At 45.8% G+C, this 115,343-nt stretch carries 108 protein-coding genes, 2 tRNA genes, 1 other RNA gene and 1 other annotated feature (2 of these 112 running past the window's edge); of the genes, 94 read left to right on the plus strand and 17 right to left on the minus strand.

Annotated features, from left to right (window positions below; all coding sequences use genetic code 11):
• The 3 genes from M1K58_RS00480 to M1K58_RS00490 all read left to right on the plus strand — a co-directional run.
• On the plus strand, positions 1 to 8 hold the 3' portion of the coding sequence (locus M1K58_RS00480) for a GerMN domain-containing protein (protein WP_256756710.1). The gene continues 1,060 nt to the left of window position 1, outside the view; only the last 8 of its 1,068 coding nucleotides appear in the window; the start codon falls outside the window, past its left edge; the stop codon is at positions 6 to 8.
• Positions 9 to 127: 119 nt separating this feature from the next.
• Complete coding sequence (gene rph / locus M1K58_RS00485) at positions 128 to 874, plus strand: ribonuclease PH (protein ID WP_256756711.1); 747 nt, start codon at positions 128 to 130, stop codon at positions 872 to 874.
• The gene (locus M1K58_RS00490; RefSeq protein WP_256756712.1) at positions 871 to 1,521 is read left to right on the plus strand and encodes an XTP/dITP diphosphatase; all 651 of its coding nucleotides are present in this window, start codon (positions 871 to 873) and stop codon (positions 1,519 to 1,521) included. Before rph ends, M1K58_RS00490 begins: the two co-directional genes overlap by 4 nt.
• Before the next feature lie 67 nt (positions 1,522 to 1,588).
• Here M1K58_RS00490 and asnB read toward each other — a convergent pair whose 3' ends face one another.
• A complete protein-coding gene (gene asnB / locus M1K58_RS00495) occupies positions 1,589 to 3,445 on the minus strand; it encodes an asparagine synthase (glutamine-hydrolyzing) (RefSeq protein WP_256756713.1) in 1,857 nt (618 codons plus the stop codon).
• Positions 3,446 to 3,592: 147 nt separating this feature from the next.
• On the opposite strand from asnB, the gene M1K58_RS00500 reads away from it, so the two are divergent.
• Positions 3,593 to 3,934, plus strand: a complete 342-nt coding sequence (locus M1K58_RS00500) for a hypothetical protein (RefSeq protein WP_372339123.1) — start codon at positions 3,593 to 3,595, stop codon at positions 3,932 to 3,934.
• A gap of 33 nt (positions 3,935 to 3,967) precedes the next feature.
• On the plus strand, positions 3,968 to 4,099 hold the full coding sequence (locus M1K58_RS00505; protein ID WP_256756715.1) for a hypothetical protein: 132 nt from the start codon (positions 3,968 to 3,970) through the stop codon (positions 4,097 to 4,099).
• 72 nt (positions 4,100 to 4,171) lie between these two features.
• On the opposite strand, the gene M1K58_RS00510 is transcribed toward M1K58_RS00505, so the two are convergent.
• The 5 genes from M1K58_RS00510 to M1K58_RS00530 all read right to left on the minus strand — a co-directional run bounded on the left by M1K58_RS00510 (position 4,172) and on the right by M1K58_RS00530 (position 6,495).
• Positions 4,172 to 4,600, minus strand: coding sequence for an EamA family transporter (locus tag M1K58_RS00510; RefSeq protein WP_256756716.1), 429 nt, complete (start codon positions 4,598 to 4,600; stop codon positions 4,172 to 4,174).
• Between the two features lie 136 nt (positions 4,601 to 4,736).
• On the minus strand, positions 4,737 to 5,300 hold the full coding sequence (locus M1K58_RS00515; RefSeq protein ID WP_256756717.1) for a GNAT family N-acetyltransferase: 564 nt from the start codon (positions 5,298 to 5,300) through the stop codon (positions 4,737 to 4,739).
• Positions 5,301 to 5,521: 221 nt separating this feature from the next.
• A complete protein-coding gene (locus tag M1K58_RS00520) occupies positions 5,522 to 5,989 on the minus strand; it encodes a nucleoside deaminase (protein WP_256756718.1) in 468 nt (155 codons plus the stop codon).
• A 169-nt stretch (positions 5,990 to 6,158) separates the two neighbouring features.
• Positions 6,159 to 6,235: transfer RNA gene (locus tag M1K58_RS00525), tRNA-Arg, on the minus strand.
• A gap of 186 nt (positions 6,236 to 6,421) precedes the next feature.
• Positions 6,422 to 6,495: transfer RNA gene (locus M1K58_RS00530), tRNA-Gly, on the minus strand.
• A 229-nt stretch (positions 6,496 to 6,724) separates the two neighbouring features.
• On the opposite strand from M1K58_RS00530, the gene M1K58_RS00535 reads away from it, so the two are divergent.
• The 20 genes from M1K58_RS00535 to M1K58_RS29585 all read left to right on the plus strand — a co-directional run bounded on the left by M1K58_RS00535 (position 6,725) and on the right by M1K58_RS29585 (position 32,101).
• Positions 6,725 to 7,651 (plus strand): hypothetical protein, encoded by a 927-nt coding sequence (locus tag M1K58_RS00535; protein ID WP_256756719.1) that lies wholly within the window; start codon positions 6,725 to 6,727, stop codon positions 7,649 to 7,651.
• Positions 7,652 to 7,766: 115 nt separating this feature from the next.
• Positions 7,767 to 9,056 carry a trigger factor gene (tig, locus tag M1K58_RS00540; protein WP_256756720.1) on the plus strand — a complete coding sequence of 430 codons (1,290 nt, stop codon included), beginning with the start codon at positions 7,767 to 7,769 and terminating at the stop codon, positions 9,054 to 9,056.
• A 182-nt stretch (positions 9,057 to 9,238) separates the two neighbouring features.
• A complete protein-coding gene (clpP, locus tag M1K58_RS00545; RefSeq protein ID WP_256756721.1) occupies positions 9,239 to 9,841 on the plus strand; it encodes an ATP-dependent Clp endopeptidase proteolytic subunit ClpP in 603 nt (200 codons plus the stop codon).
• Positions 9,842 to 9,896: 55 nt separating this feature from the next.
• Positions 9,897 to 11,153: an ATP-dependent protease ATP-binding subunit ClpX gene (gene clpX, locus M1K58_RS00550; RefSeq protein ID WP_256756722.1), complete on the plus strand. Its 1,257-nt coding sequence runs from the start codon at positions 9,897 to 9,899 to the stop codon at positions 11,151 to 11,153.
• A 120-nt stretch (positions 11,154 to 11,273) separates the two neighbouring features.
• The gene (gene ispG / locus M1K58_RS00555) at positions 11,274 to 12,374 is read left to right on the plus strand and encodes a flavodoxin-dependent (E)-4-hydroxy-3-methylbut-2-enyl-diphosphate synthase (protein ID WP_256756723.1); all 1,101 of its coding nucleotides are present in this window, start codon (positions 11,274 to 11,276) and stop codon (positions 12,372 to 12,374) included.
• Position 12,375: 1 nt separating this feature from the next.
• On the plus strand, positions 12,376 to 12,858 hold the full coding sequence (locus M1K58_RS00560; protein WP_256758181.1) for a PCYCGC domain-containing protein: 483 nt from the start codon (positions 12,376 to 12,378) through the stop codon (positions 12,856 to 12,858).
• 24 nt (positions 12,859 to 12,882) lie between these two features.
• Complete coding sequence (locus M1K58_RS00565) at positions 12,883 to 16,173, plus strand: DEAD/DEAH box helicase (RefSeq protein ID WP_256756724.1); 3,291 nt, start codon at positions 12,883 to 12,885, stop codon at positions 16,171 to 16,173.
• 119 nt (positions 16,174 to 16,292) lie between these two features.
• A complete protein-coding gene (gene lonB / locus M1K58_RS00570) occupies positions 16,293 to 18,020 on the plus strand; it encodes an ATP-dependent protease LonB (protein ID WP_256756725.1) in 1,728 nt (575 codons plus the stop codon).
• Between the two features lie 121 nt (positions 18,021 to 18,141).
• Positions 18,142 to 20,586 carry an endopeptidase La gene (lon, locus tag M1K58_RS00575; RefSeq protein ID WP_256758182.1) on the plus strand — a complete coding sequence of 815 codons (2,445 nt, stop codon included), beginning with the start codon at positions 18,142 to 18,144 and terminating at the stop codon, positions 20,584 to 20,586.
• Between the two features lie 18 nt (positions 20,587 to 20,604).
• Positions 20,605 to 21,249, plus strand: coding sequence for a ribosome biogenesis GTP-binding protein YihA/YsxC (gene yihA, locus M1K58_RS00580; protein ID WP_256756726.1), 645 nt, complete (start codon positions 20,605 to 20,607; stop codon positions 21,247 to 21,249).
• A gap of 152 nt (positions 21,250 to 21,401) precedes the next feature.
• Positions 21,402 to 21,992 (plus strand): non-ribosomal peptide synthetase module, encoded by a 591-nt coding sequence (locus M1K58_RS00585; protein WP_256756727.1) that lies wholly within the window; start codon positions 21,402 to 21,404, stop codon positions 21,990 to 21,992.
• Between the two features lie 253 nt (positions 21,993 to 22,245).
• Positions 22,246 to 22,647, plus strand: a complete 402-nt coding sequence (speD, locus tag M1K58_RS00590; RefSeq protein WP_256756728.1) for an adenosylmethionine decarboxylase — start codon at positions 22,246 to 22,248, stop codon at positions 22,645 to 22,647.
• A gap of 215 nt (positions 22,648 to 22,862) precedes the next feature.
• Positions 22,863 to 24,272, plus strand: coding sequence for a glutamyl-tRNA reductase (gene hemA, locus M1K58_RS00595; RefSeq protein WP_256756729.1), 1,410 nt, complete (start codon positions 22,863 to 22,865; stop codon positions 24,270 to 24,272).
• A gap of 28 nt (positions 24,273 to 24,300) precedes the next feature.
• Complete coding sequence (gene ccsA / locus M1K58_RS00600; protein WP_256756730.1) at positions 24,301 to 25,122, plus strand: cytochrome c biogenesis protein CcsA; 822 nt, start codon at positions 24,301 to 24,303, stop codon at positions 25,120 to 25,122.
• A gap of 59 nt (positions 25,123 to 25,181) precedes the next feature.
• The gene (locus M1K58_RS00605; protein WP_256756731.1) at positions 25,182 to 25,835 is read left to right on the plus strand and encodes a precorrin-2 dehydrogenase/sirohydrochlorin ferrochelatase family protein; all 654 of its coding nucleotides are present in this window, start codon (positions 25,182 to 25,184) and stop codon (positions 25,833 to 25,835) included.
• Between the two features lie 6 nt (positions 25,836 to 25,841).
• Positions 25,842 to 26,780 (plus strand): hydroxymethylbilane synthase, encoded by a 939-nt coding sequence (gene hemC / locus M1K58_RS00610; protein ID WP_256756732.1) that lies wholly within the window; start codon positions 25,842 to 25,844, stop codon positions 26,778 to 26,780.
• Positions 26,781 to 26,784: 4 nt separating this feature from the next.
• The gene (cobA, locus tag M1K58_RS00615) at positions 26,785 to 28,335 is read left to right on the plus strand and encodes a uroporphyrinogen-III C-methyltransferase (RefSeq protein ID WP_256756733.1); all 1,551 of its coding nucleotides are present in this window, start codon (positions 26,785 to 26,787) and stop codon (positions 28,333 to 28,335) included.
• A gap of 6 nt (positions 28,336 to 28,341) precedes the next feature.
• On the plus strand, positions 28,342 to 29,334 hold the full coding sequence (gene hemB, locus M1K58_RS00620) for a porphobilinogen synthase (protein ID WP_256756734.1): 993 nt from the start codon (positions 28,342 to 28,344) through the stop codon (positions 29,332 to 29,334).
• Positions 29,335 to 29,414: 80 nt separating this feature from the next.
• Positions 29,415 to 30,716: a glutamate-1-semialdehyde 2,1-aminomutase gene (hemL, locus tag M1K58_RS00625; protein WP_256756735.1), complete on the plus strand. Its 1,302-nt coding sequence runs from the start codon at positions 29,415 to 29,417 to the stop codon at positions 30,714 to 30,716.
• Between the two features lie 161 nt (positions 30,717 to 30,877).
• Complete coding sequence (locus M1K58_RS29585; protein ID WP_256756736.1) at positions 30,878 to 32,101, plus strand: LysM peptidoglycan-binding domain-containing protein; 1,224 nt, start codon at positions 30,878 to 30,880, stop codon at positions 32,099 to 32,101.
• 98 nt (positions 32,102 to 32,199) lie between these two features.
• Here M1K58_RS29585 and M1K58_RS00635 read toward each other — a convergent pair whose 3' ends face one another.
• Positions 32,200 to 32,403 (minus strand): hypothetical protein, encoded by a 204-nt coding sequence (locus M1K58_RS00635; protein WP_256756737.1) that lies wholly within the window; start codon positions 32,401 to 32,403, stop codon positions 32,200 to 32,202.
• A gap of 116 nt (positions 32,404 to 32,519) precedes the next feature.
• On the opposite strand from M1K58_RS00635, the gene M1K58_RS00640 reads away from it, so the two are divergent.
• The 34 genes from M1K58_RS00640 (at position 32,520) to yajC (ending at position 67,314) form a co-directional block, all read left to right on the plus strand.
• A complete protein-coding gene (locus M1K58_RS00640; RefSeq protein ID WP_256756738.1) occupies positions 32,520 to 35,186 on the plus strand; it encodes a valine--tRNA ligase in 2,667 nt (888 codons plus the stop codon).
• A 17-nt stretch (positions 35,187 to 35,203) separates the two neighbouring features.
• Positions 35,204 to 36,592: a bifunctional folylpolyglutamate synthase/dihydrofolate synthase gene (locus M1K58_RS00645; RefSeq protein ID WP_256756739.1), complete on the plus strand. Its 1,389-nt coding sequence runs from the start codon at positions 35,204 to 35,206 to the stop codon at positions 36,590 to 36,592.
• Positions 36,564 to 37,982, plus strand: a complete 1,419-nt coding sequence (gene murC / locus M1K58_RS00650) for a UDP-N-acetylmuramate--L-alanine ligase (protein WP_256756740.1) — start codon at positions 36,564 to 36,566, stop codon at positions 37,980 to 37,982. Before M1K58_RS00645 ends, murC begins: the two co-directional genes overlap by 29 nt.
• A gap of 164 nt (positions 37,983 to 38,146) precedes the next feature.
• A complete protein-coding gene (locus tag M1K58_RS00655) occupies positions 38,147 to 39,448 on the plus strand; it encodes an SPOR domain-containing protein (protein ID WP_256756741.1) in 1,302 nt (433 codons plus the stop codon).
• A 141-nt stretch (positions 39,449 to 39,589) separates the two neighbouring features.
• Positions 39,590 to 39,832: a DUF4321 domain-containing protein gene (locus tag M1K58_RS00660; RefSeq protein ID WP_256756742.1), complete on the plus strand. Its 243-nt coding sequence runs from the start codon at positions 39,590 to 39,592 to the stop codon at positions 39,830 to 39,832.
• A gap of 20 nt (positions 39,833 to 39,852) precedes the next feature.
• A complete protein-coding gene (locus tag M1K58_RS00665; protein ID WP_256756743.1) occupies positions 39,853 to 40,464 on the plus strand; it encodes a Maf family protein in 612 nt (203 codons plus the stop codon).
• 52 nt (positions 40,465 to 40,516) lie between these two features.
• Positions 40,517 to 41,206 (plus strand): RadC family protein, encoded by a 690-nt coding sequence (gene radC / locus M1K58_RS00670; RefSeq protein ID WP_256756744.1) that lies wholly within the window; start codon positions 40,517 to 40,519, stop codon positions 41,204 to 41,206.
• Positions 41,207 to 41,290: 84 nt separating this feature from the next.
• Entirely contained in the window at positions 41,291 to 42,322 is a 1,032-nt protein-coding gene (locus tag M1K58_RS00675; protein WP_256756745.1) for a rod shape-determining protein, read from the plus strand.
• Positions 42,323 to 42,349: 27 nt separating this feature from the next.
• Positions 42,350 to 43,222 (plus strand): rod shape-determining protein MreC, encoded by an 873-nt coding sequence (mreC, locus tag M1K58_RS00680; RefSeq protein ID WP_256756746.1) that lies wholly within the window; start codon positions 42,350 to 42,352, stop codon positions 43,220 to 43,222.
• Between the two features lie 2 nt (positions 43,223 to 43,224).
• Positions 43,225 to 43,749, plus strand: coding sequence for a rod shape-determining protein MreD (gene mreD / locus M1K58_RS00685; RefSeq protein WP_256758183.1), 525 nt, complete (start codon positions 43,225 to 43,227; stop codon positions 43,747 to 43,749).
• A 79-nt stretch (positions 43,750 to 43,828) separates the two neighbouring features.
• Complete coding sequence (locus M1K58_RS00690) at positions 43,829 to 44,491, plus strand: septum site-determining protein MinC (protein WP_256756747.1); 663 nt, start codon at positions 43,829 to 43,831, stop codon at positions 44,489 to 44,491.
• A gap of 4 nt (positions 44,492 to 44,495) precedes the next feature.
• Positions 44,496 to 45,290 (plus strand): septum site-determining protein MinD, encoded by a 795-nt coding sequence (gene minD / locus M1K58_RS00695; RefSeq protein ID WP_256756748.1) that lies wholly within the window; start codon positions 44,496 to 44,498, stop codon positions 45,288 to 45,290.
• A gap of 7 nt (positions 45,291 to 45,297) precedes the next feature.
• On the plus strand, positions 45,298 to 46,449 hold the full coding sequence (locus M1K58_RS00700; protein ID WP_256756749.1) for an FtsW/RodA/SpoVE family cell cycle protein: 1,152 nt from the start codon (positions 45,298 to 45,300) through the stop codon (positions 46,447 to 46,449).
• Between the two features lie 276 nt (positions 46,450 to 46,725).
• Positions 46,726 to 47,964, plus strand: coding sequence for a peptidoglycan DD-metalloendopeptidase family protein (locus M1K58_RS00705; RefSeq protein ID WP_256756750.1), 1,239 nt, complete (start codon positions 46,726 to 46,728; stop codon positions 47,962 to 47,964).
• Positions 47,957 to 48,832 (plus strand): M50 family metallopeptidase, encoded by an 876-nt coding sequence (locus tag M1K58_RS00710; RefSeq protein ID WP_256756751.1) that lies wholly within the window; start codon positions 47,957 to 47,959, stop codon positions 48,830 to 48,832. The genes M1K58_RS00705 and M1K58_RS00710 overlap by 8 nt, the downstream gene beginning before the upstream one ends.
• A gap of 34 nt (positions 48,833 to 48,866) precedes the next feature.
• On the plus strand, positions 48,867 to 50,102 hold the full coding sequence (locus M1K58_RS00715; RefSeq protein WP_256756752.1) for an Rne/Rng family ribonuclease: 1,236 nt from the start codon (positions 48,867 to 48,869) through the stop codon (positions 50,100 to 50,102).
• 77 nt (positions 50,103 to 50,179) lie between these two features.
• Positions 50,180 to 50,280 (plus strand) — a sequence feature (ribosomal protein L21 leader region).
• A gap of 12 nt (positions 50,281 to 50,292) precedes the next feature.
• On the plus strand, positions 50,293 to 50,604 hold the full coding sequence (rplU, locus tag M1K58_RS00720; RefSeq protein WP_256756753.1) for a 50S ribosomal protein L21: 312 nt from the start codon (positions 50,293 to 50,295) through the stop codon (positions 50,602 to 50,604).
• Positions 50,605 to 50,610: 6 nt separating this feature from the next.
• Positions 50,611 to 50,955: a ribosomal-processing cysteine protease Prp gene (locus tag M1K58_RS00725; RefSeq protein WP_256756754.1), complete on the plus strand. Its 345-nt coding sequence runs from the start codon at positions 50,611 to 50,613 to the stop codon at positions 50,953 to 50,955.
• Positions 50,956 to 50,959: 4 nt separating this feature from the next.
• Positions 50,960 to 51,271 (plus strand): 50S ribosomal protein L27, encoded by a 312-nt coding sequence (gene rpmA / locus M1K58_RS00730; protein WP_256756755.1) that lies wholly within the window; start codon positions 50,960 to 50,962, stop codon positions 51,269 to 51,271.
• A 258-nt stretch (positions 51,272 to 51,529) separates the two neighbouring features.
• Positions 51,530 to 52,288 (plus strand): Spo0B domain-containing protein, encoded by a 759-nt coding sequence (locus M1K58_RS00735; protein ID WP_256756756.1) that lies wholly within the window; start codon positions 51,530 to 51,532, stop codon positions 52,286 to 52,288.
• A gap of 14 nt (positions 52,289 to 52,302) precedes the next feature.
• The gene (gene obgE / locus M1K58_RS00740; RefSeq protein WP_256756757.1) at positions 52,303 to 53,640 is read left to right on the plus strand and encodes a GTPase ObgE; all 1,338 of its coding nucleotides are present in this window, start codon (positions 52,303 to 52,305) and stop codon (positions 53,638 to 53,640) included.
• A 166-nt stretch (positions 53,641 to 53,806) separates the two neighbouring features.
• Complete coding sequence (locus M1K58_RS00745; RefSeq protein WP_256756758.1) at positions 53,807 to 54,244, plus strand: ACT domain-containing protein; 438 nt, start codon at positions 53,807 to 53,809, stop codon at positions 54,242 to 54,244.
• Positions 54,245 to 54,307: 63 nt separating this feature from the next.
• Complete coding sequence (locus M1K58_RS00750; protein ID WP_256758184.1) at positions 54,308 to 55,594, plus strand: homoserine dehydrogenase; 1,287 nt, start codon at positions 54,308 to 54,310, stop codon at positions 55,592 to 55,594.
• Positions 55,595 to 55,637: 43 nt separating this feature from the next.
• Positions 55,638 to 56,657, plus strand: coding sequence for a homoserine kinase (gene thrB, locus M1K58_RS00755; protein ID WP_256756759.1), 1,020 nt, complete (start codon positions 55,638 to 55,640; stop codon positions 56,655 to 56,657).
• The gene (pheA, locus tag M1K58_RS00760) at positions 56,654 to 57,532 is read left to right on the plus strand and encodes a prephenate dehydratase (protein WP_256756760.1); all 879 of its coding nucleotides are present in this window, start codon (positions 56,654 to 56,656) and stop codon (positions 57,530 to 57,532) included. The genes thrB and pheA overlap by 4 nt, the downstream gene beginning before the upstream one ends.
• 245 nt (positions 57,533 to 57,777) lie before the next feature.
• The gene (locus M1K58_RS29390) at positions 57,778 to 59,415 is read left to right on the plus strand and encodes a LysM peptidoglycan-binding domain-containing protein (RefSeq protein WP_372339084.1); all 1,638 of its coding nucleotides are present in this window, start codon (positions 57,778 to 57,780) and stop codon (positions 59,413 to 59,415) included.
• Positions 59,416 to 59,479: 64 nt separating this feature from the next.
• A complete protein-coding gene (locus M1K58_RS29590) occupies positions 59,480 to 60,172 on the plus strand; it encodes a BofC C-terminal domain-containing protein (RefSeq protein ID WP_256756761.1) in 693 nt (230 codons plus the stop codon).
• Positions 60,173 to 60,338: 166 nt separating this feature from the next.
• On the plus strand, positions 60,339 to 60,839 hold the full coding sequence (gene ruvC, locus M1K58_RS00775) for a crossover junction endodeoxyribonuclease RuvC (protein ID WP_256756762.1): 501 nt from the start codon (positions 60,339 to 60,341) through the stop codon (positions 60,837 to 60,839).
• Complete coding sequence (gene ruvA, locus M1K58_RS00780; RefSeq protein ID WP_256756763.1) at positions 60,839 to 61,456, plus strand: Holliday junction branch migration protein RuvA; 618 nt, start codon at positions 60,839 to 60,841, stop codon at positions 61,454 to 61,456. Before ruvC ends, ruvA begins: the two co-directional genes overlap by 1 nt.
• Before the next feature lie 60 nt (positions 61,457 to 61,516).
• On the plus strand, positions 61,517 to 62,494 hold the full coding sequence (gene ruvB / locus M1K58_RS00785; protein WP_256758185.1) for a Holliday junction branch migration DNA helicase RuvB: 978 nt from the start codon (positions 61,517 to 61,519) through the stop codon (positions 62,492 to 62,494).
• Positions 62,495 to 62,523: 29 nt separating this feature from the next.
• Positions 62,524 to 64,650, plus strand: coding sequence for a SpoIID/LytB domain-containing protein (locus tag M1K58_RS00790; protein WP_256756764.1), 2,127 nt, complete (start codon positions 62,524 to 62,526; stop codon positions 64,648 to 64,650).
• A 3-nt stretch (positions 64,651 to 64,653) separates the two neighbouring features.
• Complete coding sequence (gene queA / locus M1K58_RS00795) at positions 64,654 to 65,727, plus strand: tRNA preQ1(34) S-adenosylmethionine ribosyltransferase-isomerase QueA (protein WP_256758186.1); 1,074 nt, start codon at positions 64,654 to 64,656, stop codon at positions 65,725 to 65,727.
• A gap of 120 nt (positions 65,728 to 65,847) precedes the next feature.
• Complete coding sequence (gene tgt, locus M1K58_RS00800; protein ID WP_256756765.1) at positions 65,848 to 66,981, plus strand: tRNA guanosine(34) transglycosylase Tgt; 1,134 nt, start codon at positions 65,848 to 65,850, stop codon at positions 66,979 to 66,981.
• Positions 66,982 to 66,999: 18 nt separating this feature from the next.
• Positions 67,000 to 67,314, plus strand: coding sequence for a preprotein translocase subunit YajC (gene yajC, locus M1K58_RS00805; protein ID WP_256756766.1), 315 nt, complete (start codon positions 67,000 to 67,002; stop codon positions 67,312 to 67,314).
• A gap of 109 nt (positions 67,315 to 67,423) precedes the next feature.
• Here the strand turns inward: yajC and M1K58_RS00810 are convergent, their stop codons facing one another.
• Positions 67,424 to 68,290 (minus strand): phosphatase PAP2 family protein, encoded by an 867-nt coding sequence (locus tag M1K58_RS00810; RefSeq protein ID WP_256756767.1) that lies wholly within the window; start codon positions 68,288 to 68,290, stop codon positions 67,424 to 67,426.
• Positions 68,291 to 68,363: 73 nt separating this feature from the next.
• Positions 68,364 to 68,762 (minus strand): TIGR04086 family membrane protein, encoded by a 399-nt coding sequence (locus M1K58_RS00815; RefSeq protein ID WP_256756768.1) that lies wholly within the window; start codon positions 68,760 to 68,762, stop codon positions 68,364 to 68,366.
• A gap of 202 nt (positions 68,763 to 68,964) precedes the next feature.
• On the opposite strand from M1K58_RS00815, the gene M1K58_RS00820 reads away from it, so the two are divergent.
• Positions 68,965 to 69,702, plus strand: a complete 738-nt coding sequence (locus M1K58_RS00820; RefSeq protein WP_256756769.1) for a YetF domain-containing protein — start codon at positions 68,965 to 68,967, stop codon at positions 69,700 to 69,702.
• Between the two features lie 17 nt (positions 69,703 to 69,719).
• Here M1K58_RS00820 and spoVB read toward each other — a convergent pair whose 3' ends face one another.
• The gene (gene spoVB, locus M1K58_RS00825; RefSeq protein ID WP_306220112.1) at positions 69,720 to 71,312 is read right to left on the minus strand and encodes a stage V sporulation protein B; all 1,593 of its coding nucleotides are present in this window, start codon (positions 71,310 to 71,312) and stop codon (positions 69,720 to 69,722) included.
• 151 nt (positions 71,313 to 71,463) lie between these two features.
• Here spoVB and M1K58_RS00830 point away from each other — a divergent pair, with 151 nt between their 5' ends.
• The 12 genes from M1K58_RS00830 to M1K58_RS00885 all read left to right on the plus strand — a co-directional run bounded on the left by M1K58_RS00830 (position 71,464) and on the right by M1K58_RS00885 (position 85,873).
• Positions 71,464 to 71,775, plus strand: coding sequence for a post-transcriptional regulator (locus M1K58_RS00830; protein ID WP_306220113.1), 312 nt, complete (start codon positions 71,464 to 71,466; stop codon positions 71,773 to 71,775).
• A 113-nt stretch (positions 71,776 to 71,888) separates the two neighbouring features.
• Entirely contained in the window at positions 71,889 to 73,166 is a 1,278-nt protein-coding gene (gene secD / locus M1K58_RS00835; RefSeq protein WP_256756770.1) for a protein translocase subunit SecD, read from the plus strand.
• Positions 73,156 to 74,070 (plus strand): protein translocase subunit SecF, encoded by a 915-nt coding sequence (gene secF, locus M1K58_RS00840; RefSeq protein WP_256756771.1) that lies wholly within the window; start codon positions 73,156 to 73,158, stop codon positions 74,068 to 74,070. Before secD ends, secF begins: the two co-directional genes overlap by 11 nt.
• 29 nt (positions 74,071 to 74,099) lie before the next feature.
• The gene (locus M1K58_RS00845; RefSeq protein WP_256758189.1) at positions 74,100 to 75,035 is read left to right on the plus strand and encodes a cation diffusion facilitator family transporter; all 936 of its coding nucleotides are present in this window, start codon (positions 74,100 to 74,102) and stop codon (positions 75,033 to 75,035) included.
• A gap of 94 nt (positions 75,036 to 75,129) precedes the next feature.
• Entirely contained in the window at positions 75,130 to 77,517 is a 2,388-nt protein-coding gene (recJ, locus tag M1K58_RS00850) for a single-stranded-DNA-specific exonuclease RecJ (RefSeq protein ID WP_256756772.1), read from the plus strand.
• A 166-nt stretch (positions 77,518 to 77,683) separates the two neighbouring features.
• On the plus strand, positions 77,684 to 78,196 hold the full coding sequence (locus M1K58_RS00855) for an adenine phosphoribosyltransferase (protein WP_256756773.1): 513 nt from the start codon (positions 77,684 to 77,686) through the stop codon (positions 78,194 to 78,196).
• A 195-nt stretch (positions 78,197 to 78,391) separates the two neighbouring features.
• Entirely contained in the window at positions 78,392 to 80,584 is a 2,193-nt protein-coding gene (locus tag M1K58_RS00860) for a RelA/SpoT family protein (RefSeq protein ID WP_256756774.1), read from the plus strand.
• A 39-nt stretch (positions 80,585 to 80,623) separates the two neighbouring features.
• Positions 80,624 to 81,070, plus strand: a complete 447-nt coding sequence (dtd, locus tag M1K58_RS00865; RefSeq protein ID WP_256756775.1) for a D-aminoacyl-tRNA deacylase — start codon at positions 80,624 to 80,626, stop codon at positions 81,068 to 81,070.
• A gap of 63 nt (positions 81,071 to 81,133) precedes the next feature.
• Positions 81,134 to 81,316 (plus strand): hypothetical protein, encoded by a 183-nt coding sequence (locus M1K58_RS00870; protein WP_256756776.1) that lies wholly within the window; start codon positions 81,134 to 81,136, stop codon positions 81,314 to 81,316.
• 652 nt (positions 81,317 to 81,968) lie between these two features.
• Complete coding sequence (gene hisS, locus M1K58_RS00875) at positions 81,969 to 83,246, plus strand: histidine--tRNA ligase (protein ID WP_256756777.1); 1,278 nt, start codon at positions 81,969 to 81,971, stop codon at positions 83,244 to 83,246.
• A gap of 2 nt (positions 83,247 to 83,248) precedes the next feature.
• Positions 83,249 to 85,093 (plus strand): aspartate--tRNA ligase, encoded by a 1,845-nt coding sequence (aspS, locus tag M1K58_RS00880; protein ID WP_256756778.1) that lies wholly within the window; start codon positions 83,249 to 83,251, stop codon positions 85,091 to 85,093.
• Between the two features lie 21 nt (positions 85,094 to 85,114).
• Positions 85,115 to 85,873, plus strand: a complete 759-nt coding sequence (locus tag M1K58_RS00885; protein WP_256756779.1) for a tRNA threonylcarbamoyladenosine dehydratase — start codon at positions 85,115 to 85,117, stop codon at positions 85,871 to 85,873.
• An 81-nt stretch (positions 85,874 to 85,954) separates the two neighbouring features.
• On the opposite strand, the gene M1K58_RS00890 is transcribed toward M1K58_RS00885, so the two are convergent.
• Together M1K58_RS00890 and M1K58_RS00895 are read right to left on the minus strand one after the other, a co-directional pair.
• Positions 85,955 to 86,611 carry a DUF2642 domain-containing protein gene (locus M1K58_RS00890; RefSeq protein ID WP_256756780.1) on the minus strand — a complete coding sequence of 219 codons (657 nt, stop codon included), beginning with the start codon at positions 86,609 to 86,611 and terminating at the stop codon, positions 85,955 to 85,957.
• A gap of 56 nt (positions 86,612 to 86,667) precedes the next feature.
• Positions 86,668 to 87,435, minus strand: a complete 768-nt coding sequence (locus M1K58_RS00895) for a hypothetical protein (RefSeq protein WP_256756781.1) — start codon at positions 87,433 to 87,435, stop codon at positions 86,668 to 86,670.
• A 446-nt stretch (positions 87,436 to 87,881) separates the two neighbouring features.
• Between M1K58_RS00895 and M1K58_RS00900 the strand changes: the two genes are divergently transcribed.
• The 6 genes from M1K58_RS00900 (at position 87,882) to M1K58_RS00925 (ending at position 94,144) form a co-directional block, all read left to right on the plus strand.
• Positions 87,882 to 88,016, plus strand: a complete 135-nt coding sequence (locus M1K58_RS00900; RefSeq protein ID WP_256756782.1) for a hypothetical protein — start codon at positions 87,882 to 87,884, stop codon at positions 88,014 to 88,016.
• A complete protein-coding gene (locus M1K58_RS00905) occupies positions 88,017 to 88,280 on the plus strand; it encodes a hypothetical protein (protein ID WP_256756783.1) in 264 nt (87 codons plus the stop codon).
• A 167-nt stretch (positions 88,281 to 88,447) separates the two neighbouring features.
• Positions 88,448 to 89,503: a CotH kinase family protein gene (locus tag M1K58_RS00910; protein WP_256756784.1), complete on the plus strand. Its 1,056-nt coding sequence runs from the start codon at positions 88,448 to 88,450 to the stop codon at positions 89,501 to 89,503.
• Between the two features lie 78 nt (positions 89,504 to 89,581).
• Positions 89,582 to 90,901: a replication-associated recombination protein A gene (locus M1K58_RS00915; protein ID WP_256756785.1), complete on the plus strand. Its 1,320-nt coding sequence runs from the start codon at positions 89,582 to 89,584 to the stop codon at positions 90,899 to 90,901.
• Between the two features lie 86 nt (positions 90,902 to 90,987).
• Positions 90,988 to 92,544: a sensor domain-containing diguanylate cyclase gene (locus tag M1K58_RS00920; RefSeq protein ID WP_256756786.1), complete on the plus strand. Its 1,557-nt coding sequence runs from the start codon at positions 90,988 to 90,990 to the stop codon at positions 92,542 to 92,544.
• A gap of 262 nt (positions 92,545 to 92,806) precedes the next feature.
• Complete coding sequence (locus tag M1K58_RS00925) at positions 92,807 to 94,144, plus strand: hemolysin family protein (protein ID WP_256756787.1); 1,338 nt, start codon at positions 92,807 to 92,809, stop codon at positions 94,142 to 94,144.
• Between the two features lie 99 nt (positions 94,145 to 94,243).
• Here M1K58_RS00925 and M1K58_RS00930 read toward each other — a convergent pair whose 3' ends face one another.
• Both M1K58_RS00930 and M1K58_RS00935 read right to left on the minus strand, forming a co-directional pair.
• Positions 94,244 to 95,410, minus strand: coding sequence for an MFS transporter (locus tag M1K58_RS00930; protein ID WP_256756788.1), 1,167 nt, complete (start codon positions 95,408 to 95,410; stop codon positions 94,244 to 94,246).
• A gap of 34 nt (positions 95,411 to 95,444) precedes the next feature.
• Positions 95,445 to 96,743 carry a multi antimicrobial extrusion protein MatE gene (locus M1K58_RS00935; protein WP_256756789.1) on the minus strand — a complete coding sequence of 433 codons (1,299 nt, stop codon included), beginning with the start codon at positions 96,741 to 96,743 and terminating at the stop codon, positions 95,445 to 95,447.
• 192 nt (positions 96,744 to 96,935) lie between these two features.
• On the opposite strand from M1K58_RS00935, the gene M1K58_RS00940 reads away from it, so the two are divergent.
• From M1K58_RS00940 to M1K58_RS00990, 11 genes are all read left to right on the plus strand, one after another.
• Positions 96,936 to 97,280, plus strand: a complete 345-nt coding sequence (locus M1K58_RS00940; RefSeq protein ID WP_256756790.1) for a hypothetical protein — start codon at positions 96,936 to 96,938, stop codon at positions 97,278 to 97,280.
• A 21-nt stretch (positions 97,281 to 97,301) separates the two neighbouring features.
• The gene (locus M1K58_RS00945) at positions 97,302 to 98,381 is read left to right on the plus strand and encodes a tetraprenyl-beta-curcumene synthase family protein (RefSeq protein ID WP_256756791.1); all 1,080 of its coding nucleotides are present in this window, start codon (positions 97,302 to 97,304) and stop codon (positions 98,379 to 98,381) included.
• A gap of 30 nt (positions 98,382 to 98,411) precedes the next feature.
• Positions 98,412 to 99,380: a 6-phosphofructokinase gene (gene pfkA / locus M1K58_RS00950; protein ID WP_256756792.1), complete on the plus strand. Its 969-nt coding sequence runs from the start codon at positions 98,412 to 98,414 to the stop codon at positions 99,378 to 99,380.
• 189 nt (positions 99,381 to 99,569) lie between these two features.
• On the plus strand, positions 99,570 to 100,517 hold the full coding sequence (locus M1K58_RS00955; RefSeq protein ID WP_256756793.1) for a DNA-binding transcriptional repressor DeoR: 948 nt from the start codon (positions 99,570 to 99,572) through the stop codon (positions 100,515 to 100,517).
• Between the two features lie 5 nt (positions 100,518 to 100,522).
• Positions 100,523 to 101,203: a deoxyribose-phosphate aldolase gene (gene deoC / locus M1K58_RS00960; protein ID WP_372339085.1), complete on the plus strand. Its 681-nt coding sequence runs from the start codon at positions 100,523 to 100,525 to the stop codon at positions 101,201 to 101,203.
• A 44-nt stretch (positions 101,204 to 101,247) separates the two neighbouring features.
• On the plus strand, positions 101,248 to 102,549 hold the full coding sequence (locus M1K58_RS00965; protein ID WP_256756795.1) for a pyrimidine-nucleoside phosphorylase: 1,302 nt from the start codon (positions 101,248 to 101,250) through the stop codon (positions 102,547 to 102,549).
• 67 nt (positions 102,550 to 102,616) lie between these two features.
• Positions 102,617 to 103,438 carry a purine-nucleoside phosphorylase gene (locus M1K58_RS00970; RefSeq protein WP_256756796.1) on the plus strand — a complete coding sequence of 274 codons (822 nt, stop codon included), beginning with the start codon at positions 102,617 to 102,619 and terminating at the stop codon, positions 103,436 to 103,438.
• Between the two features lie 131 nt (positions 103,439 to 103,569).
• Positions 103,570 to 104,688, plus strand: coding sequence for a BMP family lipoprotein (locus tag M1K58_RS00975; RefSeq protein ID WP_256756797.1), 1,119 nt, complete (start codon positions 103,570 to 103,572; stop codon positions 104,686 to 104,688).
• 160 nt (positions 104,689 to 104,848) lie between these two features.
• Complete coding sequence (locus M1K58_RS00980) at positions 104,849 to 106,378, plus strand: ABC transporter ATP-binding protein (protein ID WP_256756798.1); 1,530 nt, start codon at positions 104,849 to 104,851, stop codon at positions 106,376 to 106,378.
• The gene (locus M1K58_RS00985) at positions 106,375 to 107,451 is read left to right on the plus strand and encodes an ABC transporter permease (protein WP_256756799.1); all 1,077 of its coding nucleotides are present in this window, start codon (positions 106,375 to 106,377) and stop codon (positions 107,449 to 107,451) included. The genes M1K58_RS00980 and M1K58_RS00985 overlap by 4 nt, the downstream gene beginning before the upstream one ends.
• A 4-nt stretch (positions 107,452 to 107,455) precedes the next feature.
• On the plus strand, positions 107,456 to 108,406 hold the full coding sequence (locus M1K58_RS00990; RefSeq protein WP_256756800.1) for an ABC transporter permease: 951 nt from the start codon (positions 107,456 to 107,458) through the stop codon (positions 108,404 to 108,406).
• A 359-nt stretch (positions 108,407 to 108,765) separates the two neighbouring features.
• Here M1K58_RS00990 and M1K58_RS00995 read toward each other — a convergent pair whose 3' ends face one another.
• Positions 108,766 to 109,932: a putative glycoside hydrolase gene (locus M1K58_RS00995; RefSeq protein WP_256756801.1), complete on the minus strand. Its 1,167-nt coding sequence runs from the start codon at positions 109,930 to 109,932 to the stop codon at positions 108,766 to 108,768.
• 113 nt (positions 109,933 to 110,045) lie between these two features.
• The gene (locus tag M1K58_RS01000; RefSeq protein WP_256756802.1) at positions 110,046 to 110,873 is read right to left on the minus strand and encodes a YitT family protein; all 828 of its coding nucleotides are present in this window, start codon (positions 110,871 to 110,873) and stop codon (positions 110,046 to 110,048) included.
• Between the two features lie 185 nt (positions 110,874 to 111,058).
• Between M1K58_RS01000 and cshA the strand changes: the two genes are divergently transcribed.
• The 4 genes from cshA (at position 111,059) to M1K58_RS01020 (ending at position 114,180) form a co-directional block, all read left to right on the plus strand.
• Positions 111,059 to 112,702: a degradosome RNA helicase CshA gene (gene cshA, locus M1K58_RS01005; protein WP_256756804.1), complete on the plus strand. Its 1,644-nt coding sequence runs from the start codon at positions 111,059 to 111,061 to the stop codon at positions 112,700 to 112,702.
• A 40-nt stretch (positions 112,703 to 112,742) separates the two neighbouring features.
• Positions 112,743 to 113,486 carry a YesL family protein gene (locus tag M1K58_RS01010; protein WP_256756805.1) on the plus strand — a complete coding sequence of 248 codons (744 nt, stop codon included), beginning with the start codon at positions 112,743 to 112,745 and terminating at the stop codon, positions 113,484 to 113,486.
• A gap of 49 nt (positions 113,487 to 113,535) precedes the next feature.
• Positions 113,536 to 113,719: non-coding RNA, 6S RNA (gene ssrS / locus M1K58_RS01015), on the plus strand.
• Between the two features lie 80 nt (positions 113,720 to 113,799).
• Entirely contained in the window at positions 113,800 to 114,180 is a 381-nt protein-coding gene (locus tag M1K58_RS01020) for a DUF1499 domain-containing protein (protein ID WP_256756806.1), read from the plus strand.
• 85 nt (positions 114,181 to 114,265) lie between these two features.
• Here the strand turns inward: M1K58_RS01020 and tpx are convergent, their stop codons facing one another.
• Positions 114,266 to 114,778 (minus strand): thiol peroxidase, encoded by a 513-nt coding sequence (gene tpx / locus M1K58_RS01025; protein WP_256756807.1) that lies wholly within the window; start codon positions 114,776 to 114,778, stop codon positions 114,266 to 114,268.
• A gap of 111 nt (positions 114,779 to 114,889) precedes the next feature.
• Between tpx and gltC the strand changes: the two genes are divergently transcribed.
• Positions 114,890 to 115,343, plus strand: partial view of a glutamate biosynthesis transcriptional regulator GltC gene (gene gltC, locus M1K58_RS01030; protein WP_256756808.1) — the 5' portion only. It continues 449 nt past the right edge of the window; only the first 454 of its 903 coding nucleotides appear in the window; the start codon lies at positions 114,890 to 114,892; the stop codon falls past the right edge of the window.

Consider the following 115,343-nt stretch of genomic DNA (forward strand, 5'->3'; position numbering starts at 1 on the left):
CCCGATAAATCGGATCCCATAAAACTGCTCAACTTGTGTTATACTGCTAAATTCCAGGGTGTCTAGATGCTTTTATGATCAACCTTTGGTAAAATGGTGAAAGTTCTAGTACTTGGGAGGCAGAGAAATGAGATCCGATGGTAGACAATCTAGTGACCTGCGGTCATTCGCGGTTACACTTCATCCGAATAAATATGCGGAAGGGTCCGTACTGATTGAAGCTGGGAATACGAAGGTGCTGTGTACGGCTTCCGTGGAAGAAAGAGTTCCTCCATTCCTGAAGGGGCAAGGCAAAGGCTGGGTTACAGCAGAATATTCCATGCTGCCAAGAGCCACACACACTCGTAACCAACGAGAAGCTTCTAAAGGGAAATTGACTGGACGTACAATGGAAATCCAACGCCTCATTGGGCGATCTCTTCGTTCTGTTGTTAATTTGCACGCGCTTGGCGAAAGAACGATTACGCTGGATTGCGACGTACTCCAAGCAGATGGAGGAACACGGACTACTTCGATAACGGGTGCTTATATCGCATTAGCTCTAGCGATTCATAAGTTGGACGGAACCGTGAATTACGCTAAATATCCGCTTACTGATTTTCTAGCATCCATTAGCGTAGGCGTTATTCAAGAGAAAGCGGTTGTGGATTTGAACTATGAGGAAGATTCCAAAGCCAAAGTAGACATGAACGTCGTGATGACGGGAGCAGGTGCTTTCGTAGAGGTTCAAGGTACAGGCGAGGAAGCTCCATTCACACGCTCAGAGTTCGACAGTATGCTATCTCTTGCTGAAGAAGCGATTCAGCAGCTTATTGTCCTGCAGAAGGATACTTTAGGCGCTGCAGGTGAGCGGATCGGTGGAGGCAAGGCATGATCAGAGAAGGTCAAACCCTTCTAGTTGCAACGCGTAATCGGGGCAAAACGAAGGAATTTCGCGAAGCATTCCTTAAACTCGGTATAACCGTTAAAGATTTGCATGATATAGAAGGCATTCCGGATATTGAAGAAACCGGAGAAACCTTCGAGGATAATGCTTTCATTAAGGCTAAAGCTGTGGCGGACATCGTAGGCTTGCCGGTGCTTGCGGATGATTCTGGATTGTGTGTCGATGCGTTGAATGGTGCTCCAGGTGTCTATTCCGCACGTTATGCAGGACTATCTGCAAGTGATGAAGCGAACAATGCGAAGCTTCTTCAAGAGCTTGCGGTAGTACTGGGAAGCGCGGATCAAGCGGACAACCAATTAGATTCGGCTTTGGAGCCTGAGCTATTGAGTTCTGCGAGGTTCGTATGCGCTCTTGTCCTCTATGATCCGGCTGACAAAGGTAGGCTTCAAGCGGAAGGTACAGTTGAAGGAAATATCCTTCGCCAAGCTCGAGGAAATGACGGCTTTGGATATGATCCATTGTTCTGGCTTCCTTCACATCAGAGCAGTATGGCAGAACTTCCCTTAGATTCGAAAAATGAGATTAGCCATCGTGGACAGGCATTGCGTCGCTTGATGGCGATGATCGGTAAATAGACATATGCAATCATGTAAAATCCTCCAAAACCATTCGTGGTGTTGGAGGATTTTTGTCATTTAAATTTTACAAAGCAAGTTTGACCTTGTAATGCCGGAGCCAAAAGTCCATTTGGAGCAAATAAGCGAACAATTGTGGCCCAGACATGAGTTGGCCGAACCATGGAAGATGAGACGATGCATCTGATGTTAGGGCTAGCTCTCTGATCTTATCCGCATTAATGAGCGGAAGGAGTGGACAATTCGGATCGTCCAGTCGTTCAAGTAGCAAAGAGCGGACAGCGGATAAATAATTTGGATTGTGTGTTTTTGGGTACGGGCTTTTTTTGCGATAAAGGACATCGTCAGGGAGAATGCCCTCAAGTGATTTTCTGAGGATGCCTTTTTCCCGAGTCCCTGCCGACTTGATCTCCCAGGGAATGTTCCACACATACTCGACCAGGCGATGGTCACAGAAGGGAACCCGGACCTCTAATCCAACTGCCATGCTCATTCGATCCTTGCGATCAAGTAATGTCGGCATAAACCTTGTAATATTCAGGTAAGACATGCGTCTCATTCGTCTGCGAGTCTCGTCTTCGCCGTCTAATGTTGGAACCTCGGCAACGGCTTGTGCATAACGATCGGCTAAATACTCTTGTGGGCGAAGCTTCTCCTTGAGCTCAGGGGATAGCAAGCTGGATCTTAATCCAGTTGCCAAGGACCAGGGGAAGGTTTCCGCTTGCAAAGCATCCTCGCGATGGAACCAAGGGTATCCGCCGAATATTTCGTCCGCAGCTTCCCCCGAGATCGCTACAGTCGCTTCCTTCTTAATCTCTCGACAAAATAAATATAAGGAAGCGTCAATATCGGCCATGCCGGGAGTATCCTTAGCTAATACCGCAGCTTCTAGTGCGCTTACGAGCTCTGGCGTATCGAATTGAATGGGATGATGAACAGTGTTCAAGTATTCATGCATTCGTTTAATCCAAGGTGCATCGGAATTAGGCTGGAAATCATGCGCATGGAAATGCTTATCATTGTCCACGTAATCTACGGAAAAAGTGTGTACACGCCCTTGATTCGTTGTCTTGTAATAGTTAACCGCCAGTGCAGTTAAGGCACTAGAGTCCAGGCCACCGGAAAGCAATGTACAGATCGGAACATCGGAGATAAGCTGACGCTCGACAGTGTCTTGAAGTAGCTCGCGGACCTTCTCTGCTGTTTGCGATACATCTTCCTCATGATCGGCGCTCTCTAGCTTCCAGTAAGAGAAAATTCTCATTCCGTTGCGATCATACTGGAGGCAATGTCCCGGCTTCAATTCATAGAAATTCCGCCAAATCCCATGTCCAGGAGTGCGTGCTGGGCCAACGACGAACAGCTCCGCAAGTCCTTCCGCATCGATTTCGGCAGGAACCTCGGGATGAGCTAATATCGCTTTGGGCTCTGAGCCGAACATAAACCTTCCTACCTCAGGACGGTAAAATAACGGTTTAACGCCAAGCCGATCCCGCGCCATAAACAGTTTTTCCTCAGCTGTTTGCCATACTGCAAAAGCGAAGATACCGTTGAGTTTCTCTACACATTCTGGTCCCCACTCCACATAAGCGAGAAGCAATACCTCGGTGTCGCATGTTGTGCGAAACCGATAGCCTAGGCCCTCTAATTGTTTGCGAAGCTCCAGTGCATTGTACAGCTCCCCGTTATACACGAGAATGCAATCATGGCTATCTGCGCTGTTAGCTGGGCGAATCATAGGCTGAGCACCATTTGCCGGATCCATTACCGATAACCGGCGATGACCTAAGGCGCAATGAGGGGATAGCCAAGTCCCTGTTGCATCAGGTCCACGCAGACTTAGCGTCTCGGTCATTTTCTCAATGGTATCCGCCTGTGTTGTTAAATCCACATTCCAGTCAATCCATCCGGTAATTCCACACATGTGCCTTCAGCCCTTTCCTCTGCCTAAAAACCGATCATAAGATGGATATGCGAAAAGAGGCATAAAATGTTTGTCCATAGGGAGAAAATACGTAAAGTCCAAGATGACAGGTTCTTTACAGATGAAAGGAGGGAGAATCATCCTGTGATGAACGTTAGAGAAGCACATTTTCGTCGGATGTTGGATCGCGGTGGACAAGCCTTCGCTGAAGTGGAGGTATTAACCGATCATCAGCGTGACGCGCAAATGCTGGCTTATTTTCGCGAGGGTCAGAATGGAACATATTCGCTCGTAAGGATCATTTCAAATGATGCAAACTATGAGGTTGACTGGTTTGATAATAGCTTACATTCCGCATTCGAGGATGTCATGAAGCCCATGTTCTCAACGCCAGATCATCTGGCTGCTAACGATAGGGATGAATTTGCAACACAGATATTGGAGTTTGCTGGGGTTAGAGAAGCGCTTGAGAGAAATTTTACTCGGTGAGGCAAATTTAGTTAGGGAGGTGAGAAAAGAGAAGTGGCTAATAAATTCAAGAAAAACAAAGGCAATCAAATTGCCAACAAAGGCGAAGAGTTCGTAGAGGAAACCTTGAAGAAAAATACGTTCCATCCTGCGCAAAATAGTCCAGCAAAACCACACAATCGCTAGCTTCTTCAGCACCAAACAAAAGCTGCCCTCCGAATGCGGGATGAGGCAGCTTTGCTATATCGCTCGTTCGTCTTATTTGAGTGCAACCAGAATAGCTCCTCCGGCTATCATAGCGACGCCTAACGCATTCATCCATGATATCTTTTCTCCAAGGAAGAAGAACGCCAGAGCGACAGCGAGAACGACACTCAGCTTGTCGATAGGACCGACCTGAGATACTTTCCCACCTTTAAGCGCCAGAAAGTAAAACATCCAAGAGAGTGCTCCTGCCACACCGCTAAGCACAATGAAGGACATCGCTTTTTTCTGCGCCATGATTTCTCCAAGCTGACTGAACTTACCCTGAACGATGACGACTCCTAATAAGAATATGGCCATAATGACCGCGCGGATAGCTGTTGCCGAATTGGCGTCAATGTCCTTTAAACCGATTTTTCCGAAGATGGCTACGAGTGCTGCTGTTGCTGCCGAAAGTAGAGCGTAAATTAACCAAGTTCCCATTGCGTATCCTCCTGTGTGCCGACGGCTTTGTTTGACTATTATACGTTATTTTACCTTTTGCAATTATCGGTCTCAATAACAAATACCGCCCTAGCGAGTCAGTCGTCGCTGAGAGCGGTACTTGTTGTATTTGTATTTAGGAGAGGAATTTGACCATGTGCCAGTATGGCTTATCGTGAATCGTAATTTCTTTGTCGGCTTTATATCCCAGCTTAACGTAAAGCGCATGGGCACCCTCATTGGTCTGGTCGACGTTTAGAGCGATTTTATCATATCCCATGTCTATAGCTCTTAGTTCAGCGGCTGCAATTAATTGTTTCGCAATTCCTTGGCCCTGAAAGCTAGGACTGACTGCAATGGCGTCGATATAATACTCATCGATATCAGCCTCATCATCGATAGTAATGGATGGATCACCGCTTTTTTTAATTAAATGGTCAATAACGGGAGTGTACAATTGGGCAGCATGGCTACCGTGATAACAGAGGATCATGCCTACGGGTTCATTATTGATTTCCTTTACAAGAATACAATCACAGCTGAAACGATTGCCATCGGTCGTAATAAATGCTTCTAACTGCTTCAGAACGTTCGATTCTTCCATTTCACCTGTGAGTTGATTAGCAATGTCATCTATGGCGAGCAATATAAGTTTGGCAATTGGAGCAGCATTCTCTGGTAAGGCTAGTTTTATAGTCATAAGTTCTCCTAGTTGTGTGAAATGATAAGCCGTGCATTGTTAGGCTTATTGTCTTAAATAATAAATGAAACTACGCTAGTAAACAACCTAGGCTAAGTTGCCAGTGTATACCGAAATTGTGGTCGTACACGCTGAAAAAAACCTCAAAATCATTGAAGGACAAGGTTGTTGAGGTTTTTTTTGGAGAGATGTAATTTTGTTTAATGAAGGGGGAATAGGTCCTAATTGTGATGGGAAAATATATATCCCTCAAATACTTTTAGCCCTTCGTCATTTAATACTTGCTCAACTACAATTGGTTTATGTGGGCTTCTTTCAATAACTTCCTTACAAGAGATCATGATGTTGCTGCCTGCGATTTCTGCGAGTTGATCATGTGAAACACTATAGACTATTTTCCCTAAATGAGACCACACCATAGCTCCTGTACACATAACGCAAGGCTCACAGCTGGTATACAATGTGAATTCACTAAGATCAAAAATATTATTTTCAGAGCAAAAAGTGCGTATGAGTCCAATTTCTGCATGATGTGTAGGATCACAATTGCTATTTATTTTATTTTCTCCATACATAACTATTTCGTTATTTTTTACTAAAATAGCGCCAAATGGTTCGTTTCCATCTTGTCTAGCTTGTTGAGCTAATTTAATGGCTACTTCAATAAATTGTTCATCACTTTTTGTCAATTGGCTCACCTCCAGATCTGAGTCATTATAACAGAAATAACGCTAAACGGTACTTTCTGGTTTTTTGTACAAATAGAGAAAACCCCCGAAACCGTTGATCTGCAACGTTTCGAGGGTTGTGATTGATTAATTAGATTAAAATCAATTAATTAGCTTAAAATTAATTAGGTGGCGTCCCAGGAGGGATTCGAACCCCCGACCGACGCCTTAGAAGGGCGTTGCTCTATCCAGCTGAGCTACTGAGACACGCAAAAAGTATCTTACCATGAAGTTTATTGAGACGTCAAGAGTTTATTTTCGACATTATCAGAGAACCACGTAACCATATGGAATCTTTAATCCATAATGCAACTTCATAGTAAGAAATCCCTAGAGGGTCATATCGTACAAAAAACCACCTTACTATAAAGTAAGGTGGTTGTAAGTTCATAATGGAGCGGGTGAAGGGAATCGAACCCTCACCTCAAGCTTGGGAAGCTGGCGTTCTACCACTGAACTACACCCGCATGTTATGTAGAACGATAATATACCATATTTATTGGGGAATTTCAAGGTATTCCACACGCTAAACCCTGTGTCATGCGTCAAGCTTCTGGTTGACCTGTACTTTTCATTTTACTGTTTGATCATGATATAATGCGAAGGAACTGAATTTGCTGCTTAGGCTGGCTGACTCGGAGAGCCGGGAGGTAAAACCAGCAATAAATCCGGTAAATTTGGAGGGGGGATTACCCCATGACGGATGGAACCAAGGACAATTTGGTGTTATTTCCAAAAACATTGGATTATTATCAAATACAATTGACGAAGATGCTGGAGACGGAACGTTATGGCGAAGCCAAGGCGTTGCTGTTCTTCCTGCTTCAGTGCCATGGAGAAGCTGATCGGCATCATACCGAGTGGCAGGCATTGCTTGGCTGGTTAGATGCGGCATTTCCAGACGCTGCAGGCAGCTCGGATTTTGGGCTGTATGATGAGCAGGATGAAGATTCTGATGTCGATGAAGAGGATATTTTCAAACGAAAGGTTATGGAACGTAACGATTCTGATACCGAGTATATCCCGCAATTATTAGCTTCTCTTTATAATGGAGAAGACCCCGAGCAGCAAATGCTTATATTGGGTCAATTGATGCACATTACTCATCCGGATATTGAGTTATCCTTGAGGCAATGGCTGGGTCGCGAGGAATATATTTCACCCGTGCAATTCCGTGCTCTTCAGGTGTTAAAGAAGCAAGGAGCATCAGGCTTGGTTTCTTTCTGGAGAGAGGGAGAAAGCCTATCTGTAGAAGCCAGTGATACTCCGATAACCTTCTCGGAATTTCCTCAAGGGATTCATCATGTGCTCGATAGAGTTCGCCAAACAGCCGAGGTTTCAGACCCAACATTGTCTTATTTTGCTGAAGAGATGTGGAAGGAATGTGTCGAGGTTGCGTATGGAACTTTAATCTATAAGGGTATGATTGAGGATAATGATAGCTCTGCCGATCTTTGGGGTGCAGCTCTTCACCAACTACTTATCGAGAAATTGCACGGCAAACAAGGTGATGAGTGGATCAAAGAGCAGTACACGATAACGAATGAATTGCGATTTCGTTACGAACAAGCACTACGTTGGCTAAGGCAATATTCCATTGAGCCGCATCCAACTCAGTCGTAAGTTAAGCTTAGTTAGGTTTTTACCTTGAATGGTGAACGATGTTGTTCTATAATAGAGTGGTTTATGTGATCGTCCGCAAAGAAGCGGAAAGATGTTACGGAGGGGAAAGCATAATATGACAGCAAACTGGGAAAAGATAGAGAAGAACGTTGGGGTTCTTGAAGTTGAGGTAGAAGTAGAACAGGTAACACTAGCATTGGACAAAGCGTTCCGCAAAGTGGTTCAAAAAGTAAACGTACCGGGTTTCCGTAAAGGTAAAGTACCTCGCGGTATTTTCGAAGCTCGTTTTGGAATCGAAAGTCTCTACCAAGATGCAATCGATATCCTGCTTCCTGAAGCTTACACAAAGGCAATTGACGAAGCGGGCATTGAGCCAATTGATCGTCCAGATGTTGATGTTGAGCAGTTTGGCAAAGGCCAAACGTTCAAATTCAAAGCGAAAGTAACAGTTAAGCCTGAAGTTAAGCTTGGAGATTACAAAGGCTTAGTCGTTCCTGTTGAAGCAGCTGAAGTGACGGATGAGGAAGTAAGTGCTGAGTTAGAGCGTCTGCAACAACGTCATGCTGAGCTTGTTGTCGTTGATGAAGGTCCTGCTCAATTGGGCGACCATACTTCAATCGATTTCGAAGGCTTCCTAGAGGGAGTTCCTTTCGACGGTGGCAAAGGTGAGAGCTATTCCCTTGAGCTTGGTTCCGGTTCTTTCATTCCGGGCTTCGAAGAACAAGTGGTAGGTCTTAACATCGCTGAGGAAAAAGACATCGATGTCACTTTCCCAGAAAACTACCAATCAGAAGACCTTGCTGGTAAAGCGGTTGTATTCAAAGTGAAGCTGCTTGAAATCAAACGCAAAAATTTGCCTGCACTAGACGATGAGTTCGCTAAAGATGTTAGCGAATTTGACACGTTGGATGAATACAAAGCAGATCTAACTAGTAAGCTGAATGAACGTAAAGTTAAAGATGCTGAAATCGCGCGCGAGACTGCGATTGTAGACAAAGCGACTGAAGCTGCTGAATTAGAAGTGCCACAAGTGATGGTTGATTCCGAAATCACACATATGCTGAAGGATTTCGAAAACCGTCTTCGTCAACAAGGCATGAACTTGGATCTATACTACCAGTTCAGTGGCCAAGATGAGGCTGCACTGAAAGCACAAATGCAAGGCGACGCTGAGAAACGCGTTCGCAACAACCTAGTTCTTGAAGAAGTAGCGAAAGCAGAGAAGCTTGAGATCACTCCTGCAGAGATTGATGAAGAGCTGGAGAACCTTTCCAAGCTTTATAATCGTCCTGCTGAAGAGCTTCGTACACTCTTTGCAAGCAATGGTTACCTTGAGAACATGGATGCGGATTTGAAAGTTCGTAAAGCCGTGAAATTCTTAGTCGACAACAGCAAATCAGCGTAATTCCACACCAATGAAAAGGCACGTGCAATTTGCGTGCCTTATTTTTCACCCCGAATACATAAGATCGACCTTAACAAAATGTTAGCATATGCCCGAAACGGACTTGGCAACATGACATTCCGATTTGAACGTGTTAAACTATTACCGAGATTTGAAGTCCAATGAGAAAAGGGGTTGGTAACATGTTAGTACCTATGGTCGTCGAGCAAACGAATCGCGGAGAGCGGTCGTACGACATCTATTCAAGGCTCTTAAAGGACCGGATTGTATTTCTCGGAAGCGCGATTGACGACGATGTCGCCAATCTCATTATCGCTCAACTGCTATTCTTAGCAGCGGAAGATCCAGAGAAGGACATCCATCTGTACATTAACTCCCCAGGCGGTTCGGTAACGGCCGGAATGGGAATCTACGATACGATGCAATTCATTAAGCCAGATGTTTCCACGATTTGTGTGGGTATGGCTGCTAGCATGGGCTCCCTGCTCCTCACTGCAGGTGCTAAAGGCAAGCGCTTTGCTTTACCGAATAGTGAGATCATGATTCACCAGCCGCTTGGCGGGGTAAGAGGTCAAGCATCGGATATTAAGATTCATGCGGATTGGATTATTAAGACTAAGCAGAAGCTGAATCAAATTTTAGTCGATCGCACAGGTCAACCTTATGAGAAGATCGAACGCGATACGGATCGTGATAACTTCATGAGTGCGGATGAAGCGGTGTTGTATGGCTTGGTTGATAGAGTAATCACAGCTCCGATTGCAACAGATGACCAGAAAGCATAAGGAAGTCGTTCTTTCGGAAATAATGTAAGACGCGGTTTACTAAGGAGGGTTTTACATGTTTAAATTTAGCGACGAAAAAGGTCAGTTGAAGTGCTCATTCTGTGGCAAATCGCAGGATCAGGTTCGAAAGCTGGTAGCCGGTCCTGGCGTATATATATGCGATGAATGTATTGAGCTTTGTACAGAAATCGTGGAGGAAGAGCTAGGTCATGAAGATGAGCTGGATCTGAAGGATATTCCGAAGCCGAAAGATATTCGCAACATTCTGGACCAATACGTTATTGGTCAAGAACAAGCGAAGAAATCACTATCGGTTGCTGTATATAATCACTACAAACGCATTAATTCTCAATCCAAGATCGAGGATGTTGAGCTTCAGAAGAGTAACATTATGCTTGTAGGTCCAACGGGTTCAGGTAAAACGCTACTTGCTCAGACGATGGCCAAAATTCTTAATGTCCCATTTGCCATTGCGGATGCCACTTCTTTAACAGAAGCTGGATACGTGGGTGAAGATGTAGAGAATATTTTGCTTAAGCTCATTCAAGCAGCTGATTATGATGTCGAGAAGGCAGAGCGCGGGATCATTTATATCGATGAAATCGATAAAGTGGCGCGTAAATCCGAGAATCCTTCGATTACCCGGGATGTTTCCGGCGAAGGTGTTCAGCAAGCATTGCTGAAAATTCTCGAAGGTACGGTTGCCTCCGTTCCACCGCAAGGCGGACGTAAGCATCCTCATCAAGAATTCATTCAAATTGATACGACGAACATTCTGTTCATCTGCGGTGGTGCTTTCGATGGCCTTGAGCAGCTGATCAAACGTCGTATTGGTAAAAAAGTTATCGGCTTCAGTTCCGTCCTTGAAGGACAGAAGGATATGAAGCCAGGTGAATACTTGTCCCTAGCTCAGCCTGAGGACCTGCTCAAATTTGGTCTAATCCCTGAGTTTGTTGGACGGTTGCCTGTCATTTCAACGCTTGAGCCACTCGATGAGCCTGCTCTTGTTCGTATCCTTTCGGAGCCGAAGAACGCATTGGTTAAGCAGTATCAGAAGCTGCTTGAAATGGACAATGTGAAGCTCGAATTCGATAGCGGTGCGCTTGAGGAAATTGCTCGTGAAGCGATTAAGCGGAATACAGGTGCGCGGGGATTGCGGGCCATCATCGAAGGAATCATGCTCGAGGTTATGTACGAAGTGCCATCGCGTGATGACGTCGTAAACTGCTTAGTAACGGAGAAGGTTATTAAGGAGAAAATATTGCCAGAGCTCACAACCAAAAAAGGTAAGAAAAAAGAAGAGAGCGCGTAACGGGAGCAGGACGAAAGCCGCCAACAAGGCCTTTCGGCCGACGCGGCGTTCGCCTAGATTGCCGGTTCCACCCCGTCTAAACACGGGGTGGACTTTGGCGTATACAGGGGAGAAATGGTTATGTTCAAACGTACAGACACTGTAGCTGTTCAGGTTGGGAATCTTACCATTGGTGGGAATAATCAAGTTATTCTTCAAAGCATGTGCACGACGAAGACTGCAGACGTCGCCGCTACAGTCGCCGAGATCAAACGGCTCGAGGAGGCAGGCTGTCAGCTTGTTCGTGTCACTGTCAATAATAAAGAAGCGGCTGAAGCGATTAAAGAAATTAAGAAGCAGATCAGTATCCCACTTGTTGCGGATATTCATTTTGATTATCGACTAGCTTTATTAGCTATTGAGAACGGCATTGATAAGGTTCGGATCAATCCGGGCAATATCGGACGTCGCGAGAAGGTGGAAGCCGTTGTTAATGCTTGTAAGGAACGTGGAATTCCAATTCGGATTGGCGTAAACGCAGGTTCTTTGGAAAACCATCTTCTCGAGAAGTATGGGTACCCAACTGCCGATGCAATGGTGGAAAGCGCATTGTTTCACATCGGTATTCTTGAGGAGCTCGACTTTCATGATATTATCGTTTCCCTGAAAGCTTCGGATGTTCCAATGGCGATTGAAGCTTATACGAAAGCAGCCGAGGTTATTCGTTACCCACTTCACCTTGGCATTACAGAAGCCGGAACGTTATTCTCGGGTACTGTGAAGAGCTCAGCGGGCCTTGGTGTACTGCTGAATCATGGAATAGGTAACACGATGCGGATATCTTTAAGTGCGGACCCTGTAGAGGAAATCAAGGTGGCTCGGGAGCTGCTTAAAGTATTCGGATTAATTACGGATGCTCCGACTCTCATATCTTGTCCGACATGTGGTCGTCTGGACATTGATTTATTTTCTGTAGCAAACGAAGTCGAACAATATATATCCAACCTTAAAGTGCCGATCAAGGTATCCGTTCTTGGCTGCGCAGTGAATGGGCCGGGTGAAGCACGTGAAGCCGATATCGGAATTGCGGGTGCCCGCGGCGAAGGGATGCTATTTCGCTATGGCGAGATGATTCGTAAGGTGCCTGAAGATGAGCTAGTGAATGAGCTGAAGAAAGAAATCGACCAAATCGTCGCTTCCTATAACGAAACGGGGGTTATCCCGGGGCGGAAACATGGATAAGATGAAGAAGTTGGCGATTCTCGTTGTCGGATTGGGGCTACTGGCAGTTACAGCTTGCGGGAAAGAGCAGGCGACTAACGGTGGACATAGTAACCATGCACCTAATGGCGACTTAAGGGAGACAACAGCTTCTGTGCAGAAGCTACCTTCCTTCCTAGATAAGCAAACAGAGGCTGTAAGGTTAGCTTATCAAGCTGCTGGAAAGCTTGAAGACACGCTGAAATGGATTCCTTGTTACTGTGGCTGCGGCGATAGCGCTGGGCACAAGAGCAACTTGAATTGCTTTATTAACGAGGTGCGAGAAGACGGAACGGTAGAGTGGGACGACCACGGTACAAGATGCGGAGTATGTGTGCAGATTGCCATGAAGTCTGCCGAGATGAAAATGCAAGGCAAGTCAGATTTGGAAATCCGTGAGTACATCGATAATACGTATAGCACTGGATATGCTAATCCGACAGATACCTCAATGCCCCAAAGTTGACTAGAACGGAATGTGGGATGATGAATGATGGTTCGTGTAGGGGATGTGAGAGAGTTCATTCTCAATAAACAATCGATTCAAGAGCTGTGTGGACCCGCCTCTTACATGCGTGGGGAAGCATACTTCCGATCAGGTCAAGTTCTAACTGTCAAAAGAGAAGCAGATGGCGCGAGTTATCGGGCAACCGTTAAAGGATCAAATCGGAACCGATATGAGGTTGAGGTTGCATTCGATGAGGATGGTGAAATCGGGGCCTCCTGTGAGTGTACAGCTTATTCTCCGCTTTCATTTTGCAAGCATATCGCCGCAGTTCTATTAAAGCTTATGGAGACGGATTCTAAAGAACTGCCTGCTGAAGATGAAGTGATTTCTGAGAAGGACACCCATCTGACTAAGCAGGTTATCTTTTTATTTGACCGTGCTCTAAGTAAGCAATCTGATGATGATTTGAATGCGATCAATGACGATTTCATGGATACTCAGCCACTTGAGGTAGAATTCTCCTGTAAAATCGTGAGCAGCTTCTCCAACAAGCCGATGTTCGCTGTCTCGATGAAAATCGGACTTTCTCGGCTTTATATTGTCCAAAGGATCAAAGATTTTCTGAATCATGTGGATGCCGGAACTCCTATGGCGTTTGCGAAGCATTTTTCTTATGACCCTCTTGAGCATACACTGAAGGAACATGATGCAAAGTTTATTCAATTACTCATCGAAGCGATGCAAGTTGAAGAAATTTACAAAGATTTGTTCCACTCGTTCTCATCTTATTCCCATAGAGAAGAACGGATTCTCGTCATCCCTCCTGCGATATGGGAGAGGATGCTTCCGTTATTAGAACTTGTGAATATTAGCTTCGAGGACAAGAATGTTGGCGCTCATCGCATGGAGATGATGGATGGTGCGCTCCCGATTTCGGTGCAATTGAATAAAGCTGGAGTCGAAGGGTATCAACTTGAGATTGAAGGTCTTAAGAACTCGATATTCATGGACAACTATGGGGTTGCGATTGTGAACGGTTTGTTATTCAAATCCGATCCAGCGCAATTAAAGCGGATATCGGAATTGAAGAAAATGTTTCACTATGAGAAGAGTACTCGATTGATGATTACTTCTGATCAAATTGAACCCTTCATTGACCGTGTTGTCCGGGGACTTAAGCAGTTCGTTAACGTGGAAATCTCTCCGCAAATTGCGGATCGAATCATTAATCCAGCGCTTCAGGCTCGATTGCATTTGGATTTCGAGGATGACAGGCTGCTCGCAAGCTTAGAGTACATCTATGATGATATTATTATTTCCCCCTTACCACAAAAGGCAGTTAAGAATGCACGGGATGACGTTATTCTAATGAGGGATCTTGATCGGGAGAACCGAATTATGGCACTCATTGAACGCTCCTCTTTCAAGTTTAACGGTAAAGACGTGTACTTGGATCAGGAAGACGACATTTACGATTTTTTATACGATATTTTGCCGCAGTTGGGTGACGATGTAGAAATTTATGCAACCGAATCCGTAAAAACGATTATGCGAACGGTAGAATATCAGCCGAAGGCACGTCTCGATGTCGATGTTGGCACGAATTGGCTGGAAGTGTCCTTTGATATGGAAGGCATGGACGAGAATGAAATCCAGAATCTACTTCGCAACTTAGTGGAGAAGAAGAAGTATTTCCGTCTGCCTAGCGGAGAGTTCCTATCTCTAGAACAGGAAAGCTTCCGGGAAATTAATCGGTTATTCGAAGAGCTTGATCTTAGAAAGCCGGATATGAATGGGAACAGTATTCGAATGCCAGCCGTGAAGGGCTTCCAACTGATGGAGCAGTTCGGTAAATCATCGTCTGGTGTGCACCTCGGAAAAACGCTACGCAAGCTCTGGGATAATCTGCGTAACCCAGACAATCTTGATTTTGAGGTTCCAGCGGGCCTTGATCCGGTTCTTCGAGATTACCAGAAATACGGCTTTCAATGGTTGAAGACGCTAGCGCATTACCGACTTGGCGGCATTCTCGCTGACGATATGGGGTTGGGTAAGACGATTCAAAGTATTGCCTACATCGTATCCGAGACGGGCAAGTCTGCCGAGGAAGGGATTGAGCCTTCACCGGTCCTAATCGTTTCACCTGCCTCCTTGATTTATAACTGGGAGCGTGAGTGCAAGAAGTTCGCTCCGCAGCTTAGAACGATTGTAGCGGCCGGTGATCGTCAGGAACGAAGCGAGTTGATGTCGGAAATGAAAGACGTTGACGTTTGGATTACCTCATATCCTCTCCTACGTAGGGATATCGAATGGTATGAGAAGCAAAGCTTCCGCATCCTGTTCCTAGATGAAGCCCAAGCGATCAAGAACCATGCTTCCTTAACCTCACATGCAGTTAGACGATTGAAGGTTGGACAGCGTTTTGCTCTTACAGGGACTCCGATTGAAAATTCGCTCGATGAACTATGGTCGATATTCGACGCGATTTTCCCAGGCTTGTTTAGTGGAAAAAAATCATTTTCAGACTTGCCACGCGACAAAATCGCTCGAATCGTGCGCCCGTTCATATTGCGTCGATTAAAGAGTGAAGTGCTCAAGGAGCTTCCAGATAAGATTGAGAGCGTACAGCCATCAGAGCTCTCGACAGAGCAGAAGCAAATCTATATGGCCTACCTAGAGAAGCTACAATCCGACATTGTTCGAGATCTAGCTACTGATGGAGGCTTTCAGAAAAACCGGATGAAAATTTTGGCTGGACTCACTCGTCTTCGACAGTTGTGTTGTCATCCAGCGTTATTTTTAGAAGGGTATGAGGGTTCATCGGGCAAGCTTGAACAATTGTTAGAAATTATCGAGGAGTGCCAGGGCAGCAGTAAACGGATGCTGATCTTCTCCCAATTCACTTCGATGTTAGATATTATTCGGAAGGAATTGGATGGACGGGATACGCCATATTTCTACTTAGATGGTTCGACGCCTTCCGCCCAACGACTCGAATTGTGCGACGAATTCAATGCTGGTGCAAGGGATATTTTCTTGATCTCTTTGAAAGCCGGAGGCACGGGACTTAACCTGACTGGTGCGGATACAGTCGTCTTATTCGATCTATGGTGGAATCCTGCTGTCGAACAACAGGCGGCCGACCGAGCGCATCGTATCGGGCAGAAGAAGGTCGTGCAAGTCATCAAGCTAGTGGCCCAAGGGACGATCGAGGAGAAAATGCTGGAGCTTCAGCAGCGGAAGAAAGATTTGATAGATGAAGTCATCCATTCAGGCGAAACGGCATTGTCCACACTGACAGAAGATGATATTCGTGAGTTATTGGAAATTTAGGTGACTATTTAAACCGATATTCGGGCAATACTACCAAGTATAGCCCGGGTGCCGGTTTTTTTGTTTTTGATTAACCGAAGTTGTGCCTACCTGAGGGCGTGATCGGGGAGGATGAGAAAATGACTTTAAGTATGATTCTTATGCTTGTTCAAGTGTTTTTTGCAGTTGTTATTGGTATTTATTTTTGGAATTTGCTGCGCAATCAGAAAAATAACCGTAGCGCAGTAGATCGAGAATCTCGTAAGGAAATGGATAAGCTTCGCAAGCTACGCTCCATCTCCTTGACTAAGCCACTTTCGGAGAAAACTAGACCAGCGACCATATCGGATATTGTCGGTCAGAAGGAAGGATTACGAGCACTGAAAGCTGCACTGTGCAGTAGCAACCCACAGCATGTGCTCGTATATGGACCTCCAGGGGTAGGGAAAACCGCTGCAGCGCGAGTCATCTTAGAAGAAGCAAAGAAGAACAAGTTGTCGCCCTTCCGTCAGGAAGCGAAGTTTACAGAAATAGATGCCACAACGGCGCGATTTGATGAACGCGGAATTGCAGATCCATTGATCGGATCAGTGCATGATCCCATTTATCAAGGTGCTGGGGCAATGGGGGTTGCAGGGATTCCTCAGCCTAAGCAAGGTGCAGTTACGAAAGCGCATGGAGGCATCTTATTTATCGACGAGATTGGTGAGCTCCATCCCATTCAGTTGAACAAATTACTTAAGGTGCTTGAGGATCGCAAAGTCTATTTAGAGAGCGCGTATTATCATGCTGAGGATAATAATATTCCGATGTACATTCATGATATTTTCCAGAACGGGCTCCCAGCTGATTTCAGGCTTGTTGGCGCAACGACAAGGTCACCAAGTGAACTTCCACCCGCGCTTCGTAGTCGATGCATGGAAGTTTACTTCCGTCCGTTGCTACCCGAGGAAATTGCCCTGATTGCTGAGAATGCCATTCAGAAAGTCGGCTTCTCCCCTAGTCCTGAGGCTCTGGATGTCGTGAAGCGTTATGCAACGAACGGAAGGGAAGCTGTTAATATTATTCAACTTGCAGCAGGACTTGCTTTATCTGAGAGTCGGGATGAACTGGCCGCCGCTGATGTAGAGTGGGTAGTGAACAGTAGTCAACTGCCACCACGTCCAGACCGTAAAGTACCATCCATGCCGCAAGTCGGACTTGTAAATGGATTAGCTGTTTATGGTCCGAGTATGGGGGCGCTGCTTGAAATCGAAGTTACGGCTATTCCTGCATTGCTCGGCAAAGGCAAATTGAATATTACCGGCGTAGTCGAGGAAGAAGAGCTTGGAGGTGGCCAAAGGACGATACGACGTAAGAGTATGGCCAAAGGCTCCTTGGATAACGTATTGACTGTGCTTAGACGGAATGGCTTCCAGCCGGAAGATTATGACTTACATATTAACTTTCCAGGCGGAACGCCGGTAGATGGTCCATCTGCTGGTGTAGCAATGGCTGTTGCGATCGCTTCAGCGATGACAAAGCAGCCCGTAGATAATAAAATCGCAATGACCGGAGAAGTAAGCATACACGGTGCAGTTAAACCTGTGGGTGGAGTTGTTGCGAAAGTCGAAGCGGCTTTTCAATCGGGTGCGGACACTGTAATTATCCCCAAGGAAAATTGGCAAGTCATATTCGAAGGGCTGGAAGGTGTCAAGGTCATACCGGTAGATCGTATGGAAGATGTGTTTCAACATGTATTCGGGGATCAATCCGGCTGGATGGAGTCTAAATGGCAAGTTAGCGAGCTTCCTGTTGCTGCGGATGCCTTTGCTGCGGCGCCTGCAGGGTCTGTGCTTCATGCGGAGACGATTCATTCCGAAGGCTAACGTTGAGAAATAATATTAATGAGCTGCCCATCTGGGTGGCTCATTTTTGCGGCGAGCGAATACATTTGATACAATGACTGGAGTGTTTGAAATCGTTCCAGAACTGCGAGGTGCGTCAATTATGGGTTCAAGCAAACAGAAAAGTCGTTCCATTCCCCTGCTACCCCTAAGAGGGCTACTCGTTTATCCCAGTATGGTGCTTCATCTGGATGTAGGTAGGGAGAAGTCCGTTAAAGCGCTGGAGCAATGTATGATCGATGATCATATGATTCTGCTATGCTCGCAATCGGAAATTAATATCGAGGAGCCGACACAGGAAGATATTTATCAAGTCGGTACCATCGCTAAAGTGCGTCAGATGTTGAAGCTACCTAATGGGACAATTCGTGTTCTCGTAGAGGGCGTTAGCAGGGCACAGATTGAGCAATATTTGCCGAACGAGGATTTTTATGAAGTGCTGGCACATGAATTGCTTGAAGGGCAGTCTAATGACTCAGAGCTAGATGCACTTATGCGTGCAGTGCTTAGTCAGTTCGAGCATTACATCAATCTATCTAAGAAGGTGACTCCAGAGACGCTTGCTGCGGTATCTGACATTGATCAGCCTGGGCGATTAGCTGACGTCATTACGAGTCATTTGTCACTGAAAATAAAAGATAAACAAGAAATTCTTGAAACTATCGAGGTTCGCCCTCGTCTGGAGAAGCTGCTCGATTTTCTTAACAATGAGCGAGAAGTGCTTGAGCTTGAGCGCAAGATCAGCCAGCGAGTCAAGAAACAGATGGAGAAGACACAGAAGGAATATTACCTTCGTGAACAAATGAAGGCGATTCAGAAAGAGCTTGGGGAGAAGGAAGGTCGTGCTGGCGAAGCTGAAGAGCTTAGAGCACAACTAACTGAAGCTGAGCTTCCGGAGAAAATTGCGGCCAAAGTAGAGAAGGAAATCGATCGTCTGGAGAAAATGCCAGCAGCGTCTGCGGAAGGTGCGGTTATTCGTAATTATGTAGAATGGCTGCTTGCACTCCCGTGGAATAAGATGACCGACGATGATCTTGACATTAACAAAGCCGAGAACATCCTGAATGAAGAGCATTATGGACTAGATAAGCCGAAGGAACGGGTGCTGGAGTATTTGGCTGTGCAGAAGCTGGTCAAGAAGCTCAAAGGCCCAATTCTTTGCTTGGTAGGCCCTCCAGGGGTTGGTAAAACTTCATTAGCTAAATCTATAGCGAAGTCACTCGGCCGAGAATTCGTGCGAATTTCTTTGGGTGGCGTAAGGGACGAGGCAGAAATTCGTGGTCATCGCCGGACCTATGTCGGAGCAATGCCTGGTCGTATTCTTCAAGGCATGCGTAATGCAGGGTCGGCTAATCCTGTGTTCCTACTGGATGAGATCGACAAGATGGCGATGGATTTCCGTGGGGACCCCTCCTCGGCATTGCTAGAAGTGCTTGATCCGGAGCAAAATAACACATTCAGCGATCATTATATTGAGATGCCTTTCGACTTATCTAATGTGATGTTCGTGACAACTGCGAATGTCGTGCACAATATTCCTCGGCCATTATTAGATCGGATGGAGCTGCTGCAGGTTCCAGGTTATACCGAGCTTGAGAAGCAGCAAATAGCTGAGCGCCATCTTCTTCAGAAGCAGAAGCGAGATCATGGCTTAGAAGAAAATCAACTGGTGTTGGAAAGTGATGCGCTCATGTCGCTTATCCGACATTATACGAGAGAATCTGGCGTGCGGAACATGGAGCAGCAAATTGCTTCTATTTGCAGGAAAGCAGCTAAAGCGATCGTGGCTAATCCGGATGCTGCGCCGTTCGTAGTTGACGAGGAGAAGCTCAAGGAGCTGCTAGGACCACCGAGATTCCGCCACGGAATGGCAGAGCATGAGGATCAAATTGGGGCCGTAACGGGGCTTGCCTGGACTGAAGTGGGTGGAGATACTCTAGTTATAGAGGTTACAATCATGCCAGGTAGTGGTAAGCTGACATTAACAGGCCAACTTGGCGATGTGATGAAGGAATCTGCCCAAGCGGCTTTCAGCTATACGAGAAGTCGTGTAAATGAGCTTGGCATCGATCCGCAGTTCCACGAGAAGAACGATGTCCACATTCATATTCCAGAAGGGGCGATCCCTAAAGACGGTCCTTCAGCGGGGATTACGCTGGCAACGGCTCTCATCTCAGCTTTAACTAACCGAAAGGTTTCTCGCGAAGTGGCAATGACCGGTGAGATTACGTTGCGCGGTCGCGTGCTTCCAATTGGCGGATTGAAGGAGAAGTCACTTGCTGCTCATCGTGCCGGTATTACGAAGGTGTTAATGCCTAAAGAAAACGAGCGTGATTTACGGGATATTCCCGATAGCGTTCGGGAGAATATGACATTCGTACCTGTTGCACATATGGATGAGGTGCTGCAGCATGCTTTATCCGAGCCGATTGACCTCAAATCGGGTACCAAGGGACAGGAAGAAAATGAATTAGAGGTAGGCGCTGTGGCTATCGAGACTACGGTTAACGATGAGCCGAAAGAAACGCCGCCACTCGGAACACACTGACAGGAGACCTAAGTTGTTATGAAAATCAAGCAAACAGAATTTGTCATCAGCGCGGTAGGCCCAGATCAATACCCGGATAATGGATTGCCGGAGATCGCTCTAGCTGGTCGCTCCAACGTAGGGAAATCTTCCCTTATTAACAAAATGCTGCTTCGCCGCAACTTGGCCCGCACAAGCCAACAACCGGGCAAGACACAGACGCTTAACTATTATAAAATCAACGAAGATTTATTCTTCGTTGATTTTCCCGGTTACGGTTATGCAAGGGTGTCCAAATCCGAACGGGAAGCTTGGGGCAAAATGATCGAGCGATACTTAAGGGGACGCGAACCCCTGAAGTTAGTGCTTCAGCTCGTCGATTTGCGTCATCCTCCCTCTGCTGAGGATCAACGTATGTACGAATGGCTCTCCCATTACGAAATCCCGATGACAGTCGTTGCGACCAAAGCGGATAAAGTATCGCGTTCACAGTGGCCTAAACACATGAAGATCATTCGGCAAACCCTCGGAATGCCAGGGCATGTTCCTCTTGTCCTGTTCTCGTCGGAAACGGGTTATGGAAGAGACGAATTATGGAGCATTATCATGCAATCGGCAGAAATACCGCTTAATCCCCCCTCTGAACCCCCTAACATCGTGCAGGAAACAGAGGATAACGGTTAAAATATGGGCAGGATCGCAGTAGAAATCGATTTTTGCACGTTTTTTCCGTGAAAATAACAATCGGGCGAGAAGAAACGATTTAAGATTTAGCGTATAATAATGGATAGATGTAGGTTATACAATCGCTAGACAATGGGAATTGAGGAGATTTTATGGCTCAACGGGTAGCCACGGAGTATGTCAATGCCAGCCTGACACTGACGGAAGCCGAAATGCCGAGACTGATCTCTCTGTGCGAGATTCAGCAACTGAGACTGCAAGTTTTCGTGCTGGATAATGGTAATCAGGAAGTCGTGTTAGAAGACGATGTCTGTGGAGAATCCATTCGCTTGACTTTTGAACGATTAAACGGTGATTATCGTTGTAAGCTAACTTGCCGTGTTATTCATCCCAGACTGACTGATGCTTTGCGGAAGATCATATCTTCCTTCAAGGGTGACGCGGTTGTCAATCGAATTTATCCTAGTTATACAATTGTGTATTATTACATTCGGGGTAACGTTGCACGCATTGTGGAGAACAAAGGAGTTCTTCAGCGCACGATATTCGAACATAAGGATACAGTAGGAAAATTGCAATCCCAATTTGCTTTATTTTCAATTGAGGAAGAGATTAATCGCTTGCGAGGTTCTGTGAATGAGTTGCTCGATATGCGCAATCAGACGAAGGAGCCTGGGCTAATCGCTGAAATCGACCAAGGATTGAAAAACCAAAGTCGCTTATTATTCGCATTAGAAGCATGAACGAATCTTATAGGGTTTGAACACTTGAACAAGCAGTAAGGAGCCATGTAAATGGCTCCTTTGTTTTTTTGAAAAAACTATTGCATTTCCCCAGGATAGATGTTATTTTTAGATTCGTTGACAACTTGATACAATAGGAACCAGGATTCACTCAAGGAATGCGGTGAGAGCAAATTCCCTCCAAGTGAATGACGTAGGTCCTAGCGGATGAAATCAGTTACACATTTTATTCCTAGGAAGGGGGAACCGAAAGATGGAATACTCGACTTTCGGACGGCACGTTGCGGTTGATACATGGGGAGGCAATATTGATTTATTGAACAGTGCAGAACTTCTCCAATCGCACATGGTGGAAGCAGCTGAAGCATGCGGAGCGACTGTACTCTCGGTTCAAGCGCAACAATTTGAACCTCAAGGTGCAACCGTGTTGGTACTGCTATCGGAGAGTCACATCTCCATTCATACGTATCCTGAGAAAGGTTTTGCCGCGATCGATTGTTATACCTGTGGCGAGACTGTGGATCCACAAGCAGCGATTGACTATCTCGTCAATGTGCTTAAACCAGAAAAAACCTATGCGAAGAAATTGATCCGTGGACTCGGGGAATTGCAAGTCGAAGATCCGATGATTAAGCAGGTCGAACTCGTTAAATAAGAATGCGGTAAAAACCATGGGGTACATACCTCATGGTTTTTTCATATGTATATGGAATATGATTAGGACAATTAGTCGACAATAGGAAAAAAGCGTCAGCACGGTTTTCATAAACTTTTCATATTTGCCGCGGGAGAGGCTGTCTAACTATGCTATAATAATCGTTGACGTACAGGCTAGTTCTTACTCTCAAGGCGAAAGTCAGGTGATTGCACATGCATCTTATCGTAGTTGGATTGAATTATCGTACGGCCCCTGTTGAAATGCGGGAGCGCTTTGCACTGTCTGAACGTGAGATGCCGCTTGCTCTGCAAGCGTTAAAGCAAACCACGGGCATCCTTGAAGGAGTAATCGTAGCTACCTGCAACCGGACGGAGCTTTATGCAGTTGTAGACAGATTACATCTCTGTGGACATTTTATCCGCGCCTTCATGGAGCAATGGTTTAAAATTCCACGTAAAGAATTTAACTCTCACCTTTATATGTATGAAGATGACCGCGCTGTCGAGCATCTCTTCCGAGTGACTAGCGGACTTGATTCGATGATTATTGGTGAAACTCAGATTTTAGGCCAGGTGCGGGATGCCTTCCTACTTGCTCAGGAGCAAGGTGCAACAGGAACATTGTTTAACCGCTTATTCAAGCAATCGATCACTCTTGCTAAACGGGCGCACTCCGAAACCTCGGTTGGAGAGAATGCAGTTTCCGTGAGTTATGCTGCTGTAGAGCTCGGTAAACGAATATTCGGTCGATTCGATGATAAGAAGGTTATGATCGTTGGAGCGGGCAAGATGAGCGAATTAACCGCGAAGCACCTTCATAGCAACGGGGCCAAAGAAATACTCGTTGTTAATCGTACGGTAGAGAAGGCGGAGGAGCTGGCCGAGAAATTCCAGGGCTCAGCGATCGCTTTAGTGGAAGCACTGGAACGCTTGAAAGATACGGACATTGTTATCAGTAGTACGGGATCGGAGCAATTCGTAATTACTCGTGAGCATATCCAGAAGGCTATGTCTACGCGTAAGAAGAAACCTCTGTTTCTGATTGATATCGCGGTGCCTCGCGATATTGAGCCATCGTGTGGAGATATTCCTAACGTCTTCTTGTATGATATCGATGATCTAGAGGGTATCGTGGAAACGAACATGGCTAAGCGTCGCAAGGAAGCTGCAATTATTGAAGAGATGATCGCTCTTGAGCAGGAAGCATATCAACAATGGTATATGACTCTTGGGGTTAGTCCGTTAATCCGTGCGCTTCAAGAGAAGGCTGCTGTCATACAAGAGAACACGATGGAAAGCTTAATTCGTAAGCTTCCGGAGCTGGATACTCGACAAGTTAAAGTGATCAGTAAGCTTACTAAGAGCATTGTTAATCAAGTCATACATGATCCTATATTGCGTATCAAGGAACTTGCCTCCGAGAAGCGTAGCGATGAAGCGATGAAGCTGTTTATTCAATTATTCGCTCTAGACGATGATGTCGCTAAGCTGAAAGCGGAAGAGAAAGATGGAGAGAAGTCCCGGAAAGAATCGGCTGCTATTTCCAGAAGCTTAGAATCTTCGTCTGGCTCTGTGCTGGATGTTGAGAAGTTGATTTCTCAGTTGGCGGGTGCTCTTCGATAATGCAAGGAATGCTGGAGGCGCTGCCCTCATGGTAACGCAAGATTGGTTAACCGACGCTGTACTTTATATTTACGCCCTGAGTCTGCTTTTCTTTGTGTCCGATGCCGCTTCTGGCAATCGGCGAGCTAAGAAGGTAGGAACAGGGCTACTTGTTTTTGTTTGGGTGCTACAAGGAGCTTTTTTGTTAATGTTCCTGTCTCAGCGATTTTCTGTTCCTGAAATGACGTTGAAGGACTATTTATTTTTTGTATCTTGGTTGCTCCTTTCTGTCTCTTTTATCTTAAATCGGTTGTTTCGAGCAGAACTGCTTGTCCTGTTAGTGAATGTAGTTGGATTTGCTGTTCTTGCAGTTAATTTAATCGGACGTCCTAAAAAAGCCGCTGCGCTTGAGCCCTGGGAAGTGGCAAGGCAGCTATTAATTGTTCATGTCAGTTTAATCACTCTAGCATTTGCCGTTCTAACGATTGCCGCAATATTGGGTGTGATGTACCTCTTCCTTCATCAAAGGCTTAAGGCTAAAAAATGGACGCATGTTATGAGTAAGATGCCAAGCCTGGAATGGATTGATCAGTATGCTTATCGGGCAGGCTTAATCGGTGTTCCTCTGCTACTGTTATCCTTGTCTACAGGCACAATGGCATTACTACTTGATAATAGTCCATCTAAGCTGTTGGATGAGAAAGTGCTTTTATCTTTCGGAGCTGGCTTGTTGTACATCATATACCTCATTCGTAGAATGGCCTCGCGTGATGATGGAACCAAGCTGGCGATTTGGAATTTGCTTGGATATGCTTTGTTGGTTATGGGTTTTTTCGCAAGCTCGTTCTCTTCGTTTCATCAATTGTTATAGAAGATAAAAGCTAGAACATATAACAGCATCCCATTTAGAACCAGAAGGAGTGCCTGCAGATGCCGAGTTGGTACCCGATTATGCTTAAGCTTGAAGGACGGAAATGCGTCGTCATTGGCGGCGGTTCTGTCGCACAGCGTAAAGCAGAGGGCTTGATGCAGGCGCAAGCGGATGTGGTACTTATTAGTCCTCAGTCGACACCCTCATTGCGCGAATGGTCGGATGCTGGTCGTGTGCGTTGGGTCGAGAGACAGGTAGAGGAGAAGGACTTAGATGGCGCCGTACTTGTGTTCGCAGCAACTGATCAGCCGCATATTAATCGTTGGATTGCTGAAGTTTGCGCACAACGAGCCATTCCAGTTAATATTGCGGATGAGGGTGAAGCGGGAGACTTTCTCGTCCCTGCCGTATTACGTCAAGGAGATTTGGTTCTTACGGCAAGCACTTCAGGTGCTGGACCCGCGTTGGCCTCCCGAATTATTCTAGAGCTTGCTGATCGATACGGTCAGGAATACAATGAGAGCATTGAGATTTTAAGAGCCATTCGATTAATCGTAAAAGATGAGGTAGCCGATATTTCGGAACGGCGAGAGCTATTGAAAGCGGCCGTTACAGACGAAGCGCTTCAGGAATGGCGGGAGGCCTCTTGGCTTCATGACAAGGATAAGCTGATGACTAGGCTTCGGCAACTAGTAAATGACCGGAAGGGATGATAGCAAATGCGTAACATTATTGTCGGATCAAGACAAAGCACGCTAGCTCTAACTCAGACGAATCAGACGGTACAACTCTTGAAGGATATATGTAGCAGAGAAAATCTAGCCTTTACTTTTGAAGTTAAACCGATTATTACTCGGGGAGATCGCATTCTAGACGTAACGCTTTCTAAGGTTGGCGGCAAAGGACTGTTTGTTAAGGAAATCGAGGAAGCTTTGCTCACGAGTGAGATTGACTTGGCAATACATAGTATGAAGGACATGCCCTTTGAGCTTCCTGTGGGTTTGGTCATTGGAGCTGTGCCGCAGAGAGAAGATCCAAGGGATTGCTTAATCAGTAGAGAAGGCAAGAGCTTAGCGGAGTTGCCAGAGGGAGCTCGAGTAGGGACAAGCAGCTTGCGCAGAGCTGCTCAATTGCAAGCTCACAGACCGGATCTTCGAATCGAATCTATTCGGGGGAATATCGATACCCGATTACGCAAGCTTACGGAAGAAGGTTTAGATGCCATTCTTCTTGCAGCAGCGGGTTTGCATCGGATGGGCTGGAAGGATCGCATTACGGAATATCTTACACCAGAGGTATGCTTGCCCGCCGTTGGGCAGGGAGCGTTAGCGATTGAATGCCGTGATAATGATCCTGAGGTATTGCATTTACTCGGACTTCTGAATGATACAGCTACGGAAAGAACAGTAGCAGCGGAAAGACGTTTGTTAGGTTTATTGAATGGAGGCTGCCAGGTGCCGATCGGAGCCTATGCTCGATTGGATACGGAGGCTTCGGATTCCACGATGGCGTTGATTGGCTTAGTATCCTCTCCAGATGGAACTCGTTTGCTGAGGGAAACTGCAACAGGCACTGATCCGCACATAGTCGGCTCTGAAGTTGCGCAAGCACTATTGCACCGCGGAGCAGGGAATATATTAGCGGAATCGAGGGAATAAGCGAATGGACAGAGGAATAGTCTATTTGGTTGGGGCAGGTCCTGGAGATCCTAAGCTGATTACCTTACGTGGTTTGGAAGCCTTGAAGCGATCCGATGTCGTCGTATACGACCGTCTAGCTGGACCTCAGCTGCTCCATTTTGCGAAGCCTGATGCTGAGTGTATTTATGTGGGTAAGCTTTCTGATCGACATACGATGAAGCAAGAGGATATTAATCAATTGTTAGTGGATCTGGCGCTTCAAGGGAAAAATGTCATCCGTTTGAAGGGTGGCGATCCGACGGTATTTGGTAGAGTCGGAGAAGAAGCGGATTTATTGCAGAAAAACGGAATTATATATGAAATTATTCCAGGAATCACCTCAGCGATTGCGGTACCTGCTTATGCGGGAATCCCGGTGACTCATCGTGATATGGCTTCCTCTTTTTCTGTTATTACAGGTCATGAAAGCCCGGACAAGCTTGATCTCTCTATCCAGTGGGATAAAGTTACGAATGCAACTGGGACGCTCGTATTCCTTATGGGCGTTGCTAAAATCGGTTATATTAGTGAGCAATTGATCGCGCATGGTAGATCACCAGAAACACCTGTAGCATTAGTCCAGTGGGGAACAAGAGCAGAGCAAAGAACGGTCGTGGGGACACTTAGCACGATCGAGGCCGAAGTTAAAGCGGCGAATCTTAAGCCCCCTGCGGTTATTATTGTGGGTGATGTTGTTAATCAACGTGAGACCTTGTCATGGATTGAAAAGAAGCCTTTGTTTGGTCAAAGAATTCTGATTACCCGTGCTCGATCACAAGCAAGCGAATTAGTTGCCAAAATCGACGATTTGGGCGGAGAAGCCTACGAATTTCCGGTTATTGAAACGAAGCTACCCTCGTCGAGTGAAGCGTTACAAGCGATTGAACAGGCAATGGCGCAAGCGGAAGCTTATGATTGGGTCATGCTGACTAGCGTGAATGGAGTCGAGTATTTTTATCGTTGGCTTGACCATTTCGGGGTAGATATTCGACGGTTCCATCGTGCTAAGTTCGCTGCGGTTGGACCTAAGACGGCTGAAGCGCTTGCTACGCGTGGCGTTCGAGCTGAATTAATACCAGAAAGCTTCCGAGCAGAGAGTATGCTGGAAAGCTTAAATAGCGTCGTATCCACAGGACAATTCGCATTGCTGCCTCGCGGTGATTTGGCAAGAGAGATCTTACCGAGGGAGCTACGGGAACTTGGTGTACAAACGGTTGAGATAGATGTGTATGAAACGGTATTGTCCGCACCTCGGGATGTGTGGTTGCCTGAATTGCTAGAAAAGGGAAAAATCCATGTTATTACTTTTACGAGTTCCTCCACGGTCAATAATTTACTGGAGGCTCTTCGTCGGTTAGGGGTTCAGAACCCTGTTGAAGCTCTGCAAAATATTGATATTGCCTGCATCGGACCGGTTACTGCGAAAACAGCCGAGGATCATGGCTTGAAAGTAACCGTCGTTCCGGAAAAATATACGCTAGATGGCTTAGTGGAAGCAATAGTGGAAATACGGCGTGTTACGAAGGGAGAATAACAACTTATGGCTTATCCGTTAGTCAGACATCGTAGACTTAGAAATTCAGCAGCTTTGCGTAACCTTGTTAGGGAAACGAGCATTGAGGTTAATGACTTCATTGCTCCCATTTTCGTGACGGAGGGCGAAGGAGTTAAAGACGAGATTTCTTCTATGCCAGGTGTTTTCCATTGGTCATTGGATACATTGGAACAGGAGCTAGCAGAAATCGTGGATCTCGGCATTCAGTCGGTTCTCGTATTTGGAGTTCCCAATCATAAGGACGCAACAGGAACGTCAGCTTATGATGACAATGGAATTGTGCAAAGAGCCATTCGGAAAATCAAAGCCATGTATCCAGAGCTCGTTGTGGTTGCGGATACCTGCTTATGTCAGTTTACCGATCACGGTCATTGTGGCGTTGTCCATACGACAGAATGCGGTGCGGATATCGATAATGATGAATCGCTTGTGCTGCTTACGAAAGCAGCTGTATCCCAAGCTAGGGCGGGTGCGGATATTATTGCCCCTTCCAATATGATGGATGGGTTTGTAACCGCAATTCGCCAAGGTTTAGATGAAGCAGGGTTTACGAATACACCGATTATGTCTTATTCCGTTAAATTCTCATCTGCTTATTATGGACCTTTCCGAGAGGCTGCACATTCTTCTCCTCAATTCGGGGATCGCAAGACGTATCAAATGGATCCTGCTAACGCTCGCGAAGCGTTAAGGGAGGCTCAGACTGACGTGGAAGAGGGAGCGGACTTCCTTATGGTGAAGCCTGGGCTAGCTTACCTAGACATTGTCAGAATGCTGAGAGACCGTTACTCCTTGCCTATCGTTATCTATAACGTTAGTGCGGAGTACTCAATGGTTAAAGCCGCTGCACAGCAAGGCTGGATTGATGAGAAAGCGATCGTGCTGGAAACGTTAATCGGCATGAAACGTGCGGGTGCGGATTTGATTATTACGTATCATGCGAAGGATGCTGCACGTTGGCTACAAGAGAATCGCTAAGGGTAATTGCGGTCCTTCGGCAGGATATCAAATAGATATAAAGATATACTTTTCAAATCTGAGATTAGGATGTGACGAATATGAGCGATAATCAACGAACACGCGTAGACGCCCGTTCTAAAGCGGCATTTGAACGTGCGAAACTTGTCATTCCGGGTGGAGTAAATAGTCCAGTACGTGCATTTAAATCGGTCGGGCAAACCCCACTCGTTATCGAACGTGGCGAAGGTAGCCGAATTACGGATATCGATGGTCAAACGTATATTGATTATGTGCTATCTTGGGGCCCCTTGATCGCAGGACATGCTCATCCTGAAGTGGTTGAAGCGATTAAACGGACCGCGGAAAAGGGGACAAGCTTCGGAGCACCGACCGAGCTCGAAACTTTGATGGCTGAGCTTGTATGTGAACGTGTCCCTTCCGTTGACATTGTTCGCATGGTCAATTCCGGCACGGAAGCGACGATGAGTGCATTAAGATTAGCTCGCGGATATACGAAGCGGAGCAAAATTCTCAAATTTGAGGGGTCCTATCACGGACATGCAGACAGCTTGCTGATTAAAGCGGGTTCTGGTGTGGCCACACTTGGACTGCCGGATAGCCCAGGAATTCCTGAGAGCGTAGCTGCCCATACTCTAACGGTACCTTATAACGATCTTGAATCTGTTAAGCTGATGTTCGAGCATTATGGCGAGGATATCGCGGCGATTATCGTTGAGCCGATTGCAGGGAATATGGGCGTCGTACCGCCACTTCCAGGATTTCTACAGGGCTTGCGGGAGCTTACGACGAAGTATGGTAGCTTGCTTATTTTTGATGAAGTTATGACCGGGTTCAGAGTGAATTATCATTGTGCGCAGGGTTTATATTGCGTTACGCCGGACTTGACCTGTATGGGCAAAGTCATCGGCGGGGGTCTTCCCGTTGGCGCGTATGGTGGAAAAAGAGAAATTATGGAGCAGATGGCTCCTGTCGGACCGATCTATCAAGCGGGCACGCTGTCCGGTAATCCGCTTGCGATGGCAGCGGGCTACACAACGCTGAAGCTGATGACTAAGGAAGCTTATGAGCAGTTGGAGCGTATGTCTCTTCGCCTTCAAGTTGGCCTAGAAGCTAATGCACAGAAGCTAGGCATTCCAATGGTTATTAACCGGGTGGGCTCCATGATTTGTCCATTCTTCACGGACAAACAAGTCATAAATTATGATGTCGCCAAGACTGCAGATATGGATCGTTTCCGCTCTGTATTTAGCGGATTATTAGACAACGGCGTGAACATAGCACCATCGCCATATGAAGGATGGTTCATGTCCATCGCCCATACAGAAGACGACATCGATCAAACAATCGAAGCACATAGAACGGCTCTCGCGAAAATATAACATAGTGATATTCGATTTCCAGAACAACTCCTTGGCAAAAAGCTAAGGGGTTGTTTGCTTTTTCAGTCATGCCTAACTATACCTGGCATATAGATAATTAGGGAATCGTAATGGCCCCGATCGATACAGTCGGGCGCTTATGCTGAAAGGAGGATTTCGTCGTGACGGATCAGTTGAATGGATTGCGTTTTGATATTTACGAACGTGTGCATCTGCCTGACGATGTTGCTGCTATTGATGAGCTGGAAGAAATCGAATTGGTGCCTCACATGCAGGCGTTGCCTCAGGATGATCAGGTATTACTAAGAGGTCATCTGTTGTTGTCGGGAATATATCGGTCGCAGGACAGAGCAGAAGTGAACCAGCTGGAGCACTGGATTCCGGTGGAGATTTCATTACCGCTCAACCGAATACAAAGCGTTGATGAGTTGGCTGTGGAAATCGATAACTTCGATGTCGATTTGCTCACTACCCGCTCACTAAATGTAACGGGTGTATTGGCACTGCGAGGATTACAAATCCAAGCGGAACAAAGTCCAATATGGCGAGATGACAGCTTCACCGTTGTACATCAAGCGCAAACGGAAGCTGAGGAGCAACAACAGAGATACTTGCAGCTCGAAGATAATGAGCTTGAAGAAGAAGTGGATTTGTTAACGACTAGCGACTATGAAAAGACAATAGGTGCGCAATTTATCGAGCAGGAAAGAGATGATGATTGGAACCTCCAAGCAGAGACGGATGCGCTAACCACAGAAGCATCCAAGGAAAGCAACTGGTTATCCATGTTTCAGAATTTGGAGGAGTCACGGAAAGAGGGAGCTGTATTCGCACAAACGCACTCCCAATTACCATTACAGAGGGAAGCAACTGAATTTGATTCTACCCAGTGGGGAGATGTTTCCAAAGAACGGAATGTCGAGGCAGAAATGAACCTCGATCCCGTTCTCCAGCTGGAAACTGAGCTAGCTCCAATTATTCCGGAAGTCGAAGAAAAACCAGATGTGAGAGTGGCATTGGGCGGTAAACCGCTGGAGTCGATTGCGACACAGCCCCAACAATTCGGAGTAGGGCTTCTATCACAATTGGGAGATAAGGGTGCGAAAAGGGAAGCGGAGCTCCGCATCCAAGAGGCAGCCAAAGCAGAAGAAGTACAAAACAATGAATCACACAGCTCTGGTGATGAGTTAGAGTGGACTCGTCTATTCTTGAACAATGGGAAGCAGGAACAGTCGTTTCGTAAAGTAAAAATGTGCATTGTCCAACGGGAGGAAACACTCGATTTGATCGCCAACCGATACAATGTCCAGCCGAGGGAGTTACAGTTATTCAATCGAATGCACGAACCATACTTATCTGAAGGCCAAGTGCTATATATTCCTTAATTCGTCAGGCTAACTCGTTTGTTATTGACTATATTGACTCTCATACAGGTGGAGGGTAAAATAAATATCAATAACAAGGATAGGGAAGAGTAGTTCGTTTATCCATCAGAGAGCGGAACCGCTGCTAAGCCAGCGCTGAGAGGTTCCACAGGATATAGAATGGCTACAAGTCGCCCTGGAGTTTTCTGTTCGAATGTCGTTCCTTTTAGGGCGAACAATGAGAACAGGACGGTAGCAACCGTTACTTTGCAGTGAGTGCCGTTACGGTGAATAATGCCCGTACGGAACGAAGGTGGTACCACGGAAGTTAACCTTTCGTCCTTTGCGACGGGAGGTTTTTGTGTTTTTTCGTTACTTTGTGAGGAGAACCCCACAATTTGAATTGCCGACTAGATGTCTTATGGAGGTTGTATCACTGATGTCCGAATCTCAAGAACGCCTTAATGTCGAAATGCCGACAGTTTACGATCCAACAAGTGCAGAACGCAAATGGTACGAATATTGGTTGAGCAATGGATACTTCCAAGCAGGACGTCGTCCAGATGCTCCCAAATACACGATAGTGATTCCGCCGCCTAATGTTACGGGGATGCTGCATATTGGACATGCCCTTGATTTTACGCTGCAGGATATTCTCATTCGTTTCAAGCGGATGCAAGGCTTTGATGCGCTATGGCTACCGGGTACAGATCATGCCGGAATAGCTACCCAAACTAAGGTGGAGCAGAAGCTCCGCGAAGAAGGCAAAAGCCGCTACGATCTCGGACGCGAAGCTTTTCTGGAAAAGGTGTGGGAATGGAAGGATCATTACGCAAACACGATTCGTGAGCAATGGGCGAAAATGGGCCTCAGTCTAGATTACTCTCGCGAACGCTTTACTTTAGACGATGGGATGTCTAAGGCAGTACGTGAAGTGTTCGTGCGCTTGTATGACAAGGGCCTGATCTACCGTGGCAAGAGAATCATTAACTGGGATCCTGCAGCAAGGACTGCACTCTCGGATATTGAAGTTGAATATAAGGAAGTAAACGGACACCTGTACCATTTACGTTATCCGTTAGCTGACGGAAGCGGGTATATTACAGTTGCGACGACTCGTCCAGAGACGATGCTCGGTGATACTGCTGTTGCTGTTCATCCAGAAGATGAGCGTTATAAGCATCTTGTTGGTCAAATGATTATGCTCCCAATTGTAAATCGGGAAATTCCAATCATTGGCGACGACTACGTCGACAAGGAATTCGGAAGCGGTGCGGTTAAGATTACTCCTGCTCATGATCCTAACGACTTCGAAGTAGGTGCAAGGCACGAGCTTCCGCAAATTACGGTTATGGATGAAGGCGGTCGTATGAATGAGCATGCCGGTCCTTATCAAGGCATGGATCGCTCAGATTGCCGCAAAGCCATCGTTAAGGATATGCAGGAGCAAGGGATATGCATCCAAATTGAAGATCATGTTCACCAAGTTGGCCATAGCGAGCGTTCCGGTGCTGTCGTCGAGCCTTATTTGTCCACGCAATGGTTCGTAAATATGAAGCCGTTAGCAGCGAAGGCAATTGATTCGCAGAAATCGGGCCAAGGCGTTAATTTTGTTCCGGATCGTTTCGAAAAAATATATTTACAATGGATCGAGAATGTACGCGATTGGTGTATTTCCCGTCAGCTTTGGTGGGGTCATCGGATTCCAGCATGGCATCATGAAACGACGGGTGAAATATACGTTGGCACAGAAGCTCCTGAGGGCGCGGATCAACCGGGTTCTCCTTGGAAGCAGGACAATGATGTGCTTGATACGTGGTTTAGCTCTGCGCTGTGGCCATTCTCCACGTTGGGATGGCCTGAGGACAGCGAGGATCTGAAAAACTACTACCCAACTGGCGTGCTTGTTACTGGCTACGACATTATTTACTTCTGGGTTGCCCGGATGATCTTCACCGCGCTCGAATTTACGGAACAAATTCCGTTTAAGGATGTTCTCATCCACGGTCTAGTTCGTGATGCGGAAGGTCGGAAAATGTCCAAGTCGTTAGGCAATGGGGTTGATCCTCTTGACGTCATCGAGCAATATGGTGCAGATGCGATGCGTTACATGATTTCCACCAGCAGCACACCAGGTCAGGATTTGCGCTTCCGTTTAGAGAAAGTCGAGCAAACCCGTAACTTTGCCAACAAGATTTGGAACGCTTCTCGGTTTGCACTGATGAACCTCGAAGGCTTCACTTACGAACAAATCGACCTGAGCGGCGAATTGTCAACGGCTGATCGTTGGATTCTCCACAGGTTCAATGATACCGCACGCGATATTACACGACTGATGGACAGCTATGAGTTCGGGGAAACCGGACGCCTGCTGTACAACTTCATCTGGGATGATCTGTGTGATTGGTATATTGAGTTCTCGAAGCTTACGCTATACGGTGAGGATGCTACGGCTAAGAAGAGCACACAATCCGTTCTAGCTTATGTGCTGGACCGCACGCTTCGCTTGTTGCATCCATTCATGCCATTTCTATCTGAAGAGATTTGGCAGCATTTGCCGCACGAGCCGGGCGAGACGATTACATTGGCTGCTTGGCCAGAGTATCGCGCCGACTTCGAAGCAGCAAATTCGCTTAAGGAAATGGAGCTTCTCATGGAAGCTATCCGTGCGGTACGTAACGTACGTGCAGAAGTGAACGTGTCCCCAGGTAAGAAGATTGAGCTGCTTCTGAAACCAACCGGTGAAGCAGAAGAGGGGATTTTCTTGCGTAATGAAATCTATATTCAACGTTTCTGTAACACGTCTTCGTATACACTTGATCGTGCATTAACGGCACCGGATAAAGCGATGACGGCGATTATGTCGGGAGCAGAGCTGTTTTTCCCGCTGGCCGGCTTGATCGATATCGGGCAGGAGATTGCTCGTTTGACCAAAGAGGTCGACAATTTGAATGTTGAAGTGGAACGTGTAGAGAAGAAGCTATCCAATGAAGGTTACATTGCCAAAGCACCAGCCCAAGTTGTTGAGCAGGAGCGGATTAAAGGGCAGGACTATCGGGATAGACGGGATAAAGTTATCGCAAGAATTGCAGAGCTTCAAGGGTGATGGGAGAGGATGATAGCATGAATACAGATATTACCTCCTCTACGACGTCCTTTCAAACAGCCGAAGAAGCGATGGCCTGGATTACGGGCCTGACCTCCTTTGGAATACGTCCGGGCTTAGACCGAATTAATCAGCTAATGGAAATCTTTAATCACCCACAACGGAGATTAAAATTTATCCACGTGGCAGGAACGAATGGCAAAGGCTCAGTATGTGCCTATTTAACGAGCGTGCTCAGTCAATGCGGATATGATGTGGGGACATTTACTTCCCCATATCTTACTTCGTATGCCAATAGACTCCAATATAATGGGCAAGATATAGAGGATGAAGTGCTAGTCCGGCTCGTTAACAAATTGAAGCCAGCCGCTGAGGAGATGGCGCGAGGCGAATGGGGATCCCCGACAATGTTCGAGGTGACTACGGCTTTAGCGCTTCTCTATTATGGAACGGTCGCTTTCCCGGATTTCGTCGTATGGGAAACGGGGCTTGGCGGGCGATTAGATGTCACGAACATCGTAACCCCAATCGTTAGTGTCATAACGAATGTTGGTCACGACCATATGGACGTGCTCGGTCCAACTCTTGTTGATATTACGAGGGAAAAGGCGGGGATCATTAAGGCGGGCGTTCCAGTCGTTTCTGCCCTATCGCAGCCTGAAGCAATCGAGATTGCACGGGAAACGGCACAAGCACGAAAGTCGACTTTATACCTCCTTGGAGATAAGTTCTCTTATCTGCCGCTAGAAGTTGCTGAAAATGAGCAAAAGTTTTCTTTTCAAGGACCGTTCCGTGCTTTACAATCTTTAACGGTAACCATGAACGGGGCTCATCAAATCACGAATGCAGCTACTGCAGTTATGACCATAGAAGTGCTTCGGCAATATTACGCTTTAATCGTGGACGATGAAGATCTAGCTGTTGGACTGAGGAATACGTCGTGGCCAGGTAGGCTGGAAATGGTGTCACAGCATCCAAGGATATTGATTGATGGAGCTCATAATCCGGAAGGCATGGAAGCTCTAAGTCATGCGCTTCGCGATATTTACAAGTTTGATCAATTAAATGTAATGATCGCGATGATGCCGAATAAGAATCATGAGCATTCCTTGCGGCATATACTACCCATGGTGGATACACTTGTAATCACAGAACCTGATTTCCATAAAAAAATGAACGCTGCTGACCTAGCCACCGTCGCTGAAGGGTTGCGTACGGAGCTCGGAGGGCCGCGGCACGTTATCGTGGAGCCTGATTGGCGAAGTGCCTTGGAGCGTCTGCTAGAGGCTTCATCATCGTCCTCCAAAGGCGAGAATACATTAAACGTGATTACTGGCACTCTATATTTGATTGCCGACGTCCGTTCGTGGCTGCTCCATGGAACGAAATCTGAAAAAGGCTGGTGAAGCGTTGTTGCGGACCGCTGAGCATGTTCATTTTATCGGTATCGGAGGATATGGAATGAGCGCCATCGCCCGGGTTATGCTGGAGATGGGGTATCAAGTATCCGGTTCCGATGTCGTACGACAGGAATTAACTGACAAACTGGCTGCCAAAGGAGCACAAATTTATATTGGTCATGAACCGGAGCATGTTCGGGGAGCTGATCTTGTTGTGTATTCTACGGCTTTATCAAGAGATAATGTTGAACGTCAGGAAGCTGAAGTGTTAAACATTCCGATTATCCATCGGGCACAGATGTTAGCTCGTTTACTGAATGCCCGTACAGGCATTGCGGTAGCTGGGGCGCATGGTAAAACAACGACATCCTCCATGATTGCACTCGTGATGGAAAACTGCGGACTTGATCCGACGTATATCATCGGTGGGGAAATCGTAAACGTCGGTACGAACGCGAAAGCGGGTAAAAGCCAATTTGTCGTGGCTGAAGCCGACGAAAGCGATGGATCATTCTTGCAGTATGAATCTGCAATGGGTGTCGTATTGAACATTGAAGCCGATCATCTGGAAAATTACGATGGGGATTTCAATAAGCTTAAAGAAGCTTATGTTTCATTTCTGCGCAATGTAAAGCCGGATGGCTGTGCTGTTGTTTGCGGGGATGATGAGAATGTTCAAGAGCTGCTTCCTCAAGTAAAGGATCGCCGAATCATTACTTATGGGATTGAATTCAGCGGGCTAGATTATAGAGCTACCGATATCCAGCTTGGAGATCGTTGTGCTACGTTCACCGTTCATCATCATGATGACGTTCTTGGTACGATAACTTTATCGGTCCCAGGTAGACATAACGTGTACAACGCTCTTGCTACGCTTGTCGTGTGTCTTGAAGCAGGTGCCTCCTTTGAGTCGATCGCGGAAGCTATTCGCGAATTTCGAGGAGCTAAACGCCGGTTTCAAGTGCTTGGAGAAGTGAAGGACATGCTAGTCATTGATGACTATGCTCATCATCCGACCGAAATTCAAGCGACGATTCAAGCGGCCAAAGCGACTGGTAAACGAATTATCGCTGTATTCCAACCACAGCGCTATACACGGACGTTTTTCTTATTAGATGCCTTCAGTCGGGCGTTCGCTGATGCGGATGAGGTCATTATTACGGACATCTATTCCCCAGCAGGTGAACAAAAAATTGAAGGAGTCAACTCGCGTAAGCTAGTTGAGTTGATTTCCCAGAATAGTAACGCCAACGTAACCTACGTTCCTACCAAGGAAGAGGTTCGCGATCTATTGGCGGAACGAGTTGCACCTGGAGACTTGGTGTTAACAATGGGTGCAGGCGACATTTGGAAGACGGCGGTTGATTTGTCACGTATCCTGCGTGAACGCGAATAAGTGAGTAGGATATGTACGAGGTCCAAGTGATCTCTACATATTTAGGATGGGATTGTCTTGCAGGTTCAATTAGGACCTTGTGAGACAGTCCCATTTTCACGATCATATTTCTCTCTCCTCTCTCATATTCTAATTACTAGATTGAGGACAAGGGGAGACGTAACATGCAATCCAAAGCTAGAATGACCATTCGTTTCGAGCCTGCCGTCAAGCCGAAACTAGTAAAGCTACCGATCGAGCTACCTATCGATTCTAATCAGGAGTTTCTCGAAGAGCAGGTAAAGATTGAGAACTTGCAAGATTTTAAGACATGGAATAGCCCCTATCAAGATGATATACATGCCTTAGAGGAAATAATACGTCAATCTGAAGCGACGAAAGTGCCCCATGCCGTTGCTGAAACGGTTAAGTTTGTTCAGCCTACTCCTCCGGTAGTAGAAAAGCGAATATTACGATTGTCTGAGGCTACTTGGAAGGACATCGCGGATGATCATTTGACCGAAGAGAAGTGGAACGAGGATTTAGTGGATGAGGATCAGGAAGGGCAGCGCAGCTCAGGATGGTATAATCGCGCACAGACGATACAAGAGAAGGGACCTTCCTGGGGGAGGGTATTTCTTTCGGTAACCGGAGCGGTCGCTACAGGAGCATTATTCGGCTATATGGTATTAAGTCTATTTACAGGTGAGCCTTTGTTTCCTGGTAAAACAGAGCTAGGTACCCCATTATCGGTTCAAGCTTCTGCCGGGAAATCTACTCATTCTACAACAGACAAATCTGCATCATCTGAAGGATCAGTCCCCTCGGATACGGCTCCCCTCGAGGGCAAGGTTGAAGAAGCCGCAAGTGCTTCTACTTTACAGGTTGCAGCAGATGTTTATTACATGCTTCAATATGGTGTATTTCAGAGTGAGGAGAGTATGCTAACAGCTGTTAAGGAGCTACAGGGTAAAGGCTTGTCATCCGCTTCGGAGACGAGCGACGGTTATCACGTGTATGCAGGGATGGCTCGAACTAAGGATGAAGCGGAGCTGCTTGCTGCGCAGATGCCTAATACGACGGTGTACATTAAGCCACTTGGAGGCGAACCGTTGCAGGTCTCTTCTAAGGTGCTCTCACGTGAGGGAGTTCAGTTTATGAATGCAAGCGCAAGCTTGAGTCGGAAGCTGGTTCAGTATTCAGGATACGCTTTACAGGATGAATCACCTCAGAAAATGGAAGCTACGGATATAGTCGCACTACAGGAAGCTCATCAGCAATGGTTGGAATCCGTCCCATCAGTTGATAAATTGGACAGTAAAGCGATCGAAGATGGGAAAACAATTGTTAAAGCATTAGACTCTGCAATGAATTCTATGACGGAATATAATCGGAAACCATCGCGGTTCCACTTGTGGAGTGTACAATCGTCGGTAATGGCAGCTTTACTTGCTGATCGTCATATGAGATTAATTATAACGGATTGATCTGGAAAATGGTTACATCAGGACTTTAGAACGGGACAGCCTGCATCGTTGGGGCTGTCTTTGTTTTATACATTGTGTGACTTGTCTAGGGAACGTATAATGGATAGACGGGTGTCAAAAAATGGTGGGAGACGGGGATTTATGAAGAAAAACGGATGGATACTTCTTTTGTTCATTTTCTTAGGACTACTAGCAGGTGCACTCGTGGCCGTTTGGCTTAAGGAGGTTCCTGGACTCACCTTTTTAACTCGTTCAATTCAAGTAAGTTGGTCACCAGCAGCAGATTTATCCGTGATCCAATATAGCTTGGATTTAAGCGTTAACTTTAGCCTGTTGAGCGTTATTGGGGCTATTGTTGCGATATGGTTGTACCGTAAATTGTAAGAGGAAGGAAGAATTGCAGTATGATATTCGCTTCTAACAGTAGTCCGAAGCTTATTCTCGCTTCTGCATCACCACGTAGACAACAATTAATTTCTTTGCTTGGGTTACCTGTTGATATTTTACCTAGCCAAGTGGATGAAGATACGCCGGATGACTGGTCTCCAGCCCAGATTGTAGAGGGACTTTCATTACGGAAAGCTCTAGCTGTTAAAGAGAAATTAACAAATCCATCGGATGAATCGTCTATTATCGTGGGCAGCGATACTATTGTTGTGTTGAAGGGCGATGTGATGGGTAAACCTAGAGATGAAGAAGATGCTATTAGGATGCTGAGTCTGCTATCAGGTGAGACTCATGAAGTATATACGGGAGTAACTTGCGTCCGGGTATCCGATTCGAAGATGATCACTTCTCATCGTGTGACAAAGGTTAAAATGAGAAAATGTTCAGAACAACAGATTTCTCGCTATGTCGCTACCGGTGAGCCGATGGATAAAGCGGGTGCATATGGCATTCAAGAGATCGGCTCATTGCTAGTTGAATCCATCGAAGGCTGTTATTTCAACGTCGTTGGATTGCCCGTGTCGCTCCTAGCTGTTCAATTGGAGCAATTCGATATTGTGGTGCCCTGAACCTTGAAGCCATTCCCGCGGCCGACGCGGCTGTCGAAGGTAGGTTAACGTTATGGAGCAACGATCCTTTCGTTTACGCGACATTCCATCCGGAGAGCGCCCACGGGAACGTATGCAGCAATACGGAGCAGAAGCTCTAAGTCATGCAGAATTACTAGCCATCTTACTGCGCACGGGCTCATCTAAAGAATCTGCTATACACTTAGCTCAACGCATTCTTAACGAATGTGGGGGTCTTCGTAGCTTGGCGGACAATAAATGGGAGGACCTAACGAGAATTCACGGGATAGGTCCTGCGAAGGCGCTCCAGCTTCAAGCCTCAATTGAACTTGGTCGCAGAGTTGCACGCTCTAGATTGCCGGAAATGATTAAGATCACATGTCCACAAGATGCAGCTGACTTACTGATGGAAGAGCTAAGGCACCATAAAGAAGAGCATTTTGTATGCTTATTTCTCAATACCAAAAATCAAGTTATAGGACGTCAGACGTTGTCCATAGGCAGCTTGAATGCTTCAATCGTACATCCGAGAGAAGTATTTAAAGCGGCAATTAGAAGAAGTAGTGCCTCGATTCTATGTGCGCATAATCACCCTAGTGGTGATCCTACACCTAGCGCTGAAGATATTCAGCTTACGAAGCGATTAGGGGAAGCCGGACAATTGATCGGAATTGAGCTACTGGACCATTTGGTAATAGGTGACAATCGCTTTATCAGTTTGAAGGAAATGGGCTGTTTGTAATATAATAATAAGGATTGTCCCGACGACTGGTGAACCTTCAACGGTGTCAACATAGAAGTCGCGGTTATAGCAGGAGGTAGCAGAATGGTTGGAGGATTTACGCGAGATCTAGGTATCGATCTCGGAACAGCAAACACGTTGGTATATGTTAAGGGTAGAGGGATCGTTGTCAGGGAGCCATCAGTGGTTGCTCTGCGTACTGATACAAAAAAAATCGTAGCGGTCGGTTCAGATGCGAAAAAGATGATCGGTCGTACCCCAGGAAATATTGTCGCCATTCGACCTATGAAAGATGGAGTCATCGCGGATTTCGAAACAACAGCGACGATGATTAAATATTTTATTCGTAGTGCTCAAAAGCCTAGATCCTTATTTCCCCGCCATCCTGATGTCATGGTTTGTGTTCCTTCCGGTATTACAGCCGTTGAGAAGCGTGCGGTAGAGGATGCAACTAAACAAGCAGGCGCAAGAGAAGCTTATATTATTGAAGAGCCATTCGCTGCAGCTATCGGTGCAGATTTACCGGTATGGGAACCGATGGGGAGTATGGTCGTTGATATCGGAGGCGGAACTACAGAAGTTGCAGTAATCTCTCTAGGTGGTATCGTAACAAGCAAATCAATTCGCGTAGCCGGTGACGAGATGGATGATGCAATTATTGCGTACATCAAGCGTCTGTATAATCTGATGATCGGCGAAAGAACCTCTGAGCAGCTGAAGATGGAAATTGGTTCAGCTATGCCACTTGATAAAGTTGAGTCCACAGAGATTCGTGGACGTGATCTTGTGTCAGGCTTACCTAAGACGCTGGCTATCACTTCCGATGAAATCACTGAAGCGTTGTCAGATACCGTTAATTCGATTATCGATGCCGTTAAAGTGACCCTAGAGAAATGCCCTCCGGAGCTTTCTGCAGATATTATGGATCGCGGTATCGTATTGACGGGCGGGGGAGCCCTACTCCGCAATCTGGACAAGATGCTGGCGCGTGAGACAGGAATGCCTGTTTTGGTTGCTGAGAACCCACTCGATTGTGTGGCAATCGGTACAGGAAGAGCACTCGAGAACATCCATCTCTTCAAGTCCAAAGGCGGAACTTCTCGGCTCGGCCGCTAGTTTTATTATTTTTGGACGGGAGAGCAGGTGGGTCAGATTTTTCGATTAATGCGCAACAAGCGGTTGTTTATTCTTATGATTGGGTTGATATTATTTATCGTCCTCATGGGAATTACATTAGGTCGGACTCGCTTGACTTGGCCAGAGAAATTCATTAATGATGCCTTTGGAACTGTGCAAGGAGTTTTGTACCGGCCGGTCGGAGCGGTCGCGGATTTTTTCCGCGACATCGGCCGGCTTTCCGATGTGTATAAGGAAAATGAGCAGCTACGTCAAACCGTTGCTCAATATACTCAGGATCAAATTAAATTTAACTTGCTAGAAGCAGAAAACAAACGGTTACAAGAGGATTTAAATTTTACGGAGCAACAGAAGAACTCGGACAATTATCGTTACTTGATCGCGCAGGTTGAGGGAAGTACGTCCAACCCTTATGAGAAAACCATCACAATTAACCTAGGTTCACGGGATGGGATTAAGCCTGAGATGGCTGTCAGGACGGTTGATGGATTGGTTGGATTAGTAAGTAAGGTCAAGAACTTCACTTCCACAGTTACGTTAATCACGAACTTGGATCCTAATTCATCCAGGGGAACCCCTGTATCCGCTACATTCTTAAGTAAACCCGATTCTTTCGGAATAATAGAATACGATGATGAATCCGGTGCGCTACAAATGACCAAAATCGATGAACGTGACAAGCCTGTTGAGGGCGATAAGGTCATTACTTCAGGGCTGGGAAGCTTGTTTCCTAAAGGGATCATTATTGGTACGGTAAAAAGTAGTCAGGTTGGTGACTTTGGTTTGACTTATACGGCGATTATTGAACCTGCTGCTAAGTTTAATCATCTGAGAGAAGTTTTCGTTGTAGTCGTTCCCTCCGAGGTGGATGAGCCGTGAATATGCGAATCAACTGGGTGATCCTATGCGCATTGGTGCTTCTTGTTATTGAGAATGCTGTTGTTCCTTGGATTATTCCTTCCGCTTGGAGTGAAAGATTGCTTCCGCACTTATGCTTTATTGTGACGTTGTTTGTTGCTACGTTTGCGGGCCGTCATCCCGCATTTCTGTTCGGTTTAGGTTTTGGGCTTCTCCAGGACTTATTGTCTTACGGTCATTTGATCGGACCCTATGGATTCGGAATGGGATTGATCGGTTACTTGGCAGGTTTAGCATCCGAACGCAAAAGCACCACGATTGGATTTTTTATAGGTACGGTTATAATTAGCGGTTTATTGCTAGATTCGATCATTTATTTTATTTATAAGCTGTTCCTCATTACAGATTTACAGTACACTTATGTTTTCTATTGGCAAGTGGCTCCAACTGCCTTGCTTCAACTGTTGATAGCACTCCTTATGTATGTTCCAGTACGCCGCTTCTTAGTTAAACCTTCTCTAGCTTCGGGAGAAGAAAACCCGGAATAAGATGAACCGTTTAACCTGACAGGCAGGAATTCGGCTTCATGAAGCCGAATTTCAATTACCGTGGGGAGGAGCGGACAACGTGACCGGCAAATCGTACATTACAATCAAAGGAATTAAAGAAGGCCTCGTATTTCTGCTAGACGATCAATGTGAATTTGTCACTCTCTTAGATGAATTGAATGCGAAATTAGATAAGCATGTCCAACAATTCACTGGACCTATTGTGCATATCTTTATTAAACTTGGTGCGAGGCAATTGGAAGAAGAGGATAAGGAACGGATACGTTCTATTCTTCGTAGACAAGGTAATCTGCTGATCCAGTCCATTGAAAGTGATCCTCCGACAGTGGATCCTACCCTTAAGATAGCACCTACTTTACATACAATGACCGGAATTATTAGATCTGGACAAACGATGGAATTTGATGGCCATCTGCTATTGCTTGGGGATGTGAATCCGGGTGGCACGATCAAATGTAGTGGGGATGTGTATGTGCTAGGTGCGCTAAGAGGGTCTGTGCATGCAGGGGTGGAAGGCGATGTTAATGCGATTATCGCCGCTTCTCTGATGAAACCAACTCAGTTACGAATAGCGGACATCATTAGCAGACCACCAGATGAATGGACTTCCGCAGAGCCTTGGATGGAGTATGCATTTTTACGTGAAGGCACAATGGCGATTGACAAAATGACGAGCTTAAACCGTCAACGCAAGGAAGTCATGCAGTTCAAAGGAGTGTAGAATCGTGGGAGAAGCGATCGTTGTCACCTCAGGTAAGGGAGGAGTCGGTAAAACGACAACCTCAGCCAATTTGGGTACGGCTTTAGCGATTTTTGGGAAAAAGGTATGTATGGTGGATACCGATATCGGCTTACGTAATCTCGATGTGGTCATGGGACTTGAGAATCGGATTATTTACGATCTTATCGACGTAGCCGAAGGACGTTGTCGAGTAAATCAAGCGTTAATCAAAGATAAGCGCTTCGATGAGCTGTACATGCTTCCGGCTGCACAGACGAAAGACAAGAATGATATTTCTCCAGAACAGGTACGCCAGATCATAGAAAGCTTAAAGCCGGATTTCGATTATATTATTATTGATTGTCCAGCTGGCATCGAGCAAGGTTTTCGTAATGCGATTGCGGGTGCGTCTCAAGCTATCGTGGTCACGACCCCGGAGAATGCTGCAGTTCGCGATGCAGATCGGGTTATCGGATTACTTGAAAAAAGTAACTTCCCGTCACCTAAGCTCGTTATTAATCGTATTCGTCCGAATATGATGAAAAGCGGAGATATGCTGGAAATTGATGATATTTGCCAGGTTCTAGCTATTGATTTGATTGGAATTATCCCTGATGATGAATATGTAATCAAAGCTGCGAACTCAGGAGAACCCACAGTGATGAACGTGGATTCGCGTGCTGCTATTGCTTATCGTAATATCGCAAGGCGTATATTAGGAGAAACGGTTCCCTTGTCGCAGATGGACGAGAAGTCCGGTATGTTTCGTAAAGTAAAGAAGTTCTTGGGAATGGGATGATCGGAGCTTGCTAAACCGATTGAAGAAAATGGACTGGATGATGCTCGTCATTCTCCTATTGTTTATGGGGATAAGCACCCTTCTAGTAAAAAGTGCGACGATTAATAATCCATTACCTGCTTATCAGAATATGGATAAGCAGACAATTATCTATTATGCGGTTGGGTTTGTCGTAATCCTCTTTATGACGTTAGTGGATTACCGGCTAATCCTGAAGACTTGGTACATTTGGTATGGAATCGGCATTATTATGCTTGTACTCATCTTTGTATTAGTTGAGAAGAAGAATGGTGCCCAGAGCTGGTTTGAGTTGGGTTCATTTTCATTTCAACCCGCGGAAGTCATGAAGCTTTTTCTCATCATTGCGGTTGCCGCAATAATGGGAAGACGACAAGGGGATTCGCTCCGGATGCGTACGGACGTCATGGCCGTGGCGGCTGTTTCTTTTGTGCCGTTCGTGCTTGTTATGATGCAGCCGGATTTAGGGAACGCGATGATCTACATTTTCATCGTGCTTGGAATGCTATGGATCGGCAACGTTCGCTATTCATATGTGACGATTGGTTTGACTGTTGTCGTGGGCGGTCTCTTGCTGTTCGTTACTCTATTCAACACCTACAATACAGAGATTCAAACCTATTTAGGGAAACATGAGTTAGGACATTGGTACGAGCGGATCAATACGTACATTCATCCGAGTGAAGCTTCCGATGATGCAGTTCGTCAGTCGAAGTATGCCCAGATAGCCATAGGCTCGGGTGGTCTCGCTGGGGATGGCTATTTACAAGGGGAGTCCAAGAAACGTAACTTTATCCCTTACACCTATTCCGATTCTATCTTCGTTGTTGTTGGTGAGGAATTCGGGTTTCAGGGAGCGGCTGTCTTACTCTTACTGTATTTCCTCTTTATCTACAGAATGATCTTGATCGCTTATCAATGTTACGATCTTCGAGGGTCATTTATCATCATTGGGATCGCAACGATGATGGTGTTTCAGATCTTTCAGAACGTCGGAATGATGATTGGGATCATGCCCATTACGGGAATCACACTTCCTTTTATCAGCTATGGAGGAACTTCCCTGCTGCTCAATATGATATCGATTGGTTTCATTTTCAGTATTCGGGCACATCAAGAGAAGTACACGATGGAGAGCTAGTCATGATTCGACATTCATTGGATGAAGAATAAATTTATGGTAGTCAAGCAGCGGAACGGGGTGCATTCCTGATACGCTGTTTTTTTTGTTTTTGTTTCAATTTTGAGACTAACCTCACCCCCGTGCATGCAGTTAGATGCCATCGAACTCCAGCCACAACACCGCAAGCTCCCTGCTAACCTAATAAGTGCATCTCCTCTCCCAGTAGCTACGAAGGTCTAATCGCCGCTTGTCCGCCATAAAGTAATAATAGAATGGGGACAAGGGGGGATTTCGATGCAAATACGGGATAATGTTCGGGAACGAAGACGGGAGCGGATTGAGCAGCTTATCGGATTGCATGAAATAGAGAGAGCGAAAATTTCGGACAATTCCTTAAAGGATTCTAGTAAGTCGAATAGCGCTGCTGAGGAGAATGTATGGGCGGATTCTGCCAGCACTATACCTACAATTAATGCGTCGTCAAATTCGACTCCTAGTAGATCACCAGCTCCCCACTATGACTCAAATATGCAATCAGCAACTCGCTATGACTTAAATACGCCACTAGCACCTCGATCAGACTCAAATATGCAATCAGTACCTCGATCAGACTCAAATACGCCATCATCATCTCGTTCCAACTTAATTGCTCCACCAGCACCCCGCTCTGACTCAGAAATACGACCATCACTTAGTTCCCAATCAAATATGCCACCACCCCCTGACGCGTATCCAGCCATCACTTCTACCGACATAACGAGTAATCCTAACCCAGACCCCGAGCAATGGTGGAAAGAACGAGAAAAACAATTGAAAACAGGACAAGCACCGGGGTGGCAAGGACTTAAAGGTATCCCAGGTATCCCGCCTTCTTCTGGCTCTAGAGTAGATAACCCTCCAGGAGGCTTTAATCTTAAAAAGCTAATCCGTGGTTTTACGTTACGTCTTGTCGTTGCTTCACTGGCTTTTATCGGGATTTGGGGTTGGTTTAAGCTTGAAATGCCAGGTAGCATAGAGGGGCGTAATTGGATGGTATCCTCAGTAACTCAAGATATGAACTTCCAAGCGGTTGAAGCATGGTACAGCGAAAATTTCGGGGGAGTCCCTTCTTTTTTATCCTTTTCCAATAATGAACCGGACACGAAGGAAGTATCCGCGTTATTAAATCCGTCTGAAACCGCGATCCCGATCAAGGGGAAACTCGTGCAAACATTCGCTCAGAACGGCACTGGCGTTAAAATAGCAGCTTCCGGCGGCAGCCAAGTTTATGCGATCTACACAGGGAGGGTGCAACAAGTTACACAAGATCCAGATGGCGGTGTGACGATTATTTTGCAGCATGAAAATCAAATCCAAACCATCTATGGAAGCTTGGACATAGCTAAGGTAAAAGCAAACGATTGGGTACAAACGGGACAACAACTCGGACAGGTCAGTAACTCTGGGGACGGGAATAGCCAAGGAGTTTTATATTTTGCTGTCCAACAAAATGGGGAGATGTTAAATCCTGCGGAAGTGATTACCCTTGATTAAATGGCATGGAATCGCATTGCGTCTACATCCTTTGTTCGTGCTCGTTATGATTGCCTCGATTGCAACAGGTAGGTTTACCGAGATTGCAACATTGTTTGTTATTGTCTTGTGGCACGAGCTTGGGCATCTATTAGCGGCGTTACACTTCGGCTGGACGGTAAAGGAAATAAAGCTGCTCCCTTTTGGGGGAGTTGTTGAGGTTGAGGAAGCGGGAACATTGCCTGCTAAGGAAGAAGTGTGGGTAGCGATGGCGGGTCCAGCTCAGAATGCCCTACTGGCTGGAATTGCGTTACTATTAGGTCATCTTGGTTGGGTTGATCATGTATGGGTGGACAGTTTTGTGCGTGCCAACGTGCTGATCGGCCTCTTCAATTTATTGCCCATTCTGCCGCTAGATGGAGGTCGTATTCTTCAGGCTTGGATCAGCCTTCAAGCTCCTTATCACCGAACATTGATGTGGAGTGCAAAAATAAGCTTAGCTTTCAGCGCGCTAATCATCCTTGCATCAATATATCCACTCTGGAATGGTGGTCTTCTGCAACTTAATCTCCTCACAGTAGGTCTATTCTTATGTGCTTCCAATTGGACTTATTTTCGTAACGTCCCTTTTGTTTTCTTGCGATTTCTTGTTCATCGGAGTGAAAGAGCGGAGAAGCACATAGATCGGGGCAAGCTATCTCAGCCGATCGTCATTGCGGAAAACCGACCACTAGCTCAAATTCTTAAGCTATTTATGAAAGAGCAGTATCATTTGGTCTATGTGATGAAACGAGGAAAAATCGCAAACGTTGTCCCGGAAAAGACGATAATCGACGGATTTCTCGGTCGTTTGCCATCAGAGAATGCGGATTTGAAGTTTTTCATGTAAAATGGAGAAAATAGCAGAGTCGCGGGAGGTTTGCATGAAGCAGCTGTTTATCCATTGTTCGCAAAATGTTACCCAATCGGCACTGTTGGAAGACGGAAAGCTAACGGAGTTCAGTGTGGAACGGATGGAAGGAACATCGCTAATCGGCAACCTCTACAAGGGACGTGTCGTGAATGTCCTTCCAGGGATGCAAGCCGCCTTTGTCGATATCGGATTATCTAAGAATGCCTTTCTTTACGTAGATGATGCGCTACACCCTCACTTAGACAAGCAACCTAAAGAAAAGCCGGCCATTTCTGAGCTGTTAAAGCCCGGGGATGAGCTGCTCGTTCAGATCATGAAAGAGCCACTAGGAAGCAAAGGGGCTCGAGTGACGACCCACTTTTCCATTCCGGGGAGATGGCTCGTATATATGCCTAATGCGGATTACATCGGCATATCGAAGAAGATTGAATTAGAATCGGAGCGTAGCCGGCTGAAGAGCTTGGCGGATACAATGCGATCCGATGGAGAGGGTATTATTCTCCGTACGAATGCAGAGGGTGTTAGTCGCGAGTCGCTTGAAGGGGATCTTAATTCCTTACGTCGTGCTTGGCAGAACATTACCAGTCTAAGCGAGCGAGCAGACGCTCCATCAGAGCTTCATCGAGATTCTGGGCTTGTCGAGCGAATGGTTCGAGACGTAATTACTCCCGATACTGAGCAATTGATTATCGACGATGAGGTTAGCTTTCAGGCAGCTAAAGCCTATTTACGGCAAACAGCTCCTGCTCTGGAGAGTAAAGTTCAGTTCTATCATGAATCGAAGTCCTTATTTGATAAGTTCGGGATCAAGGATCAGCTCGACAAAGCTTTTCAGCCTAAAATTTGGTTGCCTAGTGGTGGATATCTTGTCTGGGAGCAGACCGAGGCTTTGACAGTCATTGATGTGAATACGGGGAAATACACCGGTTCTATCGACTTGGAAGAGACGGTATTCCAGACAAATAAGGAAGCCGCGGAAGAGGTTGCTCGGTTGCTTCGGTTGCGAGATGTTGGAGGAATCATCATTATTGATTTTATCGATATGGAAACCGAAGTGCATCGCCATCAAATCGCTCAGCAATTAGAGATACGAATCAAGCGAGATCGTACGAAATGTCAGGTGGTCGGATGGACTCGGCTAGGCTTGATGGAAATCACTCGTAAGAAAGCTCGCGAGAATGCAATGAATTTTTTCTACGAAACCTGTGCTTCTTGCAAGGGAAGAGGCAAAATATATATCCGCTAAACAAATGTCCTTTAATTAAATATTGATAATAATATCTTGATATGATATAATCCCATAGTGCGTGCAATCTGAAGATTTGCAGGCTACAACCGCACTCCACCGGGTTGACAAGTTCGGCACTGCATTGCTCATTAGAGTAAGTAGTCCGACACCCTCCGAGGCGAGTCTTAGACATGAGGAGGTGCACCAGATGTACGCGATTATTGAAACAGGCGGTAAACAGTACAAAGTACAAGCAGGCGATGTTATTTTCATCGAGAAGCTTTCCGCTAACGTAGGCGAAAGCATCACGTTTGACCGCGTGTTAGCTGTATCCAGCAAAGACGGCTTGACTACAGGATCTCCACTTTTGACAGGAGCTTCGGTAACAGGCAAAGTCGAGCAACACGTAAAAGGCGAGAAAATTATCGTCTTCAAGTACAAAGCTAAGAAAAACTACAAGCGCAAGCAAGGCCATCGTCAACCGTACACGAAAGTGACGATCGAGAACATTAAGGCGTAAGCTAAGATGATTACGATAACGATCGTGCGCAACGTTGAGAAGGCTATTATACGTTTTAATGTATCGGGACATGCTTTTTACGACGATCCTGGCAAGGACATTGTCTGTGCCGGTGTATCGGCTGTAACCATAGGAGCAATTAACGCAATTGAGAAATTGACGGGCCTTGTGCCTCGTGCGACTTCGAAATCCGGTTTGCTCAAGGCGGAAATTCCGTACAGCACGGATCACCTGCGGAACGATCAGGTCCAGCTTTTGCTGGAGGGAATGATCGTTGCTCTCGAATCCATTGTGGAATCTTACGGCAAGCACGTGATTATAAATGAAACCTTTGTAGGAAAAGGAGGTTGACACCATGTTGAAGTTAAATCTTCAGTTATTCGCCTCGAAAAAAGGGGTTGGATCGACGAGGAACGGACGGGATAGCCACTCTAAGCGTCTTGGCGCTAAGAGAGCTGACGGTCAAGTTGTAACAGCTGGTAGTATCTTGTACCGCCAACGCGGCACTAAGATCCATCCGGGAACAAACGTTGGCATCGGCAAAGACGATACACTCTTTGCTTTAGTGCAAGGCGTTGTTAAATTCGAACGTTGGGGACGCGATCGCAAGAAAGTTAGCGTCTATTCTGTAGAGCAAGCTCCTGTAGCTGCTACTCTAGAAGTTTAATACGGCATCTAGAACCCTGGCCAATGCAAGTTGGTCAGGGTTTTTGTATGAGTTATACAGAATGTATCAGCTACACATTACACTTTCTGTATAATCTCCGCAAAGCTACCTCGACGTCGAAAGACGCCGTAGGCGTTTTTGCTTGATGAACGATATCGGCCTTTCATGGTTAAGCTGATCTCTCCATGTTATACTATAGACATGCAGACAGTGTTTCCGGGTATTGGAAGGAAAGGATTAACGAAACGGGGAAGTCACATGATGTTGAGGGGAATAACACTGTGGGGACTTGCAGCTTTATTATCGCTTTCCCTACCTACTGCGGCTATTTTTATCTGGCATCATTCTTGGTGGTCGTTAATCACATTTGTCCTTTGGACATTCGCTGTCGGCTCTTTAATGGGACTGCTGGAAAGGCGTAAACACCGGGAGCATTGCGATCGACTACTTACACGTGCTCAATTATCGACCATACGGACTTTAAGCCACCATCGGCACGATTGGATGAATGAGCTGCAAATTTTGTATGGATACTTAAGGCTTAACAAGCCCGATAAAGCAGTGGCTGTAGTGGATAGAATAAGAGAACGGATGGAACAAGAAAGCAGGATATCGCAGATCGGAATACCTGAGCTAGCTGCATTCCTGTTGTCCTTTCGTACAGTATGCGATACATTGCGCTTGGAAGTGGAAATTCAGGACGGACTTTATTTAGACCGTCTCTCTTATGCAGCGGAGGACCTGTCAAAGACGATTATCGGGTTAGTGAATGTCATTCGTTTCCGAGCGGTGAGTCCACTGGACGGTGAAAATGTTCTGAGATTGTTATTTTCTTATCTAGAGAATACTTTTAAGATCGAAATGATCTATGAGGGTGAACTGGCTGCGGCGGAAGGCGTAATTGTGGAGTTAGAGAAGTGTTTGGAAGGTATAGGGCAATTAGATCAGGGAGAAGAGCAAGCAGAGAAATCGCCACAAGCGCGGACAATGGTTATCCATTTCCCTCTGCCGGCATAACGGAGTGATTTAACATGTTTGTTGACAAAGCGAAGATTTTTGTTAAAGGCGGAGATGGCGGAGACGGTCTCGTTTCTTTCCGCAGAGAATTGTATGTGCCCGAAGGTGGACCAGCGGGCGGAGACGGCGGCAACGGCGGTCACGTTATTTTTAAGGTTGATGAAGGCTTGCGGACGCTAATGGATTTCCGTTATCAGAAGCATTTCAAAGCAACCAAGGGTGAAAAAGGTCGTAACAAATCGCAGCATGGCGCTAACGCGGACCATATGATCGTTCGTGTGCCCCCCGGAACAATTGTCGTTGATGATGATACAGGGGAAAAAATCGCAGATTTGACTCGTCATGGTCAACAGGTCATTATCGCTAAAGGCGGCCGTGGTGGGAGAGGGAATATCCGCTTTAAGAGCGCGGTAAATACAGCTCCAGCAATTGCGGAGAACGGCGAAGAAGGCAAGGCGCGCTGGGTAACTCTGGAGCTTAAAGTGATGGCTGATGTTGGACTGGTTGGATTCCCTAGCGTAGGTAAATCAACTTTATTGTCAGTTGTTTCCGGAGCTCGGCCTAAAATCGGAGCGTATCACTTTACGACGATTACACCCAACTTAGGTGTAGTAGACTTGGGTGACGAACGTGGCTTTGTCATGGCTGATTTACCAGGATTGATCGAAGGCGCACATACAGGAGTCGGTCTTGGACATGAATTTCTAAGACATGTTGAGCGTACAAGAATCATCGTTCATGTCGTAGATATGTCGGGTATGGAAGAGCGCGATCCCTTCGAGGATTGGGTTAAAATCAATGACGAGCTAAAGCTTTATAATATTAAGCTTGCTGATCGTCCACAAATTGTCGCAGCCAATAAGATGGATATGCCTGCTTCGGAGGAAAATCTGGCTGAGTTTCGTAAGAAAGTTGGCGAAATTAATCCAGACATCGTGATCATGCCGATCTCATCACTTACGAAGCAAGGTATAAATGAATTGCTTCATCGTGTTGCCGATCTGCTTGAATCCTTGCCGGAACCTTCGGAAATCGAAGAGCTCGAGAAGCAGGCTAAAGCAGAGGAAGGCATCGTTTATCGCTACCAATCCTCTGGCGATCTTGATTTCAAGATTACAAGAGACAACGAGGTTTACGTTATTGAGAGCGAAGCGATCGAAAGATTGATGAGACGGACGCAATTTAATTCCTATGAAGCGATTATGCGTTTCGGTCGGATATTGCGTGGCGCCGGTATTGATGCAGAGTTACGTAAGCGTGGGGCCAAAGACGGCAACTTGATTCGAATTGGTAAATTCGAATTTGAGTTTTTCGAAGGCGGATCCGATGAATACGTGTACGACAAAGAGTAGATATTCAACTACCATGACCAGTCTTCTCTTAGGGGGCTGGTTTTTTTGTTGGAATTTGATACGTTGAAGCTTTCATTGAAGTGTACATTGCCTATTGCCGCCTGATCGTCAATTCGATATAATGTCCACTATACACAAACATTCGTCTTTCCTGGGAGGACGCATTATGGCGGAACGTTATTATGTCGTCCGAGAGGACTTGCTGCCGGAAGGCATACTTAAGACGGAGCAAGCGAAAGAGCTGCTAAGACGCGGCGAAGCGGCTACGATTCATGAAGCGGCTGAACGAGTGGGCTTAAGTCGTAGTGCATATTACAAATACAAAGATGGTGTTTACGCACTTGAGCATGCTTCTCGCGAATCTATTGCAACTTTGTCAATGGATTTAGAACACCGTTCGGGCGTTCTATCAAAGGTGCTCGGTATGCTAGCATTTAGCGAGGGTAACGTATTGACGATATCCCAGTCCATTCCCCTACAAGGGATGGCTAATGTTGTCGTATCTATCGATATCTCGCTCATTAACGGAGCATTAACGGAACTGTTGGAGAAGCTTCGCTCATTAGATGGTGTCAAACGGGTAACCGTTGTTGGACGTAGTTAAGCAGTTGTTAAACTCATTCCTAAATATTAGAATATCGCTATAGATGGAAATGGAGGAACAATGATGAAGTCGGTTAAAGTAGGATTGCTTGGATTAGGCACAGTTGGTACAGGTGTTGTTAAAATCGTGGAAGGTCACCAAGAGGATTTGTCTAACCAAGTAGGTTCTCCGATCTCTATCGTACAAATCTTAGTCAAAGATCGCACTAAGACTCGTAGCATCTCAATCGATGCTTCCAAGCTTACTGAAGATCCTTGGGAAGTTGTTCGTAACCCTGAAATTGACGTTATTGTCGAGGTTATGGGTGGAATTGCTTTGACCAAAGAATATATATTGGAAGCACTGGAACGTGGCAAGCATATCGTAACAGCCAATAAAGACCTAATGGCACTTCATGGACCAGAAATATTGGCGAAAGCACGTGAGCATGGCTGTGACGTGTTATACGAGGCAAGCGTAGCGGGTGGGATTCCGATTATCCGTACTCTAGTCGAAGGCTTCTCTTCAGACAGGATTACGAAGATTATGGGCATCGTCAACGGTACGACTAACTACATTTTGACAAAGATGAGCCAAGAAGGCGCGGCATATGCAGATGTGCTTAAAGAAGCTCAAGAGCTTGGATATGCAGAAGCTGATCCGACTTCGGACGTAGAAGGACTTGATGCTGCACGCAAAATGACGATCTTATCTACGTTAGGCTTCAGGGCGAACGTTTCGTTAGACGACATTAGTGTCAAAGGCATAAGCAATGTGACTCAAGAGGATATTCAATATGCCAAACGACTTGGATATGAAGTGAAGCTTCTAGGTATTGCAGAACGTCAAGATGATCATATTAGCGTCAGTGTTCAACCTACGATGATTAAGCAAAGTCACCCAATTGCAACTGTTAACGGAGTGTTTAATGCTGTGTATGTACACGGTGAAGCGGTTGGCGAAACGATGTTCTATGGAGCAGGCGCCGGGGAATTACCAACGGCGACTTCAATTGTCGCAGATATCGTGGCTGTCGTTAAAAATATGAAGCTTGGTGTAAATGGTCGTCAAGCTCAGCTGTCCTACAATGTCGTGAAATTGAAGACAGACGAACAAATATCATCGAAGTTTTTCCTATTGCTTCATGTGGATGATCGCACGGGTGTACTGGCCCAAATCGCACAAGTATTGTCGAACTGTGAGGTCAGTATCGAATCGGTCATGCAGCCTTCAGCACCCAATCAATCGAGTGCTGAGATCATTATTATTACACATCAAGCAAGCAAAGCTTCGATGAATAAGGTACTGGAAGCTTTTGAAGGCTTATCCTCTGTTCGGAAGATCAAAAGTGTTTATCGCGTAGAAGGTTAATCCCTTCCTCATTTGATTACTACTGCATTAAAGGAGCATTGTTATGCGTTATGAAGCTGGAAATATGGGTAAAGTGATATCCGGTCGAGTTGTCGTCAAGGTAGCTGCGAGCTCAGCCAATTTAGGTCCAGGATTCGATACACTCGGGATAGCCTTGTCTTTATTCGCTTGGGTAAGCATGGCACCTGCAACATCGACCCGCGTTACATTGGTAGGTGACAATCTTGAGGGCGTCACACAAGATAAAACAAATTTAGTGTATGAGGTCGCTCAAGCCGTATTTGCTAAAGCAGGGATTGAGCTTCCAGAGCTAGATATTGGAATTCGGAGTGACATTCCTCTTACAAGAGGACTAGGTAGCAGTGCAGCCGCGATCGTTGGAGCACTTGTTGCGGCCAACTCATTAATTGGCAATGCATTATCCGACGACGAGCTGTTTCAGATGGCAACAGAGCTTGAGAAGCATCCTGATAATGTGGGTGCGTCTATGTTCGGAGGCATTATTGCTGCGGCATGGGACGGCACAAGAGCGGAGTATGTTCGAATTGAACCGCCGGTTGGGATGGATGTGCTAGTAGCTATTCCAGAGTTCGAGTTGTCGACGAAAAAAGCCCGAAACGTGCTTCCGGAACAAATTTCGTTACAGGATGCTGTTTTTAACGTGACACATAGCTCCCTGTTAACTGCAGCGCTAGCCATGGGTAGATTGGATTTATTAAGCCATGCGATGAGAGACCGTCTACATCAGCCTTATCGCGCTAAGCTGATTCCAGGTATGGAGAAGATTCTACGCGAAGCAACCGAGCATGGTGCTCTAGGTGCCGTTCTATCTGGTGCTGGTCCGACTTTACTACTGCTTTCAAGGAGTGAGCTCTCCGGTAATGGGCAGCTGATTGCGTTCGTACAAGAGGTTATGGCCGAGGCGGGGGTTAAAGTTACAACGCGCTGGTTGGAGCCTTACTTACATGGACCACAGGTTCAACTAGTAGACGCGAACGACCCCAACTATCATCTGGAGCCACAACAAATATTGGGAAATATTGAAGCGGAGGTGAGCGTATGAGCAAGCGTAAATCCGTAGCTCTATTGCCCCAAGGTACGGTTTCAGACGAAGCGGTACGCTACTTATTTCGCAATGAAGATGTGGAATTCGTTTATTGTAAAATGATTGCGGATGTTTTTCAATCGACGGCTAATGGTCATACAGACTGGAGCGTTATTCCGATTGAAAATACGATTGACGGCTCTGTAAGTTTGCATATTGACTGGCTTGTCCATGAAGTGGACTTGCCCATTCGTGCAGAGTGGGTTTATCCGTCAATTCAGAATCTGATTGGATCTGCTAGCGAGTTAGCAGGTGAAGATGGGCAATGGGACGCGAGTAAGATTACGAAGGTCATGAGCCATCCGGTTGCCATGGCGCAGTGCTTACAATTCGTACGTGGAAAGCTGCCTCATGCGGAGCTGGAGACACTGAGTAGCACGACTGAAGCTGTGCGGATGGTCAAGAACAATCCAGGTAAGGGCTGGGCGGCATTTGGAACGCGTTTGGCGGCAGCAGATCTGGAGCTTGAAGTTCTTGAAGCCGGTGTAACAGACCATGATAATAACTTCACACGGTTTGCGCTTGTTGGGAATACACCGTACGAGAAAGAGAATGCTCAGGTACAGAAGACGAGTATCCTGATTACGTTACCAGAAGATTATCCAGGAGCACTCCACCAAGTGTTGTCCGCTTTCGCTTGGCGCAAGATTAGCTTGTCCAAGATTGAATCGCGCCCTACTAAGAAGAAGTTAGGGAGCTATTACTTCTACATCGATATCGTATATGCACTGGACTCCGTTCTACTTCCAGCAGCTATAGCCGAGATCGAAGCGATTGGTTGTCAGGTTCGTCTATTAGGGGCATATCCTAGCTTGCCTTTCGTGAAGGATTAACTCAATCCATTCTACTCTATTTATTCAACACATTCCGGCACGCCAGATTATGGGCTGTCGGATTTTTGTTGTACAGATTTGTATTTATTATCTTAGCTTTGGGGTTGTAAAAGCTGTCTTAAAGCCGTTACAGTGGTTTTTCTCAATAAAGGATGTCAAACGCCCATTACCTGCATAGGATGTAAAGATTGCGCGAGGGCAAATGCCCGCTCGTGAACTAAGTCAATTCATCAGGAGGGAACGGCGTGAAGATCCATATCGTTAAACAAGGGGATTCGCTGTATTCGATCGCCAAGAAATACAATGTACATCTGGAGGATGTCGTCAAGGCGAATCCTGAAATCAGTAATCCCGACGTGATTGATGTAGGGATGAAGGTGAAAATCCCTTCGCAAACTAAGCCACCTTTGGAAGTCATTCACCATCATATCGTACAGCAGGGCGATACTTTGTGGAAGCTGTCCAAGGCATGGGGAATACAGCTTACGGATATGATCAAGGCTAACCCCCAGCTTAAAAACCCGAATGCTTTGTTGACAGGTGAAGTGGTTAACATTCCCAAAACGCCTCATGGATCAAACTCTACAGAAGCGGCTATGCAGGGAGGTTCTGTGCAGGGAGGTTCTGTGCAGGGAGGTTCTGTGCAGGGCAAGGTAAACACGGGCATGAAGATGGGGACGGGTGGAAAAGCAAACACAGCTCCTGTACCTGAGCAAGTGGCACCTATCGTGCAAGCTCCTGCTCCTCAACCAGCACCAGCACCAGCACCAGCGCCGGTTGTTGTAGCGCCAATCGCTGAATCGAAGCCGATCTATGGTATTGAAATCCATGAACATGTTGAAATGTACAATTCGTATAAGGTTCCTCCAGTTCAGGCCGCTAATCAGGTAGAAATGCCGTATCCTACTTACAACGCGCCATCTTATGGATATGGAATGCAGCAGCCAGTCGCAGGAGCGGAGTCGGCTTATCCGGGCTACGGGTACGGAATGCAGCAGCCAGTTGCAGGAGTGGAGTCAGCTTATCCGGGTTATGGATATGGCATGCAGCAGCCAGTCGCAGGGGTGGAGTCGGCTTATCCGGGCTACGGATACGGGATGCAGCAGCCAGTCGTAGGAGCCGAGTCGGCTTATCCAGGGTACGGATATGGCATGCAGCAGCCGAACATTAGTCCTGAGACTACTTCGCAGAAGCCTTGTGGTTGCGGGCATGGACATGGTCACGGTCACGGGAATCCTCAAGCGATTAACCCGTTGGGGGGCACAATTGCCGGAAACATGGGTGATTTGTACGGACACCAGGATTATTCCTATAGCCCTCCTGATGATCCAACAAGAGTACCTGGGATTTCCACTCCAATGATGATGGCAAGTGGGAAGACGGCCTCCGGCTGCAAAACCTGCGGCGGGCGGATTTCATATCAGGCACCTGTAAATATGAATATGGGTGAAGTGCCGTATGCTGGTAACTATCCAGGAATGGGCTACCCAGATGGAAGAGTTCCTTATGGAGTATCTCCGTTCACAACTGGCTCATTAGGAAATATGCAGCAAGCGGTTAATCCTGCCTATTATGGTATGCCAATGGGGGATATACCCGTAGGCTATAGTCCGGTATCGGATGGCTTCCAAAGCTATTATGCTAATCCGCAGAATCAGAACTTCTATGGAGGATTCCCACCAATACCACCAATGCCTCCAATGCCAGGCTTGCGTCCCTTAAGTGAGGCTGGTACAGATGAACGTTCTGATCCGAATGAGACAGAGATATTGATTAAAGCGACCACAGCTAAGAAGCGGCAAGCTAAACCTAAGCCTAGGCTCAGTGCAGTGAGGAACAATAAGCCTAAGCAGAGGGAAAGCGTTCCTTGGATTAAATGGTAAAATAAGTGCATAGCACCGGAATTCCCAGGAAACACTAAAGAAAAAAGCAGAGAAGGGGATTCCGGTGTCTCGCTTTCGTATCCTTAAGGAGCTTAAAAAATCGTTAAAGAGAAAACGTCGCCATGTGTGGTCTCTTGGAGCGGGCTTCACTTTATTTCTACTCGCTGCATTGCTTGGTTCATGGCTTGCTGATCGTGTTGTTACGGGGATTTCTTCAGAGGTGATCCTGCCAATTGAATCGGTTCCCGCTTGGGTGGACAACCCTAATGTTGCCCCAAATGCATCATCTCGTGAGAAAACGCTAAATGCATTAAGAGGGTGGAAGGGACAGGTCGAACTCATTCTTCACCGGACCTACTTATGCGGGGAAGAAACTCGACATCTAGGGAAGCACTCCGCGACGGAGGCAGAGAATCTTCTGAAATCTCACCGCGAGTGGGAAGCGAGCCTTGACACGTTGGGGAAATTGCAGATGGAGGAGTCCATCGATGATTTATCCCCGCAATGTAGTAAGACCGCCTATATCGGAATGGATAAGGATGCTAACCTGATTTTGTTCGATGGTCCTCCAAAGAAGGAAAAGGTGATCCGTACATTTTTCCAATTGGATATTGAAATGCTGGAGTCACGCTTGAATGAGGAACGACTTCGAGAATTGACCAAGGGCATTCGCGTAACGGATAAGGACGAGTATAACAGCGTGCTATCAACGTTTAATGAGTTTGCAAGCTTGAATTCATTGAAGTCAGTTCCGTAACCGTAACAATCCTAATAAGAGTAACTCCAAGAGGCCAAAGTTGGCCTTTTTGGATTATGAAGAGATTCTTCTTTATTTGTGTTCTCCTTCTGTTCTCATAGGGGGTAACATTTGATATAATTAAAAGAATTATGTCATGTAAAGTGAAGAGTGAGGGATCAGATTCATGCGAGTACTAGGAATCGACCCTGGGATAGCCATTATGGGATTTGGGTTTATTGACAAAGAAGGACACAAATTGACACCCGTTCAATATGGTTGTATCCAGACCGAGGCGGGAACACCACAGGAAATTAGATTGAAGCAAATCTATGAATCATCCTGTAGTTTGCTAGATAAATATAAGCCCGATACAGTAGCAGTAGAAAAGCTGTTTTTTAACAAAAATGTGACTAATGCTTTCAGTGTAGGACAAGCGCGAGGTGTGTTCATTTTAGCAGCAGCACAGCGGGGATTGACGATTGGGGAATATACGCCAATGCAGGTTAAGCAAGCGGTTGTCGGGTACGGTGCTGCCGAGAAGAAGCAAGTCCAGGAAATGGTCAAGATGCTGCTGAAATTATCTACAGTTCCAAAGCCAGACGATGTTGCCGATGCTCTCGCAGTTGCGATCTGCCACGCCCACTCCATCGTCCTAAATGACAGAATAAACGGAGTGATACGCTAATGATCGATTTTATACGGGGAAAAGTTGTTCATCTTGAAAGTGAATATGTCGTGCTCGATGTTCGCGATATCGGGTATCGAGTATTTACGCCGAATCCTTATGCGCTGGCACGTTCGGAAGAGCCTGTACAATTATTTGTTCACCACAATGTTCGCGAGGACGCGATTCATTTATTCGGATTTACGACGCGTGATGAGCAGTCCCTATTTCGTAGATTGCTAGAAGTGTCTGGTATCGGTCCTAAGGTGGCGTTGGGTGTGCTTGCGGGTGGTCGTCCTGAAGCTGTAGTAGCGGCTATCCAGCAAGAGAATATCACCTTCTTAACTAAGCTCCCGGGAATCGGTAGAAAAACAGCCCAAAGAATGATTCTGGATCTGAAAGACAAGCTGGGATCTATTAATAGTAAATGGGATGTTGCACCATTAGTAGAGTTTGAAGTGGCATCGACTGCTGATAATGCTTCAGCTTGGGCTGAGGCGCGTGAAGCATTGGCTGGTCTTGGCTATCGGGATGCGGAGCTTGATAAGGCATGGTTAGTATTGAAGGATAACTTAACCGGTGAGGAATCCCCGGATGTATTGATCAAGAAAGCGCTCCAGCAATTATTCCAAGGATAATTTGCTAGAGAGAAGGGGGTTGGAATCGTGGATGAAGACCGTATCATTACCTCCCATTTAATGATGGAAGATCAAGAGGTAGAATACAGCCTGCGCCCTCGTTATTTGGCAGAATATATCGGTCAAACGCAAGCAAAGGAAAATCTTAAGGTTTACATAGAGGCTGCTAAAATGCGGCGTGAACCATTGGATCACGTGCTCTTGTATGGTCCGCCGGGACTTGGGAAAACAACCTTATCGAACATAATCGCTAACGAGCTTGGCGTTCATATTCGGACGACTAGTGGACCTGCTATTGAACGTCCAGGTGATTTAGCGGCGATTTTATCCAATTTGCAAGAGAACGACGTTCTCTTCATTGATGAAATTCATCGCTTGCACCGTACAGTCGAGGAAGTATTGTATCCTGCAATGGAAGATTTCGCGTTAGATTTCATCATTGGTAAAGGACCAAGTGCCCGTTCAGTTCGACTGGATTTGCCGAAGTTTACTTTAATTGGCGCGACGACGCGTGCGGGGTTGCTATCGGCACCCTTAAGAGACCGGTTCGGGGTCGTGAGCCGGTTGGAATTCTATACTGAGGACGAGCTTGCGTTTATTGTGACAAGAACAGCAGAAATATTCGGAGTAGGAATGGTAGGAGAAGCATCACGAGAGATTGCTAGACGTGCTAGAGGGACACCAAGGATTGCCAATAGGCTGCTCAAGCGAGTACGAGATCACGCGCAGGTTAGAGGTGACGGAGTCATTACAGATGTTGTCGCTCTGGACGCATTAGAACGAATTCAAGTCGATCCGATGGGACTAGATAGTATTGACCATAAAATGCTTCGTTCCATGATTCAGAATTATGGGGGCAGGCCTGTAGGGTTGGATACAATCGCTGCTTCTATCGGAGAAGAAAGTCAAACGATCGAAGATGTATATGAGCCGTATCTGATGCAGATCGGATTTCTCCAGCGAACACCACGAGGTAGAATTGTAACGGCTGCTGCCTACCGACATCTAGGATTACCGATCCCAGAGCTAAATGGATAATCAGACTAGCCACGACGGAGGAGAACAGGATGACGCTAAATGTTAAGCACTCGTACTCTCGGATCTTATTATTGGTTCTTCTTCTAATCGCAGTAACGTCAGGCTCAACGCGTATCGTTGTTCATGCCGCGATTAATGTTCCGGATAATATTCGGGTAGCATTCTTTATTAACTTGGGTGCGAATAAGTATCAATCTTTAACTCCAACTGCGACATTACAATCAGCAGGGGGAATGAATCTCGTATGGCGTGATCCGCAGGGAAGCTTCCCTGTTGGTATCGTTCCTGCGGGGCAGGGTGTTCAATTCACGCTTGATGGTTATCGTGCGCTTATTGTTGAAACTGCGGATTCAAATGCGGCACTTACAGTGATGAAGAAGGTGCAGGCCTCTTCTAATGCGGTGTACATAACCCAATTAACCAAATCCGGAAAAATCGTATACCAAGTAACAGAAGGGGCGTATTCGACTGCTGCTGGAGCGAATTCTGCCCTAACAAAGTGGGCTAGTTCAGGAGTGGCTTCAGGAATACAAACATTACTTAGTGCTCGAATTATGGGACCTTGGGCAGTCGAAACAGGTCCTTATTATGGACTAGCAGAGGCGCAGGCTGCAGCGGATCGTCTAGGAAACGCTGGCTTGGATGCTTTCGTAGCGATGAAGCCGCAGAATGGCGCTCTAGCCTACGTTGTACGTATTGGTCAGGAAAAGGATGCATTATCTCTTAGCGCATTGCAGCAAGCCGCTGCGGCGGTTGGAGAGGGGAATACACGCATTCCTGATGCGTCTGAACCATATGTGACTGTACGTAACAGTATGACGAATCAAGGTGGAGTCAGTTCGACCGCTTCTCTCTTTGCTATCTCGTTCGTTGGGGGCGCCGTTCTTAGGGCGGAGCCAGCGGGTGCAGGTGGCATTCAGCTTACTGAGCGGAGTAAAAGAATTTATCGAGGCAGTATGGAAATGAGTGCACTAAATCAGTCTCTTGCTGTAATCAACGATGTCAATTTTGAAGAGTACTTATACTCTGTCGTTGGAACCGAAGTTCCTTCGAGCTGGCCGCTGGAAGCGCAGAAAGCGCAAGCTGTTGCCGCGCGTTCATATGCACTGTTTGCAGGTGTGGGTTATCAGATCGCGAACGTTGTGGATACGACTCTTAGCCAGGCTTATTACGGAATTAGCTCAGAGAACGCAAACTCCACTGCTGGAGTATCGCAGACTGCAGGCGAAGTTCTGACATCTGGAGGTAAAGTCATAAATGCCGTTTTCTCATCGAACGCGGGAGGGATAACTGCCGATAATAATATTGAGATTTGGGGCGGTGACAACTCCTATTTGGCATCAGGCGTCTTAAGTCCAGACGATGGGCCTCAGAAAGGGAAGCTGGACTGGTATTATGTTGCTCTTCCTTCAGGTCAAGCAGGATATATTCGCTCAGATCTGCTTACAGACAGTGGGCAGGCTCATGTTAGCGGAGCGAAAGTGTTGAAAGTATTGGAAGAGGGTACGGCCGTCCGCTCAAGACCGCAGGTCGTATCTACAGTCGAACCAATTGCTCGTGTTGGAGCAGGAACTCTTGTCGTTGAGCTAGACAAAGTGGGAGAGTACTCGGATTATAGTTGGGTGGAAGCCCCAACGACTGCAGATCAATTGCTTGTCAGTTTAAACAAACGCTCCAAAACTCCGATAGCCGGACCGTTACGGACGCTAGAAATATCTAAGACAGGTCCTTCAGGGCGCGTAACAGAAGTGAAGGCAAACGGGATAGCTGTTAATGTAGGAGTCGGAGACAATTTACGTGGGGCACTCGGAGGATTGAAAAGCACGCTGTTCTCCCTGGAGGAGACGGGACGTTATACGATTATGAATGGAACCGGAGTGCAACGTGACATTCCCAATCAGGCTGGAACGCTTCAAGTCATCAGTAGCGATGGGAATAAACGGGCTTTAACGGATCCCAATGTTTATATTATGGATGGTAACGGGAATTTACGAGCTGCGACCACGACTCCAACTTTTGTTTTCTCAGGGAAAGGCTATGGTCATGGTTTAGGAATGTCTCAATGGGGTGCAAAAGGGTTAGCTGAACAAGGGTATGACTACCAATATATCCTGCAATACTACTATAAGAATGTGACCATCGAAAAGGATGCTTAAATGATGAATGTTAGCGATTACGATTTTGAATTACCTGAGTCATTGATTGCTCAAACTCCACTCCTTGAGCGGACTGCATCACGACTCTTAGCATTAGACCGGAACAACGGTAAAATTGAACATCGGACTTTTACAGATTTAGCGGACTACCTGAAGCCGGGAGATACACTTGTACTCAATGATACAAGGGTACTTCCTGCACGTCTGTTCGGCGTCAAAGCGGACACGGGTGCCAAGGTTGAGCTATTATTGCTCAAACGGATTGAAGGTGATCGTTGGGAAGCCTTAGTTCGCCCAGGTAAAAAGATTCATAAAGGTGCGAGGCTAAGCTTTGGAAGCTCGGAGCAGACGGAGAACGTTGATGACGCTGTGAATCCAACACCGTTACTCTCCGCAATCGTTGAAGAAGAAGGAGACATGGGAGCGCGTATTATCCGCTTTGAGTACGAAGGAATATTCAACGAGCTGTTGGAACGACTCGGACAGATGCCACTTCCACCATATATTAAAGAACGGTTGTCCGACCGCGAGCGTTATCAAACGGTGTATTCTCGCAACGAAGGCTCGGCTGCCGCTCCGACTGCTGGACTTCATTTCACAGATTCGTTCTTGGAGCAGCTACTGTCCAAAGGGATCAAGCTTTGTCCGATTACGCTACACGTTGGATTGGGGACGTTCCGACCTGTATCTGCAGATACGATCGAAGAGCATGCGATGCATGCAGAATGGTACTCCGTCAGTGAGGAGAGCGCTGCGCTTCTCAATGAAGCTCGTGAGAGCGGTGGAAGGATTGTCGCTGTCGGAACGACATCGGCTCGAACGCTTGAGACCATTGGTCAACGATATCAGAATGAGCCGATTCAGGCTTGTAACGGTTGGACGGATATCTTTATCTATCCCGGTTACAAGTTCACAATGGTGAAGGCTCTTCTCACGAACTTCCATCTTCCGCGCTCGACGCTAGTCATGCTTGTAAGCGCCCTTGCAGGACGAGATCATGTCCTTAATGCTTACAATGAGGCAGTTGCACAGCAATACCGATTCTTCAGCTTCGGCGACGCAATGTTTATTTCTTAGGGGGATCCACTAAGAACGGTGTGGACGTGAATAGCGGAACTACATTTCGCTATTTCTCCCAATGGAACCAAGCTTACTAGCATTACCTAATCGCCTTATACGAAAGGAACTCCTACACGAATGGCAGTTAAATATGAATTAATCAAAACATGTGCCCAAACCGGCGCAAGACTAGGCAGATTACACACGCCGCATGGCATTATTGATACTCCTACCTTCATGCCAGTAGGTACTCAAGCTTCCGTTAAGGGGATAAGCCCCGAGGAGCTCAAATCAATCAACGCCCAGATCATCCTTAGTAATACGTATCATCTATATCTCCGTCCGGGAAATGAGCTTGTAAAAGCGGCTGGTGGACTGCATAAGTTCATGAACTGGAATCGTCCCATTCTAACCGATAGCGGCGGATTCCAAGTGTTCTCCTTAAGTGAAATGCGTAAAATTACGGAGCAAGGTGTAGAATTCCGTTCGCATATTAACGGAGACAAGCTATCTCTCACTCCCGAGAGCGCAACACAGGTGCAGAACGATCTCGGAGCCGATATTATTATGGCTTTCGATGAATGTCCACCTTACCCAGCGGAGTACGAATATGTTAAAAAATCAACTGAACGGACGAGTCGTTGGGCCGAAAGATGCCTTAAAGCACATGGACGACCGGATGACCAGGCGTTGTTCGGTATTATACAAGGTGGTATGCACAAAGATTTACGTAAACAGAGCGCTTTAGATTTGACTTCGCTTGATTTTCCAGGGTATGCTATGGGTGGACTGAGTGTGGGCGAGCCCAAGCCGCTTATGTACGAAATGTTGGAAGAGACCATACATTTGCTGCCTAGCAACAAGCCTAGATACTTGATGGGAGTCGGCTCACCGGATGCTCTCCTCGACGGAAGCATTCGCGGAGTAGATATGTTCGATTGCGTGCTACCTACACGTATCGCTCGTAATGGAACTTTGATGACCAGCCAAGGTCGCATGGTGGTCCGTAACGCCAAGTACAGCAGCGATTTCAGTCCTTTGGATCCGGAATGCTCCTGTTATGCCTGTCAGAACTTTTCCAGAGCCTATATTCGACACCTGATTAAAGCGGACGAGATGTTCGGACTCCGCCTGACGACCATACATAATCTACACTTTCTAGTAAATCTTATGGTTCAGGTTCGTGAGGCAATTCGGGAAGACAGACTGGGAACCTTCCGCGACGAATTTTTTGAGAAATACGGAATGTCTCAAAACAATAGCGGTTTCTAAAGAAAGGAGGGAACACATATGTGGTTAGCAGAATCAGGTGGTGGAAACCTTCTTTACACGTTAGCACCTTTTATACTCATGTTTGCTATTTTCTATTTCCTGCTGATTCGTCCGCAGCAAAAGAAGCAACGTCAACGCGGCTCTATGCTGAATGCCTTGAAAAAAGGCGACAAAGTAGTAACAGTTGGCGGCTTACATGGTACAATTGCGGAAATTTCCGATGACACTGTAGTCATCAAAGTAAATGATGTAACTAAGCTTACGTTTGATCGTTCTTCCGTTAATAACGTATCAGCACGTTCAAATGAGAAAAGTGAAGCAGGCGAAGCTTAATCTTCAGCCATGCCGATCTTTTAATTAATTAAACAAAAAAGTGGCTCCGATAACCATTTGGTTATCGGAGCCACTTTTTTTGATTAAGCGATCTAACCACACGGTGCGGTTACGGTTTGGATCCGACAGGCCGAGGTGACTCTTTAAGCTTAGCTTTTTCCCGAAGGAATAGGCTCTTGAAGGAATTGCTTTCCGCCCAGGATCCTACTTTAAGCCCGATAGTAACAGACAGAACAGCCAAAGCAAAACCTGCGATCATATCCGTGAACCAATGAATCCCGAGATAGAAAATCGAAAAAATAATGACGATAGCATTGATCCAAGTAAAGATTGCCCAACGGCGTATGCCGGATTTGCTGGCAATTAGAGCAATTGTGACAGATATGGAGGTGTGCAGGCTAGGGAAACAGTTATTCAAGCCAGATAGTGAACGATATTCCTGTTCGAACGATGGGAACACATCTAGCAGAAGAAATTTAACCTGAGGATGCACATACCAAACTTCGTTAACAGGAATGAATAAGTAAAATGGCACTGCCAATAAATAGTTCAGTAATATTGCGATGCAAAAGGCATAATACAGTTTCATGTTTTGATGGTGTGTATAAATTCCTACGGATGCTATCAAGGTAGATTGAAATAAGACGAGGTAGAAGATGCCGCAAATTGCAGTCAGAAGATCAGATTGAAGGTTCGTCTGAAGCCAAACGGGCCAGTTTCCTTCCCAACCGCTAAGTAAGGGTGTTAGATCGTATGTAACCTGAAACCATTCTTCCAGTTGGAGCTCATGTTTGTTTAGATACATGATAGCTAATACCGCAATGAAGAACAGTAAGTACTTTCGAGAGGTAACCATGGACTTAAGAAATGACCATGCCGCTGCAAAAGGCTGACGACCCGTACCGAAGGCAATTAGGATGGTGACCGCAATTGTTGAATAGGTTGCCACAGCTGACATGCTTTGGAACAAAACCATGACGAGCCCCCCGAACTTCCCCTAGTGATGCAAGCACGCATTATTATAGCACAACCTAGGGGAGAATATCGATTTACCGAGTTTTAGGGCTCGCATTAACTCCTAGCATTCCCCCGAAGGCTCCTGCTAAGCAAGTAACCATGAGCAAGATAGGGACTGTGACAGTCCAATCTGCATCCGTTGCCAAGAAGCTGATCGTAATTAATAGCAGTGTGTACAACAAGCCATTCGCCATACCAAAGTACCATCCCCTGCGTCCAGAACGCTTGGCGGAGACGAAACCACCTGCTAATGATGCACAGCCGTGTACACCGATTACAGATGGCAGCATGTTGGACTCACTTAACGAAGAACCCATTAGCATGATCGACAGAACAATGGCTCCCAGAGCAAGCCAAATTCCAGACCAATATAAGCCAGAAGCAACAGGTGAGGCATTGCGCAAGCAGAATAAGCGGGAAAATGGATTCAAATCATATCACTCCTTAGTAAATACTCGTTTGTACAGCTTATGGCGATAGGGTGCTACCTAGTACAGGCTAGACCAAACCCAATTACCATATTTTCCGTGCAGTTGATGGGAATGAGTGATCAAGTACACGGTGACACTATAAGTCCAAGTAACTCCACCGGAAGGTTAATCTAAGCATTCTGATAAGACGGAGGGGGAGACCATGGAACTGACCTCGATATTACTTAGGACAACTTTTATGTACTTCTTCATTTTTTTGATTTTACGTTTAATGGGTAAGCGTGAAATCGGTAAGCTCTCGGTGTTTGATTTGGTCATATCAATTATGATCGCTGAAATCGCTGTAATCGTCATCGAATCAACGGAGAAATCATTACTACTTGCCGTAGCTCCAATGCTGCTTCTTGTGCTTATCCAAATCAGTATTGCATTCTTCTCTTTGAAGAGTAGAAAGGTGCGCACGTTATTCGATGGGAAACCAAGTGTCCTTATACGTGATGGGCGTTTAAATCGCCATGAAATGCACCGGCAGAGATATAATCTTGATGATCTTATGGGGCAACTTCGTGAAAATCAGCTGACTGAAATTAGTGATGTTGAGCTTGCTGTACTGGAGACTTCGGGTAAGTTGTCCGTCATTAAGAAAGAACAAAATTCAACTATTGAAGAAGGAAGTACTAGAAAAAACGGCTCCAGCTTTGATGGTGATCAAGAACGCGGATACTCTAAGATGGATGAAAATCCTAAAATAAGATATGAGCTTCTGCCGATGCCCCTAATTATGGATGGGCAAGTTCAAGACGACAATTTGGAAAAGCTGGGTAAAACACGATTTTGGCTAAAAAATGTTCTACAAAGCTACGAAGTTGATAATTTCAAAAACGTATTTTTTTGTAGCATTGATCACAAAGGTAAGCTTTATGTGGATAAAAAGCACTAAGTTCGTTTCAAAGAAACTTATTTAGGGAGAAAAAAACGTCCGATAATTGGCACCCGAGCCGCATCATGCCGATCAATAAGCTTGAGCAAGATGAGCAGGAGTAAATAAATTACGGTAGCAACGAAGCTAGCTAAGAATAAATTTAAGATATTTTGCCCCATAAGGTTGACGTTCCAAATCCACAGAGCAGCAGCGCTCATCACGATCATGGCGATGGTAACCTTGAGAAAATCGAGTGGATGCATCCGAAAGCCTGTCAATCTGGCGACGCTAATCCAATGCAGCAAGGTGACAAGAATCATATTGACACCTATCGCAATGACAACACCAGTGATTCCATATTGCGGATTGGTTGCTAATTGAACGATTAGAATTAATTTGATGGCCGCTCCAGCGAAAGTATTGAATAATGCGGTACCCGGACGGTTTAGTGCTTGCAAAGCAGCCTGTAAAGGAGCTTGCATATAGAGGAATACGGCAATCGGTGCGAGCCAACGCAACATGCCAGCCATAGAATCATTACCATAGAGCAATGTACAGATGGGGCCAGCAAGTAATCCCATAAGCACAACGAATGGAGCACCTGTTACGATTGCAAGCCTCATCGATTGATGTAACCGAAGATGGATCGTTGCCCAATCCCCTCGTGAGGCAGCCTCAGAAAGTGAAGGGACGAGAGAAACAGCCAAAGAATAGGTTAAGGCTCCAGGAAGTAGGAGTAACGGGATGACCATGCCTTGTAGTGCTCCATATTGAGCTGTTGCCCCTGCTGCAGCTATTCCAGCTATCGTTAAGCTTCTTACGGTTAGAATCGATTCTAGCAAGTAGGAAAGCGATCCAATCATCTTACTACCTGTAACAGGGATGGCTGTATTTAGCAATTCCCTCAGTATAGGTTTGTGGCGAATAGAAGGTAAAGCTAATCGTTCCTTCGGGTTACTCGCTATTGCTGGTGTGAATTGGAGAGGTTTTCTACGCTCCATTAGGAATTGAATGCCTAACACAATTAACCCCGCACATTCCCCTGCCACCATACCGAGAACAGCTCCTGCTGCTGCAAGCTCTAAGCCATAGGGAAGGAACATCCAGACAAACAACAGCGTTAGCACGATACGGAATACAGTTTCAGAGGTTTGCGATAAAGCGGTTGGAATCATATTTTGCTTCCCTTGAAAATATCCACGCCAAACGGAAGACAGTGCCACGAGTGGTAAAACCGGTATCATCATCAGGAATGCAGTATGAACCCGTGGATCCGTCATTATCTTTGTGGCAATAAACTCAGATAAGACAAAACAAACGGCCGCAGCGATAAGGCTTATCGTCATGGATAAAATGACGGATACCCGTAATATTTTGCTGACCAAGTGTTGCTCATCTTTGGAATCAGCTTCCGCTACCATTTTTGCCACGGCTAAAGGAATTCCGCCTGCAATAAGCGTAAGTAACACTATGGTAAAAGGATATACGAGTTGAATAAGCCCAACACCCTCCGCACCAATCATCCGTGGCAAAGCGATGCGAGGAACAAACCCTAGAATACGGTTAAGAAGACCAGCAGCCAGAAGAATCATGGCTCCCTGGATAAAAGATTGTTTACGCAAGCTCAATGGAATCCCTCTTCCCTCGGGTGAGTTAGTCCATATGTATGCAGTGGTTGTCCATCTTCATGCCTTTAGCAGGAATTAAAGCTTGAGTATAGAACAAATAAAGAGCATCATTAGGGGACGACGCTCATTCAGAGGCTAGGAGGGATTTCGAATGGAAGAGTCAAACGAAGAGTTGCCGAATCATGAGCTCGAAGGTGAGTCCAATGAATCAGAGCCTAAATTGAATGAAATCGAGATCAACGAAACCATTGAAATGCTATGCCTAAGTAAGGCGGAGGAGTTCCATTTAATTGGGTATGATCACGTATCCGGAGCTGACGTATGGGAATGTGTAAGTGATAAATATCATAAAAAAGGCACTCCGCCATTATATGAGATTGTGAACGACATTTTGTCCCTTAAGGTGACGCAATTTATGAATTTTATCACTTTGAGCATGTATAGAGGCGAAATACGTAAATGATTATCGGATTATGCCGAGTCTTCTCCTGAGGGGGAAGGCTTTATTTTTGACTTCCATTTGATCACGTAGTTATAATAGGAACATTGAGAATTCGAAAGGGGATCACATTAGAGATGAAACGATTGTTGGCTTTCGTGCTCATTGTTGTCGTTAGCTTTGGGATTATGGGTATTTTTACACCAGGATTACTAAAAGCAACGAAGCTTGGGCTCGACTTAAAAGGCGGAGTGGAAATCCTGTACGAAGCGCATCCGTTAACAGAAGGCGGCGTAGTAACGAAAGAAGCTTTGAACCAAACCGCTAAGAGTCTTGAGAAACGGGCGAATCGCAATAATGTGGCAGAGCCTGATGTGACAACCGAAGGGAAAAACCGGATTCGGTTGAAAATCCCTGTTTCAACGGGAACTACGGATAAAGAACGAGATGCGGCTATCGAGCAAATTCGCGAACTGATGAAAAGGCCGGCAGATCTTCAGTTCCGGAGCTCAGAAGGCTGTGCGGATGGTTCTTACTGCACACCTGTGCTGCTCGGAAGTGACTTCAAAGAAGGAGCCGCTAAGGTTGAAGCAGATGAATTTGGAAATCCAACAATGGTTCGAATTGTTGTGAATGATAAAAAGAAGCTAGCTGATGCTTCAACTAAGCTTATTGGCAAAGTAATGGCTATTTATTTGGATGATGATGAGATATCTACACCTGTTGTTCAAACGGCTCTGACCGATGGGACAGCTGTTATTTCCGGTCAAGATTCTCGTGCTGAGGCTCAAAACTTAGCAGATATCATTAACCTGGGCGCATTACCATTAAAGCTAACTGAGAAGTATACCCAAAGCGTTGGCGCAACGTTAGGGAAGCAATCCCTGCATGATACCTTGTTTGCAGGTGCCCTGGCGTCCGTTCTTATTCTAGTGTTTATGCTGTATTTCTATCGTATTCCTGGTGTAGTAGCGAGCATTTGCTTGCTCGTCTTTGTGTGGGTGCTTCTGGGTATCTTCTTCTTAATGGGAGCCACGTTAACGCTTCCGGGTATCGCGGCCTTCGTACTTGGAATCGGGATTGCCGTGGATTCTAACATCATAACCGCTGAACGGATTAAAGATGAACTACGCAATGGCAAGACGGTCACCTCCTCACTACGTGCTGGAGCGAAGAACAGCTTCCGGACGATTATTGATGCGCATATTACGACGCTTATCGCGGGTAGTGTTCTTTACTTCATGGGTCACGGTATAGTGAAGAGCTTTGCTGTCGTGCTCATCTGGAGTATTGTGGTTAACATCGCGACAAACGTATTCTTGCCGCGTTATTTACTTTCCTTATTGATCAAGAGCGGATTCGTGAACAAGCCGTCTCATTATAGCGTAAAGGAGAGTGAGATCAATGCGCTCTAAACGTACCTTTGACTTCGTCAAATCTAGTCGCAAATTTATGATTTTTTCCGCTTTAGTCACGCTATTAGGAATCGTGATCGTCAGCATCTCTGGTTTGAATTACGGCATTGATTTCAGCTCCGGTACTTCAGTTGATGTCACGACTTCGAAATCGGTTGATGAAGCAAAATTGAGAATTTTTCTGGATGAGCAAAAATCGGAATTTGGCGAGTATTCCCTTACAACAGCGGAGAGTCGCGATTCTATTCGATTCAAGAATGCACTTAACGACCAGCAGGAAAAGGCTTTTAAAGCCGCTTTCAGCTCACAGATTGATGTTGATGCCTCCTATGAAATCAATATCGTAGACGCGGATATCGCACAAGAGCAACAGAAGAGTGCATTAATCGGGATGGCTGTTGCCTGCCTAGGTATCGTCCTCTATGTGAGTATGCGCTTCGAGTGGCGCTTTGCCATTGCAGCGGTTACGTCTTTGATTTACAGTGCGTTTTTCGTTATTACAATGTTCTCGATCTTCCGCTTCGAGGTCAATTTACCTTTCATTCTGGCGGTGCTAACGATTATCGGTTATGCCATTAACGATACGGTCGTTATCTTTGACCGAATTCGTGAAAACTTACGCTTTACTAAGATCAAGACTCATGGAGATCTTGATTTACTTGTTAACAATAGTATTTGGCAGACATTGTCTCGTTCCATTAACACGGTTATTACCGTTCTGATTGCTTCAGTTTGTCTATTCATCTTTGGTGGAGAGTCGATTAAGCTATTTTCATTGGCAATGATCTTCGGATTGGTAAGTGGTGCGTATTCTTCCATCTTCATTGCTAGCCAATTGTGGTTGTACCTGAAGAAGAAGCAACCGATTAAGAAAGTAGCAGTTAAACCGCAAAGCACGCCTTAAGCAACAGGAAAGGAGTGGCTCTAGTGGCTATGGAACAACACTCCGTGACAGCGGAAAGGGGCTCTCTCGTTTCCTTATGGGGGCTACTCGGTTTGTTTATTGTAAAAGGCACGGTCGGTTGGATGACTGGAAGTAAAGCACTGCTCGCAGATGCTTGTCATTCCGCAGCCGATTGCGCTAGCACAGCAACCTCTTATCTAGGAATCCGTAAAGCTCGGACTGATCCAAATGCGATGAGTTCATCTCGTAAGCAGCCAGAATCCATGGCGGCAATTGTCTTATCTGCTTTGTTGCTCGTTGTGGGAATTGAAATCGGGATCTCGTCGGTTCGATCGGTTGCAAATGGAGTGGATGAAGCACCGGGTGTAGGAGCCGTTATCGTCATTGCGATCGGTATTGGAGTTCGAGAAGGTCTTGTCCGTTATAAGCGAAGTAGCGACCTCCGCTGCGGAATTCGTGGAGATCGGGCCGGAGACAATCGTTCTGATATTTTTGCTTCATTAACCGCTTTGGTCGGTACGTCTGGTGCGTTCATTGGTGGCCTTTACGACATGCCGTTTCTTTATGTGCTTGATCCGGCGGCTGGTCTTGTGATCTCCGTATTTGTCATTCGAATGGGCTATCGGTTAATTGCAGGCGTCCTTCGGTCATCTGACCATTCTGTTATGGATGATGCGGATGCACAGACCTTGCTGGAGGCTGTTCAAAGGGTGGACGGTGTCGTAGCCGTTGACGAGGTGAAAGCCCGTGAGCAAGGCCATTATGTGATCTTAGATGTCATTATCCGAGTGAATCCACGAATTAGCGTATTCGAAGGGCAAGATGTCGCACTTCGCGTACGTCGGCAATTGACCAAGCGCTTCTTGCATGTGATGGATGCCAATGTGAAGGTACAGCCTTATGATCCAGGCTTTCCTTACAAGTCTAATCATCAAGAAGATGAGCTAGCATCATTTGTGCAATAATTAGGTTTTTAAGTGTTTATGTCATGAATAAATCCGCCGCCAACCTGACGGCGGATTTATTTATTTTTTTCGCTTGAGGGAGGTTAGCAATATCGTGATTAAATCTAAGTATAGATGGGATTTACCTAAGGTAGAGGACAACAAGGTCGCGGAACTAGCCGAAAGCTTGAATGTTAGCGGTTTGGTCGCAGGGGTTCTCGCAGGTCGAGGATGGACATCCTTGGAGGAAACTGCTGCTTTTCTCCATCATGATATGGATCATCTCTTAGATCCGTTTGAAATGAAAGGAATGGCTGAAGCAGTCGAGCGAATTTCCCGCGCAATACGAGATGGAGAACGGATTCGAGTTTACGGAGATTACGACGCGGATGGGGTCACTTCAACAGCTCTTATGATGCGTCTGCTCAAGCAATTGGGGGCTTCCTTTGATACGTATATTCCCCATAGGAGCCGCGAAGGGTATGGGCTTAATCTAGGAGCGATTGATCTGGCTGTGGAAGCAGGCGTTCAGCTTCTGATTACCGTAGACAATGGGATCAGTGCAGTCGAGCAAATTGCATATGCAACACATAGAGGGATAGATGTGATCGTTACGGATCATCATGAAGCACCGGAGATACTACCGATTGCGATAGCTCTTGTTAACCCTAAGCAGAAGGATTGTCCTTATCCTTTCAAGGGGTTATGTGGGGCTGGGGTAGTATTTAAGCTCGCTCATGCAATGCTTGGACATCCCGTAAAGGAATATGCAGATTTAGCGGCGATAGGGACAATAGCTGATCTTATGCCCCTTACTGGTGAGAATCGAATTATTGCTCGGCTTGGATTGGAGCAGATGAGACAAAGACCGATTGCTGGAATTCGTGCGCTTGCGAAGGTATCCAATGTTAATCCTGAGGATTTGAATAGTGGACGTATAGGCTTCTCCTTGGCTCCAAGACTTAATGCTGGGGGGCGACTAGCTCATGCGGATGTCGCACTTAAATTACTTACAGCGATGGATGATGAGGAAGCAGAGAAGCTGGCTATTGAACTGGATGGATTAAACAGTGAACGCCAAGCGCTAGTGGAACAAACCGTAATCGAAGCAGACGACATGTGGCAGAGCCAATGTGCCGACGCTGGGGGCGTGCAGCGGAATGTTATCGTTCTTGCTAAGGAAGGCTGGAATGCAGGAATCGCTGGTTTAGTTGCCTCCAAGCTTGTGGAGCGTTATTATCGACCTGTCATCATTCTTGCCTTGGATGTGGTAACGGGATTATGCAAAGGCTCGGCTCGCTCCATAGAAGGGTTTGATCTATACGCTGCGCTAACGGAATGTGCTAGCTTGCTGGAGCATTATGGTGGTCATCAAGCGGCGGCGGGGATGACTATTTCCCAGGAAAGTGTTGGGGAGCTTGCCGATCGCTTGCATAACCTGGCGGAGCAATGGTTGAGTAAAGAAGACTGGCAGCCTAAGAGACGCGTGGATCTAGGCATTACCCTTGCGGATATTACGATTAAAGCTGTAGATCAGCTAGCTAGCTTGGAGCCATTCGGCAATGGGAATCCAACCCCACGTATTATGATTCGTGATGTGCTGATCCAATCTAGTCGCACAATGGGGAAGGAAGGCAATCATCTGCGTATTACGGTTGAGCAAAGCGGACAATCGATCGATGTGGTCGCGTTTGGTATGGGGGAACACAAGGATCGATTGGCACCTGGGCTGTTCATAGACTTGCTCGGAGAGCTGTCCATTAATGAATGGAATGGCAATCGCAAAGTTCAGATGATGTTCCAGGACTTTCGTTCGCAGAAATTGCGAGTGACCGATCGGCGTAAGGACCAGAAGAGTTGGACGGGTATAGAGGGACATGTGTTAAATAAGCCGCAAACAGACTTTGTCATCTGCTGCGCTTCTACGACGTTATATAAGGAGGCCAGCTCCAGATTCGGCCAGTCTGAAATTGTTGTTAGCTTATATAAAGATTCAGGTAATGATCAACTTCATGGACGTCGACATTTCATATTACTTGGTCTACCGACGAGTGACCAAGAGGTTAGAGCTTTGAAGCAATGGTTATCACTAGAGCGAGGATTAGAGAGCGTAACCGTATTCTCTGAGCAAGATGCTAGTCATAAAATAACAGAGAAAGTTACTTTTCCCGAAAGACAGCATTTCGCCGAAGTATATGCGATGTGCCGCAAACGAGTTACGTGGTTGGATAGCCCTGACGGTTTCATGCAAGAGACGGCGATGGTATGTGAAAGGCCCTTATCTACAATTCGGATGATGCACGAAGTATTCATTGAGCTCGGCTTCATTTCTGTATCAGGGGCATCACGGAAAATAGTTTCAGATCCTCCCCGCAAGGGCTTAGAAGAGTCTGAACGGTATCGTAAAGCTCGCGAGCTTGCCACCGATTTAAGCTTGACGGAGATGTCAACGGAAGAGCTTCAGAACTGGATTGACTCCTGTCACTTGGCTTCGGGCGATTAAGCCGCTGGGAGGGTGAGGCTGGGGTAATGGAGAGGAATTCCCTTGTTCAAGCTACTCTCTAGCCAAAGGGTATGTAAAAAGTGTATAATGCTGTTCGTGATCTTGAAACATTTAGCTGCATTCCTAATTAGAGGTTGAACACGCACTTTAAAGGAGTTTGATATTCGTGAATTTCAAAGACTACATCAGAGTTATCCCTGATTTTCCGCAGCCGGGCATCCGGTTTAAGGATATTACAACATTACTTAAAGATGGTCCGGCATATCGGGCAGCTATTGAAGCTATGAAAGAACTGATAAAGGATAAGGAAATCGACTTAATAGCAGGACCAGAAGCACGTGGGTTCGTGATCGGCGCACCACTTGCAATTGCACTTGGTGTGGGCTTCGTTCCGATTCGTAAAAGTGGCAAGCTTCCAGGGCAAACCGTAGAAGCGGCTTATGATCTGGAATATGGCAAAGATCGCCTCGCGATTCATAATGATTCGATCAAGCCAGGGCAAAAAATATTGATCGCTGACGATTTACTGGCTACAGGAGGCACAATTGCAACTTCAATCGATTTGATTAATCAGCTCGGTGGCGAAATTGTAGGTGCAGCTTTCTTGATCGAGCTTGGTTATTTAAGCGGACGTGAGAAGCTGTCGGGTATTGATGTATTTTCTTTGATGACGTATTAATCGAACACGATCAGGACATCCACTTTAGTCTAATGGCTAGTAGGGTGTCCTTTTTTGCAAATCGGATAGTTAGTCGGTCTGGTCCACCCTGCCCATCGCTTCAAGGTTGACGATTTCCGCCGTGAAGAGGCATAATGGTAGCAATAAACTTCAGGGAAAACTCCCGGTGACGGATCCGGCGGAAAGGAAACTAGCATGGGCATGGAGCTGCTTCTTGAGAAAGCATCTACGTATATGAAAGAGCAAGATTTGCAGAAAATTCGGGAAGCGTACGAATTCGCTGAAGAGGCACATCGCGGACAAGTTCGTAAATCCGGTGAACCTTATATTTTACATCCTCTAGCTGTAGCTGAAATTATTATGGGGATGCAAATGGATGTCGTCACAGTTATGGCGGCATTACTTCATGATGTAGTCGAAGACACGAATGTCACGCTAGACGATTTGCGTAGCCGATTTGGTGAAACATTAGCGGGCCTAGTCGACGGATTAACCAAGCTGGAGCGGATTCAATTCCAATCCAAGGAGGAGCAGCAGAACGAGAATTATCGGAAAATGTTCGTGGCTATGGCCAATGATATTCGCGTGATTCTTATTAAACTGGCTGACCGACTGCACAATATGCGCACGCTTAAATTCCAGTCGGAGGAAAGTCAGCGTCGTATTGCGCATGAAACATTAGAAATTTTCTGCCCGATCGCTCATAGATTAGGGATTAGCTCAATTAAATGGGAGATGGAGGATATTGCACTTCGATTCCTCAACCCACAGCAATACTATCGCATAGCCCACCTTATGAAGATGAAACGGACTGAGCGGGAGCAGCATATTACCGAACTGATCGATCGCATTCATGAGAAGCTCGATGAAATGGGCATCCATGGTGATATATCCGGTCGACCTAAACATATTTATAGCGTTTATAAGAAGATGAGCAGCCGCAATAAGCAATTTAACGAGATTTATGATTTATTAGCTATTCGTATTCTTGTTGATAACGTGAAGGATTGCTATGCGACGCTCGGGATAATTCATACGCTATGGAAGCCGATGCCGGGTCGCTTTAAAGATTATATTGCTATGCCTAAGGCGAACATGTATCAATCATTGCATACCACGATAGTGGGCTCGACTGGTGAACCGACGGAAGTTCAGATCCGGACATGGGATATGCATCGGACGAGTGAGATCGGGATCGCAGCACACTGGGCATATAAGGACGGAAATTCAGCAGGAGTAGCACCAGGCAGCTTCGGAGACAAGATGAACTGGTTCCGCGAGATCATAGAGCTACAACAGGAAACTCGTGATGCGGCGGAGTTTATGGAATCGTTGAAAATGGACTTTTTCACCGATCTTGTATTTGTGTTTACTCCTAAGGGTGAAGTATTTGAGCTTCCTGCGGGATCAGTCCCGCTTGATTTTGCCTATCGGGTTCATACGGAGGTCGGAAACAGGACGATTGGAGCCAAGGTTAATGGTCGAATTGTTCCCCTCGATCATAAGCTTAAGACGGGTGATATTGTCGAGATTCTGACTTCCAAGCATTCTTATGGGCCGAGCCAAGATTGGCTGAAAATTGCACAATCTTCTCACTCGAGAAGCAAGATTCGCCAATGGTTTAAGAAGGAACAGCGGGAAGAGAGCGTTGATAAAGGTCGTGAGCTTCTTGAGCGTGAGCTTAAGCGACTTGGTTTAGAGCCATATGAGTGGATGACGGAGGACAAGCTCCAAGAAGTGGCTAAGAAATTTACGTTTAATGACATGGAAGATATGATGTCAGCGATTGGCTTCGGGGGAATTACAGCTGCACAAATCTGTACGAAGCTGACGGAGAAGCTGCGCAAGATAGCGGAAGAAGCACAGCAAATTCAACTGACGACAGAAGTAAAAGAGATGAAGGCTCCTTCATCATCTGTGGAGAAGAAGCGTCCAACCCATGGGGTTAGCGTCAAAGGTGTAGATAACTTGCTCGTGCGCTTTGCCCGTTGCTGTAATCCTGTACCCGGGGATGACATTGTCGGCTATATTACGCGAGGACGAGGAGTATCGGTTCACCGGAGCGATTGTCCGAACATTCCTACGGGTGAAGACGGCGAAGAAGTGGCACGAGTTATAGAAGTCGAGTGGGAATCGGCGGTCGAGTCGAATTATAGCGTTGAAATTGAGATCCTAGGCCATGATCGCCGAGGGTTATTAAATGAAGTGCTGCAAGCCGTCTCGGAGAGCAAGACGAATATTGCCGCAGTATCCGGTCGGTCCGATAAGAATAAAATGGCGATTATGCATATGACGATCCTTATACGTAATAAGGACCATCTTCAATCCGTTGTCGATAAAATCAAACGTGTCAAAGATATTTTTTCCGTGCAACGGATGATGCAATAGCAGTGGGTAGCTAGGATTGTTAGGACGGAGGTTGCAGTAATGAAGGTTGTTTTACAGCGGGTATCTGAAGCTCGGGTAACCGTGAATGGTACGATTGTAGGTGAGATCGGAAAAGGTTTGGTACTCCTTGTTGGCTTTGGTCACGAGGATGCGGAGCAGGATTTGGTCTGGATGGCAAACAAGCTTGCAGGATTACGAATATTTGAAGATGATACTGGGAAAATGAACCTGTCAGTGGAAGACGTTAAGGGAGCAATTTTGTCGGTATCCCAATTTACTTTGTACGGGGATTGTCGCAACGGCAAAAGACCTAACTTCATGGCAGCAGCGAAACCTGACGTTGCCGAAACCCTGTATGAACAGTTCAACGCCCGTTTACGTGCACGGGGACTACAAGTGGAAACGGGCACATTCGGTGCGATGATGGATGTCGCTCTCATCAACGACGGGCCTGTTACACTGATCCTTGATAGTAAGAACGGTTGAAATAAGCGCGAAGCGGTAACACTACATGTCAAACCCTTTCTTGGTTAAGCTAGGAGTGACGACATGAGGCAATCGCGCAAGGAAGCGAATATGGAATGGATGATGCGGGAAGGATTAATTCCGGAACGTAGGGAGGCGATGGTGGTGTCGAGCCAAATTCGCGAGGAGTTCGCGAGCGATATGGGTTCGAATTCACCTGCTGGCGCCGCCCACGGAAGGCGTCATCCTCCAGGTGGACGAGGGTGAGGATTGGGCTCTAACTAATGAGGCTGACGCGGTAGGTCTATTCAGACTTTCCTCGTGAGCCTCATTGAATAATTAGCTAGACCAACCGTGAAGGTGTGGATTTAAGAATCCGCTTACTTTTTTGTAACGAAACTGTAATCTGTTATTCACACCCTCTTAAAGTAAATAGACTAATCTATAGACGACCCCCTTTTCAATATAATAATTTATGAACCTGCCAATACGTTGGCAGGTTATTTTCTTTCTACAATTGGCAAGAAATATACTTTTGATCGAAAGTGACAACTTGACATGCTCACGGCAACATACTACAATTAGTAACAATTGCATTTTGCCTTTGATTCTATGATGGGAAACAGTACTCTGACCCCACGCCCCCAGAGAGGAAAGCCTTTAGGCTGTAAGCTTTCCGGCGATGATTAGACGAAAGACATCCTTGAGAACCCGATGTGAACGACATGACCCGACATTTCGGAAGTGTTCGATAGCATTATGGCGTAGCCGGGCGTTAACCGGATGAAGCGCAAGCTGAAGTTAGCTTGAATGTCGGGTGGCACCGCGGGAGCATATCAAATACGCTCTCGTCCCTGACGATCTTAGGATCGTTGTGGGACGAGAGCTTTTTTATTTTTGAAAAAAGGAGTGAATCTTTATGAATTTTCAAAAACCGCCTGGAACACAGGACATTTTACCTGGAAACTCAGAGCTATGGCAATTCGTTGAAAATACTGCTCGTGATATTTGTCGACGTTATCGCTTTAGTGAAATTCGTACGCCAATATTCGAGGGAACAGAGCTGTTCAAGCGTGGAGTTGGCGAAACAACAGATATCGTAGAAAAAGAGATGTATACGTTCGAGGACCGCGGTAAGCGCAGTATGACACTTCGGCCGGAGGGTACTGCCGGAGTCGTCCGCTCCTATGTGGAGAATAAGCTTTATGGTGAGCCTGATCTTACCAAGCTGTACTATATTGGACCCATGTTCCGATACGAGCGGGCACAAGCGGGAAGGTTCCGCCAATTCCATCAGTTCGGAATTGAAGCCTTAGGGTCGTCTGATCCGGCTCTGGACGCCGAGGTTATTGCTTTAGGTTACATGTTCTATGCTGAACTAGGCCTTAAAGGGGTAACTGTGGATCTTAATTCCGTCGGAACGCCTGCAGTTAGAGCCGCTTTTAGAGAAAAGCTATTAGCCTTTTTGTTACCGATCAAAGAGGATTTGTGCAAGGATTGTCAAGCGAGAATGGATCGTAATCCGCTGCGTGTGCTCGACTGTAAAGTCGATCAAGATAAATTTACGAATGCTCCTTCGATCGTGGACAGTCTGGATGAGGAGTGTGAAACTCATTTCGCAAGGGTACGTGAGTGCCTTGATGAAATGGGAATTCCCTACAATCTGAATTCAAGGCTTGTCCGTGGATTGGATTATTACACACACACGGCATTCGAATACAAGGCTCAAGGTATTGGCGCAATCGATACGATTGGCGGTGGCGGGAGATATAATGGACTCGTTGCTGAAGTTGGTGGAGACGACAAACCGGGAGTTGGGCTTGGACTCGGTTTGGAGCGAACACTACTCCTGCTAGAAAGCCAAGGCATTAAACCTGATTTGGGTAACAACGCTGATGTATACGTCGTCGCACTTGGCGATCGTGCGGAGAAGGCTTTGCCTCAATTACTACAGCAGCTTCGTACGGCTGGTATTGCTGCGGAACGCGATTATCAAGGACGTAAGACAAAAGCTCAATTCAAAGCAGCTGAGCGCAGTGGTGCACGTTTTGCGGCAGTTCTCGGCGATGATGAATTAGATCGCGGAGAGATTTCGCTTAGACCCGTTACGGGTGGCGAACAGCAAGTCGTGAAGCTAGTGGATCTAGCACAAACGATTCAATCACTCACATCCATAGACGTAAAGGGGAACAACTAATCATGATGCTTAAAAATATTGATTGCGGTAAATTGTCCAAGGAGAACGTAGGTCAGACGGTTATTTTGAACGGCTGGGTGCAAGGCTGGCGCGACTTCGGAGGCATTCTCTTCATTGACCTTCGTGACCGTTCAGGGATTGTACAGATCGTTTTTAATCCAGATTTTTCAGGTCAAGCGTTGGATCTAGGAAGCCGCGCTCGTAATGAATACGTATTAGCTGTGAAAGGGAAAATCGTAGAGCGTGATGCAGCTACGTTCAACCCAAACCTAGCAACAGGTGAGATCGAAGTTCAAGTTGAAGAAGTAGAGATCATCAATGCAGCAAAAACGCCTCCTTTCCCAATCGAAGATGGCGTAGAAGTGGATGAATCACTTCGCCTGAAATATCGTTATTTGGACCTTCGCCGTCCTGAAATGCAAAGAACACTTTTGCTTCGTTCCAAAGCGACTAAAATTTTCCGCGATTTCTTGGATGACAATGGCTTTATCGATGTAGAGACACCGATTCTAACGAAGAGCACACCGGAAGGCGCACGTGACTACCTGGTGCCGAGCCGGGTTCATCCAGGCGAGTTTTTCGCATTGCCGCAATCCCCACAATTGTTCAAGCAATTGTTGATGGTTGGCGGAATCGAACGCTATTATCAAGTGGCTCGTTGCTTCCGCGATGAAGACCTTCGTGCTGACCGTCAACCTGAATTTACGCAAATCGATATCGAGACTTCTTTCCTCTCCCAAGATCAGCTGCTTGGTATGATGGAGCAATTGATGGCTCGTCTATTCCGTGAAACGATTGGCGTAGAAATTCCGACACCATTCCAACGCTTGACTTACCATGATGCGATCCATAAATACGGCTCCGATAAGCCGGACCTACGTTTCGGTCTGGAAATCGAAGACGTTACAGATATTGTAAAAACGAGTGAAGTGAAGGTGTTCGCATCTGTTGCTGCATCCGGTGGTGTTGTTAAAGCATTGAATGCTAAGGGCTGTGCAAGCTGGAGCCGTAAAGAGCTAGATGATCTTCAACCATTCGCGGCACGTTATGGCGGTAAAGGTATCGCTTGGATTACGGTAAAAGACGGCGAGTGGAAGGGACCGATCGTTAAATTCTTCAAGCCTGAAGAAATTGCAGCATTAACGGAGCGTTTGAACGTTGAAGATGGCGACTTACTGACCTTCTCCGCTGATAAGTTGAAAACAGCTGCGGATATTATGGGTAACTTGCGTCAAAAGGTAGGACGCGATCTTGGTCTCATCGACAACAAGGCTTACAAATTCTTATGGGTTGTTGACTTCCCATTACTCGGTTGGGACGAAGAAGGCAAGCGCTTTGTTGCGGAACACCATCCCTTCACCCGCCCAGCAGATGAGGATCTACCATTGTTCGAAACAGATCCAGGTGCTATTCGTGCGCAAGCCTATGATATCGTGCTTAACGGTTATGAAGTTGGTGGTGGGTCCATGCGTATCTATCGCCGCGAAGTTCAAGAACAAATGTTCAAAGCACTTGGGTTCTCTGCTGAAGAAGCACAAGAAAAGTTTGGTTTCTTCCTCGACGCGTTCGAATATGGCACGCCTCCGCATGGAGGAATCGCTTTCGGATTGGATCGCCTGATCATGTTGCTGACAGGTCGCACGAACTTGCGCGAAACGATCGCATTCCCGAAAACAGCAAGCGCTACGGATTTGTTGTGCGACGCTCCATCTGCGGTTACAGAACGTCAATTAGACGACCTTCACGTTCGTCTGTCGGCTAAAGCCATTGCTGCACAAACAAAAGCTACGGCAACTTCGGAGCAATCGGAAGAAGCGGGCGATTCTGACGATCAAAGCCAAGGCTAATTAAAAAGGAGAGAAGCACCGATGTTGCATCAGTTCTCCAGAACGGAATTAGCCATCGGGCCAGAGGGGCTGGAGCTGCTTAAGGGCAGCACAGTCGCTGTGCTTGGTATTGGCGGAGTCGGCGGGATTGCGGCTGAAGCGATCGCTCGCTCGGGTGTCGGGCGGATTATCTTGATCGACAAGGATGTTGTCGATATTACGAACATTAACCGTCAAATCCATGCGTTAACGACAACTGTCGGCCAACCTAAAGCAGATTTGATGAAGGATCGCATTAAGCTCATTAATCCAGAGTGTGATGTGATTGCGTTAAGGATGTTCTACACCGAGGAAACGTATGAAGAGCTATTCAAGTACCCCCTTGATTATGTTATAGATGCTTCGGATACGATCGGGTATAAGATTCATCTCATTAAGCAATGCTTGGAGCGCAAGATTCCGATTATTTCTAGTATGGGCGCGGCTAATAAGACTGATCCAACACGCTTTCAAGTTGCGGATATTTCGAAAACAACCGTAGATCCAATGGCTAGAGTTATTCGTAAGAAGCTGCGCAGTGAAGGGATCAAGAAGGGTGTTCAGGTCGTATTCTCCACGGAGCTTCCTATTAAACCGAGAGAAGATGTGACACAGCGGATTGTACCGGATACTGCTCCTGAAATTCGTAAAGCACAGCAACCCCCTTCTAGCAATGCGTTTGTCCCTCCGGTAGCAGGCTTGATCATGGTTAGTGTCGTGTTCAAAGATCTACTTGCCAAAGTGGATAAGCCATATGTATAAGAAATAATGGTTATATAAAATAGGCTATTCCAGGGAGTGTATCCCTGGAATAGCCTTATTTTGTTATACGATATCTATCGACTAAGGTCGATGAATCGTTTTAACATGATCGAGATGGATAAAGGTACTGGCGCCGTCCGCAGTGACCAATTCAAGAAGATTATTTTGTACAGATTTGAGAAGGCCTATTTTCTCCGGATGTTCTCCCAAATCTAAGATAACGAACTCATTCTGGAATTTTCTTAATTGTTGGTCAAAGGTTCGGGCAAGTGAAGCGGTTGTCGGATGGACTGGGAACTTTTCTTGTTCGAGTGCATATGGCGTTGTATGGGGGTCATAGGGTACAAGTATTTTTAGGTGTCTCATCGACACATATAACGATCTGAACATAGGAGAGTAGAAGACGAAAAAATCATTCATGATGCTTGTAACATATCCATGAACCGTCTGACTACCTGCAATATAAAGCTCAGAAAACATTCCCTTGGCGTTAAGCAGTACTTTTCGATAGGACAAATCCATAGCGGGATCAAGTGGCGGTTCGGATGGCACACCGAAATTAGATTCGAGTACAGGGCAGCGAGTTAATTGCTGGATATGAACGAGAGGGACGTAGAGGAATTGGGTGCCATTGTGCAAAACTAGAATATCGGTGCCCAGATCAATGAGCCTACCTTTAACAGGAAGCCGGGTGCCCGATACGGTTAGAGATACGGATTGGTTCAAATAAGTTTCCATGGGTTCAGCGGAAGCACCTCCTTTGCAACTACACTACAATCGGGGCTTGAGTTTGGTTAACCGCGGCCATTTCCTTTGTTACGGCTTTCCCCTTGACGACCACTATTGCTCCGATTTCTGTTGCCGGATTTGTTGCCCCCAGATTTGTTACCACCTGATCTGTTGCTGCCAGATTTTTTGGTGGAGTTGTTGCCACCCGACTTGTTATTGACGTTGCCGGATTTGTTATTTCCAGATTTGTTGTTGTTTTTATTTTCGTTTTTGTTTTCGTTTTTGTTGTTATTATTTTTGTTGTTATTGTTGTTTTGATTTTTTTGGGAGGTACTTACGTTTTTAATGTGGAAGGTCGGAATTCTTACAAGTTCACGGTCAACAATCAGTAATACGTTATCTCTGGATATTTCAGCAAGGAAGCCGTCGAGCTTTTCATGTCCTCCGCGATTGATTTGAATGTGTCTATGTTTCAAATGTGTCAGTAGGGATTGGAAGTTAGGTGCGCTAATAAAGCTTCTATGACGGGACCCTCCTGAGCGAGCACCACTTCGATTGCCACCGGAATTGCCACCACTTTTCCCTCCACCGGTGGAGCCCTCTGTAATGCTTTTTACGTGAGCTCCATTAACATAGACAACAACATTGTCAGACCGGATAACGAGATAATCGCCAGGGATAGCGATAAGCGCACCTTCTACGCTATCGTGACCTCCACGATTGATACGAACCTCTTGACCAATAAGGTGATTGGCTTGCATGGCATAATTGTGTTGGCGACTTTGAGTCTCCTGTTGCTGTACGGTTTGAACCGGCTGGTGAAAACTAAACATTGGTTCATTCTCCTTCCATAATAGGGAAATGGATTTCATGTTGATAGAATCGCTAAACTAACTTCTCACATCGTGAATGAGGGGACAGCTGCCTTCAAGCATAGATACTCAATTGTTATCCTTATACTTTGTCCCTCCTTTGCACTTGTGGGGGAAGTGAGTTTGTAATCTATATCTATGTGTACCCTTGATAAAGAGATACGGTTGGTTGTCCTAGCCCCTTGTAAATTCCACGTTTAATAGGAGTGAAATGCCCTATTTACTTCATTTTCAGCTCGTATTCTGCGCTTGTCTCTGTCACTATCAAACAATTCTACATAGAGTGAATGATCTTCAAATGGGAGGTGTAGCTTCATTGAACATGGAATTGCATGCAAATCGTAATTGTAACAATCTCCGTCCTAAGCGTTATTACCGGAAATGCAAATGCTGGTGGAGGAAAGACGGTGGTAAGAAGCAAGGTGGGGGGCAGAATCAAGGGACAAATCAAGATGACAATGTTCAAGCACCGCAAAATGATCATCAAACCTGGGGAGACTGGGGTGGTCGTACTGGCGGAAGAACAGACGGACGGCATATGAGTGACGGAAATCGTAATCGAACAGGTGGAAGAAGTGGAAAAACCGGTAGAAACGATGGACGTACCGGCGGAAGCAGAGGGCGATCTGGAGGAAATGGTGGACGTACCGGTGGAAGCAGAGGGCGAACTGGAGGAATTGGTGGACGTACTGGCGGAAGCAGAGGGCGTACAGGAGGAAATGGTGGACGTACCGGCGGAAGCAGAGGGCGTACAGGAGGAAATGGTGGACGTACCGGCGGAAGCAGAGGACGCTGTTAATTTCTGAATCGTGAATGCCGCAACTATTGTAGAGGTTATTTTTTTCAGCGTGAGCTGTAAGGGTAGCCTCTTCTTTTTGGCTTGGTTCATAGACGAATGCCGTTTCCGCTAATACCAGGGCGACATACGCTGATATAGATGAATGGACGTTTCAGGAGGAAAGGCGGAGACGACATGCCTCTACCCGTTAGAACACTTATTATTAGTGAATCGGCGAGCCGAGAGTTAGAGAAAAATTTGTGGAATGACAAGTATGTGCCGGCAAAAATGAAGGCTAATGGAACAATCGTGTCGGTATCAGTTCGTTATCGCGGTGGGCATACAAGAAGCTATCCCAAACGTTCTTATGAGGTTGTTCGTAAAAATCAAGCATTTCATTATAATGCAGAATTTGATGATCCTTCGATCATTCGTAATGCTTTATCCTTTGCCTTTTTCCCGATGATCGGTGTACCTGCACCTAGAACAAAGCACGTGCTTTTAATGATCAATGGCGAAGCACTAGGAATCTACTTAGAAATTGAAGGTGTGGAGAAGCTTTTCTTTCGCAGAAGAAAGATCGGAGCCTCCGCCTTGTTCTATGCGATAAATAACGGAGCGGATTTCGGGATTAATAATCCCGAAACGAATCGCCCCAAATCGTCTCTTCTGTCGGGCTATGAATATCGGTTTGGAAATTCATCTGAGAAAACAAAGCTAAAATCATTTGTAAAGGGACTTAACACACATAAAGGTGAACAAGGACTGGCCTTCATACAATCTCGTCTGGATGTTAACAATTATCTGAGTTGGTTGGCGGGAGCGGTGTTAACAGGGAACTACGACGGTTTTGAACAAAATTATGCGATCTATCGCAGCCAGAAAACAAACAAGCTGCGTATGATTCCATGGGACTACGAAGGAACCTGGGGACGAAATTGCTATGGCAGAATCGTGGATAGCGACTTGGTAGCGGTATCCGGATACAACTTTTTAACCCGTAAGCTTCTATCGTATTCGAGCATAAGGAAACAGTATAAAACGATTTTACAGAAAGCTCTGAACGGTCCCTTTACGGAAAGCAGTTTAATGCCCATCGTAGAAAAAATGATAAGTGAAGTTGCTCCTGATGTTCGGGATGACCGAGCACGGAGATGGTCATATGGTGAATTTCTTGGGGAACCAAGTGTATTCCGTAGTTATATCAGGGAAAGGAGAGCCATCATACAGTCAGAACTACGCCGTCTTTAGAAGAACGTACGTTCCTATTCTCTTCCTGTCGGTGATCGTTTCTGATATGATGGGGGGAGAAGAAAGGCGGTTTGCACAATGGATTTATTCAGCTTTCAAGCACATTCGGAGCCACGAGCTCGATTGCTCGCTGATCGGATGCGCCCTGAAACCTTGGAGGAATATATCGGCCAGGAGCACCTCATTGGCCCGGGTAAATTGTTGAGACGGGCGATTGAGGGGGATGTCGTATCCTCCATACTCTTATTTGGGCCTCCTGGATGCGGCAAGACGACGTTGGCGCATATTATTTCCAAGCAAACAGAGGGTGACTTTGTTCGACTAAACGCGGTCGATGCAACGGTCAAAGACGTGCGGGAAGTCATCCAGCAAGCGGAAAGTAATAAGAACATGTACGGTCGTAAAACCATATTGTTCCTAGACGAGGTACATCGCTTTAATAGCGCACGACAAGATGCTTTGCTTCCTGCTGTAGAGCGGGGAATTATTATATTTATAGGAGCAACAACGGAAAATCCGTTTCACTCCGTGAACGGAGCTTTATTATCGCGTTCAACGTTATTCCGTTTGGAACCATTGGCCAAGGAACACTCCATGATCGCTATGCGGAGAGCTCTAGCCGACTCGTCCAAAGGACTAGGATTTATGAAGCTATCTGCTGACGAAGAGGCATTGGAGCATATCGCATCAATGGCAAACGGGGATATTCGGCGTGCATTGACGGCGCTTGAACTGGCGGCGGTTACAACGCCTTCCGACCTTGACGGGACGGTTCGTGTGACCCTGGACGTTGCTGAAGAGTCTATTCGCCAGCCGACAGTTCAAGCGGACGAGTCGACACAGTATGACGTATTGTCTGCATTTCATAAGAGTCTCAGAGGCTCAAGTGATGCCGCACTTTTCTGGTTTCTTTATGCAGTGGAGAAGCTGGGGATGGACCCTATGGTGTTTTTGCGGCGCTTGACCGTTGCATGTAGTGAAGATATTGGACTAGCTAACCCTCAAGCGATGGTACAAGCTGTAAGCGCCATGGAAGCCTATCACCGGATCGGGTGGCCCGAATCCAAGTATATTGTGTCACAAGCGATTTTGTTTGCTGTGGAAAGTCCGAAATCCAATGCGATTGCGGTCACGATTGGCAGAATAATGGAATCGTTTGATTCGCTTAAATCTGCAGAGGTCCCCCTTCATTTAAGGGATGGTCATTATAGCGGGGCTATGAAGCTGGGCCATGTAGGCTATCAATATCCGCATGATTATCCTGGACACTTCGTTGAACAGAACTATTTCCCTGAGAAGCTGTCTACTAAAGTGTTCTATGAAGCAACCGAGCAAGGAATGGAAGATAAAATACGCCAAAATCAAATAAAACGAAGAGGTCCACGAAAACAAAAGTAAAATACAGGTAAAAAATGTTGGATATATGGTAAAATTAATAAATGTAAGTAAACTACAATAATTAAGAGACAAATGGAGGAGTAAGCGTGGTGCGTCGCAATGATTGGCGTCTCGCTAGCTTGTATATTTGTACGGTTGGTCTATTTTTGATCATTAGTATTGTTAACTATGTCTCCTTCCGAGAAATTACCACATCTACAACTCAAGTAAACGAACAAATGTATCCGTTGGATCAAACGGTAGGCCATTTATTACTGGCTGTCGTGAGCCAGGAGACTGCAATTCGTGGATTTTTGCTTACTCAGAATCAGACATTCCTAGAACCTTTCGAGCAAGGGAAGCGTGAGGCTGAGATCGTTAATCAACAATTAACCGATATTGGCATAAGAGATCATCATTACAAGGCAGCTATTGAATCGATTCAGGAAAGTTTGGCTCAAGTGGAGCTGTTTTTTCTCCAGGTTAAGCAATTAATTGATGATGATCAGGTTGAAGAAGCCTTTATATTGCATAACGAAGGTAATAGTGAGATGGAGCTGTTTCGGGAACAAATTCAGAGCTTGTCCAAGCTTGTGGTGAGCACGATAGCGAAGTCATGGAGCGACCAGAAAAGTCGTGCCAATTACTCTATGAATATGATTATTGCTGGCTCGATTATTTCTTTCTTCGCTATTATTGCAACATGGATGATGTTCCGAACAACGAAGCAAGCTCTCAAAAACACGTTCGATAGTGAGAGACGTTATCGAAGATTAGTGGATCATTCGCCGGACGCGATCGCCGTTCATCAAGATGGAATTGTTGTGTTCGCCAATCCAGCGTGCGCGCAATTGATGGGGGTCGATGATTCAGCGCAATTAATCGGCATGCCGATGTTGAAATTCGTTCATCAACCCTTTGCGGATCTCGTCGTAAGTCGTGCTAAGCAAGCGATAGAAGATAATGAAGTTGGAGCCTTGGACGAGCAGTTTATTAAGCTAGACGGAGAGATAATAGACGTGGAGGTCACCGCCATCGGCTTCCCATACAATGGCCGTCCAGCTGTATTGATAATGGCTAGGGAAGTCGGATTTCGTAAGGAAGCCGAGCGTAAGATGGAAATGGCTAATACCTTGCTGCAGCGATTATCTATGTTGGATGGATTAACGGGTATTTCAAATAGACGATCGTTTGATGAGGATATTCAGAAATACTGGAATGCTTCTAAACATAATCAGGTACCCATTACTATTTTGCTGTTTGATATTGATAATTTTAAAGCTTATAACGACTTTTATGGTCATCAAGCAGGAGACGTCTGCTTGCAGAGTATTGCCGATACGGCAGAAGATGAAGCGAAGAAAGTTGGTGGGACAGCATATCGTTATGGTGGAGAAGAATTTGCGATCCTATTGCCAGATCTTAATGAGGATAAAGCATTACATGTAGCGAGTAGGATTAGACAGGCTATTGAGGAGCGGTTTATTCCCAATGCAGGTATTTCCTCAGATACCCTTGTGACCATTAGCATCGGTGTAGCGACTTCCGATCTTGCTTACGACCAAAGCTGGGAGCAGTGGCTACGGGCTGCGGATCAAGCCTTGTACAAAGCCAAAAATCAAGGAAGAAACTCAATATCAGTAGCAGAAAAAGTTTTGAATTAAGCAGTATTTCTACTTATTTCCGTGGAATCGGGGATATACGGCCTTGATGTTCGATAAATCGGTATAGGTGGCAGGCTCAAGCGAATAGAGATGGATACTACGGCATATTACAGGGTTAACCGTCGTTTGACGGACTGCTTTAAACCGTCTAAGCTATAATAAAGCCGTATACCCTTTTTTAGTTTATTTATTTTAGTTAGTTATTTTTCATTATATAAAGGAGGTGTACCTATCCTCTCCAACTGGTGAGGATAGGGATTATTTGGACAGTGACCCCTTTCCATTAAGCGTGGACTTGGTTCTCATTTTTGTCTTGGTGCTTCTGAACGGCTTCTTCGTAGCGGCAGAATTCGCCATGGTCAAAGCTCGTGGTTCAAGAATTGATACATTGGTGCAAGAAGGGCACAAAAAAGCGAAGGTCGCTTCTCATCTGATGGATCACCTTGATGCTTATTTATCAGCCTGTCAGCTAGGTATTACCCTCTCTTCACTGGGGCTTGGGTTGATCGGTGAACCAGCGATTTCCCGAATGATCGAGCCTTGGTTTGAAGCGATGAATTTGAGTGATAAGTTTATTCACCCCATATCATTCATTATCGGTTTTACACTTATTACGATTCTCCATATCGTTCTAGGTGAAATGGCACCGAAGTCGGTTGCCATTCGTAAAGCCGAAGCTGTTGCTCTTTGGACGGCTACTCCGCTGATTTTTTTCCGTAAAGTAATGAGTCCCTTTATCTGGGTACTCAACGGTATCGCGGGATTATTACTTAAGCCCTTTGGTATCGATACTTCGGAAGTTTCTTCTTCTGGCCATACGGAGGAAGAAATTCGGATCTTAGTGAAAGAGAGTCACAAGAGCGGGTTGATCGATAAGACCGAGTTAACGCTTATGGATAATATTTTCGAATTTGCTGAAACCAATGCACGCGAGATTATGATTCCCCGTACTGAGATGAGCTGCCTATTCGGCAATTTGTCGTTTGAGGAGAACAAAATCATCGCACTCCGCGAAATGCACACGAGATATCCTGTATGTGAGAAGGATAAAGATAATATTATTGGATTCGTCCATATTAAAGACTTATTGAAAGTCACAGACAACTCGATTCTAGACATTCGAGATGTAATGCGCCCGATGACAACCGTACCAGAGAGCATGCCGATCAGTACGTTGCTTAAGCTGATGCAGAAGCGGAAATCGCAAATTGCGATTCTGATTGATGAATATGGTGGAACCTCGGGTTTAGTGACACTGGAAGATATCATGGAAGAAATCGTAGGGGAAATTCAAGACGAATTCGATGAAGAGCGTCCTGATGTCGAGAAGCTGGATGAAAGCACTTATTCGATTAATGGTATGATGCTCATTGAAGAAGTGAACAGCTTCTTCGGAATCGATATTTCTACAGAGGATTACGATACAATTGGTGGCTGGATATACTCTCAGATCGAGAATCCACCGAAGAAGAACCAGTATGTAACCTCACTAGAGGGCTTCCGGTTCACGATTGAAGAGACCGATCACTTGCGAATAGCTAGAATCTTCGTTACTCGATCGGACGAAGTAGACTGGGAACCGCAAGCTGAAACAGGTTAAAAAAACAGGCAGTATAGGGGATGTAGATCTTTCTCCTATACTGCCTGTTTTGGATTCCTATGTGTCTTTGCGTCTGTGAGGCATGTGTGAATCTACACTTTAAGTATTGCCACGACGCATATGCACGAGCAAGAAGCCTAAGGCGCCTACCAGGGCGAATAGAGCGCCCGTTCGAAACACATAAGATAAACCCATGGCATCGTAGAGCCAGCCTCCAAGCGTTCCTGCAATGAGCCCAGCGAGACCGGACCAGACTACAGCGAACACAGCTTGTCCGGATGAACGATATTCATCAGGAATTAAAGTTTGCAAACAGCGTAGAGCTGTAATATAGAAAATAGCGAAGGTGATACAGTGCATTGTCTGTAAGGCAACCATCATCCATGGCTCACTAGCATAGCTGAGTAATCCTAAGCGAATCACGTATAAGAAGCTTGCAAGAGCGAGTAACGGTAGCTCACGGAAGCGATGCCCGAACTTTGCGAGTAAGAAGAACATGGGAATCTCACTCACAGCGGAAGCCATTGAGGCGAATCCGATAATAGAATCATCAGCTCCGATCTCCCTCATGGAGATGGATAGAAAGCCCTCATTTAGTCGATGAGCAACAGATACAACCATGATGAGGAGGAAGAAGGTAAGTGTTTCCTTTCTTCGTATGAGAGTCCATAATCCACTGAATTCAAATTTTTTCAATGTTGCTTGATAGTTGCTGATAAAGAAGGAAAAAATGAGCGAAACTACAATCGTGCAAAGAGCAAGGATAATGGTCAGGTCCGACCCATACATTTTTAACAAATAACCGAAAGCGATAGCACAAATGGCATAGCCAAGCGATCCGAACATTCGAATAGCTGCAAAGCTTCGTTTCAACTGTTCTGCTGCAAGAAGTGAAACACTATCCAGCATGGAGTTGTTAGGCGTCTGGAACAAATAGAATAAAGCCATAATGCCAGCCATAATACCGAATTCTTTCTGCGGCAGTAGTAGCGCAAGCGCTAAAATTTGAACGCAATAAAGTGTGCTGAGAATGCGGCGTAAGTTTTTGGTGCGGTCACTTAAAATACCGACAATTAAATTAGATACAATGGACAAAAAGGGACCCACCGAGTAGATAGCCCCAATCTGAAGCTTTGTATATCCGAGGCTTTCGAAATAAAGTGGAAAATAGGTGATAAGTAGTACAGCGGTCGCGTAGTTAGCGAACTGCATCGTTCTCAACACGAAGATTTGCCCTCGCACCGATTGTATAGCTGGTTTGTCCATACATCGTATTCCCCTGTTCTAAGTTGATCAATAATTAATTTACCACTCGATGACGACGACGAAATAGCCAAGTCAAGAAAATCAATTCCGCGATGATTCCTCCAGATTGAGCCAATGAACCTAGAACGCCACTCCATGCGGGCAAAAACAAGACGAGCAGGACTATCGAAATCGCTGTAATAATCGCATTAGCCATTTGAGAACCGAACATGAGCTTAGTTTCTCCATGTGCCATGACAATTCCATTTAAAGTGTCGAGCCAAGGGAATACAAGCACAAAGGGGAAAAATCCCCGCAAGGCATGAATACAAGCTTCAAGTAAGTCACCCTTAACCCCTAGAATATGAGAAAACATCCAAGCCCCAAGTGGCGTGAAAGCCATTAATAACATCAGAAGTGGGGGGATAAAACCTAATAGAAGTGTGAATTTACGAACAATGGCCGGATTGGATTTGACGAACAATAGAGCAATTTGATGAAAATAAGTAAAGAAGCCGAGAACTAAATTCATTAAACTGCCGGCTACGGCGAAAGAAGCTACAGCAAGCGTTCCTCTATCGGTCGTTCCAAGCAATGCATTTAAGATAGGCAGCAGCCAAACGACAATGAGGGAGGAATAAAGTAATGGATTGTAAAAAGCCATAACTTCCTTAGGCTTCGAAACTTCACAATCCGGATCCTTGTCCGGCAGCTTCTTCAGCAGCCTGCTGGATTCCCACCAACTGATGCCTGCTTCAATCATCATTCCGAATACGAAAATAACCGTTCCCTGTAGCGCGCTGTCGACACCGACCTTAAGAAAGTATTGGGAAAGTAAGAACATCCCGCCTAAGCGGAAGATCATCGCGATAGTTAGCCAACGCGTCCTCATTTTGTAAATAATGACCCCTTGGTACAAACAACGAATACCCGAAAAAACGGACAAGAACATCAACGCATAATAGGCATGGACCGCTTCTCTTTCAACGATGGGGTCGGCGCCGTATGCACCCCCAAAAATCCAATGACCGATTGGTGTATAGGCCACAAGTGCTCCGAAGATGAGGGAAGCTCCAAATACATAATAACTAACTCGTCTTACTGCCCTGAAGGAAATCCGATCTCTCACTAATGCCGAAACCGTTTGCCGGAACAATACTGCAGGCTTCTCAGTTACGATGAGCAGACTCATTGCCAGCGCATATCCTGCGAGAATGATTTCAGGATTGCTTGATCTTGCTAAAGTACCATTAATAATGACATGGGATAAATTGATTAACAGGACAGAAATACCCATCGGTATGAAAAATATGAAAAGCCGTCTCAAAGAGACCGGCTCGTTATTTGTCTTCATAAAAGAGCTCCTTTTAGAGCGGTATGTATGCTCATTCGCTGGGATTGCTTGTATTATAGCAGATTCTGACGAATATCGGGGGAGGAATTCAGACAATAAATCGGACGATAATGCTGGATTTCGCCGGTGTGAAATGATAAATTAAAGAATAATGCTTTTTGATAGGCTTTAGTTGAAGATTGGGTGAGAGAGATGCAGATAGACGAGCAGTGGATTAACAACCAATTCGAATATAGCGAGCGGCACGGAATATCAATTCCATGTCTGGATCGCGATTGGGATGAGCTCAAGCTAGAACATCGGATTGGAATACTCGCACACTGGGAAATGATTCGTGGTAATATTCCAGAACATATTATGCGCTTTGAAGCTATCATTAGGATTAAGCAGCAAAAGTTGTTCGAGGAAAATGATTTCGTTCAAGCCTGTCTTATTAATTCTGAAATTGCCGATTTGGCTAGCCGAGTAAATGACCTGAACATCTGGTTTCGTACGCAGCAAAACTTGAATGACCATTCAAAAATGCATATTGGATAGTGCAAGTGGAGGTACTACGAAATGAAGAGCCAAACCCTGCTAGTTGGACGATCTCCTCGCGGACCGTTTTCGTTGATGAAGAGAGTATATAAATATATTTTGCCGGAGGTTCGGGCGGAACTGGGACGTTGGCGTTCACGCGCCAATGAAATTCCGAATCTTGAACTTCGCAAGCAAGCTCTCGACAGTATGAACACTAAGCAATTTCATTGCGAAGGTGGGGGAGTGTATGCTGCCGCAAATCTAGAGCAACGGCATGTGCTAATCCCATTAATCGTGGCGCTACAGACGATTAGCGACTACTTGGATAATTTGTGTGATCGAAGCACATCCCTTGATCCACACGATTTTCGGCTAATTCATCAAAGTATGTTAGATGCGGTTACACCTGAGGCGCAAACCCAAAATTATTATGCCTTGAGGGAAGAGCAAGACGATGGGGGATATCTTGCTGCGCTAGTTACTCAGTGCAGAGCCTCTATTGCTCAATTACCTACGTATAAGCATGTGCAGAATGATGTTATCGAACTTGTACAGATGTATGTAGACTTACAAGTTTATAAACATATTACCCACTCAGACAGAGAGCCAGAGCTTCTGAAGTGGTGGGATAGACACTCTGCTCGGTATCCACAACTAAAGTGGAATGAATTTGCAGCAGCAACAGGATCAACCCTAGGGATGTTTATGTTATTTCTGGCAGCTAGCGATCCTATGCTTAAGGCTGATCAAGCCGAAGCGATTAGGAATCATTATTTTCCGTCGATATGTGGCTTGCATATTCTCCTTGATTATTTGATTGATCAAGCTGAAGATCAAATAGGCGGAGATTTGAATTTCTGTAGCTACTATGACGATCAGGCCATGCTAAATGATCGAATGAAACAAATGGTTCAAGCCGCTAGAAGATCTGCTGATGAGCTTCCGTTTGGACATTTTCATCGTATGATCGTGGAAGGCTTGGTGGCTTTGTACTTATCTGATCCTAAAGTTCGCGATCAGAAGGAAGTTCGAAGGACGGCTAAGCTTCTTATGAAGGGAAGCCCTTGGACGAGAGTGTTTTTCTGGCTGAACAGCCATTGGATACGAAAGGCAATGTAAAGACATAGAGATATTTAGGGAGGAATTCGGATGAGTGCAGTGAAAAAAATAGCAGTATTAACAAGCGGTGGAGATTCACAAGGGATGAACGCAGCGGTCCGGGCTGTCGTGAGAAGCGCTTTGTACCGAGGACTAGAAGTATACGGAGTACAAAGAGGTTATCAGGGGCTACTTAACGAGGATCTGAGACCGATGGATTTGCGAAGTGTAGGAGATATCATTCAGCGTGGTGGAACCATTCTCCAAACGGCACGCTGCAAAGAGTTTATGACTCCGGAAGGTCAACAACGCGGAGCTGAGGTGCTTCGTAATAACGGTATCGACGGTTTAGTCGTAATCGGAGGAGACGGTTCTTATCATGGTGCTCATAAGCTAAGTAAGCTAGGAATTAAGACGATGGGACTACCGGGCACGATCGATAACGATATTCCATTTACGGATTTTACTATCGGATTTGATACTGCGGTTAGTATTGTGGTAGATGCGATTAACAAGCTTCGTGATACAATGACTTCCCACGAGAGATCTTCGGTAGTAGAGGTCATGGGTCGCCATTGTGGTGATATTGCTCTGTATGCTGGCCTAGCAAGTGGAGCTGAAGCCATTCTCGTTCCGGAGGTTCCTTTCGATATAAAAGATATTGCCATGCGCATGAAAGACAACTTCAGTAAAGGGAAACGCCACGGTATTGTCGTCGTAGCTGAAGGAGTTTGTTCTGGAGAAGAAGTCGCAAGAAATATTACAGAATATAGCGGCATCGAACCACGGGTTACTGTGCTTGGACATATTCAACGCGGTGGTGCTCCGACGCACAACGACAGAATTCTGGCTAGTCGCCTTGCGGACTATGCGGTTCAACGTTTGCAGGAAGGTGATTCCGGGAAGGGAATTGGCATTATTAAAGGAGAATTCGTTGCAACCGATATTGAGAAAGTAGTCACAACGAAGAAGTCTTTTAACCTCGATATTTATAATCTGGCCTTAAGATTATCTCAATAATTGAACATAGATGTTAAGAGACTGCTCAGGAGGCCAATCGGTCATCCTGAGCAGTTTTCTTGTTTCCGGTAGATAGGAAATAGTATAGCGAAAAAATAGAAATTCTATTATAATAGCAATTGTGAGAACAAAATTTCAGGTAAGTTGAACAAAATTTCAAATTTTGCTTAATGAATGGTGTGAATTTTGTTGGAGAACGACAAAATGAGGAAGGTAATTGAAGCTGCAAAGCTATATTACCAATTAGATTACAGTCAGAATCAAATTGCAGACACGTTGGGAGTATCTAGGCCGACGGTGTCTCGTCTTCTTCAGCAAGCGAAGGCTGAGGGTATTGTCACGATTGATATTAAAGATCCAACGGAAGATGTTGAAGTTCTGAGAAGCTTGCTTAAAGTAAAGTTTCAGCTTAAGCATGTTGTAATCGCTTTTACTCCGACTTATGAAGAAAGCGTAGTGAAGAAATACATCGGGCAAGCTGCGGCGAATTATGTTCATGAGTTGGCCAAAGACGGTGATATGATTAGTGCTTCGTGGGGTTCAACGATGTATCAGGTTGCCCTTCACTTGAAGGAAAAGTCACTAAATAACTCCTTTGTCGTTCAATTAAATGGAGGCGTCAGTGATGCAGACGTTCACATTTCTCCCTCTGAGATTGTACATTTGTTTGGTAAAGCTTTTAACGTCACGCCCTATTTCATGTATTTGCCAGCAATTGTAGACCATATTCTTGTTAAGCAAGCGATGCTCACAGATCGCCATATTCGCAGAGTAATGGACATGGGGAAAAACGCAAATATAGCCGTATTTACAGCTGGAGCGCCGACACCGGATTCTGTGTTGATCAATTCGAATTATTTTCATGATGATGAGCTTGAAATTATTAAAACGAATGCAGTTGGTGACATCTGCTCAAGGTATTATGATAGCAACGGTGAAATCTGCTTGCCTAGTATTGATGAACGCACGGTTGGTATTGAACTAGCGGATTTACGTACGAAGGAGCATTCCGTTCTCGTCGCTGGCGGCCCATCTAAAATTAATGCGATTTTTGGTGCTTTAAAAGGGAAATATGGAAATACTTTAGTGACGGATCAAATCACTGCTAAAGCTTTGTTGAAAAAATTGGACACATAGGAGAAATGACAAATATGACACCTGAACAAATTGCCGGAATGATTGACCACACTTTATTGAGTTCGATAAGCTCCGAAGCGGAGATTATACGGATTTGTGGGGAAGCAAAGCAATATGGTTTTGCAACAGTATGTGTGAATCCTTACTGGGTTCCTCTTGCCTCGCATGAATTAAAGGGCAGTCAAGTAGGAGTAACGACCGTAATCGGATTTCCACTTGGGGTCAGCAGAACTGAAATAAAAGCAGCGGAAGCAACGGATGCTATTCATGCAGGTGCAACCGAGATCGATATGGTTCTAAATGTTGGTGCCTTGAAGTCTGGACATCTAGATGCGGTCAAACGAGATATTGAAGAAGTCGTCAAAGCTTGCAAAGGTAAAGCAGCGGTTAAAGTTATAATCGAGACTTGTTATTTGACCGATGAGGAGAAAAGACAGGCTTCTCTATTATGTAAAGAAGCGGGTGCGGATTTCGTAAAAACTTCTACTGGGTTTGGTACTGGAGGAGCGACTGTTGAAGATATCGCACTCATCCGTCATGTGGTTGGACCAGACATGGGAATTAAAGCATCCGGTGGGGTTCGTGATGCGGATATTGCTGAGAAGTTAATTCGAGCTGGTGCGACAAGGCTTGGGGCGAGCGCCTCAATCGCGATCGTTACAGGTGGGGTTGGACAGGGGTATTAAGCCTTATAAGGATAGCCAGTGTGCAACAGGGAGGGAAATGAGCAATGAGAACTGTTGATCTAATTACGAAGAAGCGTGATGGTGGACAATTAACGGAAAACGAAATAAATAGTCTCGTAAAAGGTTACACGAATGGGTCTATTCCTGACTATCAAATGTCAGCGATGGCGATGGCTATCTTCTTCCGAGGAATGACATCAACGGAGAGAGCGAATTTGACGATGGCCATGGTGCATTCGGGCGAGACTATTGATTTGTCTGCGATATCCGGTATTAAAGTAGATAAGCATAGTACGGGAGGCGTGGGAGATACAACTACGCTCGTTCTTGCCCCGCTCGTTGCTTCCATTGGAGTTCCCGTTGCCAAGATGTCAGGAAGGGGACTAGGCCACACTGGAGGTACAATCGATAAGCTGGAATCTGTTCCGGGCTTTCACGTCGAGATCGACAATGCGACATTCATTGATCTAGTCAATCAGAATGGACTTGCGGTCATTGGACAAAGTGATAACCTTACTCCTGCGGATAAGAAGCTATACGGACTTAGGGACGTAACGGGCACCGTCAATTCCATCCCTTTAATTGCCAGCTCCATTATGAGCAAGAAGATTGCTTCTGGTGCGGATGCTATTGTTCTGGATGTCAAAACAGGTGATGGCGCCTTCATGAAAGAGCTGGCTGAAGCTGAAGAATTGGCCACTTGTATGGTTGATATCGGTAATCGTGTTGGACGGCGTACGGTTGCCGTGTTATCTGATATGAGTCAGCCACTTGGGAATGCGATTGGTAACGCTCTAGAGGTTAAAGAAGCAATAGATACGTTAAGAGGGGTCGGACCTGCTGACTTGACCGAGCTATGCTTGACGCTTGGTAGTCATATGGCTGTGTTGTCTGGGGTTGCTTCTAGTAAGGAGGAAGCTCGGACTTTACTGGAGCAAGCCATCGCAAATGGAAGTGCTCTTGAGAAGTTTAAGACGTTCCTTACCGCGCAAGGTGGTGATGCTTCGGTTGTTGACCATCCTGAAAATTTACCTACAGCAAAGTATCGTTATGAGGTACCAGCGAAGGAAGCGGGATATGTGGCTTCAATTGCAGCCGAGAATATGGGACTAGCCGCGATGCTTCTTGGAGCGGGTCGTGCGACTAAGGAATCTATAATCGATCTAGCGGTTGGAATCGTGATTCACAAGAAGATCGGGGACTCCGTAGAGCTTGGACAATCGATCGCGACCATCCATGCGAATAGTGAATCGGTAAATGAAGTTATCGCTCAGGTATACGAGTCTATTCAGATTCAGGGCCAAGCTGTAACTCCACCTCCTTTAATCGTTGGAGAAGTGAAGTAGACTTAGAATTTGGACGAGTAGTTGGTAAAAGTGAGGTATACTTTACTTTATTAGGGGGGAAATTGAAATGGGCCAGTTGCTTCGTCAAATGGAAGAGGCGAAAACTTATATTCAGTCTCAAACAGCCATTCAACCGCAAATCGGTCTTATCCTTGGCTCCGGTTTAGGTGAGCTTGCTGATGAGATTCAAGATGCAATACGAATTCCTTACGAATCGATCCCGCACTTTCCGATATCTACGGTTGAGGGTCATGCGGGCCAGCTTGTCATCGGGCATCTTCATAATAAGACGGTCATCGCAATGCAAGGGCGATTCCATTATTATGAAGGCTATTCCATGCAAGAGGTCACGTTTCCAGTTCGAGTAATGAAAGCATTAGGGGTAGATCAGCTTATTGTAACTAATGCGTGCGGTGGGATGAATCCCGATTTCAATCCTGGAGATTTAATGCTCATCGAGGACCATTTGAATATGACGGGTGCCAACCCACTGATTGGGTCCAATGATTCTACTTTGGGACCAAGATTTCCAGATATGAGCCGTGCGTACACACCTGAATTACTTGAGCTTGTCCGTGATACGGCCAAATCACTTGGTATTACTGTCCAACAGGGTGTTTATGCCGGAATTACTGGACCAACGTATATGACGCCAGCAGAATTGACGATGCTCCGGAAGCTAGGTGGCGATGCAGTTGGAATGTCCACCGTTCCCGAAGTTATCGTAGCTAGTCATATGGCAATGAAGGTCATTGGTATTTCCTGTGTAACGGATATGGCGATCGGTGAGCATTTGGAGCCGTTAAGCCATGAACAAGTGATAGAGGTGGCCAATCGTACCAAGCCGATGTTTATCTCTCTAGTTAGAGAGATTGTGGCTAGATTGTAAACATTTCTTTTACGAATCGTGATCCATGAGGGTTCAGGACAAAGTTGATATTTAGCCCAGTCCTTTTATGCTATAATTTGATATGTTTTGGTTTAAGAGTTCACACATTAGATATTGGGGAGGCTTTTAAGGTGAAAAAAAGTATTGTGACGTTGGCCATTTTGACAATGGTGTTTTCTGTGCTTGTAGGTTGTGGTAGCAAGAATAATAATAATGGTGGCGCGAGTTCCCCGGCAACGGAAAGCGGAAGCTCCGCTCCAGCAAAACCGACTGCTGACTTTAAAGTGGGTATGGTTACAGATTCGGGAACAATTGATGATAAGTCTTTCAACCAAGGAACTTGGGAAGGCGTACTAAGAGCAAAAGCGGACTTGGGAGTTAAAGAGAAGTACTTGAAACCATCTGGCACGACAGAAGCCGACTATATGAAAGAAATCGGTAACCTCTATGATGCTGGCTTTAAGTTCATCTTAGCTCCAGGCTTTAAGTTCGAAACAGCGATTTTCAAGGCCCAAGATAAATATAAAGATGCTAAGTTCGTTATTATTGATGGTGGACCGCATGCTGGAGATTATAAATATGATGTAAAGCCAAACACGGTTTCAATTTATTTCGCTGAGCATGAGTCTGGCTATTTAGCGGGGATTGCTACTGCTCTTGAAGTTAAAGAAGGCGAAGCTGGCTTCATCGGGGGAATGGAAATTCCTGCGGTTCAGAAGTATAACTGGGGCTTCCAACAAGGTCTAGCTTATGCAAACGAGAACTTGGGTACTAAAGTAACGATTAAGAAGGATAACGTTGTCTATCAAGGAAGCTTCGATAACGTTGCTGCGGGTGGTCAATTGGCTGCGCAAATGTACGATCGTGGCGTTAAGGTTATCTTCGCTGCAGCTGGCGGCGTTGGCGTAGGAGCAATTAACGAAGCTAAAAACCGTTCGGACGTATGGATTGTAGGCGTAGATAGTGACCAATATAAAGATGGCGTGAAAGCAGATGGTAAGTCGATTATTCTGACTTCTGCTATGAAGCAACTTGACACTGTTGCATTTGATATGATCAAAGCTGAAGCTGAGGGTAAATTCCCAGGCGGCGAAACTTTGACATTTGATGCGAAAAATGATGGCATTGGTCTTCCGAAGGAAAATCCGAATCTTTCGGCTGAGACAGTAGCTAAAGTTGCAGAAGTGTTTAATAAAATGAAAGCCGGCGAAATTACTGTTGCTGGTGAGCAAGGCACCTTGATCAAGTAAGAGAGATTGAATTGAATAGAAAAAAGACGGGTACTCCGTCTTTTTTTGTTCAACAGACCTGATAAGCGATCGTGATGGGCTTATCAGGCGTGTTGAACTCGAACTAGTACTCTTATCGTTAATTATAATCATTCGTCCTGTCCAGAGGAGGGAGCTTATCATGGATTACGTAGTGGAAATGTTAAACATCAGGAAAGAATTTACCGGTATCGTTGCTAATGACGATATTACATTGTGCTTGAAGCGTGGGGAAATCCATGCTTTGCTCGGAGAGAACGGCGCGGGTAAATCCACACTGATGAGTATTCTGTTCGGTATGTACCAAGCTGACCGAGGAGCAATAAAGGTTAACGGTAAGGAAGTAAGGATCACCAATCCGAATGTCGCGAACGAGCTCGGAATCGGTATGGTTCATCAGCACTTTAAACTGGTGGAGGATTTTACAGTTACGGAAAACATCATTATGGGCATAGAGCCTCGTAAGTGGTTTGGACTCGGAATTGATATTAAGAAAGCTAGCAAGAAAATCTCTGAGCTATCCGAACGTTACGGCTTGAATGTTGACCCACATGCTAAGGTTGAGGATATCTCAGTAGGCATGCAGCAACGGGTGGAAATTCTCAAGACATTGTATCGGAACGCAGATGTACTCATCTTAGATGAACCGACAGCAGTATTGACGCCACAAGAGATCGAAGAGCTTGGTCGCATTATGAAAAATCTGATTGCTGAAGGCAAATCAATTATTATCATTACGCACAAGTTGAAGGAGATCAAGGCTTTCGCCGATCGTTGTACGGTTATTCGACGTGGGAAGACAATCGGTACGGTTGATGTCGCTCCGACCAGTGAAGCTGATATGGCGGAAATGATGGTTGGTCGAAGGGTTTCCTTTAAGGTGGACAAGATTCCAAGTGTACCCGGCGAAGTCGTGTTAAAAGTGGAATCGCTTTCTGTAAAAAATGCTAAGAAGGTCCTTGGACTTAAAAACTTCTCGTTAGAGGTTAGAGCAGGTGAAATTGTCGGTATTGCTGGAGTAGAGGGCAATGGGCAATCAGATTTGATAGAAGCGGTCACTGGACTTCGAAAAGCTGAGTCAGGAAGCGTTTTTCTGAATGGACAAGAGATCACGAATAAGTCAATTCGTGAGCGAATTGAAGCTGGTATTGGTCATATTCCTGAGGATCGCCAGAAACGGGGATTAGTCCTGGATTACACCTTGGCAGAAAATATTGTGCTTGAGGTTTATCATCGTGAGCCCTATTCCCGCAAAGGGATTTTAAAGGATGCAAAAATTAAGCAATATGCAAATCAGATTATCGAAAGCTATGATGTTCGCTCAGGAGAAGGTGCTGCTTCTCTGGCTAGATCGCTCTCCGGGGGGAATCAACAGAAGGCGATTATCGGTCGGGAGATCGAACGGGATCCCATTCTGCTCATAGCTGTTCAACCGACAAGGGGACTTGATGTGGGCTCAATAGAGTACATTCATAAACGTCTGATCGGTCATCGAGATAACGGCAAGGCGGTACTGTTAGTCTCGCTTGAGCTGCAAGAAGTCATGAATATTTCAGATCGAATTGCGGTCGTGAATCAAGGAGAACTGATTGGCTTGGTACAAGCCTCTGAGACGAGTGAAAATGAAATCGGATTAATGATGGCTGGCGTAAAAAGGGAGGAAGGCGCATGAATAACAAAATTGTCGTCTCCTTATTCGCCGTTGTATTCGGATTGTTGGCTGGAGCTATCTTGATGTTGGTGACAGGTCATAATCCGATTACTGGTTATTCTTATTTGCTCGAAGGTGGGCTTAAAAATCCGGAAAGAATCGGGAATACGCTCGCTACAGCTACACCTCTGATTTTCAGCGGGCTTTCAGTCGCTTTTGCATTCCGGACAGGATTGTTTAATATCGGAGTTGCTGGACAATTGCTGTTCGGAGGCTTCTGTGCATCGGCTGTAGGATTAAGCTTAGATCTTCCGAAGGCGCTTTTGCTTACTCTCATGCTACTTGCAGGATTTGTGGGTGGAGCTCTCTGGGCGGTTGTCCCTGGTTTCTTGAAGGCTAAATTTAATGTACATGAAGTTGTCTCTTCGATCATGATGAACTGGATTGCCTATTGGACAATATACTATGCGGTCCCTGCTTATCTGAAGGGAGAATTCCTGGAGACGGAATCGAAAGCTTTACCGGACACCGCTTCTCTCAAGGTTTCATTCCTAACCGAGATGTTCGATGGTTCTTATATTAATCTTGGTCTATTCGTCGCAGTGCTTGCTACTATTATAATCTCCTTCATCATTAACAAAACAACTTTTGGATATGAACTGAAGGCAGTGGGGCATAACAGACATGCTGCAGAATATTCAGGTATCGCCGTTAATCGGAGTATTATTTTATCGATGGCAATATCAGGTGGGATTGCGGGAATAGGTGGAGTTGCACTCTATGCAGGTAATGCGTCGAATATCCAAATTGGGATTTTACCCTCACAAGGCTTCGATGGGATTGCGGTCGCTTTACTAGGGGCTAATGCTCCGGTTGGTGTGTTGCTCTCCGCGTTGTTCTTTGGTCTCTTGTACTCGGGAAGAGGATTTATGAATGCGATGACTGATATTCCTCCCGAAATCGCGGATTCAATCATTGCGATCATTATTTATTTCGCAGCTACGAGCATTCTAATCGAACGGCTAGTTAGATGGCTTATCCGTCGTAAAGCAAATGCCAAATCGTCTGCAGAGCATGAAGGGAAGGTGAAGTAGTCATATGTGGACAACGATTACACAAATTGCTCCGTATGCCATTGTTTTCACCATTCCATTGCTTATAACCGCATTAGGCGGACTGTTCAGTGAACGAAGTGGTGTTGTTAATATCGGACTAGAAGGGCTTATGATCATGGGTGCCTTTGCTGGAGCATTTACCATTTTCAAGCTACAGGCTCAATATCCGAACAATCCAAGTGTCATGTGGATCGGTCTTCTTGTGGCTATGCTGGCCGGAATGTTATTTTCTCTCCTACATGCTTTTGCAAGTATTAATCTAAGCGCTAATCAGGTTATTAGTGGTACAGCGATTAATATGATTGCTGGAGCTATCACGATTTTCCTGGCACGCAACATGACCGGTAGCGGTAATATTCACATCGGCAGCTTTGTGCCTTTTAATGTACCTTGGCTTTCCGAGATTCCCATTATCGGACCATTGATCTTTACAAAAACCTATTGGACCACATGGTTAATTCTAATCATAGTTGGCCTAAGCTCCTTTATACTCTATAAGACACCGTTTGGTTTGCGTCTAAGAGCCTGTGGAGAGCATCCGCATGCTGCGGAGGCAGCGGGTGTCAATGTGAAGAGAATGCGGTATTTCGGTGTTATGATCTCGGGAGCGTTCTCAGGTCTCGGCGGGGCTATTATCATCGTGACCTATGCGGGTGAATTTACTGGCAGTGTTGCGGGACTAGGCTTCTTGGCTTTAGCTTCGTTGATATTTGGACAGTGGAAGCCGTTAGGTGTTCTCGGTGCAACTCTGTTTTTCGGGATTGCCAGCACAGTTGCGAACGTATCACAGGTCATTCCATCGCTCGCTGTGTTCCCGCCCATCATTCTCAAGGTTTTCCCGTACGTCGTGACGCTAATTGCATTAATTGTGTTTTCTAAGTCCTCTAGAGCGCCTAAGGCAGTGGGGGAACCCTACGACTCCGGTAAGAGATAGTTCCAAGAGATTACGTCTTAACCAGCTTGTGAGTTGTGATTTTGTTAAAGTGTAGGAATCGAGAAGGAAGTTTCCTTTATTAGTAAAGAAGAAGCCTTGGAGTACCACCGTCAGTGTGGGATACGGGGCTTCTTTTTTGTGGACTATACTCTTTTTGAGCGGGCATGTGCATCACGGAGTGCGTGGAGTGCTGCTGCCAGAAATAACGGAACCACGATCCGTAATATCGGCAACAATAAGTCCGCGAGGCGGACTTATCCTTGGCATTGCATATTAATCAAATGGGGCAGATTCCATAAGGTCGCTTGACCTTATGGGATCTGCCCCATTCTAGTTGAATAAATAAAGTGCTCAATCGTTTAATATTTAACGCCCGCGGTATATTTATTGCCTGCATTCCAAAGCAGGTATTCTTCGACTCCACTATCATTTAGAGCTTTAATTTGTGCTTGTACTTCCGCGGCACCATATTTTGTGTAATGCCCTTTGCCAAGCCAGCTTGCCGTGAAATCTTGAATCCAAGGCCGGATAATTGGTTTATTGTCACCAAGCGGATCCAGCTTCTTGTGGGTGTCGTCCATTGCGCCCTTAATTGTAGCGTAAGGAGCTCTATCCGGATCTTTTTGCTTGAACCATCCCGTGCTGTAATGGCTTGGGTAGATCATCGGACTAATAACATTTACCGCATTTGAAATTTTGACGAAGTCTTGACCAATACCTTCGGCAGCGGGAACGGATGCTGCGTAACCGAAAATATCAACTGAAACGCGAACTCCTAGAGGTGCCAGTTCTTTCTTCGCATACTCCACAAAGCCAGTAACGATATCGACTCGGTTTAGCTCATTCTTCGTAAACTTCAAGCCGTCCGCCTTTTTCTCAAAGCCTTCTGGGAATCTGACGTAATCGAACTGAACTTCCTTAAAGCCTAGCTTAGCAGCTTCCTTGGCAACTTCAACGTTATATTCCCACACTTCTTTACGGTAGGGATTAACGAATTTATCATTATTCTTATTGTGCCAAACCGTTCCATCCTTTTGTACGAATGAATACTCTGGATGATTTTTGGCGAGAACGCTATCCTTGAATACGACTACCCTTGCGATGGGGTAAATTTCATGTTCTTCTAATGTAGTCATCAGCTTGTTGATGTCTTTAATGTAAGGCTGGGGATTACCTAGCTTCTGCAACTTCGGGTTGTCTGTCTTATAAGTAATATTTCCTAGATCATCCTTGATATCAATGACCATTGCATTTAATTCCGTCTTATCCAACAAGTTAAGTAAAGTCGCCATTCTTTCCCCGCCAGCACTATATGCTGTTACATAAATCCCTTTAACGACGGGTGCATCGGGTTGAGGATCGCCTGCATGCTCAGAGGTTTGATCACTATCATCGGGAGTTGTTGTGGTCTGCTGACTTACTGAGGTTGTAATCGTTTTCCACAATTTACTCGAAGAACCATCGCCAGATTGCGGATTTCCTAATGCTGTGTTTAAAAGTAAAATAAAAGTCAATAAAATATTCATCCTGTTTTCTCTCCCTTTAAGCTCTGTACCCTGATTATAAACGAGAATAGGGGGAGTAAACACAGGTATTTTGTAGTATTTTGTGGAAAATAGTCAGGATAAATAAATTTATTTTAGCGTTTACGAAAATCTCCGATTACTTCGACCGTCTGAACAATGTTGACGAAAGCCTTCTTATCCACCTCAGAAATCATTTTGCGTAATTCTGCCAATTCATAACGTGTGGTAACTGTCATCAACATATCTCGTTCCTCGCTGGTAAACGCACCTCTGGTCTTAATGATTGTAACGCCACGAGGAAGCTTCAACAGTCTAGAAGCAAGCTCTTGTGTGTGGTTAGTGACAATTAATGCAGTTACTTTGTGGTGTGGGGTATGAACGGCATCAATTATTTTTCCCGTTAAATAGATCGACAGCATAGAATAAAGAGCGGCATTCCAATCATTCTTCAGAAATCCAAGTGCAGCGACAACTACAGTATTCAAAAGAATTGTAAGAATGCCGATGGGTAAGTTTCTATAACGTGTTATAATAGAGGCGATGATGTCAAAGCCACCCGTGGAGCCACCATATCGCAGCGTTGTAGTTGTACCAAGACCGACAAGCACTCCGCCAAAGACGGATGCTAAGAGCCGATCGTTCGTCAGCTTGATTTCAGGTATAACCTGCAGAAAAAAAGCCGTGGATATTACCGTGACTATGCTAAGCCCAATAAATCGTTTCCCTAAAATGCGATATCCCCAGAGCAAAATAGGGACATTTAGGGCAAAATACAACCAGCCGATGTTCCATCCGCTTAAGTATCCAATAACCATGGCAACACCGGAAACTCCGCTGCTTAACAGCTTTTCAGGGATAAGAAGCAGTTGGAAACCACAACCGACTGCAGCAGCACTGATTATCATCAAAAATATGGGGCCAATCTGGGCTATCCTTTTCATGCTAGCACTCCTTTGTGAGCTAAACGGGACAATGTAATCTTAGGTTCCCCCAGGAAAAGAAAATTCAATAAATGGTATACTTTTCCTAAGGCTGGAGTTTACAAGATGGTTTGTGCTATAATGAACTGATCATTTTTTTGGAAGCCGTAAGTTGAAGGCCCAACACAGAAGGAGATTGAAAAAGTTTGAGCACATTTGCAGAGTTTGGTTTGGAGCCTGATGTTCTTCAAGCCATATCGGAGATGGGATTTGAAGAGGCGACCCCAATCCAAGCGAAAGCCATACCCATTGCCATAGCAGGCAAAGATATGATCGGGCAGGCGCAGACAGGTACAGGTAAAACCGCAGCATTTGGTATACCAATGATTACCAAGATTTCACCATCGGAAGATCGTATCGTTGCGCTAATCATGGCGCCGACTCGCGAACTCGCGATTCAGGTATCGGAAGAAATTGAGAAGCTTGGACGTTTCAAGGGACTTCGTTCCTTGGCTATATATGGCGGTCAAGACATCTCACGTCAAATCCGCTCCTTGAAGCGGAAGCCGCAAATCATTATCGGAACACCAGGTCGTTTGTTAGACCACATTAATCGTAAAACCATTCGTCTTGACGATGTTCGCACAATCGTACTTGATGAAGCGGACGAAATGCTGGATATGGGCTTTATGGAGGATATTCAATCCATCCTTAGACTCGTTCCAGAAGATCGCCAGACTTTGTTGTTCTCGGCAACGATGCCTACGAACATTCAGAAGTTAGCGCAACAGTTTTTGCGTAATCCGGAGCATGTGAAGGTCGAGTCGAAGTTGCTTAGCGCACCTTTGATTGAACAGCATTATGTTGAAATTCATGAGCGTATGAAATTTGACGGACTATGCCGACTTCTTGACATGGAACCGCCAGAACTAGCTATCATCTTTGGTCGTACCAAGCGTCGTGTAGCTGAGCTTTCAGAAGCATTGATGAAACGCGGCTATGCTTGCGATGGATTACATGGTGATTTGTCCCAAAATCAACGTGACTCCGTAATGCGTAAGTTCCGTGACGGAAGTATCGACATTTTGGTTGCTACTGACGTTGCAGCTCGTGGTTTGGATGTATCTGGCGTAACTCACGTAATCAACTTTGACCTTCCGCAAGATCCGGAAAGCTATGTTCACCGGATTGGTCGTACAGGTCGTGCGGGTAAAGAAGGTACTTCATGGTCCTTCGTTACTGCTCGTGAGACAGATCACTTGCACTTCATTGAGAAAGTGACGCGTCATCGTATTTCCAAGAAAACATTGCCAACGTTAACTGAAGCAATGGAAGGCAAACAAAAGCTGATGGCAGAACGCATCATGGACACCATTCGTTCCGAAGAAGAAGTCAATCCTTTCAAATGGGTGGCTATGCAGCTTCTGGAGCAATATGATTCCGTTGAGTTACTTGCAGCAGCTATGAAATTGCTAACAGGCGACAAGAAAGACGTGAATGTAGAATTGACTCCGGAGGATCCGATTCGTTCGAAGAAACGCAAATTCGAAGGCAATCGTGGTGGTTACGGAAGTGGCGGCGGAAGCAGCAGCGGACGTCGTTATGGCGGAAGCAATGGTTCCAGCTCCAGCTCTAGCTCCGGTGGTGGCCAAGGCGCATGGCGTCAAGGACAAGGTCGTAGCGATTCACGTGGTGGTTCCGGATATGGCGGCGGTCAACGCAAGCCATACAATGGCGGTAATCGTTCTAACAGCAGCAGCAGTGATAGCAGCTACCGTGATTCTAATCGTGGCGGTCGTCCAGAACGCCGCGAAGGTAGTCGCTCCAGCGAAGATTTCGTAAAAGTATAAACAATAGCTTACTGACGAACGTCATCAGGGAGGAATCCCCATGGAAATGCGGGGCATGATGGGTGGCTTTTATAAGCTATCCGAATGGATCATGAGGTTGTCAGTTACAAATGTATTATGGCTTCTCACATCAATACCTTTTTGGTTCTTGGTGATCGTTTTCCTTAATGCTAGTGAGGTTGGACAACTGCAGGCGGTAATTATTCCGCTTGCGGTTGTGGCCCCATTTACCTTGTTTCCGGCGACCTCAGCTATGTTTTCGGTCGCCCGGAAATGGGTATTAGGAGACACGGATGTTCCGTTGCTCAAAACCTTTTTCCGTAGCTACAAGCAGAATTATGTGCAAGCAATGCTTGGTGGTATTGTCTATGCGTTGTTATTTGCGATATTGATTATTGATTTCCAGGTTTATTTGAAACAAATGGCCGGTTATCAATTGCTCGCATACTTATTTGTCGCATTGATGCTGTTATTGCTAATCTCTTTGCTGCACTTCTTCTCCCTTTTATCCCATTTTCATATGAAAACGATTCAATTGCTCAAGAATGCTCTTATTCTTACAATTGGTCGTCCAATTCGTTCGTTGATAATGGCTATTGGTGCGGTGGCAGTTCTATTCATTAGTACGAGATTCACGTTTCTGATCCCATTCTTTTTTGGAAGCATGATTGCTGTCTACACCTTCTACAACTTTAATCTCGTTATTCAGAAGATGATGCTAATGAAGGAAGCAGCTGATGAGGAGAAAGATTCCGAATCTGATTCCGAAGAAGTAGAGAAGTAATCCCAAGGTTTAACATTTTACTTTTCTTAACCACCTGCTTATAATGAGAATACTCCTGCCATGTGCGTTACGACGTCCTAAGTGTTTTGAACCAATGTTTGTTTCACGGGAGCTCTAGATTGCTGAGTAGCTGACATGCCCTCGAAAAGGGAAGTCAAAAGCTTAGCTGCGGGCACCCACCTGCCAAAGCAGGTTCAGAAACATTTACGTCGGACGGCATAGGCGGGTTTTCTCTATCCTTGGTCTTTAATCCCCGGGTTAGGCGTGGTAAGATAGAATGTAGCGCCTAAGGTACCCGGAGGGAGAGAGAGTATTGAAGCGAACGCTGATTGGATTAATCCGCAGCCACGAACATACAAGCGATAAGGCGAAAGATCCTAAGCTTAAGTCTCATTATTATCGGCTATCGAAGGATCGTGCTTGGGACGAGGTCACTTCCATTCTGAAGAAAATGAAGGGCTATAAGGTTCTTCATGAAGTACAGAATGTTGGAGAAATCGTCATGGAAAAGAAAACGATGTCTGGTCGTACAATGGATATTACAATTCAAGTGGTTGGTACAGGCCCTGGTAATACGGCAGTTGATATTTATTCCGCTTCCCGTGGATCACTAGGTGATTTGGGTTCGAATTATCGTATTATTCAGGAGATATATAGTGTATTAGATCGCAAGCTGTCCTCATACAAAAGTTAAATCGACGAAACACAAAATACAAAAGCGAGGAAGGTGGTTTACCTTTCCTCGCTTTTGTTGTATTTGTTTATTGTATCGTGTTTAATTAGATCAGGCTTTTAACTGCAGTTAGTGCATTTTCATAATTCGGGTGCTCAGTCATTTCGCTAAGGACTTCTACATAAGTAATTTGATTGTTACCGTCCACTACGAAAATGGCTCTCATATCCAAATGAATTTCTTTAATGAAGACGCCATAAGCCTTACCAAAGCTATTATCTTTGTAATCCGAAAGCAAGACAACACGGTCTACACCTGCCGCACCACACCAGCGAGCTTGAGCGAAGGGTAAATCCGCGCTTACGGTAATAATAACAACATTGTCACCTAACTTAGATGCTTCTTCGTTGAGGCGGCGAGTTTGCGCGTCACAGACACCTGTATCTATTGATGGAACAACGCTGATAAGCTTTACTTTTCCTGCGAAATCTTGCAGAGATGAAGTTTCAAGCAGGTTTTTGTTTAGGGTGAAATCAGGAGCGGAATCCCCAGCCTTTAATACGGGACCAACGAGTGTGATTGGATTTCCTTTAAGAGCAGCTGAACGTTCTTGAGACATGAATTTATTCCTCCTTTATTGATAAGGTTTGCCGTTATCATTATAATCGTTATCGAAGACCATTGTCCAATCATTGGAATCTGAAGGATGGGCATGGAAGGGGATACTCCATTGGAATTAAGGCAATTACAATATTTCGTTCATGTCGCTCGACTACAACACGTTACGAAAGCCGCGGAGGAGCTTCATGTGGCTCAATCTGCAGTCAGCAGACAAATCCATAGGCTTGAAGAAGAGCTTGGGATTCCCCTGTTTATGCAGCGAGGACGCAATGTTCAATTGACTCCAGTGGGCCAATTGTTCCTTCGGCGAGCGGAAGCTGTGCTTGGTGATCTGGATCGTGCAGTCATGGAAATTCATGAATTTATTGATCCCGAAGTCGGGGAGATCAGATTAGGATTTCCGCATAGCTTAGGAATTCACCTTGTGCCCCAAGTTGTTGCCGCATTCCGTAAGCTGCATCCGAATGTTAAGTTTCGATTCCGCCAAGGGATGTATCCATCGCTCATTCGGGATGTTGTGGATGCAGAGGTCGATATTGCGTTCATATCCCCGTTCCCTGAGA

Origin of the sequence: Cohnella sp. WQ 127256, assembly GCF_024519285.1 — a bacterium.
GTDB lineage: Bacteria > Bacillota > Bacilli > Paenibacillales > Paenibacillaceae > Cohnella.

Bases quoted from the DNA above. Each gene is read 5' to 3' on its own strand.
- clpP (WP_256756721.1), top strand. From the start codon at position 9,239: ATGTTAGTACCTATGGTCGTCGAGCAAACGAATCGCGGAGAGCGGTCG.
- ccsA (WP_256756730.1), top strand. From the start codon at position 24,301: ATGGTAACGCAAGATTGGTTAACCGACGCTGTACTTTATATTTACGCC.
- M1K58_RS00655 (WP_256756741.1), top strand. From the start codon at position 38,147: ATGCAATCCAAAGCTAGAATGACCATTCGTTTCGAGCCTGCCGTCAAG.
- M1K58_RS00675 (WP_256756745.1), top strand. From the start codon at position 41,291: ATGGTTGGAGGATTTACGCGAGATCTAGGTATCGATCTCGGAACAGCA.
- ruvB (WP_256758185.1), top strand. From the start codon at position 61,517: ATGATGGAAGATCAAGAGGTAGAATACAGCCTGCGCCCTCGTTATTTG.
- M1K58_RS00820 (WP_256756769.1), top strand. From the start codon at position 68,965: ATGGAACTGACCTCGATATTACTTAGGACAACTTTTATGTACTTCTTC.
- M1K58_RS00885 (WP_256756779.1), top strand. From the start codon at position 85,115: ATGTTGCATCAGTTCTCCAGAACGGAATTAGCCATCGGGCCAGAGGGG.
- M1K58_RS00935 (WP_256756789.1), bottom strand. From the start codon at position 96,743: ATGAAGACAAATAACGAGCCGGTCTCTTTGAGACGGCTTTTCATATTT.
- tig (WP_256756720.1), top strand. From the start codon at position 7,767: ATGACAGCAAACTGGGAAAAGATAGAGAAGAACGTTGGGGTTCTTGAA.
- M1K58_RS00945 (WP_256756791.1), top strand. From the start codon at position 97,302: ATGAAGAGCCAAACCCTGCTAGTTGGACGATCTCCTCGCGGACCGTTT.
- queA (WP_256758186.1), top strand. From the start codon at position 64,654: ATGAATGTTAGCGATTACGATTTTGAATTACCTGAGTCATTGATTGCT.
- hemB (WP_256756734.1), top strand. From the start codon at position 28,342: ATGGCTTATCCGTTAGTCAGACATCGTAGACTTAGAAATTCAGCAGCT.
- M1K58_RS00585 (WP_256756727.1), top strand. From the start codon at position 21,402: ATGGCTCAACGGGTAGCCACGGAGTATGTCAATGCCAGCCTGACACTG.
- radC (WP_256756744.1), top strand. From the start codon at position 40,517: ATGGAGCAACGATCCTTTCGTTTACGCGACATTCCATCCGGAGAGCGC.
- M1K58_RS00980 (WP_256756798.1), top strand. From the start codon at position 104,849: ATGGATTACGTAGTGGAAATGTTAAACATCAGGAAAGAATTTACCGGT.
- M1K58_RS00750 (WP_256758184.1), top strand. From the start codon at position 54,308: ATGAAGTCGGTTAAAGTAGGATTGCTTGGATTAGGCACAGTTGGTACA.
- tpx (WP_256756807.1), bottom strand. From the start codon at position 114,778: ATGTCTCAAGAACGTTCAGCTGCTCTTAAAGGAAATCCAATCACACTC.
- M1K58_RS00915 (WP_256756785.1), top strand. From the start codon at position 89,582: ATGGATTTATTCAGCTTTCAAGCACATTCGGAGCCACGAGCTCGATTG.
- M1K58_RS01010 (WP_256756805.1), top strand. From the start codon at position 112,743: ATGGAAATGCGGGGCATGATGGGTGGCTTTTATAAGCTATCCGAATGG.
- ruvC (WP_256756762.1), top strand. From the start codon at position 60,339: ATGCGAGTACTAGGAATCGACCCTGGGATAGCCATTATGGGATTTGGG.
- M1K58_RS00500 (WP_372339123.1), top strand. From the start codon at position 3,593: ATGAACGTTAGAGAAGCACATTTTCGTCGGATGTTGGATCGCGGTGGA.
- rph (WP_256756711.1), top strand. From the start codon at position 128: ATGAGATCCGATGGTAGACAATCTAGTGACCTGCGGTCATTCGCGGTT.
- secD (WP_256756770.1), top strand. From the start codon at position 71,889: ATGAAACGATTGTTGGCTTTCGTGCTCATTGTTGTCGTTAGCTTTGGG.
- M1K58_RS00870 (WP_256756776.1), top strand. From the start codon at position 81,134: ATGAGGCAATCGCGCAAGGAAGCGAATATGGAATGGATGATGCGGGAA.
- M1K58_RS00790 (WP_256756764.1), top strand. From the start codon at position 62,524: ATGACGCTAAATGTTAAGCACTCGTACTCTCGGATCTTATTATTGGTT.
- M1K58_RS00515 (WP_256756717.1), bottom strand. From the start codon at position 5,300: ATGACTATAAAACTAGCCTTACCAGAGAATGCTGCTCCAATTGCCAAA.
- M1K58_RS00745 (WP_256756758.1), top strand. From the start codon at position 53,807: ATGGCGGAACGTTATTATGTCGTCCGAGAGGACTTGCTGCCGGAAGGC.
- M1K58_RS00560 (WP_256758181.1), top strand. From the start codon at position 12,376: ATGAAGAAGTTGGCGATTCTCGTTGTCGGATTGGGGCTACTGGCAGTT.
- M1K58_RS00990 (WP_256756800.1), top strand. From the start codon at position 107,456: ATGTGGACAACGATTACACAAATTGCTCCGTATGCCATTGTTTTCACC.
- M1K58_RS00910 (WP_256756784.1), top strand. From the start codon at position 88,448: ATGCCTCTACCCGTTAGAACACTTATTATTAGTGAATCGGCGAGCCGA.
- lonB (WP_256756725.1), top strand. From the start codon at position 16,293: ATGACTTTAAGTATGATTCTTATGCTTGTTCAAGTGTTTTTTGCAGTT.
- M1K58_RS00535 (WP_256756719.1), top strand. From the start codon at position 6,725: ATGACGGATGGAACCAAGGACAATTTGGTGTTATTTCCAAAAACATTG.
- M1K58_RS00810 (WP_256756767.1), bottom strand. From the start codon at position 68,290: ATGGTTTTGTTCCAAAGCATGTCAGCTGTGGCAACCTATTCAACAATT.
- M1K58_RS00705 (WP_256756750.1), top strand. From the start codon at position 46,726: ATGCAAATACGGGATAATGTTCGGGAACGAAGACGGGAGCGGATTGAG.
- M1K58_RS00860 (WP_256756774.1), top strand. From the start codon at position 78,392: ATGGGCATGGAGCTGCTTCTTGAGAAAGCATCTACGTATATGAAAGAG.
- M1K58_RS00490 (WP_256756712.1), top strand. From the start codon at position 871: ATGATCAGAGAAGGTCAAACCCTTCTAGTTGCAACGCGTAATCGGGGC.
- M1K58_RS00725 (WP_256756754.1), top strand. From the start codon at position 50,611: ATGATTACGATAACGATCGTGCGCAACGTTGAGAAGGCTATTATACGT.
- aspS (WP_256756778.1), top strand. From the start codon at position 83,249: ATGATGCTTAAAAATATTGATTGCGGTAAATTGTCCAAGGAGAACGTA.
- secF (WP_256756771.1), top strand. From the start codon at position 73,156: ATGCGCTCTAAACGTACCTTTGACTTCGTCAAATCTAGTCGCAAATTT.
- speD (WP_256756728.1), top strand. From the start codon at position 22,246: ATGGAATACTCGACTTTCGGACGGCACGTTGCGGTTGATACATGGGGA.
- M1K58_RS00985 (WP_256756799.1), top strand. From the start codon at position 106,375: ATGAATAACAAAATTGTCGTCTCCTTATTCGCCGTTGTATTCGGATTG.
- asnB (WP_256756713.1), bottom strand. From the start codon at position 3,445: ATGTGTGGAATTACCGGATGGATTGACTGGAATGTGGATTTAACAACA.
- yihA (WP_256756726.1), top strand. From the start codon at position 20,605: ATGAAAATCAAGCAAACAGAATTTGTCATCAGCGCGGTAGGCCCAGAT.
- M1K58_RS00890 (WP_256756780.1), bottom strand. From the start codon at position 86,611: ATGGAAACTTATTTGAACCAATCCGTATCTCTAACCGTATCGGGCACC.
- ispG (WP_256756723.1), top strand. From the start codon at position 11,274: ATGTTCAAACGTACAGACACTGTAGCTGTTCAGGTTGGGAATCTTACC.
- M1K58_RS00645 (WP_256756739.1), top strand. From the start codon at position 35,204: ATGAATACAGATATTACCTCCTCTACGACGTCCTTTCAAACAGCCGAA.
- mreD (WP_256758183.1), top strand. From the start codon at position 43,225: ATGCGAATCAACTGGGTGATCCTATGCGCATTGGTGCTTCTTGTTATT.
- M1K58_RS01000 (WP_256756802.1), bottom strand. From the start codon at position 110,873: ATGAAAAGGATAGCCCAGATTGGCCCCATATTTTTGATGATAATCAGT.
- M1K58_RS00930 (WP_256756788.1), bottom strand. From the start codon at position 95,410: ATGGACAAACCAGCTATACAATCGGTGCGAGGGCAAATCTTCGTGTTG.
- dtd (WP_256756775.1), top strand. From the start codon at position 80,624: ATGAAGGTTGTTTTACAGCGGGTATCTGAAGCTCGGGTAACCGTGAAT.
- tgt (WP_256756765.1), top strand. From the start codon at position 65,848: ATGGCAGTTAAATATGAATTAATCAAAACATGTGCCCAAACCGGCGCA.
- M1K58_RS00640 (WP_256756738.1), top strand. From the start codon at position 32,520: ATGTCCGAATCTCAAGAACGCCTTAATGTCGAAATGCCGACAGTTTAC.
- deoC (WP_372339085.1), top strand. From the start codon at position 100,523: ATGACAAATATGACACCTGAACAAATTGCCGGAATGATTGACCACACT.
- lon (WP_256758182.1), top strand. From the start codon at position 18,142: ATGGGTTCAAGCAAACAGAAAAGTCGTTCCATTCCCCTGCTACCCCTA.
- M1K58_RS00845 (WP_256758189.1), top strand. From the start codon at position 74,100: ATGGAACAACACTCCGTGACAGCGGAAAGGGGCTCTCTCGTTTCCTTA.
- M1K58_RS00605 (WP_256756731.1), top strand. From the start codon at position 25,182: ATGCCGAGTTGGTACCCGATTATGCTTAAGCTTGAAGGACGGAAATGC.
- hemC (WP_256756732.1), top strand. From the start codon at position 25,842: ATGCGTAACATTATTGTCGGATCAAGACAAAGCACGCTAGCTCTAACT.
- M1K58_RS00965 (WP_256756795.1), top strand. From the start codon at position 101,248: ATGAGAACTGTTGATCTAATTACGAAGAAGCGTGATGGTGGACAATTA.
- rplU (WP_256756753.1), top strand. From the start codon at position 50,293: ATGTACGCGATTATTGAAACAGGCGGTAAACAGTACAAAGTACAAGCA.
- hisS (WP_256756777.1), top strand. From the start codon at position 81,969: ATGAATTTTCAAAAACCGCCTGGAACACAGGACATTTTACCTGGAAAC.
- rpmA (WP_256756755.1), top strand. From the start codon at position 50,960: ATGTTGAAGTTAAATCTTCAGTTATTCGCCTCGAAAAAAGGGGTTGGA.
- hemL (WP_256756735.1), top strand. From the start codon at position 29,415: ATGAGCGATAATCAACGAACACGCGTAGACGCCCGTTCTAAAGCGGCA.
- M1K58_RS00715 (WP_256756752.1), top strand. From the start codon at position 48,867: ATGAAGCAGCTGTTTATCCATTGTTCGCAAAATGTTACCCAATCGGCA.
- thrB (WP_256756759.1), top strand. From the start codon at position 55,638: ATGCGTTATGAAGCTGGAAATATGGGTAAAGTGATATCCGGTCGAGTT.
- hemA (WP_256756729.1), top strand. From the start codon at position 22,863: ATGCATCTTATCGTAGTTGGATTGAATTATCGTACGGCCCCTGTTGAA.
- cobA (WP_256756733.1), top strand. From the start codon at position 26,785: ATGGACAGAGGAATAGTCTATTTGGTTGGGGCAGGTCCTGGAGATCCT.
- yajC (WP_256756766.1), top strand. From the start codon at position 67,000: ATGTGGTTAGCAGAATCAGGTGGTGGAAACCTTCTTTACACGTTAGCA.
- clpX (WP_256756722.1), top strand. From the start codon at position 9,897: ATGTTTAAATTTAGCGACGAAAAAGGTCAGTTGAAGTGCTCATTCTGT.
- ruvA (WP_256756763.1), top strand. From the start codon at position 60,839: ATGATCGATTTTATACGGGGAAAAGTTGTTCATCTTGAAAGTGAATAT.
- M1K58_RS00510 (WP_256756716.1), bottom strand. From the start codon at position 4,600: ATGGGAACTTGGTTAATTTACGCTCTACTTTCGGCAGCAACAGCAGCA.
- M1K58_RS00665 (WP_256756743.1), top strand. From the start codon at position 39,853: ATGATATTCGCTTCTAACAGTAGTCCGAAGCTTATTCTCGCTTCTGCA.
- M1K58_RS00970 (WP_256756796.1), top strand. From the start codon at position 102,617: ATGGGCCAGTTGCTTCGTCAAATGGAAGAGGCGAAAACTTATATTCAG.
- M1K58_RS00895 (WP_256756781.1), bottom strand. From the start codon at position 87,435: ATGTTTAGTTTTCACCAGCCGGTTCAAACCGTACAGCAACAGGAGACT.
- M1K58_RS00660 (WP_256756742.1), top strand. From the start codon at position 39,590: ATGAAGAAAAACGGATGGATACTTCTTTTGTTCATTTTCTTAGGACTA.
- pheA (WP_256756760.1), top strand. From the start codon at position 56,654: ATGAGCAAGCGTAAATCCGTAGCTCTATTGCCCCAAGGTACGGTTTCA.
- M1K58_RS00940 (WP_256756790.1), top strand. From the start codon at position 96,936: ATGCAGATAGACGAGCAGTGGATTAACAACCAATTCGAATATAGCGAG.
- murC (WP_256756740.1), top strand. From the start codon at position 36,564: ATGGAACGAAATCTGAAAAAGGCTGGTGAAGCGTTGTTGCGGACCGCT.
- obgE (WP_256756757.1), top strand. From the start codon at position 52,303: ATGTTTGTTGACAAAGCGAAGATTTTTGTTAAAGGCGGAGATGGCGGA.
- M1K58_RS00995 (WP_256756801.1), bottom strand. From the start codon at position 109,932: ATGAATATTTTATTGACTTTTATTTTACTTTTAAACACAGCATTAGGA.
- M1K58_RS00565 (WP_256756724.1), top strand. From the start codon at position 12,883: ATGATGGTTCGTGTAGGGGATGTGAGAGAGTTCATTCTCAATAAACAA.
- pfkA (WP_256756792.1), top strand. From the start codon at position 98,412: ATGAGTGCAGTGAAAAAAATAGCAGTATTAACAAGCGGTGGAGATTCA.
- M1K58_RS00735 (WP_256756756.1), top strand. From the start codon at position 51,530: ATGATGTTGAGGGGAATAACACTGTGGGGACTTGCAGCTTTATTATCG.
- M1K58_RS00830 (WP_306220113.1), top strand. From the start codon at position 71,464: ATGGAAGAGTCAAACGAAGAGTTGCCGAATCATGAGCTCGAAGGTGAG.